The organism is Aureimonas sp. AU40, from assembly GCF_001463785.1.
Lineage (GTDB): Bacteria > Pseudomonadota > Alphaproteobacteria > Rhizobiales > Rhizobiaceae > Aureimonas.
In genome coordinates, this window is the sequence record NZ_BBWL01000046.1 from 1 (window position 1) to 113,529 (window position 113,529).

General features: G+C 66.2%; 100 protein-coding genes and 2 pseudogenes. 36 read left to right on the forward strand and 66 right to left on the reverse strand.

The genetic code is table 11. The annotated features are described in order from the left end of the window. From AUL32_RS17910 to hglS, 5 genes are all read right to left on the reverse strand, one after another. On the reverse strand, positions 1-312 hold a 312-nt coding region (locus AUL32_RS17910; protein ID WP_441294110.1), incomplete at its 3' end, for an electron transfer flavoprotein subunit beta/FixA family protein. Next, on the reverse strand, positions 309-1,544 hold the full coding sequence (locus AUL32_RS17915; protein ID WP_062117960.1) for a pyridoxal phosphate-dependent aminotransferase: 1,236 nt from the start codon (positions 1,542-1,544) through the stop codon (positions 309-311). The genes AUL32_RS17910 and AUL32_RS17915, both read right to left, overlap by 4 nt. Before the next feature lie 8 nt (positions 1,545-1,552). Beyond that, positions 1,553-3,025, reverse strand: a complete 1,473-nt coding sequence (gene amaB, locus AUL32_RS17920; RefSeq protein WP_062118359.1) for an L-piperidine-6-carboxylate dehydrogenase — start codon at positions 3,023-3,025, stop codon at positions 1,553-1,555. 58 nt (positions 3,026-3,083) lie between these two features. Next, entirely contained in the window at positions 3,084-4,490 is a 1,407-nt protein-coding gene (locus AUL32_RS17925; protein WP_062117962.1) for an FAD-binding oxidoreductase, read from the reverse strand. Further along, positions 4,487-5,854: a 2-oxoadipate dioxygenase/decarboxylase HglS gene (gene hglS / locus AUL32_RS17930; RefSeq protein WP_062117965.1), complete on the reverse strand. Its 1,368-nt coding sequence runs from the start codon at positions 5,852-5,854 to the stop codon at positions 4,487-4,489. The genes AUL32_RS17925 and hglS overlap by 4 nt, the downstream gene beginning before the upstream one ends. Positions 5,855-5,951: 97 nt before the next feature. Between hglS and AUL32_RS17935 the strand changes: the two genes are divergently transcribed. Next, positions 5,952-6,881, forward strand: coding sequence for a LysR family transcriptional regulator (locus AUL32_RS17935; RefSeq protein WP_062117968.1), 930 nt, complete (start codon positions 5,952-5,954; stop codon positions 6,879-6,881). Positions 6,882-7,020: 139 nt separating this feature from the next. Here the strand turns inward: AUL32_RS17935 and AUL32_RS17940 are convergent, their stop codons facing one another. From AUL32_RS17940 to AUL32_RS18045, 22 genes are all read right to left on the reverse strand, one after another. Then, the gene (locus AUL32_RS17940; protein ID WP_062117971.1) at positions 7,021-8,088 is read right to left on the reverse strand and encodes an ABC transporter ATP-binding protein; all 1,068 of its coding nucleotides are present in this window, start codon (positions 8,086-8,088) and stop codon (positions 7,021-7,023) included. A gap of 25 nt (positions 8,089-8,113) precedes the next feature. Beyond that, positions 8,114-9,628 carry a DUF5060 domain-containing protein gene (locus AUL32_RS17945; RefSeq protein WP_062117973.1) on the reverse strand — a complete coding sequence of 505 codons (1,515 nt, stop codon included), beginning with the start codon at positions 9,626-9,628 and terminating at the stop codon, positions 8,114-8,116. A gap of 35 nt (positions 9,629-9,663) precedes the next feature. After that, positions 9,664-10,551, reverse strand: coding sequence for a carbohydrate ABC transporter permease (locus tag AUL32_RS17950; protein WP_061978470.1), 888 nt, complete (start codon positions 10,549-10,551; stop codon positions 9,664-9,666). After that, the gene (locus AUL32_RS17955; RefSeq protein WP_062118362.1) at positions 10,548-11,447 is read right to left on the reverse strand and encodes a carbohydrate ABC transporter permease; all 900 of its coding nucleotides are present in this window, start codon (positions 11,445-11,447) and stop codon (positions 10,548-10,550) included. The genes AUL32_RS17950 and AUL32_RS17955 overlap by 4 nt, the downstream gene beginning before the upstream one ends. 105 nt (positions 11,448-11,552) lie before the next feature. Beyond that, positions 11,553-12,806, reverse strand: a complete 1,254-nt coding sequence (locus tag AUL32_RS17960) for an ABC transporter substrate-binding protein (protein WP_062117976.1) — start codon at positions 12,804-12,806, stop codon at positions 11,553-11,555. A 332-nt stretch (positions 12,807-13,138) separates the two neighbouring features. Next, positions 13,139-14,341, reverse strand: coding sequence for a 3-oxoadipyl-CoA thiolase (pcaF, locus tag AUL32_RS17965; protein WP_062117979.1), 1,203 nt, complete (start codon positions 14,339-14,341; stop codon positions 13,139-13,141). A gap of 2 nt (positions 14,342-14,343) precedes the next feature. Continuing rightward, positions 14,344-15,015 (reverse strand): 3-oxoacid CoA-transferase subunit B, encoded by a 672-nt coding sequence (locus AUL32_RS17970; RefSeq protein ID WP_062117982.1) that lies wholly within the window; start codon positions 15,013-15,015, stop codon positions 14,344-14,346. Beyond that, complete coding sequence (locus AUL32_RS17975) at positions 15,012-15,746, reverse strand: 3-oxoacid CoA-transferase subunit A (RefSeq protein WP_062117985.1); 735 nt, start codon at positions 15,744-15,746, stop codon at positions 15,012-15,014. The genes AUL32_RS17970 and AUL32_RS17975 overlap by 4 nt, the downstream gene beginning before the upstream one ends. Positions 15,747-15,758: 12 nt before the next feature. Next, positions 15,759-16,625: an intradiol ring-cleavage dioxygenase gene (locus AUL32_RS17980; RefSeq protein ID WP_062117988.1), complete on the reverse strand. Its 867-nt coding sequence runs from the start codon at positions 16,623-16,625 to the stop codon at positions 15,759-15,761. 115 nt (positions 16,626-16,740) lie between these two features. Further along, entirely contained in the window at positions 16,741-17,802 is a 1,062-nt protein-coding gene (locus tag AUL32_RS17985) for a maleylacetate reductase (protein WP_062117991.1), read from the reverse strand. Positions 17,803-17,823: 21 nt separating this feature from the next. Continuing rightward, the gene (locus tag AUL32_RS17990; RefSeq protein WP_062117994.1) at positions 17,824-18,138 is read right to left on the reverse strand and encodes a Dabb family protein; all 315 of its coding nucleotides are present in this window, start codon (positions 18,136-18,138) and stop codon (positions 17,824-17,826) included. A gap of 63 nt (positions 18,139-18,201) precedes the next feature. Next, positions 18,202-19,287, reverse strand: coding sequence for a Gfo/Idh/MocA family protein (locus AUL32_RS17995; protein WP_062117997.1), 1,086 nt, complete (start codon positions 19,285-19,287; stop codon positions 18,202-18,204). 29 nt (positions 19,288-19,316) lie between these two features. Then, on the reverse strand, positions 19,317-20,312 hold the full coding sequence (gene iolG / locus AUL32_RS18000; RefSeq protein WP_062118000.1) for an inositol 2-dehydrogenase: 996 nt from the start codon (positions 20,310-20,312) through the stop codon (positions 19,317-19,319). A 54-nt stretch (positions 20,313-20,366) separates the two neighbouring features. Then, a complete protein-coding gene (locus AUL32_RS18005) occupies positions 20,367-21,245 on the reverse strand; it encodes a sugar phosphate isomerase/epimerase family protein (protein ID WP_062118004.1) in 879 nt (292 codons plus the stop codon). Between the two features lie 68 nt (positions 21,246-21,313). After that, the gene (locus tag AUL32_RS18010; protein ID WP_062118006.1) at positions 21,314-22,522 is read right to left on the reverse strand and encodes a sugar ABC transporter permease; all 1,209 of its coding nucleotides are present in this window, start codon (positions 22,520-22,522) and stop codon (positions 21,314-21,316) included. A gap of 31 nt (positions 22,523-22,553) precedes the next feature. Continuing rightward, positions 22,554-23,360 carry an ATP-binding cassette domain-containing protein gene (locus AUL32_RS18015; RefSeq protein ID WP_062118008.1) on the reverse strand — a complete coding sequence of 269 codons (807 nt, stop codon included), beginning with the start codon at positions 23,358-23,360 and terminating at the stop codon, positions 22,554-22,556. Positions 23,361-23,416: 56 nt separating this feature from the next. Continuing rightward, on the reverse strand, positions 23,417-24,484 hold the full coding sequence (locus AUL32_RS18020; protein ID WP_062118010.1) for an ABC transporter substrate-binding protein: 1,068 nt from the start codon (positions 24,482-24,484) through the stop codon (positions 23,417-23,419). Between the two features lie 142 nt (positions 24,485-24,626). Further along, a complete protein-coding gene (locus tag AUL32_RS18025; RefSeq protein WP_062118012.1) occupies positions 24,627-25,541 on the reverse strand; it encodes a LysR family transcriptional regulator in 915 nt (304 codons plus the stop codon). A 280-nt stretch (positions 25,542-25,821) separates the two neighbouring features. Then, the gene (locus AUL32_RS18030; RefSeq protein ID WP_062118015.1) at positions 25,822-26,664 is read right to left on the reverse strand and encodes an N-acyl homoserine lactonase family protein; all 843 of its coding nucleotides are present in this window, start codon (positions 26,662-26,664) and stop codon (positions 25,822-25,824) included. Positions 26,665-26,669: 5 nt separating this feature from the next. Beyond that, positions 26,670-27,665, reverse strand: coding sequence for an ABC transporter permease (locus AUL32_RS18035; RefSeq protein WP_062118017.1), 996 nt, complete (start codon positions 27,663-27,665; stop codon positions 26,670-26,672). Continuing rightward, entirely contained in the window at positions 27,662-29,197 is a 1,536-nt protein-coding gene (locus AUL32_RS18040) for a sugar ABC transporter ATP-binding protein (protein ID WP_156421522.1), read from the reverse strand. Before AUL32_RS18040 ends, AUL32_RS18035 begins: the two co-directional genes overlap by 4 nt. Before the next feature lie 32 nt (positions 29,198-29,229). Further along, positions 29,230-30,174: a sugar ABC transporter substrate-binding protein gene (locus tag AUL32_RS18045; RefSeq protein WP_062118023.1), complete on the reverse strand. Its 945-nt coding sequence runs from the start codon at positions 30,172-30,174 to the stop codon at positions 29,230-29,232. A 186-nt stretch (positions 30,175-30,360) separates the two neighbouring features. On the opposite strand from AUL32_RS18045, the gene AUL32_RS18050 reads away from it, so the two are divergent. After that, positions 30,361-31,365 carry a LacI family DNA-binding transcriptional regulator gene (locus AUL32_RS18050; RefSeq protein WP_082659802.1) on the forward strand — a complete coding sequence of 335 codons (1,005 nt, stop codon included), beginning with the start codon at positions 30,361-30,363 and terminating at the stop codon, positions 31,363-31,365. A 438-nt stretch (positions 31,366-31,803) separates the two neighbouring features. On the opposite strand, the gene AUL32_RS18055 is transcribed toward AUL32_RS18050, so the two are convergent. From AUL32_RS18055 to AUL32_RS18085, 7 genes are all read right to left on the reverse strand, one after another. Beyond that, positions 31,804-32,892 (reverse strand): catalase family protein, encoded by a 1,089-nt coding sequence (locus AUL32_RS18055; protein ID WP_062118026.1) that lies wholly within the window; start codon positions 32,890-32,892, stop codon positions 31,804-31,806. Between the two features lie 227 nt (positions 32,893-33,119). Next, positions 33,120-33,899 carry a VOC family protein gene (locus AUL32_RS18060; protein WP_062118029.1) on the reverse strand — a complete coding sequence of 260 codons (780 nt, stop codon included), beginning with the start codon at positions 33,897-33,899 and terminating at the stop codon, positions 33,120-33,122. Next, complete coding sequence (locus tag AUL32_RS18065; protein WP_062118367.1) at positions 33,896-34,816, reverse strand: SMP-30/gluconolactonase/LRE family protein; 921 nt, start codon at positions 34,814-34,816, stop codon at positions 33,896-33,898. Before AUL32_RS18065 ends, AUL32_RS18060 begins: the two co-directional genes overlap by 4 nt. Positions 34,817-34,839: 23 nt before the next feature. Continuing rightward, entirely contained in the window at positions 34,840-35,286 is a 447-nt protein-coding gene (locus AUL32_RS18070) for a cupin domain-containing protein (RefSeq protein WP_062118034.1), read from the reverse strand. Next, entirely contained in the window at positions 35,283-35,753 is a 471-nt protein-coding gene (locus tag AUL32_RS18075) for a DoxX family membrane protein (protein ID WP_062118037.1), read from the reverse strand. Before AUL32_RS18075 ends, AUL32_RS18070 begins: the two co-directional genes overlap by 4 nt. Positions 35,754-36,044: 291 nt before the next feature. Beyond that, entirely contained in the window at positions 36,045-37,025 is a 981-nt protein-coding gene (locus AUL32_RS18080) for an aldo/keto reductase (RefSeq protein ID WP_062118041.1), read from the reverse strand. A gap of 216 nt (positions 37,026-37,241) precedes the next feature. Then, positions 37,242-37,919, reverse strand: coding sequence for a GntR family transcriptional regulator (locus AUL32_RS18085; RefSeq protein WP_062118044.1), 678 nt, complete (start codon positions 37,917-37,919; stop codon positions 37,242-37,244). 84 nt (positions 37,920-38,003) lie between these two features. Between AUL32_RS18085 and AUL32_RS18090 the strand changes: the two genes are divergently transcribed. The 10 genes from AUL32_RS18090 to AUL32_RS18135 all read left to right on the forward strand — a co-directional run bounded on the left by AUL32_RS18090 (position 38,004) and on the right by AUL32_RS18135 (position 48,817). Continuing rightward, positions 38,004-38,654, forward strand: coding sequence for a GntR family transcriptional regulator (locus tag AUL32_RS18090; protein ID WP_062118047.1), 651 nt, complete (start codon positions 38,004-38,006; stop codon positions 38,652-38,654). Between the two features lie 207 nt (positions 38,655-38,861). Next, on the forward strand, positions 38,862-39,686 hold the full coding sequence (locus tag AUL32_RS18095; protein WP_062118057.1) for an ABC transporter substrate-binding protein: 825 nt from the start codon (positions 38,862-38,864) through the stop codon (positions 39,684-39,686). Positions 39,687-39,732: 46 nt separating this feature from the next. Continuing rightward, on the forward strand, positions 39,733-40,425 hold the full coding sequence (locus AUL32_RS18100) for an amino acid ABC transporter permease (RefSeq protein ID WP_062118059.1): 693 nt from the start codon (positions 39,733-39,735) through the stop codon (positions 40,423-40,425). 27 nt (positions 40,426-40,452) lie between these two features. Continuing rightward, positions 40,453-41,349, forward strand: a complete 897-nt coding sequence (locus AUL32_RS18105; protein WP_062118061.1) for a dihydrodipicolinate synthase family protein — start codon at positions 40,453-40,455, stop codon at positions 41,347-41,349. A 4-nt stretch (positions 41,350-41,353) separates the two neighbouring features. Next, the gene (locus tag AUL32_RS18110; RefSeq protein ID WP_062118066.1) at positions 41,354-44,263 is read left to right on the forward strand and encodes an FAD-dependent oxidoreductase; all 2,910 of its coding nucleotides are present in this window, start codon (positions 41,354-41,356) and stop codon (positions 44,261-44,263) included. Next, a complete protein-coding gene (locus AUL32_RS18115; RefSeq protein WP_061978502.1) occupies positions 44,260-44,988 on the forward strand; it encodes an amino acid ABC transporter ATP-binding protein in 729 nt (242 codons plus the stop codon). Before AUL32_RS18110 ends, AUL32_RS18115 begins: the two co-directional genes overlap by 4 nt. 10 nt (positions 44,989-44,998) lie before the next feature. Continuing rightward, positions 44,999-46,411 carry a dihydropyrimidinase gene (hydA, locus tag AUL32_RS18120; RefSeq protein ID WP_062118069.1) on the forward strand — a complete coding sequence of 471 codons (1,413 nt, stop codon included), beginning with the start codon at positions 44,999-45,001 and terminating at the stop codon, positions 46,409-46,411. Between the two features lie 38 nt (positions 46,412-46,449). Next, complete coding sequence (locus tag AUL32_RS18125; RefSeq protein ID WP_062118072.1) at positions 46,450-46,866, forward strand: DUF3830 family protein; 417 nt, start codon at positions 46,450-46,452, stop codon at positions 46,864-46,866. 171 nt (positions 46,867-47,037) lie between these two features. Next, positions 47,038-47,874, forward strand: a complete 837-nt coding sequence (locus AUL32_RS18130; RefSeq protein ID WP_062118075.1) for an alpha/beta fold hydrolase — start codon at positions 47,038-47,040, stop codon at positions 47,872-47,874. Between the two features lie 304 nt (positions 47,875-48,178). Continuing rightward, positions 48,179-48,817, forward strand: a complete 639-nt coding sequence (locus AUL32_RS18135; RefSeq protein WP_082659804.1) for a TetR/AcrR family transcriptional regulator — start codon at positions 48,179-48,181, stop codon at positions 48,815-48,817. A gap of 270 nt (positions 48,818-49,087) precedes the next feature. Here AUL32_RS18135 and AUL32_RS18140 read toward each other — a convergent pair whose 3' ends face one another. The 8 genes from AUL32_RS18140 to AUL32_RS18175 all read right to left on the reverse strand — a co-directional run bounded on the left by AUL32_RS18140 (position 49,088) and on the right by AUL32_RS18175 (position 57,713). Then, a complete protein-coding gene (locus AUL32_RS18140) occupies positions 49,088-50,881 on the reverse strand; it encodes an ABC transporter ATP-binding protein (RefSeq protein ID WP_082659806.1) in 1,794 nt (597 codons plus the stop codon). Then, on the reverse strand, positions 50,878-51,822 hold the full coding sequence (locus tag AUL32_RS18145; RefSeq protein WP_062118085.1) for an acetamidase/formamidase family protein: 945 nt from the start codon (positions 51,820-51,822) through the stop codon (positions 50,878-50,880). The genes AUL32_RS18140 and AUL32_RS18145 overlap by 4 nt, the downstream gene beginning before the upstream one ends. 1 nt (position 51,823) lies before the next feature. After that, entirely contained in the window at positions 51,824-53,440 is a 1,617-nt protein-coding gene (locus AUL32_RS18150; RefSeq protein WP_062118089.1) for an ABC transporter substrate-binding protein, read from the reverse strand. A gap of 14 nt (positions 53,441-53,454) precedes the next feature. Further along, positions 53,455-54,375 (reverse strand): ABC transporter permease, encoded by a 921-nt coding sequence (locus AUL32_RS18155; protein ID WP_062118091.1) that lies wholly within the window; start codon positions 54,373-54,375, stop codon positions 53,455-53,457. Further along, positions 54,375-55,283 (reverse strand): ABC transporter permease, encoded by a 909-nt coding sequence (locus tag AUL32_RS18160; protein ID WP_062118094.1) that lies wholly within the window; start codon positions 55,281-55,283, stop codon positions 54,375-54,377. The genes AUL32_RS18155 and AUL32_RS18160 overlap by 1 nt, the downstream gene beginning before the upstream one ends. Continuing rightward, entirely contained in the window at positions 55,261-55,884 is a 624-nt protein-coding gene (locus AUL32_RS18165; RefSeq protein ID WP_062118097.1) for an ANTAR domain-containing response regulator, read from the reverse strand. Before AUL32_RS18165 ends, AUL32_RS18160 begins: the two co-directional genes overlap by 23 nt. Further along, positions 55,881-56,975: a transporter substrate-binding protein gene (locus tag AUL32_RS18170; protein WP_062118100.1), complete on the reverse strand. Its 1,095-nt coding sequence runs from the start codon at positions 56,973-56,975 to the stop codon at positions 55,881-55,883. The genes AUL32_RS18165 and AUL32_RS18170 overlap by 4 nt, the downstream gene beginning before the upstream one ends. A gap of 372 nt (positions 56,976-57,347) precedes the next feature. Then, positions 57,348-57,713, reverse strand: a complete 366-nt coding sequence (locus AUL32_RS18175; RefSeq protein ID WP_062118103.1) for a helix-turn-helix domain-containing protein — start codon at positions 57,711-57,713, stop codon at positions 57,348-57,350. A 173-nt stretch (positions 57,714-57,886) separates the two neighbouring features. On the opposite strand from AUL32_RS18175, the gene AUL32_RS18180 reads away from it, so the two are divergent. Beyond that, a complete protein-coding gene (locus AUL32_RS18180) occupies positions 57,887-58,432 on the forward strand; it encodes a PAS domain-containing protein (RefSeq protein WP_062118107.1) in 546 nt (181 codons plus the stop codon). Between the two features lie 240 nt (positions 58,433-58,672). On the opposite strand, the gene AUL32_RS18185 is transcribed toward AUL32_RS18180, so the two are convergent. The 5 genes from AUL32_RS18185 to AUL32_RS18210 all read right to left on the reverse strand — a co-directional run bounded on the left by AUL32_RS18185 (position 58,673) and on the right by AUL32_RS18210 (position 67,478). Next, positions 58,673-60,742 (reverse strand): HAMP domain-containing methyl-accepting chemotaxis protein, encoded by a 2,070-nt coding sequence (locus AUL32_RS18185; protein WP_062118110.1) that lies wholly within the window; start codon positions 60,740-60,742, stop codon positions 58,673-58,675. Between the two features lie 269 nt (positions 60,743-61,011). Then, positions 61,012-62,181, reverse strand: a complete 1,170-nt coding sequence (locus tag AUL32_RS18190) for a GGDEF domain-containing protein (protein WP_062118113.1) — start codon at positions 62,179-62,181, stop codon at positions 61,012-61,014. Then, positions 62,174-65,086, reverse strand: a complete 2,913-nt coding sequence (locus AUL32_RS18195; protein ID WP_082659810.1) for a bifunctional diguanylate cyclase/phosphodiesterase — start codon at positions 65,084-65,086, stop codon at positions 62,174-62,176. Before AUL32_RS18195 ends, AUL32_RS18190 begins: the two co-directional genes overlap by 8 nt. Positions 65,087-65,785: 699 nt before the next feature. Beyond that, entirely contained in the window at positions 65,786-66,979 is a 1,194-nt protein-coding gene (locus AUL32_RS18205) for an FAD-dependent monooxygenase (RefSeq protein WP_062118121.1), read from the reverse strand. A 49-nt stretch (positions 66,980-67,028) separates the two neighbouring features. Then, positions 67,029-67,478, reverse strand: a complete 450-nt coding sequence (locus AUL32_RS18210) for a MarR family winged helix-turn-helix transcriptional regulator (protein WP_062118124.1) — start codon at positions 67,476-67,478, stop codon at positions 67,029-67,031. Between the two features lie 401 nt (positions 67,479-67,879). Here AUL32_RS18210 and AUL32_RS18215 point away from each other — a divergent pair, with 401 nt between their 5' ends. From AUL32_RS18215 to AUL32_RS18265, 12 genes and pseudogenes are all read left to right on the forward strand, one after another. Further along, positions 67,880-69,091: a methyl-accepting chemotaxis protein gene (locus tag AUL32_RS18215; RefSeq protein ID WP_062118127.1), complete on the forward strand. Its 1,212-nt coding sequence runs from the start codon at positions 67,880-67,882 to the stop codon at positions 69,089-69,091. Positions 69,092-69,362: 271 nt separating this feature from the next. Beyond that, positions 69,363-69,548 carry a hypothetical protein gene (locus AUL32_RS18220; protein WP_062118130.1) on the forward strand — a complete coding sequence of 62 codons (186 nt, stop codon included), beginning with the start codon at positions 69,363-69,365 and terminating at the stop codon, positions 69,546-69,548. Between the two features lie 2 nt (positions 69,549-69,550). Next, entirely contained in the window at positions 69,551-70,339 is a 789-nt protein-coding gene (locus AUL32_RS18225) for an SDR family NAD(P)-dependent oxidoreductase (protein WP_441294111.1), read from the forward strand. A gap of 489 nt (positions 70,340-70,828) precedes the next feature. After that, positions 70,829-72,319 carry an MDR family MFS transporter gene (locus AUL32_RS18230; RefSeq protein ID WP_062118136.1) on the forward strand — a complete coding sequence of 497 codons (1,491 nt, stop codon included), beginning with the start codon at positions 70,829-70,831 and terminating at the stop codon, positions 72,317-72,319. 242 nt (positions 72,320-72,561) lie between these two features. Next, a complete protein-coding gene (locus AUL32_RS18235) occupies positions 72,562-74,184 on the forward strand; it encodes an ABC-F family ATP-binding cassette domain-containing protein (RefSeq protein WP_062118138.1) in 1,623 nt (540 codons plus the stop codon). Positions 74,185-74,556: 372 nt separating this feature from the next. Next, positions 74,557-75,543 carry a sugar phosphate isomerase/epimerase family protein gene (locus tag AUL32_RS18240; RefSeq protein WP_062118141.1) on the forward strand — a complete coding sequence of 329 codons (987 nt, stop codon included), beginning with the start codon at positions 74,557-74,559 and terminating at the stop codon, positions 75,541-75,543. A 61-nt stretch (positions 75,544-75,604) separates the two neighbouring features. After that, positions 75,605-76,660 carry a sugar ABC transporter substrate-binding protein gene (locus AUL32_RS18245; RefSeq protein ID WP_061978526.1) on the forward strand — a complete coding sequence of 352 codons (1,056 nt, stop codon included), beginning with the start codon at positions 75,605-75,607 and terminating at the stop codon, positions 76,658-76,660. A 181-nt stretch (positions 76,661-76,841) separates the two neighbouring features. Beyond that, positions 76,842-77,273, forward strand: a pseudogene (locus AUL32_RS26530) (ATP-binding cassette domain-containing protein); the annotation flags it as partial. Positions 77,274-77,591: 318 nt separating this feature from the next. After that, positions 77,592-78,296 (forward strand): annotated as a pseudogene (locus AUL32_RS26535) (ATP-binding cassette domain-containing protein); the annotation flags it as partial. Between the two features lie 4 nt (positions 78,297-78,300). Beyond that, the gene (locus AUL32_RS18255; protein ID WP_062118146.1) at positions 78,301-79,275 is read left to right on the forward strand and encodes an ABC transporter permease; all 975 of its coding nucleotides are present in this window, start codon (positions 78,301-78,303) and stop codon (positions 79,273-79,275) included. Further along, entirely contained in the window at positions 79,272-80,141 is an 870-nt protein-coding gene (locus AUL32_RS18260; protein WP_061978529.1) for a MurR/RpiR family transcriptional regulator, read from the forward strand. The genes AUL32_RS18255 and AUL32_RS18260 overlap by 4 nt, the downstream gene beginning before the upstream one ends. Continuing rightward, positions 80,138-81,043 carry a PfkB family carbohydrate kinase gene (locus tag AUL32_RS18265; RefSeq protein ID WP_062118149.1) on the forward strand — a complete coding sequence of 302 codons (906 nt, stop codon included), beginning with the start codon at positions 80,138-80,140 and terminating at the stop codon, positions 81,041-81,043. The genes AUL32_RS18260 and AUL32_RS18265 overlap by 4 nt, the downstream gene beginning before the upstream one ends. A 302-nt stretch (positions 81,044-81,345) precedes the next feature. Here AUL32_RS18265 and rbsK read toward each other — a convergent pair whose 3' ends face one another. From rbsK to deoC, 7 genes are all read right to left on the reverse strand, one after another. Next, a complete protein-coding gene (rbsK, locus tag AUL32_RS18270; RefSeq protein WP_062118153.1) occupies positions 81,346-82,272 on the reverse strand; it encodes a ribokinase in 927 nt (308 codons plus the stop codon). Positions 82,273-82,282: 10 nt separating this feature from the next. Continuing rightward, positions 82,283-83,362, reverse strand: a complete 1,080-nt coding sequence (locus tag AUL32_RS18275; protein WP_062118156.1) for an aldose 1-epimerase family protein — start codon at positions 83,360-83,362, stop codon at positions 82,283-82,285. Beyond that, positions 83,359-84,357, reverse strand: a complete 999-nt coding sequence (locus tag AUL32_RS18280; protein WP_062118370.1) for an ABC transporter permease — start codon at positions 84,355-84,357, stop codon at positions 83,359-83,361. Before AUL32_RS18280 ends, AUL32_RS18275 begins: the two co-directional genes overlap by 4 nt. An 11-nt stretch (positions 84,358-84,368) precedes the next feature. Next, the gene (locus AUL32_RS18285; protein WP_062118158.1) at positions 84,369-85,340 is read right to left on the reverse strand and encodes an ABC transporter permease; all 972 of its coding nucleotides are present in this window, start codon (positions 85,338-85,340) and stop codon (positions 84,369-84,371) included. Beyond that, positions 85,340-86,863 carry a sugar ABC transporter ATP-binding protein gene (locus AUL32_RS18290; RefSeq protein WP_306302899.1) on the reverse strand — a complete coding sequence of 508 codons (1,524 nt, stop codon included), beginning with the start codon at positions 86,861-86,863 and terminating at the stop codon, positions 85,340-85,342. Before AUL32_RS18290 ends, AUL32_RS18285 begins: the two co-directional genes overlap by 1 nt. Positions 86,864-87,029: 166 nt before the next feature. Beyond that, positions 87,030-88,076: an autoinducer 2 ABC transporter substrate-binding protein gene (locus AUL32_RS18295; protein WP_062118164.1), complete on the reverse strand. Its 1,047-nt coding sequence runs from the start codon at positions 88,074-88,076 to the stop codon at positions 87,030-87,032. Between the two features lie 47 nt (positions 88,077-88,123). Continuing rightward, on the reverse strand, positions 88,124-88,825 hold the full coding sequence (gene deoC / locus AUL32_RS18300) for a deoxyribose-phosphate aldolase (protein ID WP_062118166.1): 702 nt from the start codon (positions 88,823-88,825) through the stop codon (positions 88,124-88,126). Positions 88,826-88,957: 132 nt separating this feature from the next. Here deoC and AUL32_RS18305 point away from each other — a divergent pair, with 132 nt between their 5' ends. The 3 genes from AUL32_RS18305 (at position 88,958) to AUL32_RS18315 (ending at position 92,761) form a co-directional block, all read left to right on the forward strand. Next, positions 88,958-89,683 (forward strand): DeoR/GlpR family DNA-binding transcription regulator, encoded by a 726-nt coding sequence (locus tag AUL32_RS18305; protein ID WP_062118169.1) that lies wholly within the window; start codon positions 88,958-88,960, stop codon positions 89,681-89,683. Positions 89,684-89,772: 89 nt separating this feature from the next. Beyond that, entirely contained in the window at positions 89,773-90,528 is a 756-nt protein-coding gene (locus AUL32_RS18310; RefSeq protein ID WP_082659828.1) for a lytic transglycosylase domain-containing protein, read from the forward strand. Between the two features lie 151 nt (positions 90,529-90,679). After that, positions 90,680-92,761 (forward strand): catalase, encoded by a 2,082-nt coding sequence (locus tag AUL32_RS18315; protein WP_062118175.1) that lies wholly within the window; start codon positions 90,680-90,682, stop codon positions 92,759-92,761. A gap of 403 nt (positions 92,762-93,164) precedes the next feature. Here AUL32_RS18315 and AUL32_RS18320 read toward each other — a convergent pair whose 3' ends face one another. The 4 genes from AUL32_RS18320 to AUL32_RS18335 form a co-directional block, all read right to left on the reverse strand. Beyond that, on the reverse strand, positions 93,165-93,986 hold the full coding sequence (locus AUL32_RS18320; RefSeq protein ID WP_062118178.1) for an inositol monophosphatase family protein: 822 nt from the start codon (positions 93,984-93,986) through the stop codon (positions 93,165-93,167). A 5-nt stretch (positions 93,987-93,991) separates the two neighbouring features. After that, a complete protein-coding gene (locus AUL32_RS18325) occupies positions 93,992-95,056 on the reverse strand; it encodes an ABC transporter ATP-binding protein (RefSeq protein ID WP_062118181.1) in 1,065 nt (354 codons plus the stop codon). Further along, complete coding sequence (locus AUL32_RS18330; RefSeq protein WP_062118184.1) at positions 95,053-97,284, reverse strand: ABC transporter permease; 2,232 nt, start codon at positions 97,282-97,284, stop codon at positions 95,053-95,055. Before AUL32_RS18330 ends, AUL32_RS18325 begins: the two co-directional genes overlap by 4 nt. A 95-nt stretch (positions 97,285-97,379) precedes the next feature. After that, entirely contained in the window at positions 97,380-98,402 is a 1,023-nt protein-coding gene (locus tag AUL32_RS18335; RefSeq protein ID WP_374700966.1) for an ABC transporter substrate-binding protein, read from the reverse strand. Between the two features lie 147 nt (positions 98,403-98,549). Here AUL32_RS18335 and AUL32_RS18340 point away from each other — a divergent pair, with 147 nt between their 5' ends. Next, positions 98,550-99,575, forward strand: coding sequence for a LacI family DNA-binding transcriptional regulator (locus tag AUL32_RS18340; protein ID WP_062118191.1), 1,026 nt, complete (start codon positions 98,550-98,552; stop codon positions 99,573-99,575). Between the two features lie 98 nt (positions 99,576-99,673). Here the strand turns inward: AUL32_RS18340 and AUL32_RS18345 are convergent, their stop codons facing one another. Both AUL32_RS18345 and AUL32_RS18350 read right to left on the reverse strand, forming a co-directional pair. Beyond that, on the reverse strand, positions 99,674-99,955 hold the full coding sequence (locus AUL32_RS18345) for a hypothetical protein (protein WP_062118194.1): 282 nt from the start codon (positions 99,953-99,955) through the stop codon (positions 99,674-99,676). 442 nt (positions 99,956-100,397) lie between these two features. Further along, on the reverse strand, positions 100,398-100,730 hold the full coding sequence (locus AUL32_RS18350) for a hypothetical protein (RefSeq protein ID WP_062118197.1): 333 nt from the start codon (positions 100,728-100,730) through the stop codon (positions 100,398-100,400). Between the two features lie 132 nt (positions 100,731-100,862). On the opposite strand from AUL32_RS18350, the gene AUL32_RS18355 reads away from it, so the two are divergent. From AUL32_RS18355 to AUL32_RS18375, 5 genes are all read left to right on the forward strand, one after another. Further along, positions 100,863-101,837 carry a LysR family transcriptional regulator gene (locus AUL32_RS18355; protein ID WP_061978546.1) on the forward strand — a complete coding sequence of 325 codons (975 nt, stop codon included), beginning with the start codon at positions 100,863-100,865 and terminating at the stop codon, positions 101,835-101,837. A 98-nt stretch (positions 101,838-101,935) separates the two neighbouring features. Continuing rightward, positions 101,936-102,169, forward strand: coding sequence for a type II toxin-antitoxin system Phd/YefM family antitoxin (locus AUL32_RS18360; RefSeq protein WP_061978547.1), 234 nt, complete (start codon positions 101,936-101,938; stop codon positions 102,167-102,169). Next, positions 102,166-102,567, forward strand: coding sequence for a type II toxin-antitoxin system VapC family toxin (locus AUL32_RS18365; protein ID WP_061978548.1), 402 nt, complete (start codon positions 102,166-102,168; stop codon positions 102,565-102,567). Before AUL32_RS18360 ends, AUL32_RS18365 begins: the two co-directional genes overlap by 4 nt. A 129-nt stretch (positions 102,568-102,696) precedes the next feature. Further along, complete coding sequence (locus AUL32_RS18370; RefSeq protein ID WP_187301355.1) at positions 102,697-103,503, forward strand: GGDEF domain-containing protein; 807 nt, start codon at positions 102,697-102,699, stop codon at positions 103,501-103,503. A 144-nt stretch (positions 103,504-103,647) separates the two neighbouring features. Further along, on the forward strand, positions 103,648-104,724 hold the full coding sequence (locus AUL32_RS18375; RefSeq protein ID WP_062118201.1) for an alpha/beta hydrolase: 1,077 nt from the start codon (positions 103,648-103,650) through the stop codon (positions 104,722-104,724). 247 nt (positions 104,725-104,971) lie between these two features. On the opposite strand, the gene AUL32_RS18380 is transcribed toward AUL32_RS18375, so the two are convergent. The 6 genes from AUL32_RS18380 to AUL32_RS18405 form a co-directional block, all read right to left on the reverse strand. Next, complete coding sequence (locus tag AUL32_RS18380) at positions 104,972-106,066, reverse strand: ABC transporter ATP-binding protein (RefSeq protein WP_062118204.1); 1,095 nt, start codon at positions 106,064-106,066, stop codon at positions 104,972-104,974. Between the two features lie 8 nt (positions 106,067-106,074). Beyond that, complete coding sequence (locus AUL32_RS18385) at positions 106,075-106,857, reverse strand: carbohydrate ABC transporter permease (protein ID WP_062118374.1); 783 nt, start codon at positions 106,855-106,857, stop codon at positions 106,075-106,077. Positions 106,858-106,901: 44 nt separating this feature from the next. Then, positions 106,902-107,804, reverse strand: a complete 903-nt coding sequence (locus AUL32_RS18390) for a carbohydrate ABC transporter permease (protein WP_062118207.1) — start codon at positions 107,802-107,804, stop codon at positions 106,902-106,904. 378 nt (positions 107,805-108,182) lie between these two features. Next, complete coding sequence (locus AUL32_RS18395; protein WP_061978552.1) at positions 108,183-109,391, reverse strand: ABC transporter substrate-binding protein; 1,209 nt, start codon at positions 109,389-109,391, stop codon at positions 108,183-108,185. A 116-nt stretch (positions 109,392-109,507) separates the two neighbouring features. Next, positions 109,508-110,401, reverse strand: a complete 894-nt coding sequence (locus AUL32_RS18400; protein ID WP_062118210.1) for a sugar phosphate isomerase/epimerase family protein — start codon at positions 110,399-110,401, stop codon at positions 109,508-109,510. Between the two features lie 12 nt (positions 110,402-110,413). Further along, positions 110,414-111,439 (reverse strand): Gfo/Idh/MocA family protein, encoded by a 1,026-nt coding sequence (locus tag AUL32_RS18405; RefSeq protein WP_062118213.1) that lies wholly within the window; start codon positions 111,437-111,439, stop codon positions 110,414-110,416. 145 nt (positions 111,440-111,584) lie between these two features. Here AUL32_RS18405 and AUL32_RS18410 point away from each other — a divergent pair, with 145 nt between their 5' ends. Beyond that, complete coding sequence (locus AUL32_RS18410) at positions 111,585-112,601, forward strand: LacI family DNA-binding transcriptional regulator (protein ID WP_062118215.1); 1,017 nt, start codon at positions 111,585-111,587, stop codon at positions 112,599-112,601. Positions 112,602-112,727: 126 nt separating this feature from the next. Continuing rightward, positions 112,728-113,423, forward strand: a complete 696-nt coding sequence (locus tag AUL32_RS18415; RefSeq protein WP_062118218.1) for an HAD family hydrolase — start codon at positions 112,728-112,730, stop codon at positions 113,421-113,423. Positions 113,424-113,529: the final 106 nt, after the last annotated feature.

The following is a 113,529-nucleotide window of genomic DNA, read 5'->3' on the forward strand; positions in this document are numbered from 1 at the left end:
CACGCCCTTCAGGATCTTGGCCACCGCCAGGGGCTCCACCGGCCCCTCGGCCTTCACCAGGATGCCGCGATCGGCGCCCATGGCGAGCGCGGTGCGGATCGTGTCCGCCGCCTGCGCCGGGCCGATCGAGACCGCCACGATCTCGGCCGCGCCGCCCTTCTCCTTCAGCCGAACCGCCTCTTCCACCGCGATCTCGTCGAACGGGTTCATCGACATCTTCACGTTGGCCAGCTCGACGCCCGACCCGTCCGACTTCACCCGGATCTTCACGTTGTAGTCGACCACACGCTTCACGCAGACCAGAATCTTCATGCCGTGTGTCCTTCCGTCAGCAGCGAACAGGCTTGAGCGATGCGATCGAGGGCTTGGCGCAGCTCCTCGTGCGACGTCGCATAGGAAATACGGAAATAGCCGGACAGGCCGAAAGCCGCGCCCGGCACCACCGCGACATCGACCGCGTCCAGCAGATAGGCGCAGAATTCGCGGTCCGTGCGCAGCGTGCGCCCGTCCGGCGCGCGGCGTCCGAGCAGGCCCTCGCAACTGGCGAACGTGTAGAACGCGCCTTCGGGCGTCCGGCAGGACAGGCCTGGAATGGCGTTCAGCGCATCGACAACGAGGTTGCGGCGCGCGGCGAAGCTCTCCCGGCGCGAGGCGAGAAAGTCCTGCGGCCCGTCCAGCGCCGCGATGGAGGCGGCCTGCGTCACGGAGGAGGGGCAGGAGGTCGACTGGCTCTGAACCACGGCCATGCCGGCGATCAACGCGGCCGGGCCGCCGGCATAGCCGAGGCGCCAGCCCGTCATCGCATAGGCCTTGGACACGCCGTTGACCGTCAGGCTGCGGTTCTTGAGCGACGGATCGAGAGCCACCGGCGTCACGAAGCGAAAGCCGTCGTAGACGATGTGCTCGTACATGTCGTCCACCATCAGCCAGACATGCGGGTGGCGGTGCAGCACCTCGATCAGCGGGCGATAATGCTCCTCGCCATAGGCGCTTCCGGTCGGGTTCGACGGCGAGTTGACGAGGAGCCAGCGCGTCTTCGGCGTGATCGCGGCCTCCAGCGCCTCGGGCGTCAGCCGGAAGCCCGTTTCGGCACCGCAGGGAACGGCGACGGGCACGCCGCCGGCGATGCGAACGATGTCGAAATAGCTGGTCCAGCAGGGCGTCGGGATGACGACCTCGTCGCCCTCGTTGAGGCTCGCCATCATGGCGTTGTAGAGGATCTGCTTGGCGCCCGCCGCCGCCGTCACCTCGTTCTGGGCGAAGTCTAGTTCGTTCTCGCGGCGGAACTTGTCGCGGATCGCCCGCTTCATTTCGGGCGATCCGTCGAGCGCGGTGTATTTGGTCTCGCCGCGCCGGATGGCGGCGATCGCCGCCTCCTTGATGTGATCGGGCGTGTCGAAATCGGGCTCGCCCGCGCCCAGAATGACGACCGGACGCCCCTCGCGCTTGCGGGCCGCCGCATGGGCGGTGATCTGAAGGATTTCCGAAACGCCGAGTTCCTCGATCCGCCGCGCCGGGCGGAAGCTTGACCCTGTCCCGTTCATGACGCGCCTCAGATCTCGAACACCACGCCCTGCGCCAGCGGCAGCGCGCGGGAGTAGTTGATCGTGTTCGTGGCGCGGCGCATGTAGGCCCTCCAGGCGTCGGAGCCGCTTTCGCGCCCGCCCCCGGTTTCCTTTTCGCCGCCGAACGCGCCGCCGATCTCGGCGCCCGAGGTGCCGATATTGACGTTCGAGATGCCGCAGTCCGACCCCGAGGCGGACAGGAACATCTCCGCTTCGCGAAGATCCAGCGTGAAGATCGAGGAGGACAGGCCCGCGCCGACCGCGTTGTGCTTCTCGATCATGTCGGCGAAATCACCGTAGCGCATGACGTAGAGGATCGGGGCGAAGGTCTCTTCCAGGACGGGGCCGGTCTGATCGGGCATCTCGACCAGCGCGGGCCTCACATAGAAGGCGCTGTCCGGCCCGGCCTCCGCCACCCGCTCGCCGCCATGGACGACGCCGCCCGCCGCGCGCGCCGCTGTCAGAGCCCCGTTCATGGCCTCGAAGGCCGCCCGATCCACCAGCGGGCCGACCAGGGCTTGGGTGGTCAGAGGGTTGCCGATGGAAACCGACCCGTAGACCTTTCGCAGGCGAGGCACGAACGTGTCGTAGACGCTCTCATGCACGAAGAGCCGGCGCATCGTGGTGCAGCGCTGGCCCGCCGTGCCCATGGCGCCGAAGGCGATGGCCCGCAGCGCCATATCGAGATCGGCGGACGGGCAGACGACGCCCGCATTGTTGCCGCCGAGCTCCAGGATGGAGCGGCCGAAACGGGCCGAGACCTTCGGGCCGACCTGCCGCCCCATGCGGGTTGAGCCGGTCGCGGAAACCAGGGCAACGCGGTGGTCCTCCACCAGCGCCTCGCCGAGATCGCGGCCGCCGATCAGCACCTGCGACAGGCCCTCGGGCGCATCGCCGAAGCGGGCGAGGGCGCGGTCGAGGATCGCCTGCGAGGCCAGCGCCGTCAGCGGCGTCTTCTCGGACGGTTTCCAGAGCACCGGATTGCCGCAGACCAGGGCGAGCGCGGCGTTCCAGGCCCAGACGGCCACGGGAAAGTTGAAGGCGGAGATGACGAGAACAGGCCCCAGCGGATGCCAGGTCTCCATCATGCGATGGCCGGGCCGCTCGGTCGCGATGGTCAGACCGTAGAGCTGGCGCGACAGGCCGACCGCGAAGTCGCAGATGTCGATCATTTCCTGCACTTCGCCAAGGCCCTCCGAGGGGCTCTTGCCGGCTTCGATCGATACGAGGCGGCCGAGATCCGCCTTCGCGGCGCGAAGCTCCTCGCCCAGAAGCCGCACGAGTTCGCCGCGGCGCGGCGCGGGAACGTCGCGCCAAAGCCGGAAGGCGCGAACCGCGCGGCCGACGGCATCCCCGGCCGCTGCGGCATTCTGCTCCGGCAGCGCGGCGATGGCCTCGCCCGTCACCGGCGAGAAGCTCGTCAGCGTTCCGCCCGTGTACAAGCTGGAGGAAACGCTCATGCGGCCCAGCAGGTCGGCCGTGTCCTTGGCGATGGTGTCGGTCAATCTCGTGTCCTCGTCAGTCGAAGCGGGCGGCGCCGATGCGCGTGTCGCCCGAAGTTTGAAGGATCGCCGCCGACCACGCCTTCAGCCGTGGGTCGGAATAGGCATCGAAATAGGCCTGGTTGCGCCGTCCAATGGCGTGTTCGGCGCTGAAGCTTCCACCGAATTCCTCGACCGCCACGGCGATGACGCGGTCGCGCAGCGCCTTCTCGGCCGCCTCGTCGCTCGCCCAGCGACTGCCGAAGGGAACGACGAGGTTGAAATGCAGGCCGCCGTCTCCGAAATGCCCGAAATCGCAGACGCGGATCTCGGGATGCAGCCGCGCCAGCTCGCGCTGCATGTGAAGGCGAAAGGGCATGGTCTGCCCCCGCCGAAAGCCGAGGTCGAAGGCGATCAGCTTTCCGGCGGCTTTCACCCCTTCGGAAAGGGCATGGCGCAGCGCCCAACCGCGCTCCGGCGGCCCGAAGCGGGCGTCGAGGAGCAGATCGGGCTCTTCCTCCATCAAGGCGGCAAGGCCGGACTGGAGCAGGTCTTCGAGCGGAACCTCCCCCTCCAGCGCCGGCATGGTCCGGGCGATCTCGACGAGCATGGCGTAGTCAGGGATCGGATCGGGAGAGAAGGGATTGCGCAGGGCCGGAACATGGGCGAGAGCGGCTTCCACCGCGCCCGACGACATGCCCTCGAACGCGCTCAGCATGGGACCGAAGCGGCGTTCCATCGCGCGCAGCACGGGCAGCACAGCCTCCGCGGCGGCGGGAACCAGCAGCGCCACCGCGGTCTCGCGCGGCAGGGCGGAAACGCGAAGCTCGGCTTCCGTCACGACGCCGAAGGCGCCGCTTGTGCCGATCAGAAGATGTTTCCAGTCCGGCCCGGTGTTGTTCTTGCGCACGCCCCCGCCCAGACGAACCACGCGTCCGTCCGGCAGGACGGCCGTCAGCCCCAGAACATTGGCCCGCACGTCGCCATGGCGCAGGAAGCGCGCGCCGCCGGTGTTGGTGGCGATCATGCCGCCGATCGACGGATCGGCTCCGAGATCGATGGGGAAAACCATGCCTTCGGGTTCGAGCCGGGCGTTGAGGTCGGACAGAAGCAGGCCCGCGCCGACGCGAACCGAGGCGTTGTCGATATCGAAGGCGAAACTCTTCAGCCGCTCCAGGCTGAGCACGAGATCCCGGCCCGCGCCATCCGGCGTCGACCCGCCCACGAGCCCGGTATTGGCGCCCTGGGGAATGATCCGAACGCCGCTCTCGGCGGCAAGCCGCAGGCAGGCGGCGACTTCCACCGTATCGGCGGGACGAAGCACGGCCAGGCACTGACCCTTGTCGTAGCGCGCGCCGTGTTCGTACCGCTCGCGATCCGCCGGGTTCTCGATCACGAATTCGGCGCCCAGCGCGCCTCGCAGCGCGTCGAGAAGAGCGCTCATGCGTGAGACGAGCCGGCCACGCAGGCGTCGAGGGACGCCTGTTCGATGGCGGCGTAATGGGCGAACTCGTCCAGAACCGGCGCGCCGAGATCGGCTTCGAAGCGCCGCTGGTTCGGGCTGGCCACGAAGCTCTGCACGCTTTCGTCGCCGAGATTCGACTGGAAGATGCCGGCTGCCGAAACGGGAAGGAAATCCTCGTAGACGATGGGCGAGCAGCGCAGCACGCCCTGGTCCAAAAGGGCTTCGAGATCGGGCGAGGGAAGGCCCGCTGCGCTTCCCCGCCATTCGAAATAGCCGAGCCCCTGCCGGCGGATCTCGCGCCAGTCGTCCGGGAAGGCCTCGAAGACCTCCGCCAGCACGCGCTCGTACTCCGCCGCGTTGGAGCCGTCCGCCGCCGGGGTGATCCGCGAGCGGACCTTCGTCAAAAGGCTGTCGTAGAGGGCTCGCCCCTTCGGGGTGAGGGCGATGCCGCGCGCCTCGATCTCGCCGAAGCGCGCCGTGTGCGAGCCTCTGGCCGCCTCGGCGCCCGGGAAGGTCACGGCTTCCTCCAGCGCCTTGAACGAGGTCTGGCGCAGGAGGATCGGGCACCGGCGCGTCGGCGGGCCTTCGATCACGGCCTTGGGCTGAATGCCTTTCTTCGGCATGTCGGCTTGCACCGCGTCGATATCCAGCGTGCGCGGCGTCAGATGGTTGATATGTGGACCCTTGAAGGACACCACGTCGGCGACCAGACGGTGGGCGTCGTGCAGTCGCCCGTAAAGATCGGCGCTGACCAGGGCCTCGGGATGCCAGCGGAAGGTTTCGAGCGCTTCCGCCACGAACCGGTCCGCATCCTCGTCCGACAGACCGCCCTCGGCCTCGGCCTTCTCGATCAAAGCCAAGCAGCCGGGCGTGAAGATCTCGCGCGTTGAGAGAACCGCTTCCGCCTCGGCTCGCAACGCCTCGTCGTCGATGAGTTCCAGGCGCAGGAGGGAGGTGAAGACGCGGAACGGATTGATGCGCAGCGCAGCTTCGCCCACGGGGCGGAACGCAGTGGAATGAACGGGCACGCCGGCCTCGGACAGATCGTAATAGCCGACGGGCACCATGCCCATCACCGCGAACAGTCGGCGGATCGTGGCCAGTTCGCGCGCCGTTCCCAAGCGGATGGCGCCGTGACGCTCGTCGCCGATGCGGCCGAGCTGTTCGGTTTCCGCCAAATCCTGCGCCAAGCGCGTGTCGCGTTTCAGGACCTCGCCGTTCACCTCGCCGACGAGTTCCATGAGGGAGCCGTAGGCCGGAACCTCCCGGCGATACATGGCCGACATGGCGTTGGAAAATCGAGCGCGAATGGCGTCGGGGGAGGCGAGGCGGCTTTCGGTCATGGCGTCGTCCGCAGAGCTTTACGTTAAGATGATCCTCATACAGCATAAGGCAGTGCGGCGATCCCGCTTTGTTGGACTGACTTGATGCGAGGCGGGAATGAAGTTGAGCCGTAGCCTGATGCCCGAACTCTCGGCGCTGCAAGTGTTCGACGCCGCGGCGCGGCATGGAAATTTCACCCGGGCGGCCGTCGAGCTCAATCTCACCCAGAGCGCCGTCAGCCGACAGATCCGCGACCTCGAAACGCAACTCGGCATCGTGCTGTTCGAACGCGTGCGCCAGCGCGTGGTCCTGTCGGGCGCGGGGCAGCGGCTGCGGGGGGAGGTCGCCGCCATCTTGCGCGGCGTGGAAGATCTGACGCTTCGCGCCGCCAGTTCGCGCGACGTGACGGGTCATCTGACCATCGCGACGCTGCCGACCTTCGGCAGCCGCTGGCTGACGCCCCGCCTGCCTCGCTTTCTAGAGCTCCATCCCGGGCTTCAAGCCACGATCCTGTCGCGTTCGGACTGCTTCGATCTGGTCGAGGCCGGCGCGGATCTCGCCATCCATTATGGAAAACCGACCTGGCCCGGTGCGACCTGCTCTTATCTCTGTGCCGAAACGGTGGTGTCCGTCGCCGCCCCATTCTGCATAGCGGAGGGTCCTTCGCTTCGGGACGACATCCCGCTGCTGCACCTGACATCGCGCCCCGCGCTCTGGTCGCAATGGCTTTCGCTCAACGGCGGGGACGTGGCGCGCGGATTTCGCGGGCATCGGTTCGACCAGTTCTCGTTTCTGATCGAAGCCGCCTTGGCGGGAATGGGCGCGGCGCTTCTGCCGACCTATCTGATCGAGCGCGAGATGCAGGTCGGGCAACTCGTCGCGATCGAGGGCAGGCCGCTCGCCACCGAGATGGCCTACTACATCGCCATACCCGACGGCCAGATTTCCGCTCCCATAGCGCAATCCTTCGCGAGTTGGATCGCCACGCAGATCGGAGGGTCCGGCTCGGATCGGCTCCCTGAAAAGGACGGTCTGCTGCTTGGATAAGTGCCTGCGCCCGAAGCGGCGACGGATGGCGATCGGGATTTTTTTGCCCGCCGGCGTCTTCGCATGGTCGCCCGGGCGAAGAGCCTGTCGAGTGGTCGCTCGACAGGCCCGTCCTCAGTTTCGGAAAGCAACCGGAGCGCTAAAGACGCTTGCCGGTCGCCTTGTCGAAGAAGTGCGTGTTGGCCGACGCCAGCGACAGCATCACGCGGCTGCCGGGTTGGAAATCGACGCGTTGGCGAAGGACCCAGGTCATCGGCGTGCCGGCGACGTCCAGTTCGACATGGGTCTCCGATCCCGTCGGTTCCACCACCGTGACCAACGCCGGCACGCCATCCCCCTCGGTGCCGAACGCGATATCCTCGGGACGGATACCGACGACGATGTCGCGATCTGCCGCCTGCGCCGGAGCGGACAGAAGGGGGACCACGGTTCCCGCCTTGGTTTCCAGCACCGGCGCCTCGCCCGCCCGCAGGCGCCCCTCCAGAAAATTCATCGCGGGCGAGCCGAGAAAGCCGGCGACGAAGATGTTGTCGGGTCGGTCGTAGAGTTCCAGGGGCGTTCCGATCTGCTCGATCCGGCCGCCCTGCAGCACGACGATCTTGTCGGCCATGGTCATCGCCTCGATCTGGTCGTGCGTGACATAGACGATCGTGGTCTTCAGCCGCTGGTGGAGCGCCTTGATCTCGGCGCGCATCTTCACACGCAGCTTGGCGTCGAGATTGGAGAGGGGCTCGTCGAACAGGAAGACCTTGGGATCGCGCACGATGGCGCGGCCCATGGCGACGCGCTGGCGCTGGCCGCCGGAGAGTTGCGAGGGGCGGCGGTCCAGAAGCGGCGTCAGGCCGAGAATGTCGGCCGCCCGGCCGACCTTCTGCGTGATCTCGGCCCGCTTCGCACCCGCCATCTCCAGGGCGAACCCCATGTTCTGCGCGACTGTCATCTGCGGGTAGAGTGCATAGTTCTGGAACACCATGGCGATGTTGCGATCCTTCGGCTGCATGCCGTTGACCACGCCGCCGTCGATCAGGATCTCGCCGCCCGAAATGTCCTCCAGACCGGCGATCATGCGCAGAAGGGTCGATTTCCCGCAGCCCGACGGGCCGACGAGGATGACGAACTCGCCATCCTTGATGTCGATGTCGACGCCGTGGATGATGTCGACGCTGCCGTAGGATTTTTTGAGGTTGCGCACATTCAGGGTGGCCATGAGTTGATCCTTCGCCCGGCGTCGGTCAGCGGCTACGGCGCACGCGCAGCGCAAGATAGGGCTGGCCTGGAAGTTCTACGCCGAAGGCCGCGTCCGCCTTGCCGCCCCGCACGATCGAGCCATGCCGTGTGGGGTGAGGAATGGGCGCCTCGACCTTTCGCGCGGGCGTCACGGTCATGTTCCAGGTGTCGATGATGTCGACCTCGTAATCGTCGCCCTCCGTGGGCAAGCCCGTGGACCAGACGATGGGCTGGTGCTCGCCAAGATAGATGTAGCGCGTCCGCCCGTCGCTGGCGCCCGACACGCGCGTCCAGGGAAACGCCCCGAACTTGCCCAGCGGATCGAGGCCGGTGACGCCGTCCTTTTCCAGAAGGTCGCGCAGGAAGCCGATGCGCTTCCAGGCCTCGCCGCGCAGCTCCCCGCCCTTGGCCCACCAGATCAGGTCGTCGGGATGGGAATAGGTCTCGCCGTGCCCGGCATAGCCGCCCCGCGTCACCGTCAGCCAGAAGCGATGGACCAACTCCTGAGCGCTCAGATTGCCCCAGCTCTGAACGATGTCGCCCTCGTATTCCGGCTCGTCGTTAACCACCGGCTTTCCATAGGCGTCGCGCCATTCCTGCGTTCGTTTGACGTCGGGATTCTGGATGCAGACATGGGTGACCCACGGCTTGCGATGATCGAAGTTCATCGTGGCTTCGCCGTTATGGATGGACCGCAGATGTTGGTAGGGGTCGTTCTCTTCCAGAATGTGGAAGTAGCGGTCCCACTGTTCCATCGGCTTGGTGTCCAGCAGGAAGTCGTATTCGTTGGCCAGCGCCCACCAGACGTTGCGGTAGGCCGAGAGACGCGCGGCGAGATAGGCGACGTAGCGATAGTCCTGCTCGGCGCTCATGTCGCTATATCCCCAGCGGTCGTAGGGATGGAACAGGATGATGTCGGCCTCGATGCCGAGATCGCTCAAAGCGGCGACCTGGCGCTCGAAATGGCGGAAATGCGCGGGGTTGAAGCGGTCGAAATCCTGGCTGCCATCGGCGCCGGTCTCGAAGCAGCGATGCAGCGGTTCGTTGGTGTTGTAGGGGTAGTCCTTCGGGAAAACGCCCATGCGGATCTTGTTGAATCGCGCCTGCTTCAGGGTTTCCAGCGTCTGCGCCTGCATCTCGAGCGGCTGGTGCGTCCACGCATAGCAGGTGGTTCCGAACGACAGGAACGGCGTTCCGTCGGCATGGGCGAAGTGGAACTTGTCGCGCACGCGAACCGGGCCGTGGTTGGCCGCCCCGGCGGGGCCGACCTGAAAGGCGCCTGACTGGCCGTCGAGCTCCGCGCAGTTCGACCGGGTCCGGTAGGTCCACTCGCCCTCGGTGTCGGGCATGAACCGGATGCGATAGACGCCGTCCCCGTCGTAGAAACCGGGAACGCGGATTTCCCGGCTCTTCTGGATGAAGAGCGCGTCCAGCTCGACGTCGCGATAGGGATTGCCGCTGGAAGGTCCTTCGAGCGAGGTTTCGAACACGCCCCATTTCTCGACGGATGCACTGATCATGGAATTCCCTTGCATGAAAGGCGATGGAGGTTCGGTCAGCCCTTGACCGCGCCGGAGGTGAGGCCGGACACGAAGTACCTTTGGAAGATGAGGTAGACGAGCGTCGCGGGCAGCACGGTCATCACGATGGCCGCGTTCAACTGGCCGTAATTGCTGGAGAACTGGCCCTGGAAGGACATGAGCCCCAATGGCAGCGTCCACATTCCCTGATCCTGCAGCAGCACCAGAGCCATCGCGAACTCGTTCCAGGTCGAGACGAAGTCGAGAATGAGAAGAGCGGCCAGAACGGGAAGGCAGACCGGCAGGAAGATGCGCCGGAAGATCGTGAAATGCCCCGCGCCGTCGATCAGCGCCGCTTCCGAGAGTTCCTTGGGAATGCCCCGGAAGAAGCTGTGCAGGATGAAGACCTGATAGGGAACGCCGAAGGCGATATAGGGGAGGATCACGCCGGCATAGGTGTCGATGAGGCCGAGCGAGTTCACGAGCGTGAAGAGCGGAGCCAGCATGACCTGGAACGGGATCATGGTTCCGAACACGATGAGCAGCAGGAGCAGCTTGCCCCAGCGCATCTGGATCTTGGCCAGCGCATAGGCGGCCATGGCGGAGAGCATCAGGCCGATCGGCACCTTCACGAGGGTGATGATGACGCTGTTGAAGAAGGAGCTTGCGAAGTTCCCCCGGCTCCAGGCGTCGGAATAGTTCTCGAAGGCGAGTTCGCTGGGCGGCACGAAGGCGCCCGTCGCCGTGACGGCGGCCTGCGTCTTCAGCGACGTGAAGACGATGAACACGAAGGGCGCGATCCAGATCACGGCGACCAGCAGGAGCGCGACGAACAATCCGAGAAGGACGGGGTCCCTCAGCGCGCTGGGCCGGGCGATGACGTCCACACTTTTCGAGGTCAGCGAAGGAGGGGCCAAGCTCATTGGTCGCGCTCCTCGTGCTTCTGCGTCCAGCGCAGATAGGGAACGACGATAGCCAAGGTGATGAGAAGAAGAACCACTGAGATCGCGGCGCCCCTACCGAAATCGAAGATCTGCATGGCCTGCGTGAAGGCCCAGAGCGCGAGCATCTGCGTCGATTGGGCCGGACCTCCTCCGGTGAGACCGTAGACGATGTCGAAGGCCTTGAGGGACGAGATCGTGGACAGGACCAGCACGATGGTGATCGTGGGGCGCAGGGCCGGCAGCGTAACGTGCCGGAAGATCGACCAGCGCCCGGCGCCGTCGATGCGCGCCGCCTCGATGAGCGTGCCCGAGACACCCTGGAGCCCGGCCAGGAACAGGACCATCGAGAAGCCGACCGACTGCCAGAAATAGGCGACGAAGATCGAGTAGAGCGCGATGTCGCGGTCGCCCAGCCAATCCATGATCCATGCCTGGAGGCCCAGCGAGGTCAGGAGGCCGTTGAACAGGCCGTAGAACGGGTCGTAAATCCACTTCCACATCGTCGCGACGGCGATCGGCGCGATGATGACGGGGAGATAGAAGATCGCCCGGAAGGAGTTGCGGCCGAAGATCCTCCGGTTCAACCCGAGGGCCAGAAGAAGGCCCGTCATCGGCGGGAAGACGATCGACAGGACAGTCCACAGGACCGTGTTGTGGAAGGCCCTCCAGAAAACGGGATCGCGGGTGAAGATCGCCCGGTAGTTGGCGAGGCCGACGAAGCGACGTTCGGGGTCCAGCCCGTTCCAACGGTGGAAGCTCAGGCCGATCACGTCGATCATCGGGTAGAGCGCGAAGGTGGCATAGATCAGGAAAGCCGGCGCCAGCAGGACGAAGGCCTGCACGCGCGGATCGCTCAATCGGGATCGCAGGGTCATCATGGGTTCTCTTGGGCCGAGCGTCGCCGTTCCGGCGGCCTTGTCCGGTGAGGCTCGAGCGTCCGCCTGTGCGGACGCTCGGATCGAGGAAAGCGGGCGCTTAGCTCAGCCGCGACTCTCGATGAAGTCCTGAAGATCGGCTGCGGCCTGCGCCGGCTCCATGTTGCCGCCGGCGACCTCGTTGATGAGACGGAAATACTCCGTCGTCACGTCGAGCGGGAACGCCTGATCGCCGTTCATGTAGATCTTGTCGTACTGCTTGAAGAAGCCGAGCCACTCGGCCTCCATCGGCCGCTGGTCGTCATAGCGCACGTTCTTGTTCACCGAGATGGCGCTGATCTGGCCCCGATGCTTCTGCTGCGTGTCCGTGGAGATGAAGTAGTCGAGGAACTTGGCGGCAAGGTCGGGATTGGCGCTCTTGCTGCTGACGTAATTGTATTCGGCGAAGCCGTAAAGGCGGTTGGTGTCCGTCGGGAACGGGAAGACGCCGTAGTCGTCTAGATTGGCCGTGCCGGCAAGCTGCGCCACGAGCCAGTCGCCTTCCAGCATCATGGCCGCGCGACCGGCGACGAACAGACTGAACGACTGCTTGTTGTCGATGCCCATGAAGGGCTGCAACGTGTAATCCTTCGTCCATTTGGCGAACTCGGTGAACGCCTGCGTGGCGCAGGGTTCCGTCGTCCAGCTCGTCTTCATCGCCTTGAGGGCGTCGTGCTTTTCCGCCCCGCATTTCGTTTCGAGAATGACGTCCAGCAGTCGCATGACATGCCAGTTGACCGAACCGCCGAAGGTGAAGGCCGGGGTTCCCGCAGCCTTCAGTTTTTCCGCCGCGGCCAGAAGTTCGTCATAGGTCTTGGGCTCGGCCGTGATGCCGGCATCCTGGAAGAGCTTCTTGTTGTAGTAGACCGCCTCGCCCTTGAAGGTGAACGGCACGCCGTGCTTGCCGCCGGGATAAAGGTCGGCGAACGCCGCCGCCGAGGGCAGAAGCTCGTCGTTCCACTTGTACTGGGTGTAATAGGCGTCGAGCGGGCGCGACAGGCCGGCCTTCACATACTCGCCGCCGAGCCCCAGACCCGCCCAGCTGAAGAAGATGTCGGGGCCGCGATTCGAGCCGGCTGCCACGCGCAGAGCCGTCTTGTGCTCGTCGACCGCGCGTTGGACGATCTCGATCTTGGTGCCCGGGTTCTTGGCTTCGAACTCCGTGGCGATGTCGCGCAGAGCCTGGTTCGCCGACGCCGCATCGTAATTGAGCGTCCAGAACGTCAAGGTCTGTGCCTGCGCGCTGGCCCAACCGGTGCCGCCCAGAAGAGCGGCCGCGCAGAGTCCGACGGCGCCGATCGCATCCCGATATGTTCGCATGATCACCCTCCCAGGCTATAAGTTGAGGAAAGGAAATCGTCTGGAGCCAAGCCTGTCAACTGGTATAATGAGATACCCGGCCAAAGGCTGGTGATCGCGTTTCCCGTGCATGCACGTCGGTTCGACTTGTCGTCAGGGTTTACGACACGATCCTCTACCGCCAGCGCCACAAGGTCGAAAACCTGTTCCCCAAGCTCAAGGACGTCAGGCGCATTGCAACTCGCTCCGACCGATGCGCGTACACTTTCTCTTCAACCAACTGGACCGCCGCTATCATCATCGTTTGGCTCTGATCGATGATTCCTGGGTCTAGCCCACGCTAGGCAAGCGCCTCACGCCCGTTCCAGCGCGATGGCGATGCCTTGGCCGACGCCGATGCACATTGTCGCGAGCGCGTGGCGCTTGCCCGTCAGCGCAAGTTCCAGCGCCGCCGTGCCGGCGATGCGGGCGCCCGACATGCCGAGCGGATGGCCGAGCGCGATGGCGCCGCCGTTCGGGTTCACGCGGGCGTCGTCGTCCCTGATGCCGAGGTCGCGCAGCGTTGCGAGGCCCTGGCTCGCGAAGGCTTCGTTCAGCTCGATCACGTCGAAGTCGGTCTGGGCGAGTCCCAGACGGGCCATCAGCTTCTTCGAGGCCGGGGCGGGGCCGAAGCCCATGATGCGTGGGGCGACGCCCGCCGTGGCGCCGCCGAGAATGCGCGCGATCGGCGTCAGGCCGTGGCGACGCGCAGCATCCTCGCTCGCCACGATCAGCGCCGCCGCGCCGTCGTTGACGCCTGAGGCGTTGCCCGCCGTCACCGTGCCACCCTTGCGAAAGGGCGTCGGCAGCTTGGCAAGGGTCTCGATCGTCGTCGCGCGCGGATGCTCGTCCGCATCCACGATCTTCGGATCACCCTTTCGCTGCGGGATCGTCACCGGGACGATCTCCTTCGCCAGCCGCCCGTTGCCCTGCGCCGCCGCAGCCTTGTTCTGCGAGCGCACGGCGAAGGCGTCCTGGTCCTCGCGCGAGATGCCAAAATCCTCGGCGACGTTCTCGCCCGTCTCGGGCATGGAATCGACGCCGTACTGCGCCTGCATCAACGGGTTGACGAAGCGCCAGCCGATCGTCGTGTCGTGGATTTCGGCGTGACGCGAGAAGGCTGTTTCGGCCTTCGGCATGACGAAAGGCGCGCGGCTCATGGACTCGACGCCGCCCGCGATCACCAGCTCGGCCTCGCCCGCCTTGATGGCGCGGGCCGCCGTGATCACCGCATCCATGCCGGACCCGCAGAGGCGGTTCATCGTCGTTCCCGGCACGGTCTCGGGCAGGCCGGCGAGCAGGAGCGACATGCGCGCGACGTTGCGGTTGTCCTCGCCCGCCTGATTGGCGCAGCCGAAGATCACCTCGTCCACCGCGCCGAAGTCGACTGACGGATGGCGCTCCATCAGGGCCTTCAACGGGACGGCTCCGAGATCGTCGGCCCGCACGGAGGACAAGGCGCCGCCGAAACGGCCGATGGGCGTGCGCAGGTAGGCGCAGATGAAGGCTTCGCTCATCTTCAAAGCTCCGGAACGAGGAGGTCGGCGACGGGACCGGGCACCAGGAGTTCGGCGCCTGTCTGGGCTTGCAGGTCTTCGACCGAGAGGGACGGCAGCTTCTCGCGCAGGATGAAATGCCCGCCCTCGATGTCGATCACCGCGAGGCTGGTGTAGACGCGGGTGACGCAGCCGACACCCGTCAGCGGCAGCGAGCAGCGCTTCACCAGCTTGGGCTTCCCGTCCTTGGTGACGTGGTCGGTGATGACGGCGACGCGCTTGGCGCCGTGGACCAGGTCCATGGCGCCGCCGACGGCCGGAACGCCCTTGGGGCCGGTGGACCAGTTGGCGAGATCGCCGGTCTCGGCCACTTCGTAGGCGCCGAGGATCGCGACATCGAGATGCCCGCCGCGCACCATGGCGAACGAGTCCGCGTGGTGGAAGAAGGCCGTGCCGGGCTTGAGCGTCACCGCCTTCTTGCCGGCGTTGATGAGGTCCCAGTCTTCCTCACCCACCGCCGGCGCCTCGCCGAAGCCGAGGATGCCGTTCTCGGTGTGGAAGATCGCCTCGCGGCCGGGCGGCTGGAAACGCGCTACCATCTCGGGAAAGCCGATGCCGAGATTGACATAGGCGCCGTCGGTGATGTCCTGCGCGGCGCGCCAGGCGATCTGGGTGGAGGAGAGTTTCGAACTCATGCGGCCCTCGGAGGATAGTGGGCGTTGGAGCGGTTGAGGTCTTCCTCCTGCGCGGGATCGGCGACCGCGACGACGCCTTGCACGAAGATGCCAGGGGTCACGACCGCTTCAGGATCGATGGCGCCGGGCTCGACGATCTCCGACACCTGCACGATGGTCGTGGCGGCGGCCATGGCCATCAACGGATTGAAGTTGCGTGCCGCTTTGTTGAAGGTGAGGTTGCCGAGCCGGTCGCCGCGATGCGCCTTGATCAGCGCCACATCGGCCTTCAGCCAGCGCTCGCGCACATAGGGCCTGCCGTCGAACTCCTCGACGGGCTTCCCCTTGGCCAGATCCGTGCCGTAGCTCGTCGGCGTATAGAAGGCGGGAATGCCCGCCCCGCCGGCCCGGATACGCTCGGCAAGCGTGCCCTGCGGCACCAACTCCAGCTCGATCTCGCCGGCGAGATAGCGCTCGGTGAAGACGCGCGGGTCGGCCGACCGCGGGAAGGAGCAGATCAGCTTGGCGACCATGCCCTGCTCGATCAGCGCCGCGAGGCCGACATGGCCGTTGCCCGCGTTGTTGTTGACGACGGTGAGGTTCTTCGGCGAGCCGGTGGCGACGAAGCGGTCGATCAGCGCGTGGATCAGCTCGATCGGCGCGCCCGAGCCGCCGAAACCGCCGATCATCACTGTCATGCCGTCCTCGACGACCGCAACGGCGGTCGCGAGGTCCAAAACTGTCTTGTCCATGATCGCGTCTTTCTAGTGGGCCGGGGAGCCGCTCGTCTCGGTGAGGGGCACGAGCACGAAGTCGAAGGGCGAGCGCCACATCGTGTCTCCCGCCTCGACACGCTCGAACGGCGCGATCAGCGACCGCTTCACGCCGAACACCGTGTCGGAGTCGAGATACTCGTCTTCGCCGACGAACGTGTGGGTGACGACCTTCTGGAAGCCCGGCGCCGTCACGAGGTAGTGCATGTGCGCGGGGCGGTAGGGATGGCGGCCGAGGTGCCCGAGCATCTGGCCGACCGGCCCGTCGTCCGGGATCGGATAGGAGACCGGCTTGATACCGACGAAGCTGTACCGCCCGTCGGCCCCGGTCACGAAGATGCCCCGGTTGTTCCACTTCGGCTGGATGTCGGGCTGCTGAACGTCGTAGTAGCCTTCAGCATTGTCGGACCAGACGTCGACGCGCGCGCCCTCGACGGGCTTGCCGTCGAGGTCCACCACCCGGCCCTCGAAGAGGCAGTTCTCCCCCTTACCGTCGAGCGAGATATTGGCGCCCATCTCGCGCTCGGGCGCGTCGGCGACGTGGAAGGGACCGAAGACCGTGTTCTCCGTCGCCCCCTCGGGCCGGCGGTTGTTGATGGCGTCGACCAGCATGGAGAAGCCGAGCGTGTCGCTGAGGAGGATGAACTCCTGCCGCTCGTTCGAGCACATCTTCCCGGTCTTCGTCAGGAAGTCGATGCCGACCTCCCACTCGCCTTGCGTCAGTTGCGTCTCCTTCGCGAAGGCGTGGAGGTGCTTGACGAGGGATGCCATGATCTCGGCGAGCCGTGGGTTCGCATCCGGCGTCATGCGGGCGTTCACCGCCTCTACGGAGGCTTCTTCGGTGAAGTAGGGGGTCATCTCGTGGTCTCCCTTTCGGCGTCGGGCCCTGTCGTCGGCAAGCACTGGAGGCGACGGCGGGTTGCCGCGTCCGGCATTCACGATTGGTCGAGGCCGAACGTGAAAATCCTCGTGTTCAAGGCTGCGGCTCCGCGCCCTCCCAGGCGCGTTGCAGAAGGGCGCGCAGCGGCGACGCCTCGATCGGGCGCGGGTTCCAGTATGGGTTGGACAATGCGATCTCGCAGGCCCGGTCGAGATCGGCCTCCTTCAGGCCGAGGTCGCGCAGCGCCGTCGGCATCCCGAGGGCAGATGCCATGCGGTGCAGGCCGGCGGGCGCGTCGGAGGCGCCGATCGCCCGTCCGATCCTGTCCATGGCCTCGGGCGTCGCCGGGCTGTTGTAGGCCAGGGCATGCGGCAGCACGATCGTGTGCGTCTCGGCGTGCGGCAGGTTGAAGCTGCCGCCGAGCGTGTGGCAGAGCTTGTGGTGCAGGGACATGCCGACATGACCGAGCACCGTCCCGCAGAGCCATGCGCCGTAGAGGCAGAGCGACCGCGCCTCCCTGTCGTCGGGCGCCTCGGCGATCCCGGGCATGCCTTGCGCGAGCGCGCGTATGCCTTCCTCGGCCATCAGGGACATCACCGGGTTCCCGTCCTGGGCGTAGAGCCCCTCGGCGGCGTGGGCGATGGCGTTCATGCCGCTGACAAGCGACATGCCGAGCGGCAGGGACATCGTCAGGTCGGGGTCGTAGATCACGGAGCGCGGCAGGACGCGCGCGTCCTTGCCCGTCCGCTTGAGGCCGCCTTCCGTGATGCCGTAGATCGGCGTCATCTCGGAGCCAGCATAGGTGGTCGGGATCGCGACGATCGGGATCGGCGCCTCGAGGGCGATCGCCTTGCCGAGGCCGATCGTGGAGCCGCCGCCCACGGCGACCGCACAGTCCGCTCCCAATTCGGCGGCGATCTCGCGCGCTCGGCGCGCGCTTTCGATCGGAACATGCATTTCGGCCCCATCATGGATTCCCGCGAGGCGGGAGCCGAGCAGGTCTGCGACCATCTCGGCCTGCGCACGCTGAGGCGGCGTGCAGAGGACGAGCGCCCGATTCGACCCGACGGCCTCGACCTCGTCGCGGACGGAGGCGACCTTTCCCGATCCGAAAAGGACCCGGGAGGGATGCGCCGTGTAGAGAAAGTCCTTCATGGCATCAGTCCTGTAACGGTGTCAGGCAGCGCTTCCGGCGACGGCGTAATCGACCTGGTAGCGTGCGATCCGCATCTGGCCGAGCTCGCCCTTCACCCGCAGGTGAGCGGGATGGGTCGCGTAGGCGTCGAGCGCCTCCTGGCTTTCGAACTCGGTGTAGAGGACGACGTCGCAGGCGTAGTCGACGCAGCTATGGTCGAGGCCGACTTCGAGGTGGAGAAGGCCGGGCACCTCGTCGCGCAGCTCCTCGAAGCGGGTTCGCAGGAAGTTCGCCGCCTCGGAGCGGGCTTCCCGGGTTTCGCCGGCCATGTTCCACATCACGATATGCTTGATCATTGATCGACTCCGGCTGCGGGTAGGACGTTTCGGCTCGCACGACGATCTCCGTCCCGGATCGGGTCAGAGCTGGACCTCGGCACCGTTCTGCGAGGACGACTGGAAGAGCGCCTCGAGGATGCGGTTGATGTTGTGGGCCTGGCTCGCCGGAACGTTCGACGGCGCGCCCGTCCGCAGGGAATTTGCGAAGGCGGCAGCCTCGCGGTCGAAATAGACGGGGTTCCCGATCTCGGCGATCTCGGGCGAGTAGACCGTCTTTCGGACGGCCCAGATCTCGGGGAAGCTGGTCTCGTGCCACTCAGTCCAGCCCTCGGGGAGCCCGGCCTTGCCCGTGCTGTAGAGCTTGTAGGACGCCGGGAGTGGACGGGAGTGCATCACGCCCTCCGTGCCGTAGGCCGTGATGTCCCAGCTCTCCGTCCACGGCAGCGGGTCCCACGACATGAAGTCGACCGTGATGATCTTGTCCGGGTAGTTCAGGATCGCCCCGACCGCGTCCTCGCGGGCGTTCGGCGTCATCACCCCTTCGAACTTGGTGATGCGGGCATTCACCGACGTCGGTATGCCGAAGTGCAGGAGCAGGCGGTCCATGGTGTGGCAGCCGATGACGTAGAAGGCGCCGCCGATGTCGCCGGGCTGGCGCATGTGGTCGGTGTCCGCCTCGTGGTGCGAGCAGCCCGCGTGGGCCCGCACCTGAAGCACCTTGCCGAGCTGGCCCGCCTTCAGGACCTCCTGCATCCGGTCGACGGAGGGCGCGTAGCGCCAGCAGTAGCCGACCTGGAAGAGCTGGCCGGTATTCTCGACGGCTTGCACCAGACGCACGGTGTCGACCGATCCCCGGCCCGCGGGCTTCTCGCAGAGGACGGCCTTGCCGGCCTCCATCGCCTCGATGGCCCAGTCGGCCATGAGGTAGCTCTTTGGATGGATCAGGACAGCGTGGACGTTCGGGTCGGCGAGGATCTCCTCCTTGGTGCGCTTGGCGATGCCCATCGCATCCACGAAAGGGTCGAGGAGCGGGCTGTTGTCGAAGGCGCCGAGTACCTTCGCGTTCGGCATGCGCTGGAACGCCTTCACGCGGCCGGAGGTGTGGGGGTGCGTGATGCCGAGGCAGGCGATCCCGAGCGGGACATCGTTTCCGATGGCGTAGGTCATGACGGTCTTCCTCCCATTCTGCTTGTCGTTCAGACGGCGACGGCGCGACCCGTGCGGACGGACTCCACTGCGCACTCCGCCAACCGCAGGGCCAGGACCCCGTCGCGCACGGTGGTCGGCATCGGCTTGTCGCCGGCGACCGCGTCGATGAACGCATTCATCTCGGCCCGGTAGGCCTGCGCGTAGCGCTCGAGGAAGAAGTTCAGGAGCGGCTCCTGCGCGTCGGTCATCTCGGCCGTGGTGAGGCGCATCGTCGTCGGACGAAGGTTGTCGTGCGTCAGCAGGCCGGTGGAGCCCAGCACCTCGACGCGCTGGTCGTAGCCATAGACCGCCTCGCGGCAGTTGTTGATGACCGCCTGCTTGCCGCTCGCGGTCTGCAAGGTCACCATGACGGTGTCGTAGTCGTCATATTGTTCGAGAAGGTCGGGATCGACCAGCCGCGAACCGACGGCCGTCACCAGCACCGGTTCCTCGCCGAGCAGCCAGCGGGCCATGTCGAGGTCGTGGATCGTCATGTCGCGGAAGATGCCGCCCGAGGACTTCACGTAGGCGGCCGGCGGCATCCCCGGGTCGCGGCTGGAGATGACGACCTGGCGGACCTCCCCGATGCGCCCGGCGTCGATCGACCGGCGGATCTCGGCGAAGGTCGTGTCGAAGCGACGGTTGAAGGCGAGCATGACCTTGCCGCCCAGACGCTCGACATTGGCGGCGGCTTTCTCGCTTTCGGCGATGTCGAGATCGATCGGCTTCTCGCAGAGAACCGCCTTTCCGAGCTCCACGGCCTTCGTCAGATATTCGACATGGGTATCGGTGGGCGTGCCGATGACCACGGCGTCGACGTCGGGGCGCGTGATCGCCGCCAGGACGTCGGTCATCGCCTCGGCGCCATGCGCCTGAGCCACGGGCTGAACCGTCGTCGGATAGGGATCGGCGACCGCGACCAGCGTCGCCTTCGGGTTCGCCGCCACGCTCGCCGCGTGGATCTTGCCGATGCGCCCTGCGCCGAGAACTGCAATTCTAACCATTTTCGAAATTCCTCGATGTTCGGCAACGGAGCCGGCGGGCTCCAAACGAGTGGGTCAGACGACCGGCAGGTTCACGGACTGGAACTGCCGCATCGTCGTGTCGAAGGCACGCTGCGCGGCCATCTCCAGCGGAAGATAGCGGTGATAGGCCGAGATCACCTCGACGCCCCAGTAGCCGCGATAGCCGACGTCGAGCATCGCCTGGATCTGCGACGCGATGTCGATCGAGCCCTCGCCGCAAAGGCGCCGGTAGTGGGTGGAGTCGTTGAACAAGCCCCCGAGGACCTCCGGTCCGGCATCGTCGAGTTCCACCGCTTTCAAGAGTTCGGGCGGCATCTTGCGGATATCGTCCGCCGTCATCCCGCCGCGCTGAATGTGCCAGGTGTCGACCAAAAGGCCGCCATTCGCGGCGCCGAGCCCGTCGAAGAGCGCGACACCACGCTCGATCGAGTTGATGCTGGCGAAGGGCAGAAACTCGATGACGATGTCGATGTTGAGGGGCGCCGCCCGCTCGCAGAGCTTGGTGAGCGCGGTGCGCATGGCGGGCACGTCCGGCTCGCCCTCCTCGAACACGCCGCCGCCGATCTTGATCTTCTCGACACCCAACTCGGCGCTGATCTCCAGCTTCCGCTCGAACATGGCGTCGGACGCCAAGCGCCTCGCGTCGGCAAGGTGCCAGTCCACCAGGAATTCGAGTTCGACATGGCGGATGCCGTTGTCGGAGAAGATGCGCTTGACGGTCGGAAGGCCGTACTGCTCGATCGCGGCGTTCATGTCGTCGAGGACGAAGCCCATGCCGCGCCAGCCGATCCGCCCGCAGACCTCTGCCCGCTCCTGAAGGGAGAAGGGGCTGACCTCGGTCGGGGAGCCCGGCCACACCGGCCCGGCGACCGTCCAGTAGCTTGCGCAGAGTTCGATGTCTTCGATCTTCATGTCAGTGGCCCTTGTCGTGTCGCTTGTCCCGCGTCCCGGACTTGGTGATGCCCGGGACGCGGTCGGTATCAGAAGCTCTGGTGTCCGGTCGCCCGTTCGATCAGCTTGTCGATCGAGACGGCGAGCACGAGCAGGAGCCCGGTCACGATCAGGCGAACCTCGTTCTCAACGCCCATCAGGTTGAGCCCGTTGCTGACGGTGCCGATCACGAGGGCGCCGAGCAGTGCCGCGTGGATCGATCCCCGGCCGCCGAAGAGGCTCACGCCGCCGATGACGGCTGCCGCGATGGACTCCAGCAGGAGGGTGCCGCCGCCGACGCCGCCGCCGGAGAACACGCCGACGCCGAGGGTGCGGGAGGCCGCGATGACGCCCGCAAGAGCCGCGATCCCGCCCGCGATGGCGAAGGCGGCCATCTTGATGCGGGAGACCTTGATGCCCGCCCGCCGGGCGGCCTCTTCGTTGTTGCCGACGGCATAGAGATACAGCCCGAACTGGGTGCTGTTGAGGATGTAGCCGCCAATGCCGAGGAGAACCGCGAAGATCAGGACGATCAACGGAATGCCCTGATGGGCGGTCAGGATCGCCACGACCACCGCTCCGAACACAGCGGCGGCAGCGATGGGAACGACGACGGACGGGAGGAACGAGACCTCGAGGCCGTTCCTCTTCCGGCGCGCGACGTCCGACAGAACCAGGGCCGCGTAGACAAGAATGCCGACCGCGAGGGCGAGCCAGGCCCAGACGCCGCTGATGTTCGTGAGGGCGATCTTCTCGATGCCCGTCTGCTGCAAGCCGTAGCGTGCGGTCTGGGGGAGCAGGATCAGTTGCAGGCCGTTCAGGGCGAGGCCGAGGCCGAGCGTCACGACGAAGGACGGGACGCCGACGAAGGTGACCCAGCGCGCCGAGCAACTGCCGATGGCGGCGCCGACCAGGATGGCGAGCGGGATGGCGATCCACGGGGACACGCCGAACTCGACCACGAACTTGGCCATGAGCACGGAGGTCACACCGTTGATCGCGGCGATCGAGAGGTCGATCTCCTTCACCAGAAGCACGAACATCAGGCCCAGTGCCATGATGCCGACGACCGTGCTCTGGAGCAGCAGGTTCGAGAGGTTGCGCGACGTCAGGAACACGTCGCTCTGGGATGCGAAGAAGATGCCGAGCGCGATCAGGCCGATGACGATCGGCAGGGCGCGCAGGTCGTTGGCAAGCAGTTCGCCGAAGCTCCGACGCGGACGCTTCGCGGGCGCATCAACGGTCATGGTGGTGGCCATGGGGGTTACCTCGAAATGGGGGAAGCCGCGGTCAACCCGCGAGATTGACGCCTTCGTTGCCGCCGACCATCGCGTTGACGACCTGCTCGCCCGTGACGTCCTTGGATTTGAAGCTGGCGGCGTTGGCGCCGAGGCGCATGACCTCAATGCGGTCTGTCGCGTTCACCACGAAATGGTGGATGTCGTGGCTGACGATGACGATGCCGAGCCCCTGGTCGGCCAGCGTGCGGATGAGCGTCGCCACGCCTTCCGCCGCCGAGTGGCTGAGGGCTGCCGTCGGCTCGTCGAGGATGACGACCTTGGGCGTTTCGAGGATCGACCGGGCGATGGCGATGTTCTGGCGCTGGCCACCCGACATCGCGCCGACCGGCCGCGTCAGGGACAGGTTGCCGAGGCGCATGCGGGTGAGGAGTTCACGGGCTCTGACTTCGCACTCCGCACGGCGAATCCGTCCGCCACCCCACCAGGACCCGGTCACCTCGCGGCCGAGATAAAGGTTCTGGACGGCGTCGAGATTGCTGCACAGAGACAGGTCCTGGTAGACCGTCTGGATGCCGAGCGCGGTCGCGTCGGTCGGCTTCTTCACCGTGACCGGCTTGCCCTCGAACAGGTAATCGCCCGAGTCAGCCGCGTGGACTCCCGCCATCACCTTGACCAGGGTGGACTTGCCGGCGCCGTTGTCCCCCACGAGGGCGACGATCTCCCCGGGATAAACCTCCACGGACGCGCCGCGCAGCGCGTGTAGCGAGCCGAAGTGCTTCTGGATGTTGCGCAGCGAGACCAAAGGCGTCCCGCGACTGTGGGCTGCGGCTGGCCGTTCGGCGATGAGTGCAGACATGGTCGATCCTCCCGAGATCAAGGAAGGGCGGACGGCGGGGCCGTCCGCCCCGTTGGTTACATGTTCGCCTTGCAGACCTCGGTGGACTCGATGCCCTGGCAGATTTCCTTCCAGGTCCAGACGCCCTTCGTGACGACTTCGCCGAGGTTGTCCTTCGTGATGTTCTCGACGGGCAGGAGGATGGCCGGCACGTCCATGAACTGGTTGTTGACCTTGCCGTTGACGAGTTCCTGCGGAACGCCCTTGCCGTCGAGGATCGACGTCACGACCTTGGCCGCTTCGGTCGCCTCCACCTTGAGGTCCTTGAGAACCGAATTGTCCTGCCAGCCTTGCGCGACGTAGCGCAGAGCCTCGACGGTCGCGTCCTGGCCGCCCGTGACGAGTTTGTCGCCGGGCTTGTAGCCCTGGCTGAGCAGGGCCGCGACCGAGCCGCCCGTGGTGCCGTCGTTCATGCCGAGGAAGACGTCGACGTCGCCGCCGTTCTTGGTCAGGCAGTCCTCGGCGAAGGACTGGGCCAGCGTCGGGTCCCAGTTCTGCGTGTATTGCTCGCAGACGACCTTGACCTTCCCGGAGTCGATCAGAGGCTTCAGGAACTCGTCCTGGCCCTTCTCGTACTGCCCGGTGCCATACTCACCCTGGTTGCCCTTGACGCGTGCGACCTTGACGGGGGTCTTGTCCATCTTCCCGATCAGCTCGGCGGCGCGCTTGCCCTGCGCCTGGCCGACCGCCAGCGAATCGAACACAACATGCGCCTCGGCCTTCCCGCCGACGGCGTCGTGGTCGTAGAGGACCAAAGGCACACCGGCGGATTGCGCGGCGGCCATGCCGCCAGCAACGAGGTTGGCGTCGGCCGAGGTCAGGAGGATGAGCTTCGCGCCCTGCGTGATGGCATCCTCGATCTGCTTCTGCTGCTGCTGCGGGTCGCCCTGCGCGTTCTGCACGGTGACCTCAGCGTTCGGACGCATCTCCTTCATCGCCTCCACGAAGAAAGGCGCGTCCCGGCTTTCGAAGCGGATGGTCGTGGTGTTCGGCAGAAGGAAGAAGACCTTCTCCGCCGTCTGCGCGTGAGCGGCGCCCGCAAGGGACGCGGCGGAAACCAGGAATGCGGCGAGTAGGCCCTTCATGACATCATCCTCCCAGTCAAATGTCGGTGATCAGCAGTTCGTGGGCCACGAGACGTGGCGACCCGGATTGCCTAACATTCACCCCAGCTGAGACAAAGAAGCCAGATTGGGAAACATTATTGCGTGTGAAGCAAAAAGCCTGTCAGCGTGTCCAGCGGTTCTCGAAGTCGTTCAAGCGGAACCGGTCGATGAGAAAGTCGATGAACAACCGCGTCCTCACCGGGACGAAGGACTTGCTGGGATAGGCGACGTTCATCGTGAGGCGCGGCAGGTCCCAGTCGTCGAGGACCCGGACGAGACGCCCGGCATCGAGATCGTCCTGCACGATGTAGGTGGGTTGCGCGAGGATCCCCAGCCCGTCGCGGGCGGCCTGACAGATCAACTGCCCGTCATTCGCGAGGATCGCCCCCTCGACCTTGACGGCCGCCTCCTCGTCGCCCCGGCGGAAGCGGAACTCGTTCCAGTTGTCGGCCAATGTGTAGAGGACGAGGTCGTGATCGAGGAGTTCTCGCGGGTGCTCAGGCACACCCCTTTGGACCAGATAATCCGGCGACGCCGCAAGAAGCCGACGCGTCTCTCCCAGTCGCCGAATGGTGATCGAACTGTCGGCCTCGACGCGGCGGGTGCGGATCGCGAGGTCGAGCCCGTTCTCGATGATGTCGTAGTAGCGGTTCGAGGAAATGATCTCGATCGAGAGAGCGGGGTAGAGCCGCCGGAACTGCGCCACGACTGGCATGAGGTGCAAAAGCGAGAAGGACAGCGACGCCCCGACGCGGAGCCGTCCCGTCGGAGCGTGCGAGCGGGCCGTGACGTTGGCTTCCGCTGCCGCCCAGGTCGAGAGCAGCTCTCTGGCGTCGGAAAGAAGCGCCTCGCCCTCGCTCGTCAGGCTGAGCTGGCGCGTCGATCGCTGGATGAGACGCGCGCCGAGACGGGCCTCGAGATTCATGAGGTGGCGGCTGATGCCGGAGACGGAAAGGCCCAGAGCGCTCGCCGCCCGGGTCATGCTTCGCTCGTCGGCGATGGCGACGAACACCTGAAACTCGGTCCAGCGATCCATTTTCAGCCTTCGGAGAGGGGCCTATATCGTCAGACAGCCATCCTTCCTTATCCGCGTCTTAGCAAGCGAACAGCCATCCGACAGGGAACGGCTCACCTCAAGGGGGGACCCAAGGCCCGTTCGCCCCGTGTTGGTCGCTTGACCCTCTTTCACGAAGGCGATCGCGAAGGCGAGACAGAGGAGGGCGATCGCGCGCCACGACCGCTCGGGCCCATCGAGGTCCGTCCGCCTCCGGCGCAACAGGGACCGACGTCTCGAGGCGGAACGGATCACCCCTGGTTCAGGACGCCTTCACGATCCGGAAGCCCTCGATCTCCTCGACCACCGGCAGGTTCGGCCAGCGCTGCATGTCGTGCAGAATGACGAGGCGGCCGAGATCGCCGGCGATCTCGCGGTTGATGCGGTCGAAGGTCTTGAGCTGATCCCACACGCTGCCTGTGGCGTTGGCGAGCGGAACATAGACGCCGTCGTGATTGTGGCCGCAGATGTTGCGCTTGGAATAGACGCAGTCGCCCGAGATGACGAGGCGACCGCGCGCGGTCTCGACGATCACGAACTGCTGGCCGACGGTGTGGCCGGCCCCCAGCCTCAGGTGCAGGCCGGGCAGGAGATCGTCGACGTCGCCTTCCACGAGGTTCAGCCGGTGCTCGAGCGAGGCGTCGAAGGCGTTGCGCAGATCGTCCGGATTGATGATCTCCGTGAGGTAGCCGAACTGGCGGGGGAGGGCGAGCGCTTCGATCCAGGACAGGAGTTCGGTCTTCTGGATGTGGAGGCGCGCCTGCTGAAACTCGTGGATCGAGCCCATGTGATCGAAATGGGCGTGGCTGAGCACGATGTCGGTGACGTCCTGCGGCGCGACGCCGAGAGCCGCCAGCATGCGCAGCGGCGACACCCAGAAGGGCACGCCGAACTTCACGCTCATGGCCTCGCCGCTGCCCTCCTTCATAAAGCCGGTATCGACCAGCACCACGCGATCCCCGCTTCGGGCAAGGACGAAGGAGAAGGGCACGTCCACGGTCCCCTCGTCATAGGCCCCGTGCACGAGCCCGGCCACGAGCTGGTCCTTGGACCGGGCGAACTCGATGACGTGAACGTCCCAATTCGGCGCGTCGGTGTCGGGCATGGATGTCAGCTTTCCGCGATCGAGCGGCCGAGGCTCGAAAGCCCGACGGCCAGGATGAGAATGGCGCCCTGCAGGACGTATTGCGAGAAGGTGGGCGCGCCGAAGATGTTCAGCCCGTTGAAGCCGAAGGCGATGATCAGAGCGCCGATCAGCGTGCCGAAAATGTGGAATTCGCCATCCCGCAACGTGGCGGAGCCGAGGAACACGGCGGCGAAGGCGGTCAGGAGATAGCTGTCGGCCGCGCTTGCCGTGCCGCTGCCCAGGCGCGAGGCGAGGAGGATGCCGGTCAGCGCGGCGCAGACGCCCGAGATCACGAAACCCAGGATCTTGATGCGGTCGACGTCGATGCCGGCGAGCCGCGCCGCGGCCGGATTGCCGCCCACCGCCTGTATCTCCTGGCCAAGCGCGCTTCGCTCCACCAGCACCCACAGGCCGCCGACCACGAGCGCCATGATGACGATGTTGTTGGGAATGCCGAAGAGCGAGCGCCCCAGCGACAGCTGGAGAAACGCTTCCGGCACGCCCGAGACGATGGGCACGCCGGCGGAATAGGCGAAGGCGAGACCGGTCAGGATCGTGCCGACGCCCAGCGTGGCGATCACCGAGTTGACCTTGATCTTGGTGACGATCAGCCCGTTGACGAGGCCGATCAGAGCGCCCGCGCAAAGGACGATCAGGATCGCAAGCGGGATCGGCAGCCCGTTGGAGACGATGAGGCCGGTCACGAGGATGCCGTGCAGGCTGGCCGCGAAGCCGACCGACAGGTCGAGTTCGCCGACCACCACCGCGAGCGTCAGCCCAGCCGCGATGATCATGGTCAGCGACGCCTGGTTCAGGACGTTGGTGAAGTTGTTGAGGGTCGGAAAGGCGCGCGGAGACAGGACCGCGAAGGCGGCGATCATGGCCAGGAGGCCGATGATCGTCGCATAGCGCGCGAAGATGCCGAGCGCGGTCTTCGCCCGGGGCGACAGGCGGCGGGTCGGGCCACTTGCATCGGTCATGTCGGGTCTCCGGCGTTGCGCCCTTCGGCGTAGCTTGCCTCGATGATGGCGTTGCGGGTGAGGGCGGCTCCCGCCAGTTCGCGCACGATCCGGCCCTCGGCCATGACCAGCACCCGGTCGCAGAGGTCCGGCAGCTCGTCCGGCTCGGAGGAAACCACGAGAACGGCCATGCCCTGCCGCGCCAGATCGCGGATCAGGCGGTGGATCTCGCCCCGGGCGCCGATGTCGACACCACGCGTCGGCTCGTCGAGGATAAGGATCTTGGGCGCGCGCAGCAGCCATCGGCCGATCACGACCTTCTGCTGGTTGCCGCCGCTGAGGCGTCCGACGGGCGCGTGCATATCCGGCGTCTTGATCGCGAGGTCGCGGATCACATCGTTCGACAGCGTCCGCTGCCGGGCGGCGCTGACGAGCGGCAGATGCGGGCTGGAGACGATCCGCGACAGGCTGGACAGGGTGAGATTGAAGGCGACGCTCTTTGTCAGCACCAGGCCCTCGCTGAGCCGCTCCTCCGGCACGAGGCCGAGGCCGGCCTTCACGGCATCCGCCGGGCGGCGCGGCGCGAAGGGGAGGCCGTCGAGGCGCATCGCGCCGCCGTCGGGTCGGTCGGCGCCGTAGACGAGGCGCACGAGTTCGGTTCGCCCTGCGCCGACGAGCCCGCCGATGCCGAGCACCTCGCCGCGATGAAGCTCGAAGCTGACGTCGCGCACGCGCGGGCGCCGCGTCAGTCCGGAAACGGCCAGCACGACCTCGTTGCGGCGATGTTCGGCGGCGGACTTCTCCAGATTTTCGACGGCGCCGCCGACGATCGCGTCGACAAGGGCGGGTCTCGTCAAGCCGGCGCCTTCGAGCGTCGCCACCGACCGCCCGTCGCGAAACGCGGTGACGCGATGGCAGATGCGCAGGATCTCATCGAGCCGGTGCGAGACGTAGAGCACCGCGACGCCCGAGCACGACAGGTCCTCCACGATGCGCAGCAGCGTCTCGGCCTCGGTCGCCGACAGGGAGGCGGTCGGCTCGTCCATCACGATCAGCCGGGCCTTTTGCACAAGGGCGCGACAGATATTGATGAGCCATTTCTCGGCGACCGAAAGGCCTTTGACGCTCGCAAAAAGCGGGGCGGCGAGGCCGACGCGCCGGGCCACGGGCTCGACCTCGCGGGCGATCGACCGCCAGTCCACGACGCCGAAGCGCTGCCGCTTGGGCAGGCCCAGCATGATGTTCTGGAGAACCGTCATGCCGGGCACGAAGGCGAGTTCCTGATGGATGAACGTCATGCCGAGATCGGCCGCGCGCTGGGGCGCGGTGATCGTGACGGGCTTGCCGTCGACCTCGATCCGCCCCCGGTCGGGCTCCGTCAGCCCGGCGAGGATGCGGATGAGGGTCGACTTTCCCGCACCGTTCGCTCCGACCAGCCCATGCACCTCGCCCGGCTGAACGCGAAGCGACACGCCCTTGAGCGCCTGTACGCCGCCATAGGACTTGGCGACGTCCTCGGCGAAGAGGAAGGGAACCCCATCGGGCATGGTCATGCTCTCGGCCGGTCGCGGCGCGGCCTGCAACATCACTTTCCGAGCGCCTCGGGATGCTGCTTCACGAAGTCGGCGACGCTGTCCCGGGTCACCAGGACGGCGGGCACTTCGGCGGCCTTCGGCGTCCAGCCGGCTCCGGCCTTCTTGATCTCGTCCAGCATTTCCACCATGCGCTGGCCCTCGGAGTAGCTGTCCTCCCAGGCGGTCGCGGTCATGTGGCCGTTCTGAACGTTCTCGATCGCCTGGGCGTTGCCGTTGACGCCATAGACCTTCACGTCGTCGCGGCTCTGCTGGCGCAGCGCGCCGATCGCCCCGATGGCCGGATCGTCCCAGCAGCCCCAGATCGCGAGATTGCCGTCGCCGGCCGGGTGCGACGCGAGCCAGGCGTTGGCATATTGCGCGCCATCCTCGAAATAGCCGGGAATGCGCACCTCGTTTTTCGTGACGGTGATGCCGGGGCTTGCCTTCAGCATCTCGTCCAGAAGCACCTCGCGGTTCCGGCAGACCTCGCCGGTGCGGTAGGTCAGGGCCAGCAGGTTTCCCTTGCCGCCGAGATCGGCGATCATCTTCTCGATGACGGGCTGCGCGATCGGGGCGCCCGATCCGTTGGTCGCGGCCACCGAGGAGCCGAGGCCCCCGCCCCAGGTGACGACGGGAATTCCGGCATCCTTGGCGGCCGCGAGGCCCGCGCCGATCGACGAATAAGGGAAGACCATGTCGATGATCGCGCCGGCGCCGCGCCCGGCGAAGTTCTGGATCGCCGAATTGGCTTGATCGGCGCTGCCGGCGGCGTCGATCACCGATACGGTCCAGCCGGCCTTTTCGGCCGCGGCCGTCGCACCCGCGATGTAGCGCACGTTGTTGGCTTCGGTGGCCGAGATCGAAACGATCCCCAGAAGCGGCTTGTCCTGGGCGACGGCGGGGGCGAGCGTCGCGGCAAGGCCGGCCACGACAATGGCGATCTTTGAAGCGTTCATCGGATCCTCCCACGGTTGCTTCGGCTCCAGCTGCCCTCCCGGCGAACAAGAGCGAACCGTTTTGCTAATCTTTCCGAACAATCTCGAGAAAGCAAGGGCATTGACGTTCGCCCGCCATCGGATAACGGTATCTGAGTCCGACGGCGTTCCGAACGCTTTGCCGAAACGTTTAGCTAAGGTGCTCGCTTGGCTACAATCCGCGACGTCGCAAAGGCCGCCGGCGTCTCCACGGCGACCGTGTCGGCGGTGGTCAACGAAACCGCCTATGTCAGCCCTCTGCTGCGAGCCCGCGTGCTGGCGGCGATCGGCGATCTGGACTACGCGCCCCTATCCGCCGCGCGGAACCTGAAGCGCGGCCGCAGCCAGCTGATCGCGCTCGCCGTGTCCGACCTCACCAATCCTTTCTTCGCCCGCATCGTCTGCGCCGCCGAGGCGGCGGTGGCCGATTGGGGCTATTCGCTGGTTCTGTTCAACAGCGACGAGAAGCCCGAGAACGAACGGCGGATTCTCGCCCGGGTCCGCGCCCTGTCGTGCGACGGCCTGATGCTGGTTCCCATCGATGCCAGCTTGCGCCTGGATGGTCGCGAGGGGGAAGGGGGTCGAATTCCGACGGTCCTGTTCGGCCGCCGTGTCGCGGACGATCGCTGCGATACGGTGACGATCGACAACGTGTCGGCGGCTCGGCAGGTCGCAAACTACCTGCTGGATCTCGGTCATCGCCGCATCGCGACCATCACCGGCCCGCTTCACCTGACGACGGGGCAGGGGCGTCTGGACGGGCTCCTCGAGGGAATGGCCGCTCGCGGCCTTGAGCCCGAGGCCGGGCACGTCCGCAATGGTGCGTTCCGCGAGGACGTCGCCTATTCGGTCGCGCGTGAGCTTCTGACAGGACCGGACCGTCCCACGGCGATCTATGTCGCCAATGGCGTCATGGCGCTTGGGGTCATGCGGGCGCTCGCCGACCTCGGGTTGTCCTGTCCCCATGATGTGTCCATCGCCTCTACCGACACCATTCCGGGCATCGGAGGCCTGCGCCCACGCCTGACGCGAACGGAACATCCGATCTCGGAAATGACGAACGAGGCTCTGAGGCTGCTGGTCGATCGGATAGAGCGAGGCCCTGCGGCCGCACCGCGAAATGTCATCTTCCAGCCGGCCTTGATCCTCGGCGATAGCTGCGGGCCGGTTTGAACCCAAGATGCCAGACAATCCTCCTTCTGACAGGAAACGGATCGTCGAAATGAAAACGCCCTCGCCGGGGGAGGACCGGCGAGGGCGCCATGGGTAACACGAGCGTGGGAGGAACCGCTCGCATGACCAACCCTAATGGTGATCCCTTGCGCGATCCTGAGGTGCCGCCTGATAATCCGTAGTCCTTAGGAAGCAATCCTTCAGGTGGCTACCGGGAACGAGATCCCTGAGTAGAACAACAAGACGCTCGGCTCCTTGGTTGTCCGCCCGACGACTTGCGACCGGCGCATGGCCTACCTCACCAGGCTCTTGCCTCCGACACCTCCACGCACGTGGCGATTGGATGCCGCTGGTTTTGCTCCACCAGCGGCCAGTCTGCCCATGGCACCGCCATTGCGAGAGGGGGGGGTCAGGTCCGGGATAAGCCGCCGGAACCCGTCACGCGGGAATGGCGTCGATCGCGGCCGGGTTCTGCTCGGGGATACCGTTCTCGCGATGCCGGAACTCGGACAGCGCCTGATAGACCTGAAGGCGAGCCCGCATCACCGAGCCAAGGGGTCGGTGCGCGGCCAAGCTGTGCGCCGGACGAAAGGTCATTTCCTCGTCGAAGTAGCGCTGACGGGCGGTGCTGTAGGCGTCCTGCGCCGGCAGGCGGATCGTGGCGACGGTGACGAAGGGGCTCGTCTCCTCGGACCACTCGACCGAGGCGTCCTCGATCGGCTGGCTGTCCGCATCACGCCAGAGCTGCGCTTTCAGCTCGAACACGACCTCGTTCGCGCTGAAATGATCCACTGCCGCATGTCGGAAGCCATCCTCATCGTCCTTGGGGTCGAGCCGCCAGTCCTTCAGCGCCTCCTGCGCCTGCGAAACCGGGAAGGCGCCGAGCTTGGCGACATGATCGCCGAAGCGGATGGGGGCCTGGCTGTAGTAAGGCTCGGCCAGCGGATGCGAGAACGGGTGGCCGAAGAAGTCGGCCTTCGGGCTTTCGGTGCCGAAGGCATGCAGCACCCGGTTGAGGTTGCGCGCCAGCGAGGCGACGGCGCTCTTGGCGCCTTCCGGCAGCCCCGCGGCCTTGCCGATCACGGTGCCGTCGCGCAAGAAACCTTCGGCCGTGCCGGAGGGAAAGGTCGTGCCGCTGGCAAGGACGAAGTCCTGCGTATCCGTGGCGTGGCCCGGCAGCTTCTCGCCGGGGACGTCGAAGATTTTGATCGACATGCCGCGATGGGTGGAAACGCGGTCCCCGAGATGCTCGCCCGGTCCTTGCGCGAAGCGTACCGCCACGGGATAGGTGCCGGGACGGGCGAACAGGCCCTGGGCGAGCTCGGGGGGCAGGCCCTGGGGGATCTCCAGCGTTCCAACCGCGAGCGCCGTCGATTTAGCATGGCTCGCCCGCACGGCGTGGTGCTCGCGCTTCTCCACGGTTTGCGACTGCTGCGTCATGCCTTGGATGATGCCGTCGATCGTCTTCTGCTCGCCCTCGCTCGGCTGCTCGACGTCGGGGCTGTAGGGAAGGGGCGGACGTGTCATCGTGTCGTCTCCAAGTCTGCGTCACCGCTGCGGTGGGCGCCGTTTGAAGCAACAAGGGACGCGTCGTTGGAGCGGTTCCAAAGTTCTGCGAGCGACGAATCCGTCAGCACGCGACATGGATGCGACCTCAAGCGTGATCGCGCCGACCAGGATCGGACTGATGGGAGGAGGGACGATCATAATCCATGAGGCCGTCCATCATCGGATGATGGGGCGTTTGGAGGTCCTCAGGCTTGGAAGCTGAAGCGATGCCCGTCAGGGTCCGCACCCGAACCGCTCCAGGAAGAGGTGTCACGCAATAGCAGCGAGGTCGCGAAGCGTGAACCGTCCGCTGCCCTTTCGCGCAGGGTGTCGGGCTCGGCGTAGCAGAGGAGCTCGAGATGAGGTGGTGCGCCGCCGGGCGGCATGAGCGTCGTCACCTCGACGATGGCGTGCGGGACGTGAAGGCCGTCCATCCGCGCCTGCTCGGGGCCGCGGTTCGTATGCCTCTCCGTGACTTCGAAGCCGAGTTCGCGCCAGAACGCGATGGCTTGGTCCGTATCGGATACGGTGATGGCCGAATGGTCGATGCCGAGGAATGGGCCTGGAACGCTGTGGCGCCAGACGGCGGGAACCTTGTCGGGCGCAAACTCGAGAAGCTCCAGCGGGTGGCCGTCCGGATCGCGAAACTTGAACGCCCTCGCCCCGCCCGAGGCCTCGGGCAGGCGTTCGGGGCCATCGAGCGAGATCGCCGTCCAGCCGGGCACGCTCCCCAGACGCTGCATCGCCTCGTCCATGTTCGAGACGATGATCGCGCAATGTTGGAAGGCAGTGGCGTTCGAGGGCGGCGATGGCCCGCCATCCTGCGTTGCAGGCATGAACTCCAGACGCTGCGCACCAAGCAGCAGGGCGCGCGTGCCGTTCCCCGAGGCCGTCTCGCGGCACCCGAAAGCTGCGACGTAGAAACCGAGTGCCGCCTCGACGGTCCGGCAAGCAAGCCGGACGGCCGCGATGCGCAGATCTTTCATGGCCAGCGCGCCCCCCGCGTGTTGAGGAACACGGCCATGAGCGTGTGGCTCGCTCCGATGAACAGACGGTTGAGATGCGGGCCGCCGCCGAAGGTGAGGTTCGAGACGGTCATGCCCAATCGGATGCGCCCGAGAAGCCGACCGTCGGGGCTCAAGCAATGGACGCCGTCGCCCGCGCTCGACCAGATGCGCCCCGCCTCGTCGACGGCCAACCCATCGGTGTAGCCGGGCGCTACCTTGGCGAGATCGCGCATCGGCCCGAGCGATCGCCCGTCGTCCGACACCGGCAGCACCCGCAAGACTTGCGTGGGATCGGAATGCCTCTGATCGCCCGTCTCGGCGACGTAGAGGAGCGTCTCGTCGGGTGAGAAGGCGAGGCCGTTCGGCCCTTGGAAGTCGCGTGAGACGGCGGTGAGTTCGCCGCTTTCGGGGGCGAGGCGATAGACCGTCGGGGCAAGTTCCGACATCTGCCGCACCCCCTCGTAGTCGTTGGCGATGCCGTAGGGCGGGTCCGTGAACCAGATCGACCCGTCGGACTTCACCACGACGTCGTTGGGCGAATTGAGCCGGCACCCCTCGAAATGGGTGGCGAGCGGCGTGATGCGCCCGTCGTGTTCGATCCGCACGACCGCGCGTTCGAGGTTGACGCAGGCGACCACCCGGCCCTCCCGATCGCGCGCCTGACCGTTGGCGTTGCCGGAGGGCTCGCGCCAGACGGCGAGCCCTCCTCGCTCGCTCCACGCCATGGTGCGCCCGCGCGGCAGATCCTGGAAAAGGAGCGTCCCCCAGTCGCCCATCCACACGAGGCCCTCGATCCAGCGGAAGCCCGTCGCCAGCACCTCCACCGGCGCGTTGGACAGCGTCAGATGGTCGAACTCGGGCTCCACCGTCTCGAATCGGAAGTCGGCCTGGGCCAAGCCAACATCCGGAACGCCGGTGGTCAAACGAAGCGGCACGGCGTCGTTTGCTCGCGCTTGGTGTCGAACTGCACCACCATCAGGACGGCCGGCTCGTCGCCCACCGTCCCCGACATATGGCCTTTGCGGCCGTCCCGCTCGCGCGTGCCCTGATCCTCGCCGAAGGAAATCTCGCCCGGCCCCATCTCGACGCGCGTGCCGTCCATGGACTCGACGTACCAGCGGCCCGAGAGCGGGATGATCCATTGCGGCGACGGGTTCTCGTGCCAGGCGCCTTCCCAACCCGCCGGCTGTACCGTCACCATCACCGTCATGCCGTCGTAATGCTTGTGACCCTGCCACTGCGGCGCCGCGGGCGGCTGCATGCTCTTGAGTTCGAACTCGGTCATCGTGCAGCGCTTCTGCCGGCTGACGCCGTCGTCGTCCGTGTAGAGGTGCCAATAGGGAACGGTGGGCTTGTCGTCGCTCATGGATTGGCTCCGGTGGCATAGGGGTGGGTCGATGATAGGGGCGCGGCGAAGAACGCATCCACATCGCCGGCCTGCGTCCCGAAGGTGATGAGAAGAAAGCCGCCGGCAACGGCGAAGTTCTTGAGAAAGTCCCACATCGTCTCGCGCCCCTTCGACGGTCCGCGGAGCCGGAAGTCGGGGGCACGCCAGAATTGCTTGAACAGAGCGGCTGTGACCGCGCAGTACCCGGCCAGGACGAAAGCGGCGAGCCGGTCCGCGACGCCGGTCAGGACGCCCAGCGACATCACCACCTCGACGAAGAGACCGGTGAGGATGAGAGCCTTCGCCAGCCCTCGGCTGCTCGTGGCCTGGCCGGCTTGCTCGGTCGCGGCTGCGAAGTTCAGCAGCTTGTCGAGCGCGCTGAAAGGCAGAAACAGAAGGACGAGTGACAGGCGTGTGAGAAAGGCGATCAGGATTTCGAACGTCATGACGGCAATCGGACCCGGCTGTGGTTCGCTAAATGGAGGCACGTTGCCGGGCGCTTTTCCTGTTCCGGTGGTGCCTCACGTCAACGACGACGAAACTGGAGGAACGATCCGCCGCGCCTAGTCTCTGGTCGCAACTAAAAAATCGGCGATCGCATCTGCGTCGATCGCGCTCTCGCCTATCCGAGCCGTACGCTCTGAGAAACGCCTATCGGCTCGGCCATCTTCAGATCGAGGTCACAGGCGTGCCGCTCCAAGAGGCGCTATCCCGCGCGGACCGACTCTCCGACGCACTCAGGAAAAGCCTGTCACCGCATGGGGAACATAGGGTGCCTCAAGCGCCGTGATCTCCTCGGGCGTCAGTCGAACGGAGAGGGCCGAAACGGCGTCGTCGAGATGATGGGGTTTGGTCGCGCCGACGATCGGGGCGGCGACGGGGCTCTTCTGCAGCACCCAGGCCAGCGCGATCTGCGCCCGTGGCAGGCCTCGGGCGGCGGCAACCGCCGCCACCGCTTCCACCACCTTGCGGTCGGCGTCGGCCGTGTCGGCGTAAAGGGTCCGGCCGAACGTGTCGGTCTCCGAACGGTTCGTCGCTTCGTCCCAGTCGCGCGTCAGACGTCCGCGCGCGAGCGGGCTCCACGGAATGACGCCGATTCCCTCCTCGCGGCAAAGGGGCAGCATCTCGCGCTCCTCCTCGCGGTAAAGCAGATTCACGTAGTTCTGCATCGTCACGAAGCGCGCCCAGCCCCGGCTTTCCGAAATGGCCAGCGCTTTGGCGAACTGGTAGGCATGCATGGAGGACGCGCCGATGTAGCGGGCCTTGCCGGCGCGCACCACGTCGTTCAGCGCTTCCAGCGTTTCCTCGATCGGCGTCTCAGGGTCGAAGCGATGGATCTGGTAGAGATCGACATAGTCCATGCCGAGCCGGCGCAGGCTGGCGTCGATTTCGCTGAAGATCGCCTTGCGCGACAGGCCGCCCCCGTTCGGGCCCGGCCGCATGCGGCCATGCACCTTGGTCGCCACCACCACATCGTCGCGCTGCGCGAACTCCTTCAGCGCCCGTCCGACGATCTCCTCGCTGGAGCCATCGGAATAGACATTGGCGGTGTCGAAGAAATTGATCCCGAGATCGAGCGCCTTGCGAAGAAAGGGCCGGCTCTCCGCCTCGGGCAGCGTCCAGGCGTGGTTGCCGCGCCCCGGCTCGCCGTAGCTCATGCAACCCAGGCACAGGCGTGACACGTCGAGGCCGGTGCGGCCGAGCTTCACGAAGTCCATGGTTCAGTCCCTCGAAGGGTTGTCGTCATCGGATCATCGAGGACGAAGATAGGACCCGGCCAGCCAATGTCAGGGCGCCATAGCATTGGCCTCGTCCGGCGGCTTCGTCGGCATTCCGAAGGCTTCGCGTCGGAAAAGCCGGAGAGCCTACACAAATCGAAACGAAACGGCTGCCGGCCCTTCTCGGAATTCGACAACGGGTGAGCCTAAGCTGGCTTACTTCGGCAGGAGCGATCGCAGCGCGAAGTCGATGAGGCTGCGGACATGAGCCGCGACCGCTTCCCGCGCTGCGGCGACGGCGGAGGCCTGAAGCGCCTCGATGATCCGCAGATGCTCGGTCGAGTCCGGGATCAGGCGGTCCTTCAGCTGGTCGATCTCGAAGAGGCGCGTCGTCGCGCGAAGCTCGCGCAAAACGCGCGCCATGACCTCGTTGCCGCAATGCTCGATGATCATGCCATGCAAATTGTCGTCGGAGAGCCAGTGCCGATCCGTATGGTAGGTCGTGGCTGTCAGCAACTCGTTGATCTCGTGGCGAACGGCGAGAATCTGCCTGTTCGGGATGCTGCCGATCGCTTGCGCCGCCGCCTCCGGCTCGATCAGCAGACGCAGCTTCAGGCTTTGCAGATATTCGCCAAGCTCGACCCGGCGAACGACATAGTTGCGGCCATCGCCCTTGTGGACGAGACCTTCTCCTTCCAGCCTCTGCAAGGCTTCGCGCATGGGCGTGCGTGAAATCCCAAGGGTTTCGGCGAGTTTGGCCTCGACGATCACATCCCCGCCGCGAAGGCGGCGGTCGCGGATCATGTCGGAAACGGAGCGATAGGCGAGTCCGACGAGGTTGAGACCGCGCTCGCTGATCGCAACGCGACCCGGTGCTGCGCTCGATGGTTCCATTCGGCCCGCCTGTCCTCGCTCACGCTTTGCCTCGATGTCCGGTATACCACTTGTCGGCAGGCAGGGAACGGGAAACCTTCGACGATGAGCGACCATCTGCAAAACGAGGAAACAGGTAGCCTGTCGGAACAGGCCTATCGACATATCCTGTCGGGCATCCTTTCGGCACGCCTGGCCGCCGGCACGCCGATCCAGGAACGACGTCTGGCGGCCGAGATCGGCCTGTCCCGTTCGCCCTTGCGCGATGCGCTCGGCCGCCTTGCCGGGGAGGGGCTTCTCGTGCGCGGGAATACCGGCGCGTTGACGATCCGGGCGATCAGCCTCTCTGACTATCTTCAGAGCCTCGACATGCGGGCCTTGGTTGAGCCTTCGGCGGCCGCGCTCGCCGCGCGGGCCATCGGGGAGGACGATCTCCAACGCCTCGACGCCGGCCTGTCCAGCCTGGAAGCGGAGGCGGACCCCTCGCGCGAGGCCCTCGCTGCCTTCGATGACGACCTGCACGGCACCATCGCGTCGCGCTCGGGCAATCCCTTCATGGAACGGGTGCTGAGCGAGATGCGTCGCTACACCACTCTCTACGAGAGCCAAACGGGGCGCCGGCCGCTGCGCAACGCCGACGGGCCGGAGCATCGGAACCTTCTCACCGCTTTGACCTCCCGCAACCCCGAAGACGCCGCCGAGGCCATGCGTCAGCATCTCGAAGGCATCCGGCGGCGCATTCTCGAACGCTTTTAGAGAGAGGCGGCCATGGCCACCGAGGCAGGCCCCCGAGGCCGGTACGCAAGATCGGCGGGGGAGGGCATGCTCTCCGGCCCTCGTCCGACATTCAAACCTTATTCCCTGTCGCATCGGAGGCGCTTGCGGAAGCGAAAATCTTGCTGCATGATAGTGGTATACCATTAGAATGCGATGATCGTTCCTCCCTGAGAAAGCTCCCATCAGATGCGCGCTGCGATTTCCGCCCTGACCCTCGGCCTGTCCCTCCTGTCCACGATCGCTTACGCGCAGGACTGTCAGCCGCGTGTTCCCTCCGACGCCTTGATTCAGCCCGGCAAGCTGGTGATGTCGACCAACCCGACCTTGCCCCCGCTTCAGTTCGTGGACTCCTCCGGGCAGCTGAAGGGCATGCGGGTCGAACTCGGGACCGAGATCGCCAAACGCCTTTGCCTGGAGCCCGAATATGTGCGGATCGAGTTCTCGGCGATGGTGCCCGGCCTCCAGTCCGGCCGCTGGGACCTCATCAACACCGGCATCTTCTTCACCGAAGAGCGCGCGAAAATCATGCAGATGATCCCCTACGAAAATCAGGCGATCAGCATTTCCACCGCCACCCAGTCCGCCGTGAAGGTGGAGAAGCTGGAGGATCTCGCCGGACATTCCGTGGGTGTCGAGATCGGCGGGTTCGAAGAGAAGCAGGCGAAGGCCATCGACGCACAACTGCGCGAGAAGGGTCTGGAAGGCCTGACCGTCCGCACCTTCGACAATTTCGCCCTCGCCTATCAGGCGCTGCGCGCGGGGCAGGTGGATGCGATGGTGTCCATCGACGGCGTCGCGGAGGAATATGCCAAGCGCGGCCAGTTCCACCGCGCCCTCGGTGGCATCGGGCCGACGCCGGTGGCGCTCGCCATGAAGAGCCGCCCCCTGGCCGACGCGGTCCTGCAGGTTCTGAACGAGATGAAGGCCGACGGGTCCTTCGACAAGCTCTTCGCCCAATACGGGGTCGAGCCGGCGGCGGGCGCGCTCGCGGTCAAGGGACCGGCGAGCTGAAGCGGTTCGCTGAGCTGAAGCCGTTCGCGCGGAAGGACGAGAGCAGATGCTGAACTGGAGCTGGCCGGGTTTCTTCGGCTACCTCGTGAACCCGTTCATTCTCCAAGGCGTCTTCACGACGCTCTGGCTGACGGTGGTCGCCATTCTTGCCGGACTTGCGCTCGGCTTCGGCCTTGCCCTCCTGCGGCGTTCCCCGAGCCGTCTCCTGTCGGGGGTGGCGGGGGCCTACATCTGGCTGTTCCGAGGCACGCCGCTTCTCGTCCAACTCATCGTCATCTACACGGCGCTTCCCGAACTCGGCATTCGCTTCAACGTCTGGCAGGCCGCTCTCATCGGCCTGTCCCTCAACGAGACGGCCTATCTCGCCGAGATCATCCGCGCCGGCATCGAGGCCGTCCCGAAAGGGCAGGTCCGCGCCGCCCGCGCGGTCGGCATGCGCGAGCCGCAGATCATGCGTTACATCGTCATTCCCCAGGCGCTGAAGATCATCGTGCCGCCGCTCGGCAATTCGGTGAACGGCCTTCTCAAGACGACCTCGGTGACTTCGGTAATCTCGATGGAGGAGCTTCTGCGGCGCACGCAGGTGCTGATCCAGGAGCAGTTCCAGGTACTGGAACTCTTCACCGTCGCGGCCCTCTACTACCTCCTCCTCACAACGCTCTGGGACATCGTGCAGCGCCGCATCGAGCGTCGCTTCGGGCGCGCCGACCAGCCGCTTGCGGCTGCCGACCGACGCTGACCCATCCCTTCAACGGATCTCCTCGACATGGCCAAAGCCTTCCGCGGTGTCTACACCGTCATGATCACACCCTTCGACGCTGACGGGGAACTCGATCTCCAGACGCTCGAAGCCTTCACGAACTGGCAGATCCGGGAGGGCATTCACGGATTGATTCCGCTGGGCTCGACCGGCGAGTTCCTGTCGCTGTCGGAGAACGAGCGTCTCGCCGTGGCCCGCACGGTGATCGGGGCGGCGGCAGGCCGGGTGCCGGTGCTGCTGGGCACCGGCGCGGAGGACACGCGAGAGGCCGTGCGCCTGACGCGGCAGGCGGAGGACCTCGGCGCCAGCGGCGCGATGATCATTCCCCCCTTCTACTCCACACCGACCGACGAGGAGATCGTCCACCATTATCGCACGATCGCGCAGAGCGTCGGCATTCCGATCATGGTCTACAACAATCCCGCGACGGCAAATGTCGATCTGAAGCCCGATCTTGTGGCGCGTATCGCCGAGATCGACGGCTGCGACTACATCAAGGAATCGACGCTGGAGGTCACGCGGGTCCGCGACATCATTCGCAAGGCCGGCAACGACATGACCGTGTTCGGGGGCATTCTCGGGTTCGAATCCTTCGTGGAGGGGGCGGAAGGCTGGGTGGCCGTCGCGTCCAATGTCGCCCCTGGCCCGATGGCGCGCATCTTCGAACTGGTGAAGGACGAGAACCGCATCGCGGAAGCGCATGCGCTCTACCTCGAATGGCTGCCGTTGATCGAAGCGGTCGGCGGACATTTCTACGTTGCCGGCACGAAGTCCTTGCTCGGCCATATGGGCTTCTCCGTCGGGGGGCCGCGTCCGCCGCGTCTGCCTTTGCCGGCTGCGGACGACGCGCGCATGAAGGCTCTCGTCGAGCGTTTCGGCCTGACGCGCTCTCTGGCCGCCTGAGACCATGCGCGTGGTTCGGCCCACCTCGGTTCGTGACGGCGCGATTGCGACGGTCACGTTCGATGGTCGTCCGCTGGCGGCCGTCCCGGGCGAGAGCGTCGCGGCCGCACTTGTGGCGGCGGGGATCCGCGCGCAGTCGCAGGGGAGGGACGGAAGCTCCCGTGGCCATTATTGCGGCATGGGCGTCTGTCACGATTGTCTCGTAATGGTGAACGGATCCGCCGGCCAGCGCGCCTGCCTGACCAGGATCGTGGACGGCCAGCGGATCGAGACGCAGCCCGCGCGGCCCGACCTCCTCGACCCCGCGCTCGCCGATCTTGCGGAGCCGCCCATCGCCATACCCGAAGAAGCGGTCGATATGCTCGTTGTCGGCGCCGGTCCGGCGGGGCTGGCAGCGGCCGAGACGGCGGCCTCGCACGGCATCCGTGTCGTCGTGATCGACGAGCGTCCCGCCCCTGGGGGCCAGTACTTCAAACAAGGCGCGCACCCCGCGACAGGTGAGCCCGACCGCCAGATGCGCGAGGGCGCGCACCTCGTGTCTCGGGTGCGGGGCCTTGGGGTCGTCTTGCGGGAACAAACATTCGTATGGGGCGCCGAGCGCGATGCTGTGGGGCGCCTCGTGCTCGCGACGGTGGCGAACGGGCGCGCGGGCCGCATCGCCCCGCGCGTGCTCGTGGTCGCGACCGGCGCCTTCGAGACCCCGCTCGCCGTGCCGGGCTGGACGCTGCCGGGCGTGACCACGACAGGTGGCGCGCAAACGCTGATCCGCTCCTACGGCGTTCCGATTGGACACCGCGTTCTCGTCGCCGGCAACGGGCCGCTGAACATCCAGGTCGCCCTGGAACTGAAGAAGGCGGGCGCGGACGTCGTCGCCGTGCTGGAACGGGCGCCGTCTCCCTCGTCCCGCCGCCGCGAGGCCACGCGGCTGATCGCGGCGCATCCCGCCTTGGCCTTGCGCGGCTTGGAGCAGATGGCGCGGCTGGCGCGCCAGCGGATCGAACTCCTTTGGGGCGCCAGCCTCCTTCGCATCGAAGGCGAGAGCCAAGTGGAGGCGGCGATCTTCTCCACGGCGGAGGGCGAGCGGCGCGTCGCTGTCGATGCGGTGGTCGTCGGCAACGGATTTGCGTCCGCCAACGAACTCCCGAGGCTTCTCGGCTGCGCCCATCGCGAGGCGGACGGCCGCTTGGAGGTTGCGCGAGACGAGAACGGCGCGACATCGCTGGAGGACGTTTTCGTGGTGGGGGAAGCGGGCCGCTTCGCCGGTGCCCATGTGGCGATGGCGCAGGGACGGCTTGCAGCGCGCGAGATCGCCCGTCGTCAGAACCTTGAGGGCGCGAAAGGGGACGAGCGGGCCGACCGGCGGCGACTGGCCCGTCACGAGCGCTTTCAGGCGGCCCTTTGGTCGCTGTTCGCTGCCGACGAACCGTCTCGGCCCGCGCCGCAGACCCTGGCCTGTCGCTGCGAGGCGGTGAGCTTCGAGATGATCGAGCGCGCCCTGCGCGGGAGCGCCCATGGCGACATGGCGAGCCTGAAGCGGCTGACCCGCGCGGGAATGGGCCGTTGCCAAGGCCGGTATTGCGGACCGGTTCTCGCCCAACTCGCCGCCCGCGACTCACAGGCGCGGGCCGTCGCACCCAAGCTCGCGGCCCAAATGCCCCTGCGGCCCGTGCCTTTGGCGGCGCTGGCGGTCGAGAAGCCCGAATGGGGCGGCCATCGCCGCGCCCATCTCCCGGATCGCCCTGCTCCCCCCAGCGAGCGGTTGCCGCCGACCCGCGTCGGAACGTTGATCATCGGTGGCGGAATCGCCGGGCTGGCGACCGCCCTGTTCCTCGCCCGTGCCGGCGAGGACGTCGCGATCGCCGAGCGGAACGTGGCCAACTCGGGGGCGTCCGGCGGCAATGCGGGAAGCCTCCACGCTCAGCTTCTGTCCTTCGACTATGGCGCGCGCGCCGAAGCGGGCGGGGGGCCGGCGGCTCGCACGCTGCCGCTGCAGCGCGATTCCATCGACCTCTGGCGCAGCCTCGAGGCCGAACTCGGGCGCGATTTCGAGATCAAGGTCTCCGGCGGGTTGATGGTCGCGGAAACCGAGGAGCATCTGCGCTTTCTGGACGCCAAGACGGCCCTGGAGCGGGCGCAAGGGATCCCGTCGCACGTGATCGGCGCGGCCGAGTTGCAGCTGATGGAGCCCGCCCTGTCGAGCCGTTTCCTGGGCGCCGCGTTTTGCCCATCCGAAGGCAAGATCAACCCGCTCGTCGCGACCGAAGGGATTCTGGCGGCCGCCATCGCCGCAGGCGCCAAGCTTCTGGAGCGCACGGAGGTCTGCGCCATCTCACGCGAGACAGACGGCTTCACCGTTCAAACGCAACGGGGGCCCGTGCGGGCCCGCCGGATCGTCAATGCCGCAGGCGCTTTCTCGTCTCGCATCGGCGCCATGTTGGGGCTCGATGTGCCCGTCTTCGGCGCGCCCCTTCAGATGGTGGTGACCGAGGCCGTCGCGCCTCTCGTTTCCTGCCTCGTCGCCCATGCCGGGCGGCATCTGACGCTGAAGCAGGCCGCCAACGGCAATGTCATCATCGGCGGCGGCTGGACGGCTGGTCTCGACCCCGTCGATCAGCATCCCCGTCCGCTGCTGGCCAGCCTGGAAGGCAATCTCTGGGTGGCGCAGCATGTCGTGCCGAGCTTGCGAAAGGCCCATGTGATCCGAAGCTGGGCCGCGATGAACATCAATATCGACGGCGCGCCGATCCTCGGCGAGCACCCGGACGCACCTGGGTTCTTCAACGCCGTGACCTCCAACGGCTACACGCTCGGACCCCTGGTCGGCCGCCTGACCGCCGATCTCGTGACCGGGCGTGCGCCGTCCCACGATATCGCTCCCTTTTCCGTCGCGCGCTTTTCGAGAGGCCGTCCATGATCGAGATCGAAGGCGTCACCAAATCCTTCGGGAAGTTCCAGGTTCTGAAGAACTGTTCCACGCGGGTGGACAAGGGCGAGGTCGTTGTCGTGTGTGGCCCCTCCGGCTCGGGCAAGTCGACCCTGATCAAATGCGTCAACGGGCTCGAGCCCTTCGACCAGGGGTCGATCCGCGTCCACGGGATCGAGGTGGGCGACCCGAAGACGGATTTGCCGGACCTTCGAACCCGCATCGGCATGGTTTTCCAGAACTTCGAGCTCTTTGCCCATCTGTCCATCATCGAGAACCTGACGATCGCTCAGGAAAAGGTGCTCCTGCGCAGCCCCGACGCGGCCAGACGCAAAGGAATGGCGCTGCTCGATCGCGTCGGCCTCGCGGACCATTACGCCAAATATCCCGCGCAGCTCTCCGGCGGCCAGCAGCAGCGCGTCGCCATCGCTCGCGCCTTGGCGATGGACCCGATGGCCATGCTCTTCGACGAGCCGACTTCGGCGCTGGACCCGGAAATGATCGCCGAAGTGCTCGACGTGATGGTGGGCCTGGCGCGCGAGGGCATGACCATGATGTGCGTCACCCACGAGATGGGATTTGCCCGCAGCGTCGCCTCGCGCGTCATCTTCATAGATGGCGGTGAGATCATCGAGGATCGGCCGACCGAGTCGTTTTTCTCCGACGTCACCAATCCGAGGACGAAAAGCTTCCTCGGCAAGATCCTGCGCCATTGAGAGACGACCCATGCTCGATCTGATCATTCGCGGCGGCACGCTCGCCACCGCCTCCGACGTCTTTGCCGCCGACCTTGGCATCCGCGACGGGCGCATCGTCCAGATCGGCGAGCGGCTCGGCGCCGCGGTGCGCGAGGTGGACGCCTCCGGCCGCTTCGTCCTGCCAGGGGGCATCGACAGCCATGTGCATCTGTCCCAGCCCTCGGGTGACGGCATCGTGATGGCCGACGATTTCGAGAGCGGCACGCGCTCGGCCCTGTTCGGCGGCAATACCTGCGTCCTGCCGTTTTGCCTGCCCCAAAAGGGGCAGCCTTTGCGCGAGGCGTTGAAGGATTACCACGCGCTTGCGGAAGGGCGATGCTACACCGATCATTCCTTCCACCTGATCCTGCCCGAGGTGAACGGCGCGATGATCGGGCAGGATCTGCCGGCCTTGGTTGCCGATGGCTATCCATCGTTCAAGGTGTTCATGACCTACGAGGGTCTGCGCCTGAACGACGCCGAGATCCTGCAAACGCTCGATTTCGCCCGTCGAACGGGCGCGACCGTCATGGTTCACTGCGAGAACGAGGACGCGATCCGCTATCTCGTCGACCGGGCCGAAGCCGCAGGCGATCTGGCGCCCCGCTTCCATGCTTCGACGCGGCCCGTCGCGGTGGAGCGCGAAGCCACGCACCGGGCCCTTTCGCTGGCCGAGATCGTCGACACGCGCATCGTCATCGTCCACGTGTCGAACGAGCCGGCGATCGCCGAGATCCGCGCGGCGCGCGCCCGGGGCGTCAACGTCGTCGGGGAGACATGCCCGCAATATCTCGTGCTGACGGCCGCCGACCTCGATGGCTTGGACTGGGAAGGCGCGAAGTTCGTCTGCTCGCCGCCCCCGCGAGACACGGCGTCTCAGGTCGCATGCTGGAACGGCATCGAGACCGGCGTCTTCGACCTCTTCTCCTCCGATCACTGTCCCTTCCGCTACGATGACCCCACAGGCAAGCTCAACCCGAGGGCGCGCGAGGGATTCCGCCATATCCCGAACGGCATTCCGGGCGTCGAGACGCGGCTGCCGATCCTGTTCTCCGAAGGCGTGATGAAGGGTCGGATCGACCTTCAACGCTTCGTCGCCTTGTCATCGACGAACCATGCCAAGACTTACGGACTGCCGACAAAGGGCTCGATCGCGGTCGGCATGGATGCCGATATCGCAATCTGGGACCCGAACGAGACGCGCCCGATCCGCCACGCCGCGCTTCACGACGCCGCCGACTACAGCCCCTACGAGGGTCTGGAGATAACGGGATGGCCGACCACGGTGATCCTCGGCGGAACGGTCATGATCGAGAACGGGGTGCTGACAGGAAAGATGGGCGCCGGTCGCTATCGCCGCCGTCAGACCGCTGCTTCTCCAAATCGCGCCGGTCCGGTCTGAACGCCTTCCTCCCTCCCTCACGTCCAAGGATAGATTCCATGAGCGACCTCATCGTCGAGATCGACGGCCATTCCTTTCCCGCCCGCTTCGAGTCGGCGGCTCCGAAGACCGTCGACGCCTTTCGCAAGCTCCTTCCCTATAGCGAGCGCGTCATTCACGTGCGCTGGTCGGGCGAAGCCTGCTGGATCCCGCTCGGCAGCACCGACTTTGGCCTCGGCTACGAGAATGCCACGAGCCATCCTCATCCCGGCCAGATGATCCTCTACCCCGGTGGTGTCTCGGAGACCGAAATCCTTCTCGCCTATGGACCCGTCGCCTTCGCCTCCAAGGCAGGTCCGCTCGCCGGGAATCATTTCCTGACGATCACGGATGGGCTCGACAAACTCGCCGAACTCGGACGCGGCACACTCTGGACCGGAGCCAAGGATATTCGCTTTCTCGCCTGCGAAGGGTAGCGGACAGAGGGAGACATTGTCATCGCCTCGTCGAGATCGGGCAGGATGCCGAAAGCAATCTCTCAGACGATTCCCACCCTCGTCAGCGTCCGTACCCCTTGGGGAACCTCAGACAACCGAAAGCAGTTGTCATTGGATATACCGCTATATCCAATCTTGGCGAGGATCGCGATGACACTCCCTCCCACCCACGGCGTGGTAAAGCATGTCGAAACCAGCGTCGGACAGCTGGCCTATCGCATCGACGGCGACGGCGAGCCGCTGCTGCTTTGCCAGCGTTTCAAAGGTACGATCGACGATTGGGACCCGGCTTTCGTTGAAGCGCTGGTCGCGACCGGACGGCGTATAATTCGGTTCGACAATGCCGGCATCGGTTGGTCTACGGGCACGACGCCTTCGTCCATGCCCGAGATGGCGGATGGGGCTCTCGCCTTTGCCGAAGCGCTTGCGCTGGACAGCTTCGATGTGCTCGGCTGGTCTCTCGGCGGCGAGGTCGCTCAGTGGATGGCCTTGAAGGCTCCCACCCGCATCCGCAGCCTGATCCTTGCCGGAACCAGCCCTGGCGCGATTAGCGAGGTTGCGCCCGATCCCGAGGTGGCGAGCGTCAAGGCGAAGCCGCAGCAGAACGAAGCGGACTTCCTCTACCTCTTCTTCGGCGACAGCGACGCAAGTCTGGCGGCGGGTAAGGCGAGTTTGGGCCGCGTAGCCGCCGTATCCGCCGGGCCTACGGTGAGCGAAGCCGCGATCGCCGCGCAGCAGGCCGCGTCCAAGTCCTATGGTGCGGGTCCGGACGCCAGCCGTCCGAGACTTGGCGAGATGGCGATGCCGATCCTGGTCGCGAACGGCAATCGTGACCGGATGCTGCCGCCGTTTGGCTCTTTCGTGATCGCCCGTGACGCGCCAAACGCCAAGCTCGTGCTCTACCCGGATGCAGGCCACGCTTTTCTGTTCCAGTATGTCGATGAGTTTGTGTCAGAGATCGACCGCTTCCTGCGCGCAATCGCTTGAAAATCGCCTAACGAAACCTCTGGGCGGAGGAGGGTCGAGGGAGTTTCGTCGGGGGCAAGGAGCGAAGCTCGAGTGATGTTGGCGAGAGGCCCAAGCATTCGCGACGAAGTCCACGGCGGGAAGACGAAGGCCAGCCGACCCCACGAGGTTCTGCTAGTGCTTTCGTTCAGCGCCGGAGCATCGTCTCGTGCCTTTATTGACAGGGCGCGGCGGATCATCATTGTCCGGTCGATGTCTTGGCCGAATTTCGTCCCCGCCGGTGCTCTGGCAAGGGCTGGCGCGAACCCACCCAGCGTTTTCTATCATGCGTTATCCTCCTGATCAGAAGACGAGAACACGCCAGCTCATCGTCGAAACAGCCTCACGCGTTCTGCGAAGGGATGGCATCGCTGCGACCGGCATCGTCCCATTGATGCGCGAGCTTGGGATGACGCAGGGGGCGTTCTACAAGAACTTCGCCGATCGCGACGATCTCCTCGTCGCAGCTCTGACGTGGGCGTCAGAGGAGACCCGTGGCTTCATGGCAAGCTGGGCGGCGGCGGCCCGGGCGGATGGTATCGAGCCGATCGGGCGCATCGTCGAAGAATATCTCAGCAAGCGGCACCTCGATCATCCCGAGCGGGGATGCCTCGTCGCCGCGTTATTGGGCGAGCTGTGGCGTCACTCGTCGGCGGTGCGCCGCTGCGCCGAAGAGCAGTGCCTGCATCTTTTCGACGATGTTGCGTCCTACCTGCCGTTAGAACGACGTGAGAACGGCCGCGCCCTCTACTTGCTTATGGCCGGAACGATCTCGTCCGCTCGCTTGGCGAGTGACCGCGCCTCGCAGATCGCGACGCTTTCGGAAGGCCGGGAGGCGGCATCGAGATTGATCGAGATGATGTCGCCCCCGAAAGATCGGGCAGGATCGGATGGCCTGTCGGAACGCGATGGATCCGCGCGGTGAGGGGGTGCCGAGCGCCTTCGTAGGCATGAACCTTATTGTCGTGCTCGAACCAGATCGGCGGCCTGTCGATGACATGGCTTGCGTTCGGAAGGGCAGCGGATGTTTCGGAAGGGGTTAGGTCCGATCGATGGTGGATAGCTTGGGCGGACGGTCGAGACCCGATCCATCGCACGAGTGTTTCAGGTGTTCATCCGCTGAGAATGGAATGGACGGGGATCATCGGGTCCCACTTTGCTATCCGCAACGCGCCCAGCCAAACCTTCCCCAGCCTCAACTCATGGCCACGAGATGACCGCCGCCGACATCCGTCAGGGCAAGCCGAGCCGGCGGATCGCCGGCGCGCCTCACCGCGCTCGGAATGTCGCCGACGAGACGCGGGAAGGCGGCGCGGCGGCGGGCGGGATCGGGGATGGGGACGGATTCGATCAGGCGTCTCGTATAGGCATGGCGGGGGTTGCCGAAGACCTGCGAGGCCGTGCCCATCTCGACGATCTGGCCGAGATACATGACCGCGACGCGGTCCGAAATGTTCTCCACCACCGCCATGTCGTGGCTGATGAAGAGATAGGCGATACCGAATTCGCGCTGTAGCTCCTTGAGGAGTTCCAGCACCCGCTTCTGCACGGAGACATCGAGCGCGGAGACGCTTTCGTCGGCGATGATGAGCTTGGGCCGCAGCGCGAGCGCACGGGCGATGCAGATGCGCTGACGCTGCCCGCCGGAGAACTGGTGGGGGTAGCGGCGCATGGCATCGGTGGGTAGGCCGACCCGCTCGAACAGGGCGGCGACGCGCTCCTCGCGTTCGCGCGCCGAGCCGATCCCGTGGATCACCAGCGGCTCGGACACGAGGTCGCCGGCCCTCATGCGCGGATCGAGCGAGGCGAACGGGTCCTGGAAGATCATCTGCACGTCGCGCCGCAGCGCCTTGCGCTCAAACGTCGAGAGATCGTGCGCCGCGCGGCCCGCGACGGAAAGCTGACCCTCGTAGGGCACGAGCCCCGCAATGGCCTTGGCGGTGGTGGATTTGCCGCAGCCACTTTCGCCGACGAGGCTGAGCGTGCCCTGTGCCGGCACGTCGAAGGAGATGCCCGCGACCGCATGAACCTCGGCGACGGTGCGCCCGAACAGGCCGCCCTTGAGGGGAAAACGCACCGCGAGATCGCGGATTTCAGCCACCGGCGCGGGCTGCACGGCCGCCGCCTCGCGCCCGCCGCCGTCTCCCATACGCGGCACGGCCGCGAGCAGCGCCCTGGTGTAGTCCTCACGCGGCGCGGCGAAGAGCGGGGCCACCAGGCCGCCTTCCACCACCTGACCCTCTCGCATGACGATGACCCGGTCCGCCATCTCGGCGACGACGCCCATGTCGTGTGTGATGAGCATCAGCGCCGTGCCGCGCGTTTCTTGGATCTCCTTGAGAAGGCCGAGGACCTGCGCCTGGATCGTCACGTCTAGCGCGGTGGTCGGCTCGTCCGCGATCAGGACGTCGGGCTCCAGCGCCAAGGCCATGGCGATCATGACGCGCTGGCGCATGCCGCCGGAGAGCTCGTGCGGATATTGCCTGAGCCGTCGCTCGGCCTCGGGAATGCGCACGGCCCGCAGCGCCTCCAGCGCCATGCCAAGCGCCTCGGCCCGGCCGACATCGCGATGCGCCTCGATCGCCTCGGTGAGCTGGCGCCCGACTGTCAGGACCGGGTTCAGCGAGGTCATCGGCTCCTGGAAGATCATGGCGATCCGGTCGCCCCGCACCCGCCGCATCGCGCCCTCGGACAGACGCGTCAGGTCTTCCTCGCCGAGCCGGATCGCGCCCGAGGCGACGACCGGGCCGGGCTGCGGCAGGAGGCCCATGATGGCGAGCGCGGTCAGCGACTTGCCCGAGCCGGACTCGCCCGCGATGCACAGCGTCTCGCCGCGCGCGAGCTGGAAGGACAGGCCCTCCACCAGCACGCGCGCCTTCGCGACGCCGCCGACCGCGATCGACAGGGCCTCGACCGAGAGCACGGGATCGGCAGCGGGCGCCGGCGCAGCGACGCCGCCCGCCTCTGTTCGCGCTGGTTCCGCCCTCACTCGAACACGACCCGGGGGAAGTAGAAGGACACGACCCAGTTCGGCATGTCCACGATCTCGGAAATGCGAAGGTCGCCGCAGGTCGAGACCAGCATATAGGCGTCCACCGGGTTGAGATTGTAGCGGGCGGCCAGCAGTTCCACCATGTCCGCCACCGCCTGGCGGGCCCCTGTCATCAGATCGGGCCCGACGCCGGTCGTCACCTCGTAGCCCTTGCCGTCGAGATGGCGCGTCACCGGGCCGGGCGTGGTGAAGCGCGGCATGGCAAGGTTCGCGCCCTTCACGAGATCGAGCGTCAGGACGGCGTTCATCGGGCTTTCGATGGCCGTGCCGCAGACCTCGCCGTCGCCCTGCGCGGCATGGGTGTCGCCGACCGAGAAGAGGGCGCCCGCGACCTCCACCGGCAGATAGAGCGTGGTGCCCGCCGACAGGTCGCGGATATCGAGATTACCGCCGACCCGGCGCGGCGGCACGACGGAGTGAAGCCCCGGCTCGGCGAGGGCGTTGCCGATCGTCCCGGCGAAGGGCTTCAGCGGCACGCGCCCATGCGCACCGAAGGCGGCGGGCTCCAGGCTCTGCGCATCATAGGACCAGAGCGTGAGCGCGGGGTCGGGGAACTGATCGGTCAGGAGACCGAAGCCCGGGATGTTGGCCGTCCAGCCGAAGCCGGACGGTTTGAAGCCCTCGATCGTCACCTTCAGCGCGTCGCCCGGCTCGGCCCCTTCGACGAAGATCGGACCGGAAACCGGGTTGATCTTGCCGAAATCGAGCGCGGTGACGCTCTCGACGGTGGAGGCGGGCGTCAGCTGCCCGGCCGAAGAGTCCCGGCATTCGAACTCGATCGTCGCGCCGGGCACCACGCGCAGGGCCGGCTCGAACGTGTTGTCCCAGCCGAAATGGTGCTGGCGGCCATGGATCGTGTAGTCGCAGGCTTTGCACATCTCACTTCGCCTCGACATATCTGTAGTTCATCGGCGTGTTGACGGGGTCGATATACAGGGCGTCGTCGCCCCCCATCTTCTCCGAGCGCATCGTGTAGCGCTTCTCGTTGAAGACGGGGACCCAGGGCGCGTCGGCCATGACTTGCTTGTAGACCTCGCCCCAGGCGCTGGCGCGCTCAGCGGCCTTGGCCGGATCGACGATCGCATCGGCTGCGGCGGCTTTCTCGTCCAGCGCCTTGTTGCAGTATTTCGCCCAGTTCCAGCCACCATCGGCCGCGCCCGCGCAGCCCAGGATCGGGCCGTAGAAGTTGGACGGATCGGGGAAGTCGGCGATCCAGGCCATGCCGCCCGACCAGATCATCGGCGCGCCCTCGGCCGAGCCGCCGGCGGCGATGACATTGGCCTGCGCCAGACTCTGGATCGAGGCCTTGATGCCGATCGCGGCGAGGTCCTGCTGGATGGCCTGCGCGATGCGGGGCTGCGGATCGACATTGGCGACGAAGAGCTCGGTCTCGAAGCCGCTTTCGTGGCCGGCCTCCGCCAGAAGCTTCTTGGCCGCCGCCACATCGTACTTGTAGCCGTCGAAGCCCTGGACATAGCCGGGCATGGTCGGGGGCAGGGGCTGGTTGGCCGGCGTGGCGCGGCCGTTGATGATCTGGACGATGCGCTCCTTGTTGATCGCCATGTTGACGGCCTGACGCACCTTCAGATCGTCGAAGGGTGCGGCCTTGGTGTTCAGGGTGATGTAGCCGGTGTGGAGCTGCACGCCCTCCACCACCCGGGCGGCCTGATCGGGATTGCCCATGACTTCGCGGAACTTGGCCGGCGGAATGCCGTCGCCCGGCACGTCCACCTCGCCGTTCTGGACGCGCAGGAGCGAGACCACGGGCTCCTGGCCGATCTCGAAATTGATCCGGTCGAGCTTGGGCGCGCCCTCGCGGTAATAGTCGGCGTTCTTTTCGAGGACGAGGCGCTGGCCGAGCGTCCATTCCGTCAGCTTGAAGGCGCCGGTGCCGACGGGATGGCGGCCGAAATCGGCACCCGACTTCTCGACCTCCTCCTTCGGCACGATGAAGGAGAAGTTCAACGCCATGACCGAGAGGAAAGTCGCGTCGGGCCGCGACAGCGTCACTTCCACGGTCCTTTGATCGACGATCTTCACGCCGGAAAGCTCGCTCGCCGTGCCGCCCTGCACCGCGTCGAAGCCGGCGATGGAGCCGAGGAAGCCGGCGCCGGGCGACTGGGTGGCCGGGCTCACCGTGCGCTCGAAGGAGTATTTCACGTCCTCGGCCGTCATCGCGCGGCCGTTGTGGAATTTGACGCCGTCGCGCAGCTTGAAGGTGAAGACCTTGCCGTCGGGCGAGATCGTATAGCTTTCGGCCAGGCCCGGCCGCAGGGTCGCCGTGCCCGGCTCGTAGTCCATCAGCCCGTCGAACAGGGCCTTGATCATCGAGAAGTTCTGCCAGTCGTAGCCGATGGCCGGATCGAGCGTGGCGATGTCGTCCTTGTAGGTGACGGTGATCGCGCCGCCGCTCTGCGCCAGCGCGGCGGCGGGGGCGGCGAGAAGGGCGGCGGAAATGGCCAGCGCGGCGGCGCCCCGCTTGAGGAGAGAGGTCATGGTCGGCTTCCCTTTTACTGGAGCTTGATGCGAGGATCGACGAAGGGGGTGACGAGGTCGGCGAGGAGATTGCCGAGCACGATGGCGACCGCCGAGATCAGCGTGACGCCCATGATGATGGGCAGATCGACGCGCTGGATCGCCTGCCAGGCGAGCTGGCCGATGCCGGGCCAGCCGAAGACGCTCTCCACCACGACGATGCCGCTCATGAAGAGCCCGATATCGATGCCGATCATGGCGATGACGGGCAGGATGGCGTTGGGCAGGGCGTGTCGGCCTAGAATGGTCCAGCGCCTCAGGCCCTTGGCGCGGGCGGTGCGCATATAGTCCTGGCGCAGGACGTCCACCATGGAAGAGCGCATCATGCGCGCGTACCAGCCCGCTCCCAGAATCCCGAGGGTGAGCGCGGGCAGGACGAGATGGGAGAAGGTGCCGTAGCCGCCGATCGGGAACCAGCCGAGGCGCACGGCGAAGACATACAGAAGCAGCAGCCCGACCACGAATTGCGGCGCCGAGACGGTGACGAAGGAGGCGACCATCAGCGCGTGGTCGCTGGCCCGCCCGCGCCGCACGGCGGCGAGCATGCCCATGGTGAGGCCGAGCGCCAGCTCGCAGACGATCGCCGCCAGCATCAGGAGGAGGCTTGCCGGCAGGCGGGCCCAGATGAGGTCCGAGACGGCCGAGCGCTGCAGGTAGGAGCGGCCGAGATCGCCCTGGACGAGCTGGCCGAGATAGCGGGCATATTGCACGAAGAAGGGCTGATCGAGCCCGAGCTGGGCGCGAATATTGGCGACCTGGGCGGCGGTGGCGGTGCGCCCGGCGATCTGCCGCGCCGGGTCCGCCGGCAGGAGATAGAGCAGGGCGAAGGTGACGAGGCTGACGCCGAGAAGGATCAGGACGGCCTGGAACAGGCGGCGCGCGAGATAGATCGCCATCAGACGCGCCCCTGCTCGGTCGGATCGAGCGCGTCGCGCAGCGCATCGCCGACGAGATTGAAGGCGAGCGCCAGGAGAAGGATCGCCGCGCCTGGGAAGAAGACCAGCCAGGGGGCGGCCTGAAAATAAGTCTGGTTCTCGAAGATGATGTTGCCCCAGGATGCGTCCGGCGGCTGCACGCCCACGCCGAGAAAGGAGAGCGTCGCCTCCAGGAGAACCGTGGTCGAGATGCCGAGCGTGCCGTAGACGATGACGGTCGAGGTCAGGTGCGGCAGGACATGGCGGAAGAGAATGCGGGACGAACTCGCCCCCAGCGTCTTCTCGGCCTGGATGAATTCGCGCTCGGCGAGCGAGCGCGTTTCGGAATAAACGACGCGCGCCACCTGCACCCAGTTCACCAGCGCGATCACCAGCGCCACGATCCAGAGGCTCGGCCGCAGCACGGCGGCGAGGCAGATGGCGAGGAGCAGCGCGGGAAAGGCCATCATCAGGTCGGTGAAGCGCATCAGGACCGTGCCGAAAAACCCTCGGAAATAGCCCGCCGTGACGCCGACCAGCGTGCCGATCACCAGCGCCGCGCCATTGGCGACGATTCCGATGACGAGCGAGTTGCGCGCGCCGTAGAGGAGGCGCGAAAGCAGGTCGCGCCCGAGAAGGTCGGTTCCGAGCCAATAGGTGGCTGACGGTGGCAGGGGCGAGCCTTCCAGCGTCAGCCCGTCGAAGAACTGCTCGTTCGGATCGAAGGGCGCGACAAGGGGCGCGAAGATCGCCGACAGGCTTACCAGCGCGATGATGAGAAGGCCGAGCAGCGCCAGCTTGCGCGATAGGAGCCGGCGCAGGACGCTGTCTCCGCCGACGGGAGCGGATGGCGGCAGGGCGGCGGCCTCAGGCCCGACGAGGACGCTCATCCGAAGCCTCCCTGTTCTTGAGTTCCACGACCCGCCGCGCCGCCTCTTCCATTGTCACCTGCCAGCTCATCGCGAGCTGGCGGAGCTGGGCATAGGCCTTTTCGTCGCCGATGCCGGCACCGGAGCCAGCGGCGGCACCGGCGAGGGCCACCACCGCGCGCACCACGGTCTGACGCTCGGCAACGCGCTCGCGAAGGCTGGCGACTTCCCGTCCGAGCCTTCGCCGCTCGTCGAAGGCGCGCCGGGCGATGAGAAGGGCGGAATAGACGCCGGCATTGCCGACGGGCTTCACGATTTGCGCGTCGACCTGGCGCGACAGCGCCCATTCGATGCGCCCTGGCGCTTCCGAGCCGATCAGAGCGACGAGGGGCATCGGCGCCTCGCCGGGCTGCCAGGGGAACTGCTCGTCGAACCCATGATCGACGTCGAAGAACAGGAAGTCCGCCCCAGCAGCCGAGGCAGGCAGGTCCGGCCAAGCCTGCGCCACGTCCAGCCCGATCGCGCCGAGCTGGCGGATCAACCCTTCGATGGAGGCGTGCTCACGGTGCAGCACTAGGACCTTGGACCCGCCGAGATTGGGAATTCTCTCGCGGCGGTTCATCGCACCAGCCTCAGCGAGGGCCGGAAGGTCGCGGCCGGATCGTAATGCGAGAGGTAGGGGTCGGCACCGATGCAGCTGGGGCTTGCCTCCAGAAGCTCGAAACGGGTGCCGCGAATGCGCCCGATCTTGGCTGGCAGCTCGGCATGCTGAGTGCGCGCGTCGATGCGGATCGCGCCGAGCGCCGTTTCGTGCGGCCCGGCCGCCAGGGCACGGCGCACCGCGTCCGGCTCGTCGCCTCCCGCTGCCTCGATCGCGTCGGCAAGCACCGTCACCGCCGCATGGGCGGCCGCTTCGAAGGAGGAGCGCGGCCCCGGCGCGCCGTCGTGGATGAAAGGCAAGGAGGACAGATGCCCTTCGCCGAAGGGCGCGATCGAGGCGAGTTCGGCCTCGGTCAGGTTGCAGGAGACGATCGGGCGCCGCTCGGGGCGAAAGCGCTCGTCCTCCCGGCCGAGCGCCGCATAGGCCTCGTAAAAGGCGTAGGAGGAAGGACCGATCAGGTTGTTCAGGACGAAATCCGGCACGGTGGCGCGGATCTCGGCGACGAGCCGCCCCACATCGGTGTCGCCGAGCGGCAAGTAGCGCTCACCCCGCACCTCGCCGCCGGCATCCGCCACGAGGTCCCGGGCGATGCGGTTCATCTCCCAGCCCCAGATATAGTTGGAGCCGACGAGAAAGGCATCTCGGCCGTAGCGGGCGGCGACATGGGCCACCAGCGGCACGAGATGCTGGTTGGGCGCGGCGTTCATGTAGACGACGTGGTCGTTCGCCTCAAAGCCTTCGTAGGGCGCGGGATACCAGAGAAGGCCCCCATGCTTCTCCAGCACCGGGATCACCTCCTTGCGGCTCCAAGAGGTGATGCAACCAACGACATGTCGCAGCTTCGCCCCCGTCAGAAGCTCGGCGCAAAGCGGCGCATAGTGCTCGATCCGCCCGGCCGGATCGCAGTCCACGGCCTCGAACCGGATGCGGCGCGCCGGATCGGCGTTCACCGCCGCGATGGCGCCGTACACGCCCTCGCGGCAGGCTTGCCCGAGCCGCTCGTAAGAGCCCGACTGCGAGAAGAGGACGCCGATCCCAACGCTTTGCTTCAAGGGCTGTTGTTCCAAGCGAAACCCGTTCCAGAACGAAAAAGCCCTGCTGACCCTACGCGATGCTTGAACGCGTCGCGTAGGGTCAGCAGGGCTCGAATGCCATCCGGCGGACAGGGCCGGTATGAAGCAAGTCTGCGCTAACTTCGAAAGCGCGTCAAGCGATATGCTGAAATCTAAGGCGTGTATAAATTTTGAGCACGAGAGGTTTATGAAGGAACGGATTGTCGCTGCACCGCCCTTCAGGAGGACAGTCTACAGTTATGGCTTTCGACCTTTGCTGCAAGGACGGACTCTGGCCAAAGCTTCATGGGAGGGCTCAGGCTTTCTTGAGTTGCTTGGGCCGCTTTCGAAACAACTGCGCGTGAGCCCCGGTCACCGAGATCTGAGATTGGCCATCCGCACGAACAGGTGGCGGATCGCCCTCCTTATCTCAGGATCCCTGATGCGGGAAAGCATGTCCTCCACGGCTGGCTCGAGCACCGCCTCTTTCTCCGGGTTCCCTTCGTCGAGGGGCTCGCCCTCCATTCCTTCGAAGAAGAAGCTCGTTGGAACGTCCAGCGCCGTGGCCAGTCGATAAAGCGTGCTAGCGCTCACGCGGTTCTCGCCGTTCTCATATTTGCGAACCTGCTGATACGTGATGCCGAGATCTTCCGCGACGGACTGAAGCGATCGGCCCTGATCCAAGCGACGCCGCTCGATCCGCTTGCCCAGATGGATATCGATCGGGTCATTGCTCAAGGTCTGCGATCCTCAAGGGCTTTTTCAGATTACAATCACTAAGTCTGCATGATCAACAACTTAAGATTATGATCCGGCCACCCCAGAGAGTGGACATTGCGACGGAAGCTTTGTACGACTAACCGTTTTGTGATGAAAGTCGATTATGCCTGATATGCTCTGGGGTTGTCATAATGGTGAATGACCCTGAGACCGATGAGGCTGTCCGTGATCTGATCGGAATCTGGAACTGGCAGGTCAGCAGCAATCTGGTGATCGCCTGCGAACGCGTCTGCGAGTACATCAATGTGCCCGCCGAACTTGGCCGGCATGGGATGAGCCCGGAGCGTTTTATCGCCGCGATCCATCCCGACGATCGAGCGGCGCTCGATGAGGTCGTCAAGATGGCGATCGAGGCGGGAGACTCCATGGTGGTCGAGTACCGGCTTCGCAGCACGCTGCATGGCACGCGGCGGGTCCGCTCCCAAGGCCGCTGCTTTCGAACCCCCGCTGGGCGTCTTACCCATATCTCCGGGTATCTGACGGACATCGAACGTTCTCAGCCCTCGAAGCTCGAACATGAAGGCCAAGAGCCGGAACGAACTCTCGTCGATCTTCTCACAAAGGCCCGTGAGTTGGCTGCGTCACTCGATTACGGCATGGTGGGTGCGCTGATCGATGCCACTCTTCTGGAAACCGGCTTCCAGATCGCCGCGCGCCTCCTGGAAGAGGAAAGCTGATCTCGTGCGCCGAGCGGAAAAGCAAGACAGCTCCCCCTGATCGGCCCCTCCGAACCGAGGTGCAGCTCTACAGAAATTACTCGGCGAGAATGCCTGTCTCCAAACTGAACAGGGCTGGCTTAGGGCTCTTATTGCCGAGTGTGGGGTTCAAAAGCCGGTTTTAAATCGCTTTGCCTTGCTGGCAGGTCCTGTCAGCGGAGCCATACGGCGACTTAAAGTCCATCGGGGGATTGGTGAGGGCTATGCGCTCAGGCGCTCGAAGCTGTCGTCGCTATTGAGATCCATATCAAAGCCGGTCGCTCGCCGCTGGGTCGGAAGCGAGGTCGATCTCCGACCTTCAATCGCCGAGGGGATGGCTTTGGGTTCGATGCTGGTGGCCGTCTTGTCTTCGTGACGCGATACCGGAGTGACCGCCTGGAAAAGGGAAGGGGATTTTGCCGATCCTGTGAGTTTGAAGAACCCGGCACTCTCTTCCAGCCGGCCCGCCTCGGCCGAGAGCTGTGCGGCGGTGGCGGACATTTCGTTGGCCGCTCCAGCGTTGGACTGGGTGACCTGATCGAGTTGCTGGATCGCCTGGTTGATCTGATCGATGCCGACAGACTGCTCTCGGCAAGCGGCTGAGATTTCGGATACGAGATCGGCTGTCCGCTGAATGTCGGGCACCAGGGCATCCAGCATTTGGCCCGCCTCTTCCGAGGTCAGAAGCGTTTGAGCCGACAAGGTGCCGATCTCCTGCGCGGCGGCCTGCGACCGCTCGGCCAGCTTGCGAACCTCGGATGCGACAACGGCGAAGCCTTTGCCATGGGGACCTGCCCGTGCGGCCTCGATGGCGGCGTTCAGCGCCAGCAGGTCAGTCTGCCGGGCTATCTCCTGAACCACCGAGATTTTCTGGGCGATCGTGCGCATGGCTTCCACCGAAGCCGCCACCGCGACGCCGGTCCGCTGTGCGCTGCTGGATGCCTGTCCTGCGATCTTTTCGGTTTGGCTCGCATTATCGGCGTTTTGACGCACGTTGGCCGACATTTCTTCGATCGCAGCGGACGCCTCTTCCGAGGCTGCTGCCTGTTCGGTGGAGCCTGATGACAGCTGCTCCGCGGTAGCCGCCGATTGGCTCGAACCGGATGCGACCTGGCTGGCTGACGTGGTCACCGACAAGGCAATCCCCGACAGTTTTGCGCTCATCATGTTCATGGCGCGCAGCAGGTCGCCGATCTCGTCCGATCCCTTCGCGTCAACACGCTGGGAGACGTCACCTTCGCCGATGGCGTTGGCCAAGCCAACGGCCTTGCTCAAGCCGCGTGTCACCGACAACGCGATCCACGTTGCAGCGCTAGCGCCCACGGCCATGCCACCCGCGATCAGACACAGGAGCCAAATCCATGTCGCGTCGTAGCTGCTATCGGAATCGGCGATGAACTGCTGGGCTTGCGCTCCGGCTTCCTTGACCAGCTCATCCAGACGCTGGGACGTGGCGACTGCCAGAGGGATCTGCTTTTTGTTGGCAAGGTCGGTCGCCTTGGCCAGCCAGTTGTCGACGCCGACATCCGCAGACGCCCTCATCCCGCTGAATGCCTTGGCCCAGGCGGCTCGCAGAGTTTGAACATTGGGAGCCAGAGCAGGAAAGCGTAGGCCGAGCTGGTCGATGCCAGCTTTGATTTGATCATCGAGTTCGTTCAGCCGGCTGCTGGCAGCCGCGATGTCGGCGTCGACATCATAGGCAAGCGCCTTCGCCATCTGGATCCGCGCATCGAGAACGGAAGTGACAAGCCGCTGGATAGCCTCTTGCATGGCCAACGCGTCCAGCGATGCCGAAGCGGGACCAGCCTGGAGGGCTTCCAGCTGTTGCCTCACCGCGCCGACCGTCGCTTCGCTTTCCAAGAGTCCGTTGGTGGTCGCGGAGGCGTCGGCCTTTTGCCCGAACAGGAAGGTCTGGTCGGATACTGATTTCAGCTCCGTGAGCATCGGCTCGATATCTTTGAAGAGCTCGCGTCCTTCGGGGCGCATGGCGCGCAGGACGTCCTTCAGGTTCGTGTCGACGTCCATCCAGTTTTTGTCGTACTCGGCAACCGTCGTCTTCAGTTTTTCGGGGTCGGCGGTGAAGAAGGAGGTGAGAATGTCACGCCGGATGGTCTCGAGATTTGTCTGGATTTCTTTGCTGTTCTCGACCTGCTGAAAAGGCTGTTCGGCAAAGGCGTGCAGCATTCCGTTCGTATTCTTGACGGACGCCAAACCAAAATAGCCGACTGCGCCGGTCACAACCAGAAGGGTCCCGAAGCTCGCAGCGAGCTTAAGCTTCATGTTCAGTCGCATGGTCGAGATCCCAGAATGCTAAGCAGACGAGATAAGATGGCGCCCAAATGATTAGCATTCACTGAAACGTGAGCTTCTGCGCAGATCGTTAAAACGATGGCTGGCAAAGCTTGGGGGCGAAAGCGCTCCGAACGATGGAAGACACTGTCTTCGATGAGGGGGCTCGAGCGAACCCGCAAGGCAAGCGCGTTCGAGCCAAGGAATGCAGACACGTTTGGAAACGGTTGGATCAGCACATCGGACGGCCAGCAACGAAGCCTGCCTTTGAACTATCCGTCGGTTGCAGGCAACGGATGGAATGATGCGCCTGTTCGTGACTGCGGCTCGAACTGCGGAACGGGTAGATCCGCGGTACTGACCCGGTCGCGGCCCGCTTCCTTGGCGCGGTAAAGCGCCCGATCCGCCCGTTTGATCGCCTGGTCGAGGTCTTCTTGCTGGCGGCGCATGGCAAGGCCGATGCTCACCGTGAAGGGAATCGCGGCCTCTCCGATCTGGACCGCCTTTTCCTTGGCCGCGAGGCGAATGCGTTCGGCCAGCGCTTCGGCGTGCTGGTCGGAACTGATGTCAGTCGCAACCAGGAACTCCTCGCCGCCCAGACGCACCAGGAGGTCCGATGGTCTGACGATATGGCTCATGCGTCCGGCGAATGCGCGCAGCACCTCGTCGCCGCCGTCATGTCCGAAACGGTCGTTGATCTGCTTGAAGTGGTCGAAGTCGATCAAAAGGAGCGTGCGCACCGAGGCGCCCTTTCCGATCGCGTCCGCCAGCCCCGATCGGTTGAGTGTGCCCGTCAGAGGATCGCGGTGAGCCGTTCTCAGGACGGTGCGATAGTCGCGTTCGCCAACCATGGCGATCACAGCCAAAGTGAAGACGATCGTCACGAGGTGATCGGTGAGGAGGAACAAGGACTCACCCGCATCGCCAGCCAGCCATCGGTTGCCGGTAAACGTCGTTATGAGGATCGCCGCGATGTTCAAGAGGACGATCCCGCCCGAGATGCTGCGAGGACCGAACAAACCAACCCGTCCCGCGATGACATAGACGACCTGGGCGGTGCTGGCGACGCAATAGGTGAGCAGCGCCATGCGCTCGGCGGTTTCCCAATCCCTCGTCAAAACACCGGTGATAACGCATAGCGCCAGCGGGGCGGGGAGCAGCGCGCCCAGCGTTCTCGTGATCGGCGGCTTGCCATCGAAGATGCGATAGCCACCCCACATGACGATATTGGCGACGTTCAGGACCGTGAAACCGAAACCGTTCCAGAGCGGCGTGTCGGGAGCGAACGGGAACAGCGAGTTCATCAAGCCGTAGATCAGAAGTCCGCAGCCCCAGAAGCCGAGACAGGCGTCCTTTCGCTGGTTCAGCCACAGCGTGAAGCAAGTTGCGCCGCAAACGAGGTTGACGAAGGCGTCGGTGAAGTGAAGCGTTGCGTTATCCATAAGCCTTGGCCCACTCGCCCTCTCGGATCGTCGTCGCCGCGCCTTCGTATGCGATATCGTCGGCTGCCAGCGGCGGCGCATCGACGACGGCCCGTGAGGTCGCCACGTCGATCGGGCCAGGCCGTCCGAACAGGAAGCCCTGCAGCTCCTGGCAGCCGACCTCTTCCAGGAAGCGAACCTGAGAGATCTCCTCGATTCCTTCCGCGATCACAGGCATGTCGAGGCTGTTCGACAGGCTCATGATAGCGCGAACGAAGGCCTGGGCCTGAGAATCATTGGCAAGCTCCCGGGTGAAGGATCGGTCGAGCTTGAGGCGGTCGAACGGGAAGAGACGCAGCGTCTCGAGCGAGGAGTAACCCGTGCCGAAATCGTCCATCGCCACGGCGATGCCCATCGCTTTGATCCGGCGCAGGATGTCGAGCGCGCGGACCCGGTCGTCGATCACGGCGGACTCGGTGACCTCGAGCTCCAGCCGTGACGGTGCCAGACCGGTCCGCGTCAGGATCGCCATCACCCGTTCGGGAAGTGCGGGATCATTGAGCTGGATCGGCGACAAATTCACCGCGACACGTGGAAGATCGGAGACGACCGCGTCACGGCATGCTTGCTCCAACACCCATTCGCCAAGGCGGACGATGGCCCCGCAAGTTTCAGCGATGGGGATGAAAACGCCGGGCGAGATGGGGCCGCGCTGGGGATGGGTCCAGCGCAGGAGCGCCTCGAAACCGGAAACCACGCCGGAACGGGTGCAGTGCTGGGACTGGTAGTGGACGTGGAACTGGTCCGTCGCATCGAGTGCGGTCCAGATATCGGCGATGAGCACGCGCCGCTCCCGTGCCGCCTCGTCCATCCGAGGCTCGAAGAAGCAGACGGATGTCTCGAGGGATGCCTTGGCACGATACATCGCGAGATCGGCTTCCATCATCAGCTCATCGCGCCGTCTTGCATCGCGGGGATAGCAGGCAACGCCGATGCTGGCGTTCGGTATCAAGCGGCAGCCGGGTAGCTCTATCGGACGGTTCAGCGCCGTTCCCAGTCGTTCGAGGAACTCGTCGAGCTCGTTCCGATCACGGTAGTGCTTGAACGCGGTGAACTCGTCGCTGCCGAAGCGTGACACCAGCTCGCCCTCGAACAGTCGGCTCGCCATACGCCCGGCCAAGGCCCGCAGAAGGGCGTCGCCGATCGCATGACCATGCGTATCATTGATGGTCTTGAACCCGTCGAGATCGATGTTGATGACCGCGAGGCAACGGTCGTGACCTTCGGCCTTCTCGGCGTCTTCTCCGCTATTCCGGCCCTCGGTCTGGGCCTCGGCTTCCAGGGCGGCCAGAGACGCATCCAGGCGCTCCAGGAAATGGGCCCTGTTGGGAAGGCCCGTCAGCGTATCGTGCCGTGCGACATGCGCCAGATGCTGCGCGTTGTGCACATACTCCGTGCGGTCGCGCGTTATCTTTCCGAAGCCCAGGAGCGAACCGTCCTCTCGAAAGATCGGATCGATCACGACATGAGCGAGGAACGAGCTGCCATCCTTGCGGTATCTGGGTCCTTTCTCCTCGAACCGCCCCTCGCTAAGGGCCGTGGCGAGGTTGCGATCCGGGATACCTGCCGCTCGTTCGGCCTCGCCGTAGAAGCGCGAGAAATGGGCGCCGACGATCTCGTGGGCCGCGTAGCCCTTCAGTCGTTCGGCGCCGACATTCCAGTTGGCGACGGTCCCGTCCGGGTTCAGCATGTAGATGGCATAGTCCGTGATGCCGCGAACCATGAGTTCGAAGACCCGCTCCGAGGCCTCTGCTTTGGCAACCAGCCCTTGCCGTTCGATGGCTTGCACCAGAAGTTCGGTGACGTCGTTGAAGATCAGAACCGACCCGCCATCGGGCAGCGGTTCGCAGGCGACGCTGATCGTTCGATCGTTGCCGATCGCCATTTCGACATGCGTGCGAACGCCTCTGGCGAACCAATCTTCGTGCAGGGCGAGAACGCGATCGATCCTTGCTTCGTCCCAGCCCATCAGGCGGCAATTGCCCCGAACGAATGTTCGCCAAGGCGTATGGGGTGGGACAGGAACAGGCGAGAGCCCGACAATGCGGAAGAACCGGTCGTTGGCGATGTCGACCGTGCCGTCGGCGGCGATCGTCATGAGACCGTTCGACATATGGGCTAGAGTTGTCGCCAGACGTGCGCCGTGGCGGCGTTCATCGTGGACCCGGATCACGCAGACGCAAATCGTGATGCCGACCACGAACAGCGTTACGTCCATCAAAGTGATCGCGGTGCCGAACACCTCGTCGTCGATGCCGGATGCGTAGGTTCCGGGCTGGGGCGTGATGCGTATCGCCGTCATGGCCAGAAAATGCACGAGCAGCACGCCAGAAACGATCAGGATGCAGCTTAGCGGTCGGAATACGGATCTTTGAGGCAGCGCACGTGCGCTTCCCAGAAGCAAGGCGCCCAGCCCAGCAAGCCCGATTTGAAGGTCGATGGGGTGGTCCACCGAGCATCCTCGCAGGGCGGCCATGCCGGTGGAATGCGTAACGGCGATGCCTGCGCCCGCCAGCGCGCCCAACAGAAAGCGTGTCTTTGCACGAAGCGCATTGATCGAAAGGGCGAGAGGGCCGCCTACCAGGACGATTGCAATGAGTGCTGACCCGGCAACCATCTCCGGATCGTAGCTCAACGGATAGTCCGACCGGTATCCGAGCCTGGCAAGAAAATGGGCCGCCCACACCCCCAGCCCGCCGACAAGAGCGATCAGACCAGCGCGTTGGAGCCGTCGGGAGAGGGTCCCCTCATGCACTTGGCCGAGCAGAGTCTCCAACAGCCAAGCCATCAGCGTACACACGCCCAGCACGAGGGCTGCGTAGACAAGCGCGTGGGTGCTGGAGACGAACTGTGCTAAGGTGCCCATATAGGCAGTGATGCATATCCCGTCCTAGCATTTGGTATAGAACAATGCTTTACAATTTTTGATTGAAGATTTTCCGAAGCGAATGTCGATGGCAGGTGCTATCGGCGGTGCGCAAGTCAACGACGAATCTGCATCCCCTTGGAACGATACGCCGGCAAGAAATTTTCAAGATGAATTGGAATAAACTTCTAAAACAGTCTTCGTTCTGATCAGGAAGAATTTACGGTCTGGATTTTGACAATCATTTATTTGGTTAGATTTACCGATTTAATTTAGACCAGAAAGTAAAAATGATTTTTGAGACCGGATTTTTGATTTAATCCCATCAAGAATCTTTTGTCGAACCCAAGAAAACACGCCTGCTGTGGATTGAAGATACCACCCCAACACCTGCTATCTGGATCTAAGGGCGCAGCGTCATCTTGCTGTAAGGAGGGGACTGGATGCCGCGATTGGGCGGGCCGACCTCGCGCTCCACCGCGCGAAGGTCCCGGCTCGTCGCCTCATCGCCGTTTGAGGCCGACAATAACCCTCCTGCCAATGAGCTTTCTCTCTCCCTCTGGAAAGTATGGGCTGCTCCTCACGAGCAAAAGTCCAAATGATCCCAGCAGCGCGCTTGGATGAAGCGTATGATCGAAACGATATCATGAGCAATAGAATGGTTTACTTCTAGGATGCTGTGGCGACGCGTCCCCCATCTCACGGATGCTTGGGATAGCTGGAGAGGTCGGGTGACATGGTCTGGCCAGAAAACAGCTTGGCGGCCAGGTTCCGGACGGTTGGTCGGCTCGCGACGCCCAGTACCCGATGTAGAAGGTGGATGCCGAGCCGGCTGCGCGGATGCATCAGGCGCGGGGCGATCTTCGGCACGCCTTGCGCATCGTCCACCATCGGACGCATCTTGGCCTCGTATTCGCTGAGGGCGGCGGCCACATCGTCGCTGCGGTCGAGTTCCGCGGCCAGGACATAGGCCCCCGTCACGGCCAGCGTCGTGCCGATGCCGGCAAGCGGCGTCGCGCACCAGGCGGCGTCGCCCGTCAGAACCACGCGGCCCTTCGACCAGCGCTTCATCCGCACCTGACGCAAGACGTCGAAGTAGAAGTCGTACGTGCTTTCCATTCCTGCGAGAATGCGCTCGGACTGCCACCCGGCATCCGCGAAGCGCTCGCGCATATAGGCTTTCTGGCGTTCGGCATCCCACTTGTGCTCGCCGTTCGGTGCCTGCTGAATGGCGAGGTTGGCGCGCGTCGTTCCATAATTGTCAGGCCGCAGCGAGAGGCTCCGGCCCCCCGTCGCGTTGTACCAACGCCACATCCGGTTATCGCCCGGCACGTGGGGAATGGTGAAGTATGCGATCGTCAGATTCATCCATCGCGGATCGTTCTCGTCGGGAAACATCAACTCGCGCGTCTTCGATCCGACCCCTTCTGCGACGACCACCAGATCGTAGCTCTCGGTCGCGCCGCCAGCGAAGGTGACGATCGCCCGCTCGCCGTCATCGCCGATGCGCTCGATCCTGTCGCCGAAGCGGAACGCGGCATGCTCGCGCGCCGACTCGTAGACGAGACGCGCGAGGTCGCCGCGCAGGATCTCCATCTCGGCGGTCGGGCCGTCGCTTCCCAGTTCTTCGAGCGAAAACTCCGCCACGACCTCGCCGTCCGCGTCGACCCAAGTCGTTCCCTCCTCGCCGGTGCCCCGCTCGAGCGCGGTCCGCTCCAAACCCATGCGGCGCAGCACCTCTCGGCCGACATCGCGTACATCGACATTCTGACCGCCATCGCGGAACTCGGGGGCACGTTCGACCACCGTGACGTCGTTGCCCAGACGGCTCAGCCACCACGCTGCGGTGTTCCCGGCGATGCTGGCGCCGGAGACGAGAATACGACGTGGCATGGGACAGGCTCCTACGGACCAACAATATCATGCATGATGTATACCGGATTCAGGATCGGTCAAGATTGACGATCAGCCGCCCGAGTAGCCCGACCAGATCGGCGGTCTCCTCGGGCGAAAAGCCCTCGAGGCCTTTCGCGTTGCCGGCAACCAGCGCTTCGCCGCCAATGCGAGCCGCCTCCCTTCCGGCCTCAGTGAGTTCGACCACCGATGCGCGTCGGTCGCTCCGCGACGGCGAGCGGGCGATCAGGGACATCGTCTCCAGCCTGTCGAGCAGGGCCACCATGGCCGGCTGCCTGACGGCCGACGAGCGGACGAGATCGCGTTGCAGCAGCGGTCCCTTCCATGACAGAAGAAGGAGCGGTCCGATCAGGGACATGGTGAGGCCATGCGGCTTGAGCGCCGCGTCCACCCCGCGGTTGAAGGCGCGGGCGGCGTGATTGGCGAGGTATCCCGGCGCGGTCGCGGCATCGGGATGAATGTCGTCCTTGTCCTGCATGAGAGCCACCTGCGCCTTCGGAATCGATCTCGTCGTCCCCGAAGTCGCGTAGTTCACGCGGTGGATTGCTACAAGGTTCGCCGAACACAAGGACGGAAAAGAACCGGCCCCTTCGTCGGCACGGCCGCAACGGCTGTTTCCCGCCCCGTTGCAGTCTGATGCGAGCCGACAGAAGCGAACCGTCTTGCCGTCCGATCTCGATACGCAACCGCTTCGAAACGCCCCGGCAACTCGACCGTGAAGGGTTCGCAATCGAGCAGCCGGCGGCATTCGAACGACGCTGTTCATTCTCGGAAAACCAACCCGGCAAGTGACGCTCGCCGCCTTTCCGAATGGTGCTAAGTGCCGCTTATCGCGACAGTGTTTGTCGCCCAAGCCATTTCCACTCAGGATTGTCTACCATGCGCCTTTCCATCAAATTGCGCCTCGCATTGAGTTTCGGTGCTCTGCTCGTTTCCGCCTGTGCCATCAACGTGCTCTGCATCCACGCCCTCGCTCCGGCCGGGCAAACCAGCTACGACAGCACGCAGATGACCCTTTTCGCAGCCATGACCGCCGTGATGGCTATGGGTGTCACTCTGGCAGCCTGGATCATCGGCTTCTTGACGAGTGGCATCCGCCAACTCGCGGAGAACATGGATCGTATCGCGAACGGCGATCTGTCGCAGCGCATCGTCCATTCGCGCCGCGACGAACTCGGAGACCTTCTGACCCGCCTGTGTCAGACCCGGCTCCGGTTGTCGGGAACGGTTCATGCCGTGCAAGGCGCGGCCATGCAGGTCGCATCGGGCTCGCAGCAGTCCCTCGCGACGGCGACTCAGCTTTCCTCCGGCTCCACCGAGCAGGCCGCCGCCTCCGAGCAGGCGTCCGCCGCGATCGAGGAGATGACCGCCAACATCCGCCAGAACGCCGACAACGCCTCCACCACCGAGAAGATCGCCGCCCAGGCCGCCGAACATGCCGGCACCACGGGCGCGGCGGTGGCGCAGTCCACCGAGGCCATGCGCGCCATCGCCGAGAAGATCGCCGTGGTGCAGGAGATCGCCCGTCAGACCGACCTCCTGGCCCTCAACGCCGCGATCGAGGCGGCTCGTGCCGGCCAGCACGGCAAGGGGTTTGCGGTGGTGGCCTCGGAGGTGCGCAAGCTCGCCGAGCGCAGCCAGGCGGCGGCGGCCGAGATCGGCGACCTCTCGTCCCGCACGCTGGTGGTGGCGGAGGATGCCGGGGCGCGTCTGGAGCGGCTGGTTCCGGACATCCGCAAGACGGCGGAGCTGGTGTCGGAGATTTCGGCGGCGTGCCGGGAGCAGTCGATCGGCATCGAGCAGATCAACCAGGCGATCGGGCAGCTGGATCAGGTGACGCAGTCGAACGCCGGGGCGGCCAACGAGATGGCGGCCACCGCCGATCAGCTGTCCACCGAGGCGGGCCGGCTGGAAGATCGGATGGCCACCTTTCATCTCAACGATGGCGAAGCGCGGATCATTCTTGCGGGGATGGAGGAGGGCAAGACAGGCGATGCGCTGCAAGCCCTGGCGGAGGACTTCGTGGCGCAACAGCAGCAGAGGGCGCCCGCGCAGCAGGACCGTTTCGTGCCACAGCTTCGCGCTGCTTGAACCGAGAGCATCCGGCGAAACCCGATGGGGTCGGCTGGCCGGGTCGTCCGGCCGCTGACATCGTGGTCTGCCCCTCGGCAATGCGCTGGGCGCTCTTGCCGCCGGTCTGGTGATCGATCACGGGCCGGGCTCGCACGGTTCTCTTGACAGCGGCGCTCCTTCCGCTGGCCGCGCTGGGCCTTGTCCTTCGCCGGCGCCCTTCCCGGAACGCGGGTGGAGGCCACCTTACCACAGCGGAGCGAAGAACGATCTGCGCGGTGGCATCAACCCCTTGATCAGCACCTGTGGTTCGTTCGACGCGGTCATGGACTTCGACCGGCTGCTCGCCGAACCAGCGCGCCCAATGCGGCTGCTCCCGACCTTCGACTGCGGCGACCGCCTGCATCCCGGCAACGCCGGAAACAAGGCCATGGCCGACGCCATCGACCTCGACACCATCCTCGGAGACGCACCATGAAAATCGACCTTTCCGGCAAGACCGCCCTCGTCACCGGCTCCACCGCCGGCATCGGCTTCGCCATCGCACTGGGCTTGGCGAGAGCCGGCGCGCATGTCGTGCTGAACGGCCGTGACGCGGCGCGGACTGAGGCCGCCGTCGCCAAGCTGAAGGCCGAGGCACCGGAAGCCGAGGCGAGCGGCGTCGCCGCCGATGTCGGCACGGCTGACGGCTGCGACGCGCTGGTGGCCGCGCTCCCGGCGGTCGACATCCTCGTCAACAATGCCGGCATTTTCGGCCCGCAGGACTTCTTCGACACGCCCGATGCGGAATGGGAGCGCTTCTTCGCGGTCAATGTCCTGTCCGGAGTGCGCCTGTCGCGCGCCTATCTGCCGGGCATGCAAGCGGCGGGGTGGGGCCGCGTCCTGTTCCTGTCCTCCGAGTCCGGTCTCAACATCCCGGTGGAGATGATCCATTACGGCGTGACCAAGACGGCCGACATCGCCCTTTCGCGCGGCCTCGCCAAGCGCATGGCGGGCACAGGGGTGACGGTGAACGCCATCCTGCCGGGCCCGACCCTGTCGGAGGGGGTGGCCGAAATGCTGGCGGGCGAGGTCGAGAAGACCGGCAAGCTGATCGAGGAGGTCGCGGCCGACTTCGTCAAGGCGCATCGCTCGACCTCGATCATCCAGCGCGCCGCCACCGTCGAGGAAGTCGCCAATCTCTGCGTCTATGTCGCCTCGAAACAGGCCTCGGCCACGACCGGCGCGGCGCTGAGGGTCGATGGCGGCGTGGTCGATACGATCACCTGAGGGTCAGGCGCCTCGCACGAGCAGGTCGGGCGGAGCGCGTGCGCCTTCATGGTGCCGCCGCCTCAGAGGCTTGGAGCATGCCTTCGCAATAATCGATCTGCTCGCTGAGGGAACGGTCGCGGCGGTCGCAAGGCCGCCCGGCCATTATCCCCATTCGGCGTCGAACCCAGCCGGATCGCCTTCGCGCGCAATGGCCGCCGGCCAGGGCGCGAAGGGTCCGGCGTGAAGTCTGCCTATGCCCTGGAACGGGCCTTCGCCGTCGCCCACCGAGCTCTCGCCTGCCGGGAAGCGCCATGGCCCTTTCCTGTCATCGCCCGACCCCGCCGCCACCCGCTCGCGGCGGCATATCGCGGGCGCGAAGATTGTGACCGGTGGAGGGGTGGTCATCCCCACCGTAAAATCATATGTCGGCCTTGCGATTCCATCGAAGGTGTCACGCCGTCCGGCGGCCCGGCTCGTCGCCGCCCGTGAAGCGTTCGTTTCGATCTCATGTCGGTTCAGTCTTCCGGTGTCCGCCTTGCCGACGCCGCGCCCGCCCGCCGCAATTTCCGCACCGTCGCCCTCATCGTCGCCAGCGCCATGTTCATGGAGCAGCTCGACGCCACCATTCTGGCGACGGCGCTGCCCACGATGGCGCGCGACTTCGGCGTCGGCGCGCCCTCAATGAGCATCGCGCTCACCTCCTATCTCATCAGTCTGGCGGTGTTCATTCCCGTCAGCGGCGCGGTGGCCGACCGCTGGGGCTCGCGCACCGTGTTTCGCGCCGCGATCGGTGTCTTCGTCGTCGGCTCGCTTCTCTGCGCGCAGGCGCCCTCGCTGGGCTTTCTCGTATTCGCGCGGCTTTTGCAGGGGCTCGGCGGGGCGATGATGATGCCGGTCGGGCGCCTTGTGCTCCTGCGCTCGGTGGAGCGGCGCGACCTCGTCTCGGCCATGTCCTGGCTGCTCGTGCCGGCCCTGATCGGGCCGATCCTCGGGCCGCCGGTCGGCGGCCTCATCGTCACCTATGCCGACTGGCGCTGGGTCTTCTACATCAACGTGCCCATCGGCCTCATCGGCATGGTGCTCGTCAGCCTCTTCATCGAGGAGACGAAGGGGGAGCGAACCGGGCCGTTCGATGCCGTCGGCATGGTTCTGTCGGGCTTGTCGCTGGGATCGCTCCTGTTCGGTTTCGAGAGCGCCAGCCGCGAGGGCGAGGGGCTGATGGCGCTGGCGCTGGTGGCGGTCGGCCTCGTCGCCGGCGCGCTCTATCTGCGCCATGCCAAGCACCATCCCGCGCCGATCCTCGATCCCGCCCTGATGCGCGTGCCCTCGTTCGGCACCTCGGTGATCGCGGGTTCGCTGACGCGCATAACCCAAGGGGCGCAGCCGTTCCTCCTGCCGCTGATGATGCAGCTCGGCTTCGGCCTGTCGGCGGCGACGAGCGGCCTCATCACCATCGCCACCGCGATCGGCTCGCTGATGATGAAGGCGCTGGCGCCCCGGCTGCTGCGGCGCTTCGGATTTCGCAACGCGCTGGCGGTGAACGGCATCGTCGCGGCGCTTCTCTATGGCGCCTGCGCCTTCTTCCGGCCGGACTGGCCGCTGCCGCTGATCTTCGGCGTTCTGGTCTGCTGCGGCTTCTCGATGTCGTTCCAGTTCACCGCCTACAACACGGTGGCCTACGACCGGATCTCGTCGGCGCAGATGAGTTCGGCGACGAGCTTCTACACGACCTTCCAGCAGCTGATGCTCTCGCTCGGCATCTGCGTGGCGGCGCTCGCGCTTCACGGCTCGATGAATCTCCAGCGTCACGACGTACCCGAGCTTTCGGACTTCTCGGTCGCCTTCGCGGTGGTGGTGGCGATCTCGCTGGTGGCGACGATCTGGAACCTGCGCTTCTCCGTGGACGCCGGCCGCGAGATCAGCGGCCACGGCCATGTGGCCGAGAGCGTGAAGCGCCCCGCCGCCGAGGCCAGCGAGGCGTTGGAACACGCCCGCTAACGGCGGCGTCTCGCGGGGGCGCGGTCTCGTCTCGGACGCGACCCCGCCTCGAACGCTCGCTCGGACGGCTTTCGGCCGATAGATTTCCGGTCCCTCCAGACCCGTCCGGTCCGGACCGCATGGGGCGGGCGATGGCGCTCGGGCGCGGGCAAAACTGAACTTATGACGCCGCCGCCCCTTGCGCGGGGCCAAGTGGGATGGTTTGAGGCGGCTTCCTCCTCGCACCGACTTGGAATTCCAGCATGATCCGCCTTGAGAGCATCGGCAAGCAGAACGGCAAGCAGATCGTCTTCATCGAGGCGTCGGCGGCCCTTCAGCGCGGCGAGAAGATCGGCCTCGTCGGCCCCAATGGCGCGGGCAAGACGACGCTGTTTCGCATGATCACGGGTCAGGAGCTTCCGGACGAGGGGCAGGTCTCGGTCGATCGCGGCGTGACGATCGGCTATTTCAGCCAGGATGTCGGCGACATGGCGGGCCGCAGCGCGGTGGTCGAGGTGATGGACGGCGTCGGGCCGGTCAGCGCGCTGGCCGCCGAGATGGCGGAGCTGGAAGCGGCCATGGCCGATCCGGCCCAGGCCGACGCGATGGACGAGATCATCGCCCGCTACGGCGAAGTGCAGGGCAGCTACGACGAGCTCGACGGCTATGCGCTGGACGGGCGCGCCCGCGAGGTGCTGGACGGGCTCGGCTTCAGCCAGGCGATGATGGACGGCGATGTGGCCAAGCTTTCGGGCGGCTGGAAGATGCGCGTGGCGCTGGCCAAGATCCTCCTGATGCGCCCCGACGTCATGCTCCTCGACGAGCCGTCGAACCATCTCGACATCGAAAGCCTGATCTGGCTGGAGAGCTTTCTCAAGGGCTTCGACGGCGCCGTCCTGATGACGTCGCACGATCGCGAATTCATGAACCGCATCGTCGGCAAGATCATCGAGATCGATGGCGGCGCGCTGACCTCCTATTCCGGCGACTACGAGTTCTATCAGCAGCAGCGCGCCATCGCCGAGGTGCAGCAGCAGGCGCAGTTCGAGCGCCAGCAGGCGATGCTGGCCAAGGAAGTCGCCTTTATCGAGCGCTTCAAGGCGCGCGCCAGCCATGCCGCGCAGGTGCAGAGCCGGGTGAAGAAGCTCGACAAGATAGAGCGCGTCGAGCCGCCCAAGCGCCAGCAGACGGTGCGCTTCGAGTTTCAGCCGGCGCCGCGCTCGGGCGAGGATGTCGCGACGGTCAAGGGCGTCCACAAGCGCTATGGCGACCGCACGATCTATGACGGGCTCGATTTCCAGGTGCGCCGGCGCGAACGCTGGTGCGTCATGGGCGTGAACGGCGCGGGCAAGTCGACGCTGCTCAAGCTGATCGCCGGCGCCTCGGAGCCCGATTCCGGGACGGTGGCGCGGGGGCCGAGCGTCAAGATGGGCTATTTCGCCCAGCATTCGATGGAAGTGCTCGAGGGCGAGCGCACGGTTCTCCAATCGCTGGAAGACAATTTTCCGCAGGCGGGGCAGGCGTCCTTGCGCGCGCTCGCCGGCTGCTTCGGCTTTTCCGGCGACGAGGTCGAGAAGAAATGCCGCGTCCTGTCGGGCGGCGAGAAGGCACGGCTGGTCATGGCCAAGATGCTGTTCGATCCGCCGAACTTCCTCGTCCTCGACGAGCCGACCAACCATCTCGACATCGCCACCAAGCAGATGCTGGTCGAGGCGCTGTCGCGCTTCGAAGGCGCCATGCTCTTCGTCAGCCACGACCGCCATTTCCTGGCGGCGCTGTCCAACCGCGTGCTGGAGCTGACACCGGAAGGCCCACATCTCTATGGCGGCGGCTATTCCGAATATGTCGAGCGCACCGGCCAGGAAGCGCCGGGGTTGCGCAGCTAAAGCGCCTTCTCGCGCTGACCCTTCAGAAGGCACAAGCTCTGCGGCGCGCGAGGTCGTCCAGGGCGACCTGGAAACCTTGCGCGCATTCTGTGCACGACCCGGCCGACCCCGGCTCGTGCACGCCAGCCCGGGCGATCCGCCTGCGCTGATCGGGGGGCGGGGCCTGCGATGGTCCGCCTCCGCCCGCCTCATGCCCCGAGGCCGGCCGGCTCTTCCCGGCCCTCCACCAAGCCAACCGAAACAAGCGCTCCACACATCGCCCGTGTGGAAAGCGGGCGGCGTGCTGCCGAACGTCCGGCACCGCTGACACGCGACGTTTGACAACATCACAACAATCAGGTTATCCGTGAAGAAACATCAGCGACGGATGCCATGACCCTTTCTCGCTTCGCCACGCGCCTGAACTCCTTCGGGTCCGCCCCGCATCTCTTCTGGCCGGACCTGCAGGGCAAGCCGAGCTTCATGCAGATGGCCGAGCGAGCGGCGACCGCAAAGGGCCTGACGGACGTCGATCTGAACTTTCCCGACCATGTGAAGGACGATCCGGCATTGGTCGGCCGTCGCATCAACGATCTCGGCCTCGCCATCAACGGCCTCGCCATGCGCTACTACACGAACCCCGCCTTCAAACTGGGCGCCTTCACGAATCCCGATAAAGCCGTGAGGCGCGAGGCGATCGACCTGACCAAGCGCGGCATCGACGCGGCGCGGGCCATGGGCGCCGACCTGATGACGCTCTGGCTTGGCCAGGACGGGTTCGACTACAATTTCCAGCTCGACTATGCCGAGGCCTGGGACCTGGAAATCGACGGCATCCGCGAGGTCGCCGAGCACGATCCGGCCTGCCGCGTTTCCATCGAGTACAAGCCCGACGAGCCGCGCGCCCATGCGCTCTTGCGCGACTGCGCCACCACGCTGCTCGCCATCCAGGACGCCGGCTGTTCCAATCTAGGCGTCACGCTCGACTTCGCCCATGCGCTCTATGCCGGCGAGCAGCCGGCCTATGCCGCCCATCTCATCCATCGCCGCTCCAAGCTCATGGGCGTTCATCTGAACGACGGCTACGCCAAGCGCGACGACGGGTTGATGGTGGGCGCGGTGCACCTGCGCTCGACGCTGGAACTGCTGCGCCAGATCCGCCGCGACGGCTACGAGGGCGCGCTCTATTTCGACACGTTCCCAGACGCTTCGGGCCTCGACCCCGTGGCCGAGTGCGAGACCAATATCGCGACCGTCCAGCAGCTTTTGGCGGTCGCCACGCGCCTCGACGCCGACAATCGCCTCGGCGAGGCGCAGTCGCGCCAGGACGGCGTCGCCAGCCAGCGCATCGTCAACCAGGCGCTGATCGCGGCGGCCTGAGCCACCCCATCGCGGCGCCGGCCCGCGTCACCCGTCCGGTCTGTTCCAGGGAGGATTTCGCATGACCATTCGACTGAAGGCGCTCGTCGCCGGCTGCGCGCTGGCTCTCACCGCCGGCATGGCGAACGCGCAGGCGCTCGCGCCGCTGAACTCCGACACCGAGACCGACCGCGTGGAATGGAGCCAGCTACAGGACAAGCTCGGCGCCGTGCCCGCCGCCCCGGCCGGCGCCCGCGTCGGCGGCGTGTCCAAGACGCTGACCAACGAATATTGGCGCAGCCTCGGCGAGGGCTATCAGGCCTATGGCAAGAAGGCCGGCGTCGAGGTCGTGTATCAGGCCGCGCAGAGCGAGGGCGACCAGCTCGGCCAGCTTTCGATCGCCGAGACGCTGATCAGCCAGGGCTTCAACGCGCTGCTCTTCTCGCCGCAGACCGACAACAATCTCCAGCCCGCGCTGGAAAGCGCTCAGGCCCAGAAGATTCCGGTCGTCAACGTCAACGACGCGGTGATCCCGAGCGCCACGCATTACGTCGGCAATGTCCAGCGCGACAACGGCGTGCGCGTCGCCAAATGGTTCATCCAGAACCGCCCGCAGGGCGGCAAGGTCGCGGTGATCGAAGGCCAGGCCGGCGTCTTCGCGGCGGGCCAGCGCACGAGCGGCTTCACGCAGACCATCAGCGAGGGCGGCAAGTTCCAGGTCGTCGCCAGCGTGCCCGGCAATTGGGACCGGCAGGTCGCCTACGACGCGGCGTCCACCGTCCTGCAGCAGAACCCCGACCTCATCGGCTTCTATGCCAACAATGACGGCATGGCGCTGGGCGTCGTGGAGGCGGTGAAGGCCGCCGGCCTGCAGGACAAGGTCGTGGTCTTCGGCACGGACGGCATTTCCGACGCCTATGCCTCGATCCGCGCCGGCGAGCTGACCGGCACGGTGGACAGCTTCCCGGTTCTCACCGGCGAAGTGGCGATGGAAGTGGCGCTGCGCCTCGTCGGCGGCCAGGCCATCCCGCGCGTCGTCTCGACGCCGCAGGCTCTCATCACCAAGGACAATGTCGAGACCTTCGCGGTGAAGGGCGACGCGCTGCGCGACGTGCTTCTGAAGCAGGCCGGCAAGTAAGGCGCCCGGGGCCGGCTCCGGCCGGTCCCGCTCCGCCAGGCAGGGGCTGACATCCCCCGCAAACGGCCTGTCCTCGTCTCCGGGAGGGAGCGACTATCCCATGAACACGGCGACCAACGACCGTCTGACGCTTGTCGACATCGGCAAGAGCTTCGGCCCTCTGAGGGCGCTCGACGGATTCTCCATGTCGGTCCGGCCCGGCTCGGTGCACGGGCTGCTCGGCGAGAACGGCGCGGGCAAGTCGACGCTTCTGCGCATTCTCTCCGGCGTGCTGGAGCCCTCCAGCGGCCATGTCGAGATCGACGGCGCGCGGGTGACCGGCCATGGGCCGAACGCCGCGCGCAAGGCCGGCATCGCGATGATCCACCAGGAACTCCAGCATGTGCCCGAGCTCAGCGTTGCGCAGAACATGTTTCTCGGCCGCCCCTTGCGCATGGCCGGCGGCCTCCTGGTGGACCGGCGGGCGCAGGAGCGCGCGGCAGCCGAAGCGCTGCGACCCCTCGACCCGTCGATCGACCCCGGCGTGCCGATCCGCACGCTGAAGGTCGCCCAGCGCCAGATCGTCGAGATCGCCCGCGCCATGATGGAGGACACCAAGGTCCTCGCCATGGACGAGCCGACCTCCAGCCTCACCCCGGCCGAGTTCGAGCGGCTCGCCGTCCTGATCGGCCAGCTGGCAGCCAAGGGCGTCTCCATCATCTATGTCAGCCACAAGATGGACGAGGTGTTCCGCGTCTGCGACCGGGCGACGATCCTGCGCGACGGGCGCAAGGTGACGGACGTCGTGATGCGCGAGACCAGCGAGGCGGAGGTCGTCTCACGCATGGTGGGGCGCGAGCTGTCCACCGCCGAGCACAAGGGCTTCGCGCGGGAGGAGGTGGTTCTCGATGTCGCCAACCTGTCGCGCGGCGAGGCCGTGCGCGAGGCGAGCTTTCAGCTCAAACGCGGCGAGGTTTTGGGCGTTTCCGGCCTCGTCGGCGCCGGGCGCACAGAGCTTTTGCGGCTGATCGCGGGCATCGACAGGCCCGATGGCGGCGAGATCCGCCTGGAAGGGCGGACGCTCCGGCTCGGCAATCCGCGCGCGGCCATCGCCGCCGGGCTCGGCCTCCTGCCCGAGGAGCGCAAGCGAGACGGCATCGTGGCGCGCCGCTCGGTGCGCTCCAACATCGCGCTCTCCTCCATGAAGCGCTTCTCGCGCTTGGGCTTCGTGCGCCGCCGCGCCCTGTCGCGCGAGAGCGAAAGCCTGATGCGCGATCTCAACCTTCGCCCGCTCCAGATCGAGCGGCCGATCGGCCAGTTTTCCGGCGGCAATCAGCAGAAGGCCATCATCGGCCGCTGGATCGCGGCCGGCGCGCGCATCCTTCTGTTCGACGAGCCGACGCGCGGCATCGATGTCGGCGCCAAGGCCGAGATCTACGCACTGATCGAGCGGCTGGCCGCAGAGGGGCGCTCGATGATCGTCGTTTCCTCCGAACTGCCCGAGATTCTGCGCGTCTCCGACCGCGTGCTCGTCATGCGCGAAGGCCGCATCGCGGGGATTCTGGACCGCAAGGACGTGAGCGAGGAGGCGATCGTCGCCCTTGCCGTTCCCCAGTCGGCCCGCCCCACCGCTTCCACCTCCGCACCGAGGTCCTGATCCCATGTCCACGACCGATAGTCTCGACCCCGCCGCCCCGGCCCGCCGCGCCTTCCAGTTCGGCCTGCGCGATGCCGGCACCCTGATCGGCCTCGTCGTCATCGTCGCGGTCTTCGCCGCGCTGACGCCGAACTTCCTGACCGAGCGCAACATCCTCAACATCCTGCAGCAGTCCTCGATCAACGCCTGTGTGGCGCTGGGCATGACGCTGGTCATCATCTCGGGCGGCATCGACCTTTCGGTCGGCCCGACGGCCGCGATCGCGGCGGTGGCCGCCGCCGCGCTCATGGTAGGCGGGGCGCCGGTCATCATCGCCATTCCCGCGGCGCTCCTGTTCGGCATGGCGGCGGGCGCGGTGAACGGGCTGCTCGTCGCCTATGGCGGGCTGCAACCCTTCATCGTGACGCTCGGCACCCTGTCGCTCTACCGCGCCTCGGCGCTCATCTACACCGGCGGCAATCCGGTCTTCGGCATTCCGCCGGAGTTCCGCTCGCTGCTGAACGCCACGATCCTCGGCGTGCCGAGCCCGGTGGTGATCGTCGCCGTGCTGGCGCTCGTGGTCTGGATCGTCCTCAACAAGACGCCGCTCGGCGAGTATTTCCTGGCCGTTGGCGGCAACGAGGAAGCCTCGCACATTGCCGGCGTCCCGGTCGCCATGACCAAGATCGCCGCCTATGTCATCTCCGGCGGCCTCGCTTCGGTCGGCGGGCTGATTCTGGTCGGGCGGCTCGGCGCGGCCGATCCGACGCTCGGCAATCTCTGGGAGCTCGACGCGATCGCGGCGGCGGCCATCGGCGGCGCTTCGCTGATGGGCGGCAAGGGCTCGGTGGTCGGCACGCTGCTCGGCGCCATCATCCTCGGGTCCTTGCGCAACGGCCTGACGCTTCTCAATGTCCAGGCCTTCTATCAGCTTCTCGCCACCGGCCTTATTATCCTCGTCGCGATGCTGATCGATCGCGCGACAAGGGGACGGGGATGAACATTTCCTTCAACGATCCGAGGACCGTCGGTCCTCGGATTCGGATGATGATGCCGCATCTGACGCCGTTGGAGGCACGGGTCGTGGACATGATCCTCGGGCGGCGCGACTTCGACGAGACGACCTCGCTGAAAGCCGTCGCCGAGGATGCCGGCGTGTCCGAGGCGATGATCGTGAAGATCGCCAAGAAGCTCGGCTTTTCCGGCTTCAAGGACTTCCGCGCCGGGATCGCGGACTACAACCGCCTGCCCACGGCGGAGCTGCACCAAGAGCTTTCGCCCGACGACACGGGGCCAGAGATCGCGCAGAAGGTTTTCCGTACGTCGATCCACGCGCTGGAGGAAACGCTTTCCATCCTCGACCCCGAGGCCTTCGAGCGCGCCGCCGACCTGATCTTCGCCGCCCGCCAGCGCGATCTCTACGGCATCGGCGGCTCGGCGCAGATCGCGCGCGACGTCGCCCACAAGTTCCTGCGCATCGGCGTTCGCACCAGCGTCTTCGACGATTCGCACATGATGCTGATGTCGGCGGCGCTTCTCACCGAGGGCGACGTCGCCATCGCCTTTTCCCATTCGGGCCAGACCAACGCGGTGATCGAACCCTTGGAGCTTGCCCGCAAGCGCGGCGCGCGCACCATCGCGCTCACCAATTACGCGACCTCGCCGCTGGCCGAGATCGCCGACGTGGTTCTCTGCTCCACGGCGCAGGGCTCGCCGCTGCTCGGCGAAAACGCGGCGGCGCGCATCGCGCAGCTCATCATCTTCGACGCTGTCTTCGCTGCGGTCGCCCAGCGCGACCTGAAGGCGGCCGAACGCAATCTCGCCGCCACGATGGGGGCGGTCAAAGCCAAGCGACGAAGTTCATGACAGACAGCTCCAAGCCCGCCGCCGTCGCGCCCGTCGTCGCCCCCGTGGTAGTGGTCGTCGGCAGCCTCCACTACGACATCATGGTGGACGCGCCTGACCGGCCCCGGAAGGGCGAGACGGTGACCGGCCATGGCTGGGCGCCGAAATTCGGCGGCAAGGGCGGCAACCAAGCCGTCTCCGCCGCCAAGGCCGGCGCCGAGGCGCGCATGGCCGGCGCGGTCGGCACGGATGCGTTCGGCACCTTCCTCTTGGAGCGGCTGGAGGCGAGGGGCGTCGATCGGCGCTTCGTGGCGGTCATCGAAGGCGCGGCGTCGGGCATGAGCGTCGCGATCTCGGACAGCGAAGGCGACTATGGAGCGGTGATCGTCTCGGGCGCCAATCTCGCGATCGACCCGAATTCTCTTGCCGCCCCCGATCTCTGGCGGAACGCGCGGGCGCTGATCCTCCAGAACGAGGTGCCGGAGGCCGTCAACCTCGCCGCCGCGCGCGCCGCCCGTGCGGCCGGGGCCGTGGTCTGCCTCAACGCCGCGCCCTACCGGCCGCTCGGCGAAGACCTCGCCGCCCTGGTGGACGTTCTGGTGGTCAACGCAATCGAGGCGGAGGAACTCTCCGGGCTCGCCGTCTCCGATCTCGCCTCCGCCGGCCTCGCGGCCGAAGCGCTTCTATCCCGGTTCGAGGGCGTGGTGGTGACGGCGGGCGGAGCAGGCGTCGCCGCAGCCCGGCGCGGCGCGCCTCCCATCGCGATGGACGCGCTGCCCGTCCGGCTCGTCAGCACGCATGGCGCCGGCGACAGCTTCGTCGGCGCGCTGGTCGCGGGCATCGCAAGCGGCATTCCCTTCGAGGCCAGCCTCCAACGCGCCAACGAAACCGCCGCCCGCCACGTCTCGACGCCGCAGTCCTGACCGCGCGCCTGCGGGGGCCGAGTTTGCTATTTGGCCGACGCGAGCGTCTGGACGCTCGGCTCTGCAAACCTTGGACCACCGGGAGCCTGTCATCAGCGCGATCGAACTAGGATAGGCCGTTCCGAACTGAATTCCGCGCTCCAGCATGCGAGCCGGGAAGACATTGAGCGTTTCCCAACCCTGCGCGCGATTGCAAAGCACAACCGCATGTCCTGCAACGGTTTTGAGCTATCCCGGAGCTGAACGCGGTCGAGCAGTTTGTTACGCGCTTTCAATCGCGTCCCGGCCGAAAGCTCGCTTTCCTACCGGCTGCCGGCGCCGGAGCGCTCGAACTCGTCCGCCCGCGCATAGGATTTCTGCGTGCCGCGCTTCGTGACGGAGTCTGCGGCATAGGCGGCGGCGGTCTCCAAGGCGTCGAAGACCGGTTTTCCGGCGGCGTGGAAATGGGCGAAGGCGCCGATGAAGGCGTCGCCCGCGCCGGTCGTGTCGACCGGGGTGACCTTGACGGGTTCGACGCGGCGCGTCGCCTGCGCTTCCACCAGCAGCGCGCCGCGCGAGCCCATGGTGACGATGACCGTGCCGACGCCCTTGGCGATGAGGCTGCGGGCGGCCACTTCCGCCTCCCGCTCGTCGCCGACCGGCAGGCCCGAGAGAATGGCGAGTTCGGTCTCGTTCGGGGCCAGGAAGCTGACGGCGGCGATGCGCGACATGTCGAGATTGCTGGCCGCGGGCGCCGGGTTGAGCAGCGTCTTCACGCCGTTCGCGTTGGCCCAGGCGATCGTGTGGTAGACCGTCTCGGCGGGGATCTCCATCTGCATGAGGATGAGATCGCAATCGCCAAGCTCGGTTGCGGCGGCGTCGATGTCGGCGGGCGAGAGATGGGCGTTGGCGCCGGTCACGATCAGGATCGAGTTCTCGCCGGAAGCATCCACGAAGATCGGGGCGACGCCGGAAGACACGCCGGGAACGCGGCCGACATGCGCCGTGTCGATGCCGTTCGCCTGGAAATTGGCGATCGTGGCATCGGCGAAGGCGTCGTCGCCGACCTTGCTGACCATGACGATCCGCGAGCCGAGCCGCGCGGCGGCGACCGCCTGGTTGGCGCCCTTGCCGCCATGGCCCATCTCGAAGCTCGGCGCTTCCAGCGTTTCGCCGGGCGCGGGCATGCGCGTGACATAGGTCACGAGGTCCATCATGTTGGACCCGACGACGGCGATCTTGTGCGGCATCGAAGCCTCCTTAACGATAGGGTGCGAAGCGGGCGATCTCGGCCGAGGCTTCCGCCGGATCGAGATGGCCGAGCTGAACGGCGAAGGACGCGGCCGCGCCAGGCGGGATCTGGTGAACATTGCCCTTGGCGAGTTCGGCGGCATGGCCCTCCGGCTCGCAGGTCGAGGGAAGGGCGAAGGCCGCCACCGACTGGTCGCCGCCCTTCAGAATCCAGCGAACGGTTTTCGGAAACTGCGACGGGCTGTAGCGCATGAAGAAGGCGTCGCCCTCGCGCTTCAAAAGCATCGCGCGGGTCGTGCCGGCGTCGTCGGTGGCGAGCCCTTCGAGATAGAAGACCTGCTCGGGATCGTAGCGCGCGCCGTCCTCCAGCTTGCGCGAGCCGGACGGATCGGCCGCGAGCTGGTCGATGAAGGCGAGATAGTCCGGGTTGGGCCGGACATGACGCGGCACGGCGCGGCGCACGCGGGTCGCCGCCGGGCTGAACGGCGCTTCCTGAAGGATCTCGGCGCCGTCCGCATAGGCGAAATTGGCGTGGCACATATACATGAGGTCCATCGGCGCGGCCGACAGGTTCTCGACCTGCATCGCCATCTCTAACACGGCGCTCCCTGTGCGCAGCGTCACGCTCGGCCGCGCCCGATAGTGAGCGCCGAAGCCCATGGCGTATTCGGTGGAGCCGGTCACGCGCAGGAACGGTCCGGCCTCGTCCTCCCCGGCCTCGATGCCGGCATCGTCCATCGCCGCGCAGGCCATCTCGCCATGGGCGGGATGGTCGTCGCCGGGACCCGGCACGCCGTTGCGCAGGAGGCCGGAGTGAAAGGCGAAACAGCCATAGGTCTCGCCGATCGTCGCCACGCGCCGGGGCGCCCGGAAGATGCTCTTCATGGTGAGGTCGACCCCGTCGAACCGAGCCGACCAGATCATCTGCCCGAGATAGGGAAGCACCACCAGCTCGCCCCGCGCGTTGCGCAGGCGGATCGCCTCGACGCCCGTGGGGTATCGAAACAGGCTGGCCGTGAGCTCGCCATGCTCGACGCAGTCGCGCTCGACCTCGTCGAACGCGGCGGGCCGCAGATGGAAATGGGTCATCGCGCGCGGTTCCGATAGGCGTTCATCGCGATCACCAGAAGCAGGAAGCCGCCCCAGATGAAGTCGATAAGATGGTTGGAAAAGCGCATCATCTGGAAGCCCGAGGCCAGCAGCATCAGCGCGATCACCGCGATCGACACGCCGGCCACCGTGCCGCGCCCGCCCGCCGGGTTGGTGCCGCCGAGAACGGCGATCAGCACGGCCTGGAGGAGATAGGATGTGCCGTAGTCCGACTTGGCGGCGTTGGTGCGGCCCGACAGCATGATGCCGGCGATCGATGCGAGGACACCCGTCGTCATGTAGGAATAAAGGATCATCCGATCGCGCTTGAGGCCCGCGAAGACGGCGGCGCGTGGATTGGTTCCGATCAGCATCAGGTTGAGGCCGAAGGGCGTGCGCGTCAGAACGATCGCGATTGTGGCGGCGACGAGCAGGAAGAGCACGAGCGGGGCGGCGATGCCGAAGATATTGCCGTTGCCGATCAGGCCCCAATAGGCGGGAAAGCCGGTGATCGCCGGGCCGCCGGTCAGGACGACGCAGAAGCCGGTGAAGATCTGGCCGGTGCCGAGCGTCGCCAGGATCGGCGTGATGCGCGCCTTGGCGATCAGAAGGCCGTTGAGGAGCCCCGCCGACAGACCGACGAGGAGAGCCAGAAGGACACCGGTTCCGACCCGCAGCACCTCCGAAGCGCCGCTCGCCCCGGCTTCCGCCGGCATGTAGCGCGAGAAGTAGACGCCCGCGAGAATGCCCGACAGGTTGGCGATGCCGATCACCGACAGGTCGATGCCGCCCGTCAGCATGGCCAGCATCATGGCGATGGCGAGGATGCCGAGCTCGGGGAAGACGAAGCTGATGGACTCGAAATTGTAGTATCGCAGGAACTTGTTGGGTTCCAGAAACGACATCAGCGCGAAGATCAGGGCGGTGATGACGAGGAGCTGGACGATGTTGTTGTCGCGCGACATGAGACGGCGGACGTCGAAAGTCTGGTTCATCAGGGCCTCCTTCACGCCAGTTTCTTGCGGTCGCGCCACGCCGTGAGGGCGGTCGCCGCGACGATCACGGCGCCGACGACGACGCCCTGCCAGGTGTTGTCGACGCGCATGATGATGAGGCTGTTCTTGATCAGCACCAGCATGAAGACGCCGAGCAGCGTGCCGAGCACCGAACCGCGCCCGCCGAAGATCGACGCGCCGCCGAGCACCACGGCGGCGATCACGTCCAGCTCGAAGCCGACGAAGTCGCGCGGGTTGGCGAGCCAGATCATGGAGGCGTGGAGTAGCCCCGCGAAGCCCGCCAGCGCGCCGGCGAGGCCGTAGACGACATAGACGACGCGGCGGTTGTCGAAGCCGACGCGCTTGGCCGATTCCGCGTCGCCGCCATAGGCGAAGAGGCCGCGCCCGAGCATGGTGCGCGTCAGAAACAACCAGACCGCGACGGCGAGGCCGAGATAGACGAAGAGCATGGCCGTGAGCTGGCTGCCACCGATCTCGATCGTGGTGCGGCCGAAGCCGATCAGCGACTGGGGCATGCGATCGATATTGATGATCGACGTGCCGACGAGCCCGAGCAGAAGGCCGCGCACCACCGAGGCGGTGCCGAGCGTCACGATCAGCGGGATCATGCGGAAGCTATGGATGAAGGCCGCGTTCAGGAGACCGCAGACGAGGCCGATCAGCGTCGCGCCGATGAAGGGCAGAACGACGCCCTGATAGCCGAAATGGTTCATCGCGATGACGGTGAGATACATGCCCGCCGCCGCGAAGGCGGGAAAGGACACGTCGATGCCGCCGGAGATCATCACCATCAGGACGCTGAGCGCCATGATGCCGATGACGACATTGGCGCGCAGGAGATTGAACAGATTGTCGAGCTGCCAGAAGGCCGGGTTGATCAGGCCGATCAGCACCATCGCAAGGAGGAGGATCGCAGCGACCGCGGTTTCGGAGCGGCGGAACAAGGAGGGCAGGGAAGCCATCAGCGTAGGCCCTTCAGGCGGGCGTGGACATCGTCCTCTTCGATCGTGGCGGCGTCGAGTTCCTCGACGATCCGGCCGCGATGCATCATGAGGATCCGGTTGCAGTTGCCGATCAGCTCGGGCACGTCGTCGGAAATCATCAGGACGGCGAGCCCCCGCGTCACGGCGAGATCCCGCAGGCGGCGGTGGATCTCGGCCTTGGAGCCGACATCGACGCCGACGGTCGGCCCGTTGAGGATCAGCACCTTGGGGTCGGTCAGCAGCCATCGGCCGATGATGACGCGCTGCTGGTTGCCGCCCGACAGCTGGCCGACCGGCTTCTCGATGTCTGGGGTGGCGATGCGCATGGCCTCCACCGTGCCGCCGGCCATGGCGGCGACGCGCCGCCGGTCGATGAAGAGCGCGCGCGTCGCCCGCTCGATGACGCTGGAGACGATGTTGCGGGCGATGGACTGGCTCATGAAGAGCCCTTCCGACAGGCGGTCCTCCGGCACATAGGCGATGCCGGCGCCGATCGCCTCCTGGACCGAGGCGAGGCGACGCTCAAGCCCGTCGATCAGGATCGTGCCGCGCCGATCGGGCTTCATGCCGAACAGCGCCAGGGCAAGCTCCGTCCGGCCCGAGCCGAGAAGCCCGCTGAGACCGACGATCTCGCCGGCGCGCAGGCGAAGATCGACGCCCTCCACCAGCGTGCCGACGCTCAAGGATCGCGCTTCGAGCCGGGGCGGAACGGCGGGATCGCCGGTCCAGCGGTAACGCTCGACGCCGATGTCCTGGCCGGTCATCTCGCGCGTGATGCGCGCCTCGTCGAAATCGGCCGTCGGCCCTTCGGCGACCTTGCGTCCGTTGCGGAAGACCACGATGCGCTCGGAAATGTCGAGCATCTCGCTCATCTTGTGGCTGACGAAGAGAACGGCGATGCCGCGCGACTGGATCTCGCGCACCAGCTGGAACAACCGGTCGACCTCGCGTCCCGTCAGCGCCGTCGTCGGCTCGTCCATGACGAGGAGACGCACGTCCGACATCAGCGCGCGGGCGATGGCGACGAGCTGCCGGTCGGCCGTCGACAGGCTGCCGACCTCGGCTTCCAGATCGATGTCGACGCCGAGGCGGGCGAGCGCTTCGGCCCCCAGCCGGCGCATCTCGGCGCGGCGGGCGAGCGAGCGCTTCTCGCTGAGCAGCTTATTGAGGGACAGGTTCTCCGCGACCGTGAGGTTCGGGAACAGCGAGAAATCCTGGTAGATGACCTGGACGCCGTGCGCGATCGCCTCGCGCGGGGTCAGCGCCCGCACCGGCTCGCCGTCGATGGCGGTCTCACCTTCGTCGGGCTGGTAGATGCCGGAGATGATCTTGATCAGCGTCGATTTGCCCGAGCCGTTTTCGCCGGCAAGGCAGACGATTTCGGCGGGTCGGATCTGGAAGTCGATCGCGTCGAGCGCCTTCATGCCGGGAAAGCGCTTGGTGACGGACCGAAGGTCGATCAGGAATTCGGCCATGAAATTCCGTTCGGAACGGTCGGCCATGTCGCCCTCTGGGGGCGCCGCTCATGGCTGCGACGGGACGGGAATGAGAAGGGGAGGGCGATCCGCGACGCGCAGGCGGATCGGCTCGGGCGCTTGCGAGCGCGCGATGAGCGGACAGAAGGTCGCGAAGGGCCGCCCTTTTCGGGCCGCCCCTCGCGAGGTCCGATCAGAAGTTGTAGTCCGCCATGTTGGCGGCGGTGACGCCGACCCAGCCCTGGCCGTAGAGAAGGTTCGGCGCGGCGCCGGCAGGCGTCGTCAGGTTCTCGTAGCCGGTCAGGCCGAGATTGAGGCCCGCCTTGATCTCGTCCTTCTTGCCCGCAAGGGCCATGGCCGCGATCGTGTTCATGGCGTAGCCGGCAACCGCCGGGTCCCAGAACTGGATGTACTGGATGTCGCCGTCCTTGAGATACTGACCGGCGACGGAGGGCAGGCCGGTGCCGGCGAAGAACAGCTTGTCCTTCAGCCCGCGCTCGGCGATGAGGCGCCCGGCGCCCGCCGAGGTCGGCATCGGACCGCCGAGAATGCCCTTGAGCTGGGGATAGGTGGTCAGCGCCTGCGACAGCTTGGTGTAGTCGGTGTTGGCGTCGTCATAGGTCTCGAGGCGGCCGGTGGCCTCGGACATCTTGGGGAAGTGCTCTTTCTGGTAGGCGACCGCGCCGTCGATCCATTCGTTTTGCGACTGCGAGGTGAGACTGCCGACCGTGGTGACGTACTGGCCTTCGCCGTTCATGCTCTTGCCGAGCGTTTCCATCAGCTTGGCGCCGTAGGCCTTGTTGTCGAAGGCCTCCAGCACGTAGTCGGCGTTCTTGAGGTTGGACGCTTCGTGCGCGACAACCACGATGCCGCGCTCGCGCGCCTTCTGGAGCACGGGCTCGACGGCCTCGACCGAGAAGGGAACGACGCAGATGGCGTCGACGCCCTGCGCGATCAGGTTCTCGATGATCTGGACCTGGGCCGCCGCGTCGGCCTGGCTCGGGCCGACCTGGAAGGCGTCGTGGCCGGTGTTCTTGGCGAACTGGTCGACGCCGGTATGCATACGGTCGAACCAGGCGATACCGTCCACCTTCACGACGGTCGCGATAGTGAATTTCTTGCCGGCCTTTTCCGCCGAGATGTCGGTGCGGGCCTTGCTCGTGTCGACGACGCCTTGCGCGAAGGCGGGCGCGGCGACGAGCGACAGGCCCAGCGCCAGAGATGCGATCAGTTTCTTCATCGATTCCTCCTCCTCGATCGATGCGGTGATGAGCCGCTTGTCGATATTCAGTATCCTCCGGCGGATGCCTTCTCCTGCGAGGCATCCACGATGGCGACGCTGGCGCTCGCGCCGATCCGGCTGGCGCCCGCCGCCACCATGGCGCGCGCGACCTCGGCCGTGCGGATGCCGCCCGACGCCTTGACGCCGATGTCGGGGCCGACGGTCCGGCGCATCAGGGCCACGGCCTCCACCGTGGCGCCTCCGGTCGAAAAGCCGGTGGATGTCTTGACGAAGTCCGCGCCGGTCTCGGCCGCGATGCGGCAGGCGGCGACGATCTGCGCCTCGTCGAGAAGGCAGGTCTCGAGGATCACCTTCAGAACCCGGCCGCCGGACGCCGCGCGAACGGCGGCGATGTCGGCGCGCACGCGCTCCAGATCGCCCTCCCGCAGGGCTCCGATGTCGAGAACCATGTCGAGTTCGTCGGCGCCCTCGCCGACGAGCCAGGCCGCTTCCGCAGCCTTGGCCGCCGCGCCGCTCGCCCCGAGCGGGAAGCCCAGAACCGCGCAGGTCTTGACGCTGGACCCGCGAAGACGCTCGGCGACGAAGGCGGCATGAACGCCGTTGACGCAGACCGACGCGAAACCGTGCGCCAGGGCCTCGTCGCAGCGGCGCGCGACGTCGGCGCGCGAGGCGTCAGGCTTGAGGACCGTGTGATCGATCAGGCCCGCCAGCCCGATCTCCCTATTCGCACTTCCGAGGCCCTGCATGAACTCTCCCAAAATTTGTGAACATCGTCACAGAATTTGGCATAGGTTTTTCACGCGGGTCTTGACCCGTCAAGCCGATAATTCGACGGTCCCCAAACGAACGTCCCCCACGAGGCTGCTAAGGAAGGGCCGATGGCATTGAAGAAGTCGGAGCGTCTCGCAAGGCTCGACGAGCGGCTGAAGTCGGAAGGGGTTCTGCACCTCAAGCAGGCGGCGGGGCTTCTCGGCGTGTCCGAGATGACGATCCGGCGCGATCTGGCGAGCGCCCCCGAAACCTTCCACTATCTCGGCGGATATATCCTGCCCGCCCAGGGCGAGCGGGGCGGGCTCTATCGTCTGGACGCGGAAAACGACGAGCATGCCGATGCCAAGGACGCGGCCTGCCGGCGCGCCGCGGCGCTCGTGCGGCCGGGCGACACGATCTTCCTGGACTGCGGAACGACGACGCCGCATCTCGCCGCCTATCTGCCGGGCGACGACCCGTTGACGGTGGTCTGCTACGCCCTCAACATCGCGAACCGGCTGGCCCTCAGACCCAATATCCGCATGATCGTCCTGGGAGGATTGTTTCATCCCTCCGCCCAGACCTTCTCGGGCGACGAGGCGATCCGAACGATCGAGCACCTGCGCATCAACCATGCGATCCTGTCCGCCGGCGGCGTTCACGCCACGCACGGCGTCACCTGTTCGAACTTCAACGAGGTGCCGATCAAGCAGGCGGCGATGAAGCGCGCGCTTCGGCGAACGCTCGTGGTGGACGAGAGCAAGCTGGGATGCGTGCGCCCCGCCTTCTTCGCCGCCGTCGATCAGTTCGACGAGATCGTCACCGAAACGAGCGTCACCTTGGCCCCGGTGTAGCGGCCCCCTCGCTTGGGCTTGCGCGCGGAAAGACGCCATGCTCCGCTTTGCGCCGCAAATTCGCGGATTTTGCCCTTCACAGGACGAGCATGGTTCCAGCGAAAACCCTGCGTCCTCTCCTGCTCCTTTGTCTGCTTCTGGCCGGGGGCGGGCGGGCGCTGGCGGCCGGCGAAGGCGAGGAGACCAAGCGGTCGGTAAGCTTCGCCGAGGCGACCTGCCGGATCATAGAGGACGAGGCCGGCCGCAACGGCCTGCCGGCGTCCTTCTTTGCCCGTCTGATCTGGAGGGAAAGCCTTTTCAACCCCAAGGTCGTCAGCCCAAAGGGCGCCCAAGGCATCGCCCAGTTCATGCCGGGCACCGCCGCCGAGCGCGGGCTCGCCGATCCGTTCGACGTGCCGACCGCGCTGGCGCATTCCGCGCAATATCTGACCGAGCTGAAAGCGAAGATGGGAAGCCTCGGCCTTGCCGCCGCGGCCTACAATGCCGGCCCGAACCGGGTCGCGGCGTGGAAGCAGGGCAAATCCGCCCTGCCACTGGAAACGCAGGACTATGTCCACTGGATCACCGGGCATTCGGCCGAGGACTGGTCGACGGCCACAAAGGCGCTGACGCTTCTCCCGATCGCGGAAAAGATGCCCTTCGCCACGGCCTGCCGCAAGCTCGCCGCCAGGGGCCTGACGGCCAGGATGCCGGACGCGACGCTGAAGCCCTCCGGCTGGCAGGCGCTCCTGATTTCGGGCCTCGGCATCCAGCAGGTCAAGGCTTCGCGGCAAGGGCGCATCCGCGTCGTGATCGATACGGAGGCGCCGGCTCGTCACTCCGGCGCCGCGTCGCGGCTGAAATAGGCGAGTTCGCGCCGCTATCCGATCCATTGATCGTAGCCTGCTTCGTTTTCTCACTTACGGAATTTCCCCCGCGACCGTTTTGATCGTTGCCGGGGCTCGGGCGCGACCCAGATTGGAACCGTTCGAAGGTTTCAGACGAACGGGGACGACCATGACAGACCATTCCAAGACGAATCCGGGCCATGGCGGGGAGACCCATCAGGTGGCGGACGCCGACCATCCCGTGCTGACCACGAACCACGGCACGCCGATCAGCGACAACCAGAACCAGCTGAAGGCGGGCGAGCGCGGGCCCGTGCTGCTGGAGGACGAGGTCTACCGCGAGAAGATCAACCATTTCGACCACGAGCGCATTCCCGAGCGCATCGTCCACGCGCGCGGCTCGGCCGCGCACGGCTATTTCGAATGCACGGACAGCCTGGCCGACATCACGCGCGCCGACCTCTTCCAGAAGAAGGGGCAGCGGACCGACGTGTTCGTGCGCTTCTCCACCGTCGCGGGCGGGGCGGGGTCCAGCGACACGCCGCGCGACGTGCGCGGCTTCGCGGTGAAGTTCTACACCCGCGAGGGCAATTGGGACCTCGTCGGCAACAACATCCCGATCTTCTTCATCCAGGACGCGATCAAGTTTCCCGACCTGATCCATGCCGCCAAGATGGAGGCCGACCGTGGCTATCCCCAGGCCGCGACCGCGCACGACACGTTCTGGGACTTCATCTCCCTGATGCCGGAATCGACCCACATGGCGATGTGGATCATGTCGGACCGGACCCTGCCGCGCACCTTCGCCAACATGGAAGGCTTCGGCATCCACACGTTCCGGTTCGTGAACCGGGAGGGTAAGTCGACCTTCGTGAAGTTCCACTGGAAGCCGAAGGCGGGTCTCGCCTCGACCATCTGGGACGAGACCGTGAAGGTCGCGGGCGCCGATCCCGATTTTCAGCGGCGCGACCTGTTCGAGCGGATCGGGCGCGGCGACTATCCCCAATGGGAACTGGGCGTCCAGCTCTTCGACCAGGCCTTTGCCGACAGCCAGCCCTATGACGTTCTGGACGCGACCAAGATCATTCCGGAGGAGATCCTGCCCGTCCGCATCGTCGGCAAGATGGTTCTCGACCGCTATCCCGACAACTACTTCGCCGAGACCGAGCAGGTGGCCTTCGTGCCGAGCCATGTCGTGCCCGGCATCGGCTTCTCCAACGATCCGCTGCTGCAGGGGCGCCTGTTCAGCTACACCGACACGCAGCTCTCGCGCCTCGGCACGGTCAACTTCCACCAGCTTCCGATCAACCAGGCCAAGGGCCGCCCGGACGGCTGCCCGTTCCTGAACCAGCAGCGCGACGGGCACATGCAGATGCAGGTGCCCAAGGGCCGCGCCAACTACGAGCCCAACAGCCTAGCCAAGGTGGGCGAGCCCGGCGGCGCGCGCGAGGACCCGGAAAACGGCTATCGCACCTTCCCCTCGCAGGAAGAGGGCGAGAAACTGCGCATCCGGCCCGAGAGCTTCGCCGACCATTACAGCCAGGCGCGCCTCTTCTGGCGTTCGATGGACCCGGCCGAGCAGGCCCACATCGCCTCCGCCTTCGTGTTCGAACTCTCCAAGGTCTCGATCGAGCACATCCGTGTGGCGATGATGGCCAATCTGCGCAATGTCGACGAAGAGCTCGCGAGCCGCGTCGCCGAGGGTCTGGCGATGGACCTGCCCAAGGCCTCGCCGACCAAGGTGCCGGTGATCGACATGGCGCCTTCGCCGGCGCTGCGCATCGTGCGCGGACCGCTGGAAAAGCACACGCTGCAGGGGCGCACGGTCGGCATCCTCTTTGCCGAGGGCACCGACGCGGCCGAGCTGAAGGCGGTGAAGGATGCGGTCAAGGCGGCGGGCGGCCATCCCATCACGATCGCGCCCAAGGTCGGGGCGGTGCCCTTGTCTGACGGAAGCCGCGTGAAGGCGGACGCCCAGCTCTTCGGCCAGCCCTCGGCGACGGTCGACGCCTGCGCCGTGGTGCTCAGCGAGGCGGCCTGCGCCAAGCTGGTGAAGGAAGCGGCGGCGGTGCAGTGGGTGATGGACGCCTTCGGCCACCTGAAGGCGATCGGCCACAACAAGGCCGCCAAGCCGCTGCTGGACAAGGCGGGCGTGGAGGCCGACGAGGGCGTCACGACGCTTGACGGCTTCGTGGAAGCGGCCAAGAAGCGCTACTGGGACCGCGAGGCCAAGGTGCGCACCCTGGCCTGACGCCTGCGATCATCGGATGGCCGCCCTCAGTGGGCGGCCATTCACACGCTCCGTGACGCCTGCGGGGACGGAAGGAGCGATACGGCAGAGTCAAGGGGCCGACTGGTCAGGTCGCCCGCTAGCTCCCGTTGTCGCGAATGCCTGAGTTGCACCGGTCAGCATCCCTCAAGCTTGCCCTGTATGATTGTAGAAGGCCCGTTAGGTTGGCAATGCTCCGACATGTCTAGCAGCATTCGACCATGGGCTAGAGCGAATAAGTTCCATAATGTAAATTACGAAGCTTCGCATTATTGTTTTTATTCCAGATAGATATATTTAGAAGCTGCGCTGCCACACGGCTTCCCTGCTCAATCGCTGTCCCAGCATGCTATGCGCCCAGTGAGCCCCCTGCAACGGCAGTGATTTAAACATCCGCCAATCGCAGGAGGTCGGCGCGGGTGCCTGGCGAGCCGGCGAGCACCACGCCGCCCGAGCTGAGGTCTGCCCAGGTGGCGGGATCGACGATCCAGCCGCCGGCCTCTTCGATCAGAAGGAACCCGGCGAAGCAGTCCCAGGCGTTCATATGCGGCTCCCAATAGGCGGCCAGACGCCCAGCCGCGACATAGGCGAGCGACAGCGCGCCCGAGCCGTTGCGGATGAACATGCCGCCCTCGTCGAGCAGCTTGCCGACGAAGCGGGAGATCACCGCGCTCGGCACCCGGTGGTTGGCGCCGAGGCCGAGCACGCCCGATCGCAGCGAGGAGTCTTGCGCGACACGCATCGGCCGCCCGTTGAGCGTCGCGCCGCCCCCGCGCCGGGCGGAAAAGAGTTCGTCGGTTTCCGGCGCGAAGATGACGCCGGCCACGATCCGCTCCCCCGCCATGACGGCGATCGACACGCACCAGGCGGGGATGCCGAAGACGAAGGGGCTGGTGCCGTCGATCGGGTCCATGACCCAGGTGAAGCCGGACGTGCCGGCCTGCAACCCGTATTCCTCGCCCAGCACCGCGTCGTCCGGGAAGCTCTCCGCGATACGTTCGCGCAGCAGCGTCTCCACTTCCTTGTCAGCGATCGAGACGACGTCCTGCCCGTTCAGCTTGGTGTCGATCGTCAGACGGGCGGGATCGCGAAAATAGGCGCTGGCGATGCGCCCGCCCTCTTGGGCGATGGCTTCGGCCAGGGCGTGGCGGCGGGCGATCGCGTCCTCCGGGTCGAGGGGCAGCGGCGTCGGGGCGGAAAGGGACATGGGGCTCACGCGGGTATGAGGGCGACGCCGCGCTCGTGCAGGCCGATCCCGACCTGTGCGGCGACGGGGCGGACATGCTCGATGGCGGGATCGACGATGAAAAGGCGGCCGAGAGCGGTCTCGACCTCGTATTCGATATGGTCTCCGAGATAGGCGGCGCTGGCGACGCGCCCCTCGAACCCGTCCGGCCGATGGTCCTGCAGGAAGAGCGCGTTGGGCCGGATGGCGAGCCGGGCGGCGCCCTCGCGCGCTTCCGCCCCCGAAACCGGATGCACCAGCCCGCCGAGCCGGGCGGCGAGGCGCCCATCGCCCGTGCGAACAACCTCGCAGGCCACCACATTCGCCTCGCCGATGAAGTCGGCGATGAAGGGCGATGCGGGGGATTCGTAGAGCTCGCGCGGCGTGCCGGCCTGGGCGATCGCGCCGTCCTTCATCACCACGATCCGGTCCGAGACGGCGAGCGCCTCTTCCTGGTCATGCGTGACATAGACGGCGGTGAAGCCGAGCCGCTGCTGCAACTCGCGGATCTCGGTGCGCACCTGCCGGCGCAGCCGCGCGTCGAGATTGGAGAGCGGCTCGTCCAGAAGCAGGACCTGCGGCTCCAGCACCAGCGCGCGGGCGACGGCGACGCGCTGCTGCTGGCCGCCGGACAATTCGCTGGGCAGGCGCGCGCCGTAGCCCACCAACCCGACCAAGGCGAGCCCCTCCTCCGCCCGCTCGCGCGCTTCGGCCTTGGACTTGCCGCCGGAGCGAAGGCCGTAGGCGACGTTGTCGGCAATGCTCATATGGGGAAACAGCGCGTAGGACTGGAACACCATGGACACGTCCCGCTCGTTGGCGGGCAGTTGCGTGACGTCCCGCCCGCCGATCAGGATGCGCCCGCCGGTCGGCTGTTCGAGCCCGGCCAGCATGCGCAGAGTCGTGGTCTTGCCGCAGCCCGAGGGGCCAAGCAGCGTCACCAGCGTTCCCGGCTCGATGTCGAGCGTGAGATCGGCGATCGCCACCACCGCGCCGAAGCGCTTCTCGACGGATTCGAAGCGGACCGATCCGGGCTTGAGGGTCGGGCTCATGCGATCTTCTCCTTCGACGGGACGAGCGGGGCGGCGACGGCGGCGGGCGCGAGGCGGACCTCGCGGCGCAGCGTGCGCTGCCCGACCACAAGTTGGAACAGGCCGATCACCGCGATCATGACGACGATCAGCATGGCCGAGTAGGCGATGGCGACGCCGTATTCCCCATTCTCGGTGAGGCCGACGATATAGGAGGTCGCCATGTTGTATTCAGCGCTGACGAGGAAGATCACCGCGCTGATCGAGGTGATGGAGCGCACGAAACTATAGACCAGCGCGCCCGTGATGGCCGGGCGCAGCAACGGCAGCACGACGCGGCGCAGCGTGGTGAACGTGTTGGCGCCGAGCGTCAGCGAGGCTTCGTCGAGGCTCCGGTCGAGCTGGCTCATGGCCGCGATGCCGCCGCGCACGCCCACCGGCATATTGCGGAAGATGAAGCAGACGACGAGGATCGCAGCGGTGCCCGTCATCTCGATCGGCGGCAGGTTGAACGCGAGGACATAGGACACGCCGATCACCGTGCCGGGGATGGCGAAGGACAGCATGAGCAGGAACTCCAGCCCCTCGCGCCCGGCAAAGCGCTGCCGCACCAAGAGATAGGCCGAGAGGAGGCCGACCGCAGCGGTGAGCGGCGCGGCGATCAGCGCGATCTCCATGGTGGTCCAGAACGAGTTCCAGGCCACCCCCGTCCAGCGCAGGCCGCCCTCACCCACCGCGACGGAAAAGGCCTTGCGGTAGTGGTCGAGCGTCAGCGTGTTGTCGAGGCCGAGCGTGCGCACCACGCTGCCGACGAGGATCATTGCGTAGACGGTGAGCGTGAACAGCACCCAGGGCACCACCATCGCATAGGAGCCGAGGCGCAGCCGCGCGTCGAGCGCGACATGGCGGCCGCTATCGCCCTTGCCTGTCACGGTCGTGTAGCTCTTGCCCTTCAGCCAAAGGCGCTGGAGCAGGAACGCCGACAACGTGAAGCCGAGCAGAACCAGGGCGAGAACGGCGGCCCTGGCGGGATCGTTCTGCGCGCCGACAACGGCAAAGAAGATCTCGGTGGAGAGAACGCCGTGGCTGCCGCCGAGCACCAGCGGATTGCCGAAATCGGCCATGCTCTCGATGAAGCCCACCAGAAAGGCGTTGGCGAGACCGGGGCGCATGAGCGGGAAGGACACGGTCCAGAAGGTGCGCCAGCGATCGGCGCGCATGGTCTGGGCCGCCTCCTCCATGGAGGGGCTGATGCCCTCCACCACGCCGATCAGCACCATGAAGGCGATGGGCGTGAAGCTCAGCATCTGCGCGATCCAGATGCCGGGCATACCGTAGAGCCAGCGACCGCCGTCGAGACCGGTCAGCGAAGCGATGCCGGTCGTGACGACGCCCGAGCGCCCGAACAGAAGGATCAGCGCCAAGCCGATCACGAAGGGCGGCGTGATGATGGGCAGGATGGTGAGAAGCCGCAGGATGCGCTTGAAGGGAAAGCGCGTGCGGGTGGCGACCAGCGCAAAGGCAAGACCCAGAACGGTCGTGCCGAGGCCCGTCATGGTCGCGAGAAACATCGTGCGCCAGGCCAGGCCACAGGTGCCGGAGCCGGTGAGGCAGCCGAGCGACCAGATCGACGGGTCGCGGATGTTGCGGGTGAAGCTGGTCGCGTCGAACGAGCCGTCCGTTGCCTGGAACGCGCCGATGAAGAGGCTCGCCAGGGGATAGAGCACGAAGGCCGAAACCAGCGCCACGACGAAGGTGATGGCGGAGAGAACGAAAGCGTCGCCCCGCAACCAGCCCCTTTCGGCCGCGCCGAAGGCAATCAGCAGAAGGAAGGTGCAGGCCAGCGCGAAGGCGCCGAGGCCGAAGGGCGGCTGGCCGTCGGCAAGCGGGCCGAACAGGGCTTCCCAGCCGCTCCAGTTCCACCCGCCATAGCCGATCGAGAGCCCTTCCACGACGAGGGCAGCCAAGCCGAGCGCACCCAGCGCCGCGATCCGCCCACCCCTCGCCCGGCCCGGCGTCTGGAAACGCAGGGCGATGGCGAGCGCGAATGGCGGGATCGGCAGAAGCAGCCAGGGTGCCGGGCGCAGCACGATCTGCGCCAGCGCCGGCGCGCCGGGCCCGCCCAGCGGATAGGCCTCGAGCCAGCCAAGGCTCAAGAGCCCGCCCTCGATCCCGTACCAGGGCAGAAGCGCGAGCGCGAGAAGCCCCAGAACAAGGGCTCCGTCCAAACGGCGAAGTCGACGGTCCATCGGCATGTCCTCAGGCAGCGGGCGGAGAGGCCTTGGTCGGCCCGCTCCACGGCCAGAACGGGCGGCGCCGCAAATGGGCGACGCCGCGGGATCGCTTAGTTGGCGATGGCGCCGATCTCGCGGTCCCAGCGCTCCAGCAGCGCCTTGCGGGTTTCCGAATTGCCGTATTTGGCGAAGTCGTAGTCGATCAGCTTGATCTCGGTGAGTTTGGGCGCCTCCGGGGGCACGGCGGCCGTCTTGTTGGACGGGAGCTGGAAGGAGTTCGCCTCCGCCGCGCGCGACTGGACCTCCGGGCTCAGCGCCCAGTCGTAGAAGACCTTGGCGTTTTCCAGGTTCTTGGCGCCCTTGACGATCGACATGGAGCCGACCTCGAAGCCCGTGCCCTCGCAGGGCGCGACGGTCTTGATCGGGAAGCCTTCCTTGGTCATGGCCACGGCGTCATGCATGAAGACGATGCCGAGCCCGGTCTCGCCGCGCGCGGCCGCCTTGACCGGCGCCGAGCCGGACTTGGTGTATTGCGTCACGTTGGCGTTGAGCGCCTTGAGATAGGTGAAGGCCGGCTCCTCGCCCATGATCTGGACCAGCGTCGCCAGCGCGTTGTAGGCGGTGCCCGAGGAGTTCGGATTGGCGACCTGGATCTCGCCCTTGTAGGCGTCCGCCGTCAGGTCCTTCCAGCATTTGGGCTCGGCGAGCCCCTTCTTGGCGAAGATCTCGGTGTTGTAGCCCCAGCCGAGCGCGCCGGAATAGATGCCGACCGTCCTGAAGCCTGAGACCTCCGCCTGCTTCTGCGCCCAGGGCTGCAACTCGCCCAGGCGGGGCGACTTGTATTCCACGGTCAGCTTGTCTTCGGCCGCCTGAAGATGCGGGTCGCCCGTGCCGCCCCACCAGAGATCGGTCTTGGGATTGCGCGCTTCGGCGCGGACACGGGCATAGGCCTCCCCCGAACTCATGCGCACCATGTTCACGGCGATGTCGGAATGGTCCTTCTCGAACGCCGTTTCCATCAGCTCGCACCATTTCACGTCGGCGGCGCAGATGAGGTTCAGCGTCCCCGCCGCGCTGGCCGGCAGGGCGCCGGCGGCAAGCGTGAAGAGGACGGCGGTTGCTTTCAAGCCCATGCGCATTGTCGAAGCCTCCCAGCTGTTATCGTCTTTGCACTGCTGTGCAAGCTCGATGACGGAGACCGTCTTGTCAATGTGGGAAAGGTCGGAGATAGTGGCCTAAATGTGCTGCAATGCAGTGCACCGGCTGGAATGAGGTTCGGCATGGAGTTCGATCGGGACCGGTCGGCGGCGTTCGCGAGCGCTTCGGAAGTGGCGCGCCTGGCGGGCGTGTCGCGCTCGGCGGTGTCGCGCGCCTTCACGCCCGGCGCCAGCATCTCAGTGGAAACGCGGGCCAAGGTCGAGGCGGCGGCGCGCGAACTCGGCTACCATGTCAACCATCTGGCGCGCGGGCTGATCCGCCAGCGCACGGGCATCGTCTGCCTCGTCGTCGCCGACATCCACACGCCCTATCTCTCGCGCCTTCTCGACCACATGTCGCGCGCCCTGCAGGCGGCGGGCAAGGTCGTGATGGTGCTGAACGCGGGCCGCGAGGCGCTGCATGTCGAGGATGCGCTGCGCCAGACGCTGAACTACCGGGCCGACGCGACCATCGTCCTGTCCGGCACGCCCTATCGCTCCATCGCGCAAGCCTGTCTCGACAGCGGCCAGCGCCTCGTTCTTCTCAACCGAGACGACCATCTGCCCGGCACGGTCAATCTCGCCGTCAACAACGATCTAGCGGCGCGCACGGCGGCGACGCTGTTTCGGCGCAGCCTCTATCGCCGGCCCGCGCTGGTCGCGTCCGGCGTCGGCACGCCAAGCCTCACCGCCCGTTGCGCCAGCTTTCAGGACGCGCTGCGCGCCGAGGGCCTTTCGGCGCGCGTCTGGAGCCAGGGGGCTACGGCCTATGAGAGCGGCCTTCAGGCCGGCACGGCGCTGTTCTCCTCCGCCGAGCCGCCGGACTGCGTCTTCGCGGTGACCGACCTTTTGGCTTGCGGCGTGATGGACGCGGCCCGCCATCGTTTCGGCCTTCGCATTCCCGAGGATGTCGGAATCATCGGCTTCGACGATATCGAACAGGCGGGCTGGGCCTCCTACGAGCTCACCACCTTCGCCCAACCGTGTCAGGAAATCGCCGATTGGACGGTGCGCCTCGTCGCGGACGGTGCGGAACAAGGCTCGAGGGCCGACCGCATCTTCGACGCCCCGCTCGTCTGGCGTAACTCGGTTCGGTCGGGCAGCGCTTGAGGGCAGGCGCGGCAGTGGGGATGGCCGGCAGGGATCGGCCTGCTGGCGAATGTCCAGGCAAGACGGAAACGCTCTGCCTGGACATTCGACGAGGCGTTTCAAGCGCGTCGGCGCGTCGCGACGAAGGTGACGGCACCTGCGGCGACGCCGGCGAGCATCCACTTGAAGGGCAGGACATCGGCCGTTTCGGAGCGGATCGGCAGGACCGTGACCGAGCCACGATCATTCTCGACGCCCATCTTCCCCTCGGCCTTGGCGGCCGCGATCGCCTCCGGCGAGACGACCCATTCGGCGCCGCGCTTCTGGTCGTAGATCATCAGGCCACCCCCGACCAGAACGGCCAGAACGAGCGCGAACGCGAGGCGCGGCAGAAGAGACATCAGCTTAAACTCCAGTCTTACATTCAACAAACAGGAGCGCGTGTATCAGAGATGGCCACGTTGAGGAAAACGCGCGCGCCTTGGGGCGCACCTAGCCGAACCCGCCTCTCGCAGCGCGAACTCACCGATCTCGGCATTGCGCGCCTGGACATCCCGGCCACCGCCTACCAGCCGACGCGCTAAGAGTTTCTCGCTTTTGTCCCGACCGGTCCTCCCCCGGTCGTGGCGCTCGAGCAGAATAGGTCCTCCCCCCTTTCGGCTGCTCTCTCACGCGCTTGCCAGTCTTCCCCCGGCGAGGGCGTTTTCGTTTGTGTTTGGCGCAAGACGCGAAAACGCCCGCTTCCGGTTCTCCCATGAAGGCCCTCGGAAAGGCGCGGGAGATCGGAGGCGGGCGTTGGTCGGCGGGCCGCCTTTCGGCGACAGTGTCAGCTCAGGGGCGGTGTCAGTTCAAAAAGGCCGCGTCGGAACCCGGGACCATGTCGGGCGCGATGCTCGTGGCCGAGCGAGCCGCGTGGGCCTGCGCGGGGGCGGCCTTAGGTGCGCTGCTTAGGAAGGCGGCGTCGGAACCGGGGACCAGATCGCTGTTCGAGCCCGGCTGAGCCGCGCCCAAGTCGGCGGTGTGGGGCATGCCGTAGCGGGTGGTCGAGGTCGTGGAGTGAGCGGGCGTCGCCTGCGAATAGAAGGCGGCGTCGGAGCCCGGGACGATGGAGTCGGCGAAGGCGGGAGCGGCGGTCGCGGCCATCGAGGCGAGAGCGATAAGGGTGACGAGCTTCATGATCTTTAGTCCTTGCCAATACGGATCTCTCGGCCCTTGTGAACTCGCGAGTCGATTGCGATCCTTGAAGCCAGGATCGTCCCTTTCTGCTATGAAGGGAACTGAAGTCTTGTCAGCGCGGATGTGAATTCCATGCACTTCAGGCAGTTCGATTTGAATCTCCTGCGCGTCTTCGAAGCCCTGTTCGAAGAGCGCAACGCCACCCTTGCGGGGCGCCGCCTCGGCCTCAGCCCCTCGGCGGTCAGCCACGCGACTGCGCGCCTGCGGGAAGCGGTGGGCGACCCGCTCTTCGTTCGCGTGCCGGGCAAGATGGTGCCGACCCAGCGCGCGCTGGAGATCGCCCCGGCGATTCTCGACATCCTGCGCCAGTTGCAAGATGTCTTGGAAAACAGGGGGTTCGTCGCCGCGGAGAGCACGCGCGAGTTCGTGGTGGCCACGGTGCCCTACGTGTCTCTCGTGATCGTGCCGCCCCTCCTGCGCGTCTTGAGGGCCCATGCGCCCCATGTCCGGCTGCGGACCGTTCATCTCTCCGACCATTCGATGCGCGATCTTCAGAACGGCGATCTCGACGCGGTTCTGGTGCGCACGCGCGGCCAGCACGACGCCGTGGAGTGCCATGTCCTGTTCGAGGAAACGCTGGCCTGGGTGGTTCGGGCGGATCATCCCGCCATACGCGACGGGCTCACCCACGAGCGGTTGCGAACCATCCCATTCGCGCGAATTTCGTCGCCCGACCTCTGGACACAGCAGATGGGCGAGCGAACTGGCTCGGCCTATGTCGATCTCATCCATAGCGAACGGCAGGGCTGCGGGCCGGAGCCGGCCTGCGACCCCGCCGTCGTGGTGCCCGACAGTTTAAGTGCGCTGATGCTCGTTCTGGAAAGCGGCTTTACCGCGCTGCTGCCACGCCGCATCGCCACGCGCTCGCTGCTGGCGCCCCAGTTGCGAACGCTCGAAACGGCCGCACAATCTCCGGCGGCTCAGATCGGTGCCTATGTCGCGACCCGCTCCAAGACCGACCCCGGCGTGGAATGGCTGCTGGCGCGGGTGCACGAGGCAGCCGAGATGACGGACGGGGTTCTCGCGTCGGAACTTGTCGCGGTTTGAGAAACCCTCCGTTGGCGGATGGTGAGCCTGCGTCGCGACACTGGCCAAACGGCATTCTCCGGATTAGATTTAGCTAAGTTAGCTAATAGGAGGCTGGAATGCAGGTGACGGTTCATGTTGCCAAGACGCAGCTCTCGAAACTGATCGAGGCCGCGATCGCCGGCGAGGAGGTCGTGATCGCCAAGGGCAAGCGCCCCGTGGCGAGGATCGTCCCCATCGCTCAAGGGCGCTTCACGATCGGCCTCCTGAAAGGGCAGTTCGCTGGCGAAGGCCCCGACTTCTTCGAACCCATGAGCGAGGACGAACTGGCGCTGTGGGAAGGGTCCACGTGAGGTCGGTTCTTCTCGATACGCATGCCTGGGCGTGGTCTCTGACGGGCGACGCACGCCTGTCAGTCAGGGCCACGAGCGCCATGACGGAGGCCGAGACCGTGTTTGTCAGCGCGATCAGCCTGTTCGAGATCGGCCAGAAGGTTCGTCTCGGCAAATGGCCCGAGATGGAGCCGTTTCTTCACCGGCTGGTCGAGCTGGCCGAGGAACAAGGCGCCCGCCTCGTGCCCTTGTCGGCGGAGGCCAGCCTTCTGGCCGCCACGCTCCCCTGGGCGCACCGCGACCCCTTCGATCGGATCATCGGCGCGACGGCGATGGCCAAGGGCCTGACCCTGGTGTCGGCCGACGCCGCCTTCGAAGGCCTTGCCGGCGAGCCGAAATGGCCTGGTCGGCTGTGGTGAGCGCGGCGCTCTGGCGTCACCACTTCGATCTCCCAACCTGACCCTTGCCCGCGCACCGTTGAGGGTCCCGAAAGAAGTATCGCTTACGATCATCTCGGAACGAGGATTGTGGGCGAAATGACGTTGAGCTTGGCGAATCTGACCGCGATCCGCAGCCGCCGGGAGATGCGGATCAAGATCGCGATCGCGACCTTCGGGATCGTCGCGGTGACGGACGGGGTCGATGCGCTCGTCAACCTCTACACGCAGCCCGACCGTCTCTGGCCTTCCTTCGTTCAGACGACCCTGGTCGCGGCGGCCATGTCGCTTCTGTTTCTCTGGCTTCTGGCGCGCTCGAACCTGCGCCTGTTCGAACTGAAGGAGCGCTTCGAGGCGCTGGCTCTGACCGACATCCAGACCGGTCTCCTCAACCGGCGCGGCTTCTTTGCCCGCCTCGACAAGGCGAGGACCGCCGGTGCCGACCTGACGCTCGGCGTGGTCGACGTCGATCATTTTAAACGGATCAACGACACCTATGGGCATCTGGTCGGCGACTACGTCATCGCCGAGATCGGGCGCCTGCTGAACGACGCGCTGAAGGACCCGCATTTCGTCGGGCGCGTGGGCGGCGAGGAGTTCGCGGTCGCCCTGAGCGGCATGACGCCGAACGAGGCACTCCTGACGGGGGACCGGTTGCGGGGCAAGCTCTCCGAGATCGGCGGACCGCCGCTTCCCGCCAATCTCACGGTAACGGCGAGCATCGGCCTGGCGCACATGGGAGAGGAGGAGAGCATGATCTCCTACGCGCGCGCCGACCGCGCGCTTTACGACGCCAAGCACAGCGGCCGAGACGTCACCATCAGCGCCGATCTGGAAACGGGCGGCAACATCGTTCGAATGCCGCTCGCCGCCCGTGCGCCGAGCCCGGCCCAGGCGGAGTGCGCGACGGGCCAGTGACGGCGCGGGCGCGGTCGATGTGAGGCGAAGCGAGGAATTCCGGAACGGAAGGATCGATAGCAGGCGAAAGCTTGAGTCCGCGCGGTGTTGGAACGGAAGAGTCGGACGAGGCTTTCCGTCATCCAACGCCTTGAAGGACTTGTTATGACGCGCGTGTCCCGCCTCGCCCTGGCTCTTGCCACGGCCACCCTGCTTTCGGCCGCAGCCCTTGCCCAGACCGCCGCAACGGCCCCCGCAGCCGACGCCTCGAAGCCCATGGCGCAGCCCGCGCCCGAGATGAAGGCCGTTCTCGACAAGCTGACCGCGCTCGGCGCCAAGCCGATCGGCACGCAGTCCGTCGAGGAAACCCGCAAAGGGCCGACCCCCGCCGACGCCGCCATGGCGGTGATGAAGGAAAAGGGCATCCAGCCAGACGCCGCCTTCAAGGCCGTGAAGACCCGCGACCTGACCATCCCCGGCGCCGGCGGCCCGATCCCGGTTCGCATCTACACGCCGGAGGGCACCGGCCCATTCCCGATCGTGGTCTATTTCCACGGCGGCGGCTGGGTGATCGCCGATATCGACACCTACGACGCCTCGGCGCGGGGCATTGCGGCGGGCGCCAAGGCGGTGGTGGTCTCGGCCGACTATCGCCACGCGCCCGAGCACAAGTTCCCCGCCGCGCATGAGGACGCGAACGCGGCCTACAAATGGGCGATCGAGAACTCCGGCTCCTTCAACGGCGATGCGAAGAAGGTCGCGCTCGTGGGCGAGAGCGCCGGCGGCAATCTCGCGGCCAATGTCGCCATCACCGCGCGCGACCAGAAGCTGACCGCGCCGCTCGCCGAGGTCCTGGTCTATCCCGTCGCCGGCAAGGACATGACGACGCCGTCCTATGTCGAGAACGCCGAGGCCATGCCCCTGTCGAAGAAGGCGATGGAGTGGTTCGTCTCCAACGTCTTCGAGTCCAAGCAGCAGGCCGCCGACCCGCGCCTCGATCTCGTGAACCGCTCCGACCTCGCGGGCCTTCCGCCGACGACCATCATCAACGCCGAGATCGACCCGCTCCGCTCGGAAGGCGAGATGCTGGCCGGGAAGCTGAAGGCGGCAGGCGTTGCGACCGAGCAGAAAACCTATGCGGGCGTGACGCACGAGTTCTTCGGCATGGCGGCCGTGGTGCCCCAGGCCAAGGACGCGACCGCCATGGCCGTCGCCGCGCTGACCAAGGCCTTCGCGAACTAAGAGCCCCTAACAAAATCTCTGGGCGGAGGATGGGCGAGGGATTTTCGTTCGGGAACAAGGAGCGAAGCGCAGTCGATGCCGGCGGCATCGGCGAGCATTCGCGACGAAGTCCACGGCGAAAAGACCCGACCAGCCGACCCCACGAGATTTTTGTTAGGTGCTCTCAGCGCGCACTAAGCCCGAACGATTGGCGCCGCCGGCATCGGACCGATGTCGGCGGCGTTTCCGATCGGCTACGGACACGTTCTCACAAGGCCCGAAGATCGATCCGCTCCTGGCTCTCCCGGTCGAAGACGTGGATGGCCGGGATGTCGATCCGCAGGTGAATTCGCTCGTCGGCGACGTGAACCCGCCGTTCGGCCAGCGACACGACGAGGGTCTGTTCGCCCGCGCGCACCTTCAGGAAGCTGGCGCTGCCGGTGGATTCCAGCGTCTCCACGCGCGCCTCGAACGCATCGGGCTCGCCCGGAGCCGCGATCTTCAGGTGCTCGGGCCGAAGACCAAGCGTGACGCGCTGGCCGGGCTGCGCGTGGCCGCCCAGCGCAAGCGTCAGTCCGCCATCCTCGGCTCTGGCCCGCGCGCCCGTGTCGTCCACCACGGCAGGAATGAAGTTCATGGCGGGCGAGCCGATGAAGCCGGCGACGAAAATGTTGGCCGGGCGGTCGTAGAGATCGAGCGGCGCGCCCTGCTGCTCCACCACGCCAGCGCGCAGGATCACGATATGGTCGGCCATGGTCATGGCCTCGATCTGGTCGTGCGTGACGTAGATCGAGGTCGCGCCCAGCCGGTCGTGCAGCTTGCGGATCTCGCCGCGCATGTGAACGCGGAGCGCCGCGTCGAGATTGGACAGCGGCTCGTCGAACAGGAAGACCTTGGGATCGCGCACGATGGCGCGGCCCATCGCGACGCGCTGGCGCTGGCCGCCGGAAAGCTCGCGCGGCAGGCGGTCGAGCAGCCCGGTCAGGCCCAGCGTCTCGGCGGCCTTGCGCGTGGCCGCCGCGATTTCCTGCTTGGCGCGGCCGCGCAGGCGCAGCGCGTAGCTCATGTTGTCGGCCACCGACATGTGGGGATAGAGCGCGTAGGACTGGAACACCATGGCCACGTCCCGCTGGCGCGGCGGGCGCTTGGCGACGCTCTCCCCCGCGATGCGAATGTCGCCCGACGACACGGTTTCCAGGCCCGCCAGGGTTCGCAGGAGCGTCGATTTTCCGCAGCCCGACGGCCCGACAAGGGCGACGAACGTGCCGGGCGCGACCTTCACATCGATGTCGTGCAGCGCATGAAAGGTGCCGTAGTGCTTGTTCAGCCGATCGATCTCGATCTGATAGGCGGGAGAGGACATGGACGGCCTCACTTCAATGCGCCGGCGGTCAGGCCGCTGACGATGCGTTTCTGGAGGAAGATGAAGACGATGAGCACGGGGGTCACATACAGGGCGGAGTAGGCCATGACCCCGGTCCAGTCGCTGGCGTTCGGGCCCATGAAGCCCTGCAGCCCCACGGTCGCGGTCTGCAGCGGCTCCTGCGCGATCAGCGAGCGGGCATAGACATACTCGCCGAAGGACTGGAGGAAGACGAGCACGGAGGAGATCAGGATGCCGTTTCGCGCCAGCGGCAGCGCGATCAGGAAGAAGGCGCCGACGCGCGAGTTTCCATCGACCAGCGAGGCCTCCTCCAGCTCGCGCGGCACCTGCACGAAGCTCGCCCGGCACAGGACGATGTAGAGCGGCAGAACCTTGGCCGCCTGGGCCAGGATTACGGCCAGCCGGGGCGTGGCGAGAAGGCCGAACTGGCTGAAGGCGACGAAGATGGGCGTGACCATCAGCGAGGAGGGCAGCGCCTGCATCATGAGGATGGCGAAGAGCGAGACCTCCACCAGACGCCCGTGCAGCCGGGCCAGAGCATAGGCGCAGCCCGTACCGAACAGGATCACCACGACCGTCGTGCCGCTCGCCACCAGAAGCGAGTTCCAGATGTAGCGGCCGACATTGGTCGTCTCCAGAACCCGCAGCACGTTCCATTGCGGATCGCTGGGCCAGAAGGTCGGCGGAGAGAGGAAGATTTCCGTGCCGCCTTTGAAAGCGGTGATATACATCCAGTAGAGCGGGAAGAGATAAAGCGCGGTGATCGTCATGCCGATCACGCAGAGGATCTTGCGTTTCACGTCTTGCCCCTCGGTTAGAACGATTGTTCGTGGCGGGTCGAGCGCGTGTAGAGCGCAGCGACGAGGATCACGAAGCTCATCATCAGCACCGCCACGGTGCTGCCGAGCGAGATTTCGTAGGTCTGGAAGGACAGCTGCCAGGACCAGTACTGCGCGACGTTGGAACTGTTGGACGGGCCGCCCTGCGTCAACGCCGCCACGAGGTCGAACTGCTGCAGCGTGAAGATCGTGCCGAGCGAGATCACCGCGCCGAGCGGCGCGCGCATCAGCGGCAGCGTGATGGAGACGAAGCGGCGGACCGGCCCCGCCCCGTCGAGATCGGCGGCCTCGTAGATGTCGCGCGGGATGGCGGCCAGCCCGACGGACAGGAGAAGCATGTTGAAGGGCACGCCCAGCCAGATATTGGCGATGACGATGGCATAGAGCGCAACGGAGGGGTCGGAGAGCCAGAAGATGCGCCCGTCGATCGCCCCGACCGACTGGAGAAAGGCGTTGAGGACGCCGTAGTCGCCCGCGAAGATCCATTTCCAGATGGCGCCGACGACGAGGGCGGGCATGATCCAGCCGGCCAGAAACAGCCCGCGCATGGTGGAGGCGCCGGGAAAATCCTGCGCGAAGAAAAGCGCCAGCGCGAAGCCGATCGTCAGCTGGAAGAGAACCGACAGAACCACGAAGATCGCCGTGTTGAGAAGAACGGTGCGGGCCAGCGGACGCGACAGGATGTCGGCATAGTTCATCAGTCCGACGAAGGGGCGGTCGAACGAGGCCAGCGTGAACAGGTCGACGCTCTGGAACGACATCACGACCGTGTAGATGATCGGAAAGAGCGAGAAGACCGCGAGATAGGCGAGCGCCAGTCCGACCAGGAGCCGGTCGAAGCCCGCTCCGTCCCGCAGGCTGCCGAGAAACCCGTTCATGGGCAAGCTCTCCTGTTGATAAAAGGCCTAACAAACCCGCCGCGCGGCGGATGGTCGAGGCGTTTTCGTTCGGGACGATATGTCGGCATCCTGGGTCAGGACCCGGCGGGGTCGGGTGCCCCGGGCTTTTGCCCTGCCATATCGGCGGAAAGGCTTGAGCCGGACCTGAGCTGCGCTTCTTTTGGGGAGCCAGCATCCCTCGCCCATTCTCCGCCCCGCCCGTCTTGTCAGGGTTCTGAAGCGCGACGAGGGGCCGATGCGCGTCCGCAGCAGCGGCGTCAGCGGACAGACCCTGTCGGCCGACCCGGCAGGGGTCCGTCCCGCGCTTTGAGGTGAGCAGGCGGCCCCGCAAAAGAGGAAACCGCCTGCCGTCTTGCCTCAGCGGGCGAGGATCGCGTCGATCGAGGCTTGGGCGCCGTCGAGCGCCGCCTGCGGGGTGGACTGGCCGGTGAGCGAGGCCTGCACGGCGGTGTAGATCGCCTTGGAGATCTGCGGCCATTGCGGGCTCGGGCCGCGCGTGCGCGCGTATTTCATGCTTTCCTCGAAGACGGCGTAGATCGCCGGCTGCTTGGGGTTCGTCACCTCGACCTTGGACGCCGGCAGGTAGCCGAATTCGTTCCAGACGCGGGGCATCTGGCTGACCATGTATTCCAGGAAGCGGAAGGCCTCGGCCTGGTGGGCGCTGCCCTTGAGGATGACGTTGTCGCCCTCGCCGAGCGCGGAGGCGCGTTCCGCGCCATCCTTGGGAATAGGCAGGAGCGCGGCGCGGTAGTCGAACTTGGCGTCCTTGGCCATGCGGGGCAATTCCCAAGGGCCGGAGATCACCATGGCCGCGTTGCCGGCGTTGAACGTAGCGGTGGAATCGTATTGGCTGCGGATCAGCGTGTCGGGCGAGGCCAGCTTTTCGGCCAGCAGCTTGCCCCAGAAGTCGAGCACTTCGACGCCCGCCGGTCCGTTCACCTTGTCGAAGCTGCCGCCGGCCATCTGGAGCCAGGGCAGGAACTGGAACGTGCCCTCTTCCGAGCCGACCGCCGAGAAGGCGAGGCCGTAGACGTTCTTGGCCGGATCGCTCAGCGCCTTGGCGGCGGCGTGGAGTTCGTCCCAGGTCCGGGGCGGCTTGTCCGGGTCGAGGCCCTTGGCCTTGAACATATCGGCATTGTAGTAGAGCGCGAGCGTGTTGGCGCCGCGCGGAATGCCGTAGATCCCATCCTTGTAGGTCGCGGCCGCGCGCGGGCCGGGATAGATGTCGTCGAGCTTCACGATCTTTGAGCCGTCGATCATGGGCTTGAGGTCGGCCAGAACGCCCTTGGAGGCCAGCAGCGCGATGTCGGGGTTGTCGATATAGGTGACGTCCGGCGCGCTGCCGGTCGCCACCGCCCGCGCGAGGTCGTTCACTACGTCGGGGAACTGGACCACTTTCACGTTGATGCGGATGTCCGGGTTGGCCTTCTCGAACTCGCGGGCCATGGTCTCGTGATAGTCTTGCGGATTGACGGTCCAGACTTCGAGCGTCACGGGCTCGGCCCGCGCGGCGAGCGTCGAGACCATCAAGGCTCCAAGAGCCAAGATTGCGGACAGGCGTTTCATCGGGTTCCTCCTCTATTGACGGTTTCGGGCGGCGCAGTTGGCTCCGCGCTCACGTGTTTTGAACCTACCTCACGCACCGGCCGCAGCGCAGACCCGAGCGGCCGGTGCGTCGATTTTCAGTTGGGGACGACCGTGCCGCCTCGGCACTGCTTGAGATAATTCAAGCCGTGCACCTGGCCGGTCATCTCCAGCGCGTCGCAATAGACCGGGTCGTGCCAGCCTTCGATGTCGATCGAGCCGGACCAGCCGGCCAGGCGCAGTTCGGAAATGACGTCGGTCCAGTTCGTGTCGCCGAAGCCGGGCGTGCGCATGAAGACGGCGGGCAGCTTGCCGTAGATGCCGTGCTCGCGGATCACGTCCCAGCGGATGGTCGCGTCCTTGCCATGAACGTGGAAAATCTTCGGCGCCCATTTGCGGATCTGCGGAATGGGGTCGATGAGATAGACCATCTGGTGGCAGGGCTCCCATTCGAGCCCGAGATTGTCCTCCGGAACCGCATCGAACATCAGCTCCCAGGCGTCCGGCGTGTGGGCAATGTTCCAATCGCCGCTCGCCCAGTTGCCGTCCATCGCGCAGTTCTCGAAGGCAAGACGCACGCCCCGGTCGGCGGCGCGGCGCGACAGCTCGCTCCAGACCTCGCGGAAGCGCGGCAGACTGGCCTCGATCGGCTGCCCGCGCAGACGGCCGGTGAAGCCGGCGATCGTCGTCGCGCCGAAGAGATGCGCGTTGTCGATCAGCGCTTCCCAACCGCGCAGGGTGGCGACGTCGAGCTCGCCCTCCTCCAGCGGATTGCCGAACATGCCGAGCGTCGAGATCGTCACGTCCCGGTCGCCGATCGCCTCGCGCAGCTCCCCCGCCAGACGCGGCAGATCCTTGTTCATCACCTGCCAGAAAAACGGCTCGATGCTCTCGAACCCGTGCGGGAGGATACGCCGCACGGCGGCGGCGGGGTCGGGATCGTTGGCCTTGACCATCGTGCCGATGCGGATGTTGCTCATGGGTGCGGCCATCGGGCCCTCCGTCTAAACTGAAATCGCGACGCGCTGGCCGGTCTCGGCGCTTTGGATCGCGCCGTGGACCATGGCGAGCGTCTGAATGTTGGACGAGCCGTCCGTCTCCGCCGGGCGCCCGTTGGCGATCGCCTCGAGAAAATCCCGCATGACGCCGGCGTGACCGCCGACGCGCACGTCCGGCCCAAGCGGCGGAACGACGAGCGACCGCGTCGTCTCGAACAGCCCGTCCCGGTGTTCGGGATCGGCCACTTCGGCCTCGATGCGCTCGGCGCCGTCCCAGGTCAGCGTGCCCAGCGTTCCCACGATGCGCCATTCGGCTTCCCAAGGCGTCGCGCGGCCCCGCGCGCACCAGGAGCCCCGGTAGGAAAAGAGGGCGCCCGATTCCATGCGGAACAAGGCCGCCGCGCTGGAGCCCTGCCGATACCAGGAGGATGCCGGCTCCCATTCCTCGGCATAGACGCTGACGGCGTTTTCGCCGGTGAGAAAGCGCGCCGCGTCGAACGTGTGGACCGCCATGTCGAGCAGGAGGACATGCGCCATCTCCTCGCGGAAGCCGCCGAAGCGCGGCGCGAGGAAGAAGTCGCAATGGGTGCTCGTCACCTCGCCGATCGCCCCGTTCGCCAGGAAGTCGCGAATGCGGCGAACGGGTTCGAGATAGCGGCGATTCTGGATCACGACATGATGGCGGCCGGCGCGGCGGGCGGCATCGACCAACGACCGGGCTTCGTCCAGCGTCTCGGCCATCGGCTTTTCCGAGAGGACATGGCAGCCGCTCTCCAGCGCCGCGCGGACGATGGCGGAACGCGCGGAAGGAACGGCGATGTCGAAGACGATGTCGGCCCGGCTCTCGCGCAGGGCCTTTGCGAAGTCGGTGAAGGCGCGCGCATCACCCAAGTCATGGCGGGCGAGGCAATCCTCCGCGCGCTTCAGGTCGAGATCGACCAAAGCGACGATTTCGAGATCAGAGCGCGCCGCAGCCGCCTCGAACCAGACATGGCTCATGGCTCCGCACCCCACGACGATGACGCGGTGCATAGTTCCTCCCTCCCTCAACGTCCGGCCCTTTCCGGGCACGACCTCTAGGGTCCGTAAACGTTTCCGGTTCATAGAATGGGAGGGAGAGGGTCTTGTCAAGTCGTCCTCTTCCCTCACCTCCCGTGAGCCGTGTACGAGTGGACCGATGCGTATCCAAGAGCTTGCCAAGCACCTCAACATCTCGATCGGCACGGTGTCGCGGGCCCTGAACGGGAAGCCCGACGTCAACCCCGAAACCCGGAAACGGGTGATGGAGGCCGCGCGCGCGCTCGGCTATCAGCCGAACCAATCCGGCCGCAGCCTGCGCAAGGGGAGCACCGGCATCGTGGCCTTCGTGACCGAGGTCGGACCTCAGACGTCGGACGAGAACGCCGCCTTCTTCATGATGCTGCACCAGGGCGTTCAGTCCGTGACGGCGCCGGCGGGCCTCGACTATCTCGTGCTCATGTGCCCCGACGACGGCGACCGGGCGGCGTTCATGAACCGCATCGTCGGCCGCAAGCTGGCGGACGGATTCATCCTGTCGGCCACCAAGCGCACCGATCCGCGCATCGAAATCCTGGAAACGCGGGGCATTCCCTTCGTCTCGCTCGGGCGCAGCCTGTCCGGCCGCGCCTACGACTGGATCGACCTCGACTTCCACGGACTGGCAGCCTCGTCCGTGCGGCTTCTGGCGGCCGCCGGCCACAAGCGAATCGCCATCACCGTGCCGATGGACGACGCCAATCTGGGCGCGATCTATCTCGATGGCTATCGGCAGGCGCTGACTGAGAGCGGCCTGCCCTTCGATGAGCAACTGGTGATCCCCGCGCCGGTGCATGGCGGCGGCGGCCACGTCGCGGCCCAGGCGCTCATGGCTCTCGACCCGAGGCCGACGGCGATCCTGCTCGTCAACGACCTGATGGCCGAAGGCCTTTATGCGACCCTGCGCGAAGGCGGGCTGGAGCCCGGCCGCGACATCGGCGTGGTCGGCCACCGGGCCATTCAGCAGAACGCTCATTTGAAGCCCGCGCTCACCAGCTTTCGCATGTCGGTCTTCGAACTGGGTCAGGCCCTCGGCTCGCGCCTCCTTCTGCAACTGCCCTCCGTAGGCCGGCGAGCCGATACGTTCCGCGACCATCTCTGGCCCTTCGAAATGGTGGTCGGAGAAAGCCACGGGTAAAACGGCGCGTCGGGGATCGGCCGCCTTCGGCAGTGAAGCGCTTGCGCGGGGCCTCGACCTCCGCGCCTTTCCGCTGCATAGGAGAGCCACGGCCTTCCGCCCGAAAATGATGCGAGTTTCCGATCGATGACCGCGACCCTTCTCTTCGACATGGACGGCACGATCGTCGAGACCGATCATCTGCACTTCCAGGCCATGAAGAGCGTGTTCCTGCCCTATGGCGTCGATCTCGACTGGGAAACGTATCGAACGCGCATCATTGGCGTCGCCAATACGGCCACGGCGGCCAACTTCCTGCCGAGCCTCTCGGTCGCGGAAGGCGCCGCGGTGCTGGACGCCAAGGAGGCAGCCTACCGCGAGATGGTGACCGAGCTCGAAGCCGCGTCCGGCCTCCTGCCCCTTCTCGACTGGGCCGACAGCGAGGGCATTCCCTGCGCGGTCGTGACCAACGCGCCCCGTGCCAATGCCGAGCTCGTGCTCAAGGCCCTGCGTCTCACCGATCGCTTCGCCTGTCTGGTGATCGGTGACGAGCTGGCGAACGCCAAGCCGCATCCCCTTCCCTACCTAACGGCGATCGAGATCCTGGGCGGAGACCCCCAGCGCTCCGTCGCTTTCGAGGATTCGCCGGCGGGCGCCAAATCAGCCTTCGCGGCGGGTGTCGGCGTCGTCGGGCTCTTGACTTCGGTCGAGCCTGACGTGCTGCGCGCTGCTGGCGCCAGTGTGGTCGCGCGAAATTTCAACAATCAGGAAGTCCTGACATTTGTGCGGGAGCGAACGGGCGCGGGTCAGACCTCGCGGCAGGCCTCCGAGCTTCGCGCCTGAACCCGTAGGAGCGCTTCCCCGCCACGCGGCGTTGATGGAGGTGACGATCGCAGTCTCGGGGAGTGAAGCGGCTCGGATTTTCTGAACAGAGCGTCCGACCCGACAT

What these genes read in the sequence shown, in the direction of transcription:
- AUL32_RS17915 (WP_062117960.1), bottom strand. Translation starts at nt 1,544, where the DNA reads ATGAACGGGACAGGGTCAAGCTTCCGCCCGGCGCGGCGGATCGAGGAA.
- amaB (WP_062118359.1), bottom strand. Translation starts at nt 3,025, where the DNA reads ATGAGCGTTTCCTCCAGCTTGTACACGGGCGGAACGCTGACGAGCTTC.
- AUL32_RS17925 (WP_062117962.1), bottom strand. Translation starts at nt 4,490, where the DNA reads ATGAGCGCTCTTCTCGACGCGCTGCGAGGCGCGCTGGGCGCCGAATTC.
- hglS (WP_062117965.1), bottom strand. Translation starts at nt 5,854, where the DNA reads ATGACCGAAAGCCGCCTCGCCTCCCCCGACGCCATTCGCGCTCGATTT.
- AUL32_RS17935 (WP_062117968.1), top strand. Translation starts at nt 5,952, where the DNA reads ATGAAGTTGAGCCGTAGCCTGATGCCCGAACTCTCGGCGCTGCAAGTG.
- AUL32_RS17940 (WP_062117971.1), bottom strand. Translation starts at nt 8,088, where the DNA reads ATGGCCACCCTGAATGTGCGCAACCTCAAAAAATCCTACGGCAGCGTC.
- AUL32_RS17945 (WP_062117973.1), bottom strand. Translation starts at nt 9,628, where the DNA reads ATGATCAGTGCATCCGTCGAGAAATGGGGCGTGTTCGAAACCTCGCTC.
- AUL32_RS17950 (WP_061978470.1), bottom strand. Translation starts at nt 10,551, where the DNA reads ATGAGCTTGGCCCCTCCTTCGCTGACCTCGAAAAGTGTGGACGTCATC.
- AUL32_RS17955 (WP_062118362.1), bottom strand. Translation starts at nt 11,447, where the DNA reads ATGACCCTGCGATCCCGATTGAGCGATCCGCGCGTGCAGGCCTTCGTC.
- AUL32_RS17960 (WP_062117976.1), bottom strand. Translation starts at nt 12,806, where the DNA reads ATGCGAACATATCGGGATGCGATCGGCGCCGTCGGACTCTGCGCGGCC.
- pcaF (WP_062117979.1), bottom strand. Translation starts at nt 14,341, where the DNA reads ATGAGCGAAGCCTTCATCTGCGCCTACCTGCGCACGCCCATCGGCCGT.
- AUL32_RS17970 (WP_062117982.1), bottom strand. Translation starts at nt 15,015, where the DNA reads ATGAGTTCGAAACTCTCCTCCACCCAGATCGCCTGGCGCGCCGCGCAG.
- AUL32_RS17975 (WP_062117985.1), bottom strand. Translation starts at nt 15,746, where the DNA reads ATGGACAAGACAGTTTTGGACCTCGCGACCGCCGTTGCGGTCGTCGAG.
- AUL32_RS17980 (WP_062117988.1), bottom strand. Translation starts at nt 16,625, where the DNA reads ATGACCCCCTACTTCACCGAAGAAGCCTCCGTAGAGGCGGTGAACGCC.
- AUL32_RS17985 (WP_062117991.1), bottom strand. Translation starts at nt 17,802, where the DNA reads ATGAAGGACTTTCTCTACACGGCGCATCCCTCCCGGGTCCTTTTCGGA.
- AUL32_RS17990 (WP_062117994.1), bottom strand. Translation starts at nt 18,138, where the DNA reads ATGATCAAGCATATCGTGATGTGGAACATGGCCGGCGAAACCCGGGAA.
- AUL32_RS17995 (WP_062117997.1), bottom strand. Translation starts at nt 19,287, where the DNA reads ATGACCTACGCCATCGGAAACGATGTCCCGCTCGGGATCGCCTGCCTC.
- iolG (WP_062118000.1), bottom strand. Translation starts at nt 20,312, where the DNA reads ATGGTTAGAATTGCAGTTCTCGGCGCAGGGCGCATCGGCAAGATCCAC.
- AUL32_RS18005 (WP_062118004.1), bottom strand. Translation starts at nt 21,245, where the DNA reads ATGAAGATCGAAGACATCGAACTCTGCGCAAGCTACTGGACGGTCGCC.
- AUL32_RS18010 (WP_062118006.1), bottom strand. Translation starts at nt 22,522, where the DNA reads ATGGCCACCACCATGACCGTTGATGCGCCCGCGAAGCGTCCGCGTCGG.
- AUL32_RS18015 (WP_062118008.1), bottom strand. Translation starts at nt 23,360, where the DNA reads ATGTCTGCACTCATCGCCGAACGGCCAGCCGCAGCCCACAGTCGCGGG.
- AUL32_RS18020 (WP_062118010.1), bottom strand. Translation starts at nt 24,484, where the DNA reads ATGAAGGGCCTACTCGCCGCATTCCTGGTTTCCGCCGCGTCCCTTGCG.
- AUL32_RS18025 (WP_062118012.1), bottom strand. Translation starts at nt 25,541, where the DNA reads ATGGATCGCTGGACCGAGTTTCAGGTGTTCGTCGCCATCGCCGACGAG.
- AUL32_RS18030 (WP_062118015.1), bottom strand. Translation starts at nt 26,664, where the DNA reads ATGCCCGACACCGACGCGCCGAATTGGGACGTTCACGTCATCGAGTTC.
- AUL32_RS18035 (WP_062118017.1), bottom strand. Translation starts at nt 27,665, where the DNA reads ATGACCGATGCAAGTGGCCCGACCCGCCGCCTGTCGCCCCGGGCGAAG.
- AUL32_RS18040 (WP_156421522.1), bottom strand. Translation starts at nt 29,197, where the DNA reads ATGACCATGCCCGATGGGGTTCCCTTCCTCTTCGCCGAGGACGTCGCC.
- AUL32_RS18045 (WP_062118023.1), bottom strand. Translation starts at nt 30,174, where the DNA reads ATGAACGCTTCAAAGATCGCCATTGTCGTGGCCGGCCTTGCCGCGACG.
- AUL32_RS18055 (WP_062118026.1), bottom strand. Translation starts at nt 32,892, where the DNA reads ATGACACGTCCGCCCCTTCCCTACAGCCCCGACGTCGAGCAGCCGAGC.
- AUL32_RS18060 (WP_062118029.1), bottom strand. Translation starts at nt 33,899, where the DNA reads ATGAAAGATCTGCGCATCGCGGCCGTCCGGCTTGCTTGCCGGACCGTC.
- AUL32_RS18070 (WP_062118034.1), bottom strand. Translation starts at nt 35,286, where the DNA reads ATGAGCGACGACAAGCCCACCGTTCCCTATTGGCACCTCTACACGGAC.
- AUL32_RS18075 (WP_062118037.1), bottom strand. Translation starts at nt 35,753, where the DNA reads ATGACGTTCGAAATCCTGATCGCCTTTCTCACACGCCTGTCACTCGTC.
- AUL32_RS18080 (WP_062118041.1), bottom strand. Translation starts at nt 37,025, where the DNA reads ATGGACTTCGTGAAGCTCGGCCGCACCGGCCTCGACGTGTCACGCCTG.
- AUL32_RS18085 (WP_062118044.1), bottom strand. Translation starts at nt 37,919, where the DNA reads ATGGAACCATCGAGCGCAGCACCGGGTCGCGTTGCGATCAGCGAGCGC.
- AUL32_RS18090 (WP_062118047.1), top strand. Translation starts at nt 38,004, where the DNA reads ATGAGCGACCATCTGCAAAACGAGGAAACAGGTAGCCTGTCGGAACAG.
- AUL32_RS18095 (WP_062118057.1), top strand. Translation starts at nt 38,862, where the DNA reads ATGCGCGCTGCGATTTCCGCCCTGACCCTCGGCCTGTCCCTCCTGTCC.
- AUL32_RS18100 (WP_062118059.1), top strand. Translation starts at nt 39,733, where the DNA reads ATGCTGAACTGGAGCTGGCCGGGTTTCTTCGGCTACCTCGTGAACCCG.
- AUL32_RS18105 (WP_062118061.1), top strand. Translation starts at nt 40,453, where the DNA reads ATGGCCAAAGCCTTCCGCGGTGTCTACACCGTCATGATCACACCCTTC.
- AUL32_RS18110 (WP_062118066.1), top strand. Translation starts at nt 41,354, where the DNA reads ATGCGCGTGGTTCGGCCCACCTCGGTTCGTGACGGCGCGATTGCGACG.
- AUL32_RS18115 (WP_061978502.1), top strand. Translation starts at nt 44,260, where the DNA reads ATGATCGAGATCGAAGGCGTCACCAAATCCTTCGGGAAGTTCCAGGTT.
- hydA (WP_062118069.1), top strand. Translation starts at nt 44,999, where the DNA reads ATGCTCGATCTGATCATTCGCGGCGGCACGCTCGCCACCGCCTCCGAC.
- AUL32_RS18125 (WP_062118072.1), top strand. Translation starts at nt 46,450, where the DNA reads ATGAGCGACCTCATCGTCGAGATCGACGGCCATTCCTTTCCCGCCCGC.
- AUL32_RS18130 (WP_062118075.1), top strand. Translation starts at nt 47,038, where the DNA reads ATGACACTCCCTCCCACCCACGGCGTGGTAAAGCATGTCGAAACCAGC.
- AUL32_RS18135 (WP_082659804.1), top strand. Translation starts at nt 48,179, where the DNA reads ATGCGTTATCCTCCTGATCAGAAGACGAGAACACGCCAGCTCATCGTC.
- AUL32_RS18145 (WP_062118085.1), bottom strand. Translation starts at nt 51,822, where the DNA reads ATGTGCAAAGCCTGCGACTACACGATCCATGGCCGCCAGCACCATTTC.
- AUL32_RS18150 (WP_062118089.1), bottom strand. Translation starts at nt 53,440, where the DNA reads ATGACCTCTCTCCTCAAGCGGGGCGCCGCCGCGCTGGCCATTTCCGCC.
- AUL32_RS18155 (WP_062118091.1), bottom strand. Translation starts at nt 54,375, where the DNA reads ATGGCGATCTATCTCGCGCGCCGCCTGTTCCAGGCCGTCCTGATCCTT.
- AUL32_RS18160 (WP_062118094.1), bottom strand. Translation starts at nt 55,283, where the DNA reads ATGAGCGTCCTCGTCGGGCCTGAGGCCGCCGCCCTGCCGCCATCCGCT.
- AUL32_RS18165 (WP_062118097.1), bottom strand. Translation starts at nt 55,884, where the DNA reads ATGAACCGCCGCGAGAGAATTCCCAATCTCGGCGGGTCCAAGGTCCTA.
- AUL32_RS18180 (WP_062118107.1), top strand. Translation starts at nt 57,887, where the DNA reads ATGGTGAATGACCCTGAGACCGATGAGGCTGTCCGTGATCTGATCGGA.
- AUL32_RS18185 (WP_062118110.1), bottom strand. Translation starts at nt 60,742, where the DNA reads ATGCGACTGAACATGAAGCTTAAGCTCGCTGCGAGCTTCGGGACCCTT.
- AUL32_RS18190 (WP_062118113.1), bottom strand. Translation starts at nt 62,181, where the DNA reads ATGGATAACGCAACGCTTCACTTCACCGACGCCTTCGTCAACCTCGTT.
- AUL32_RS18195 (WP_082659810.1), bottom strand. Translation starts at nt 65,086, where the DNA reads ATGGGCACCTTAGCACAGTTCGTCTCCAGCACCCACGCGCTTGTCTAC.
- AUL32_RS18205 (WP_062118121.1), bottom strand. Translation starts at nt 66,979, where the DNA reads ATGCCACGTCGTATTCTCGTCTCCGGCGCCAGCATCGCCGGGAACACC.
- AUL32_RS18210 (WP_062118124.1), bottom strand. Translation starts at nt 67,478, where the DNA reads ATGCAGGACAAGGACGACATTCATCCCGATGCCGCGACCGCGCCGGGA.
- AUL32_RS18215 (WP_062118127.1), top strand. Translation starts at nt 67,880, where the DNA reads ATGCGCCTTTCCATCAAATTGCGCCTCGCATTGAGTTTCGGTGCTCTG.
- AUL32_RS18230 (WP_062118136.1), top strand. Translation starts at nt 70,829, where the DNA reads ATGTCGGTTCAGTCTTCCGGTGTCCGCCTTGCCGACGCCGCGCCCGCC.
- AUL32_RS18235 (WP_062118138.1), top strand. Translation starts at nt 72,562, where the DNA reads ATGATCCGCCTTGAGAGCATCGGCAAGCAGAACGGCAAGCAGATCGTC.
- AUL32_RS18240 (WP_062118141.1), top strand. Translation starts at nt 74,557, where the DNA reads ATGACCCTTTCTCGCTTCGCCACGCGCCTGAACTCCTTCGGGTCCGCC.
- AUL32_RS18245 (WP_061978526.1), top strand. Translation starts at nt 75,605, where the DNA reads ATGACCATTCGACTGAAGGCGCTCGTCGCCGGCTGCGCGCTGGCTCTC.
- AUL32_RS18255 (WP_062118146.1), top strand. Translation starts at nt 78,301, where the DNA reads ATGTCCACGACCGATAGTCTCGACCCCGCCGCCCCGGCCCGCCGCGCC.
- AUL32_RS18260 (WP_061978529.1), top strand. Translation starts at nt 79,272, where the DNA reads ATGAACATTTCCTTCAACGATCCGAGGACCGTCGGTCCTCGGATTCGG.
- AUL32_RS18265 (WP_062118149.1), top strand. Translation starts at nt 80,138, where the DNA reads ATGACAGACAGCTCCAAGCCCGCCGCCGTCGCGCCCGTCGTCGCCCCC.
- rbsK (WP_062118153.1), bottom strand. Translation starts at nt 82,272, where the DNA reads ATGCCGCACAAGATCGCCGTCGTCGGGTCCAACATGATGGACCTCGTG.
- AUL32_RS18275 (WP_062118156.1), bottom strand. Translation starts at nt 83,362, where the DNA reads ATGACCCATTTCCATCTGCGGCCCGCCGCGTTCGACGAGGTCGAGCGC.
- AUL32_RS18280 (WP_062118370.1), bottom strand. Translation starts at nt 84,357, where the DNA reads ATGAACCAGACTTTCGACGTCCGCCGTCTCATGTCGCGCGACAACAAC.
- AUL32_RS18285 (WP_062118158.1), bottom strand. Translation starts at nt 85,340, where the DNA reads ATGGCTTCCCTGCCCTCCTTGTTCCGCCGCTCCGAAACCGCGGTCGCT.
- AUL32_RS18290 (WP_306302899.1), bottom strand. Translation starts at nt 86,863, where the DNA reads ATGGCCGACCGTTCCGAACGGAATTTCATGGCCGAATTCCTGATCGAC.
- AUL32_RS18295 (WP_062118164.1), bottom strand. Translation starts at nt 88,076, where the DNA reads ATGAAGAAACTGATCGCATCTCTGGCGCTGGGCCTGTCGCTCGTCGCC.
- deoC (WP_062118166.1), bottom strand. Translation starts at nt 88,825, where the DNA reads ATGCAGGGCCTCGGAAGTGCGAATAGGGAGATCGGGCTGGCGGGCCTG.
- AUL32_RS18305 (WP_062118169.1), top strand. Translation starts at nt 88,958, where the DNA reads ATGGCATTGAAGAAGTCGGAGCGTCTCGCAAGGCTCGACGAGCGGCTG.
- AUL32_RS18310 (WP_082659828.1), top strand. Translation starts at nt 89,773, where the DNA reads ATGGTTCCAGCGAAAACCCTGCGTCCTCTCCTGCTCCTTTGTCTGCTT.
- AUL32_RS18315 (WP_062118175.1), top strand. Translation starts at nt 90,680, where the DNA reads ATGACAGACCATTCCAAGACGAATCCGGGCCATGGCGGGGAGACCCAT.
- AUL32_RS18320 (WP_062118178.1), bottom strand. Translation starts at nt 93,986, where the DNA reads ATGTCCCTTTCCGCCCCGACGCCGCTGCCCCTCGACCCGGAGGACGCG.
- AUL32_RS18325 (WP_062118181.1), bottom strand. Translation starts at nt 95,056, where the DNA reads ATGAGCCCGACCCTCAAGCCCGGATCGGTCCGCTTCGAATCCGTCGAG.
- AUL32_RS18330 (WP_062118184.1), bottom strand. Translation starts at nt 97,284, where the DNA reads ATGGACCGTCGACTTCGCCGTTTGGACGGAGCCCTTGTTCTGGGGCTT.
- AUL32_RS18335 (WP_374700966.1), bottom strand. Translation starts at nt 98,402, where the DNA reads ATGGGCTTGAAAGCAACCGCCGTCCTCTTCACGCTTGCCGCCGGCGCC.
- AUL32_RS18340 (WP_062118191.1), top strand. Translation starts at nt 98,550, where the DNA reads ATGGAGTTCGATCGGGACCGGTCGGCGGCGTTCGCGAGCGCTTCGGAA.
- AUL32_RS18345 (WP_062118194.1), bottom strand. Translation starts at nt 99,955, where the DNA reads ATGTCTCTTCTGCCGCGCCTCGCGTTCGCGCTCGTTCTGGCCGTTCTG.
- AUL32_RS18350 (WP_062118197.1), bottom strand. Translation starts at nt 100,730, where the DNA reads ATGAAGCTCGTCACCCTTATCGCTCTCGCCTCGATGGCCGCGACCGCC.
- AUL32_RS18355 (WP_061978546.1), top strand. Translation starts at nt 100,863, where the DNA reads ATGCACTTCAGGCAGTTCGATTTGAATCTCCTGCGCGTCTTCGAAGCC.
- AUL32_RS18360 (WP_061978547.1), top strand. Translation starts at nt 101,936, where the DNA reads ATGCAGGTGACGGTTCATGTTGCCAAGACGCAGCTCTCGAAACTGATC.
- AUL32_RS18375 (WP_062118201.1), top strand. Translation starts at nt 103,648, where the DNA reads ATGACGCGCGTGTCCCGCCTCGCCCTGGCTCTTGCCACGGCCACCCTG.
- AUL32_RS18380 (WP_062118204.1), bottom strand. Translation starts at nt 106,066, where the DNA reads ATGTCCTCTCCCGCCTATCAGATCGAGATCGATCGGCTGAACAAGCAC.
- AUL32_RS18385 (WP_062118374.1), bottom strand. Translation starts at nt 106,857, where the DNA reads ATGACGATCACCGCGCTTTATCTCTTCCCGCTCTACTGGATGTATATC.
- AUL32_RS18390 (WP_062118207.1), bottom strand. Translation starts at nt 107,804, where the DNA reads ATGAACGGGTTTCTCGGCAGCCTGCGGGACGGAGCGGGCTTCGACCGG.
- AUL32_RS18395 (WP_061978552.1), bottom strand. Translation starts at nt 109,391, where the DNA reads ATGAAACGCCTGTCCGCAATCTTGGCTCTTGGAGCCTTGATGGTCTCG.
- AUL32_RS18400 (WP_062118210.1), bottom strand. Translation starts at nt 110,401, where the DNA reads ATGGCCGCACCCATGAGCAACATCCGCATCGGCACGATGGTCAAGGCC.
- AUL32_RS18405 (WP_062118213.1), bottom strand. Translation starts at nt 111,439, where the DNA reads ATGCACCGCGTCATCGTCGTGGGGTGCGGAGCCATGAGCCATGTCTGG.
- AUL32_RS18410 (WP_062118215.1), top strand. Translation starts at nt 111,585, where the DNA reads ATGCGTATCCAAGAGCTTGCCAAGCACCTCAACATCTCGATCGGCACG.
- AUL32_RS18415 (WP_062118218.1), top strand. Translation starts at nt 112,728, where the DNA reads ATGACCGCGACCCTTCTCTTCGACATGGACGGCACGATCGTCGAGACC.